At 76.5% G+C, this 111778-nt stretch carries 110 protein-coding genes, 3 tRNA genes, 2 pseudogenes and 1 riboswitch (1 of these 116 cut by a window edge); of the genes and pseudogenes, 52 read left to right on the top strand and 63 right to left on the bottom strand.

The genetic code is table 11. The features are described from left to right. The 4 genes and pseudogenes from WAA21_RS07495 to WAA21_RS07510 form a co-directional block, all read left to right on the top strand. Positions 1–472: pseudogene (locus WAA21_RS07495) on the top strand (hypothetical protein); the annotation flags it as partial. Positions 473–665: 193 nt separating this feature from the next. Next, positions 666–1538, top strand: coding sequence for an alpha/beta fold hydrolase (locus WAA21_RS07500; protein ID WP_336922158.1), 873 nt, complete (start codon positions 666–668; stop codon positions 1536–1538). 116 nt (positions 1539–1654) lie between these two features. After that, positions 1655–2077, top strand: coding sequence for a VOC family protein (locus WAA21_RS07505; RefSeq protein WP_336922159.1), 423 nt, complete (start codon positions 1655–1657; stop codon positions 2075–2077). Further along, positions 2074–2529 carry an SRPBCC family protein gene (locus WAA21_RS07510; protein WP_336922160.1) on the top strand — a complete coding sequence of 152 codons (456 nt, stop codon included), beginning with the start codon at positions 2074–2076 and terminating at the stop codon, positions 2527–2529. Before WAA21_RS07505 ends, WAA21_RS07510 begins: the two co-directional genes overlap by 4 nt. 68 nt (positions 2530–2597) lie before the next feature. On the opposite strand, the gene WAA21_RS07515 is transcribed toward WAA21_RS07510, so the two are convergent. From WAA21_RS07515 to WAA21_RS07525, 3 genes are all read right to left on the bottom strand, one after another. After that, positions 2598–3002, bottom strand: coding sequence for a VOC family protein (locus WAA21_RS07515; RefSeq protein WP_336922161.1), 405 nt, complete (start codon positions 3000–3002; stop codon positions 2598–2600). 61 nt (positions 3003–3063) lie between these two features. Next, positions 3064–4776 carry a murein biosynthesis integral membrane protein MurJ gene (murJ, locus tag WAA21_RS07520; RefSeq protein WP_336922292.1) on the bottom strand — a complete coding sequence of 571 codons (1713 nt, stop codon included), beginning with the start codon at positions 4774–4776 and terminating at the stop codon, positions 3064–3066. Further along, a complete protein-coding gene (locus tag WAA21_RS07525; RefSeq protein ID WP_336922162.1) occupies positions 4773–6020 on the bottom strand; it encodes an ATP-grasp domain-containing protein in 1248 nt (415 codons plus the stop codon). The genes murJ and WAA21_RS07525 overlap by 4 nt, the downstream gene beginning before the upstream one ends. 53 nt (positions 6021–6073) lie before the next feature. Between WAA21_RS07525 and WAA21_RS07530 the strand changes: the two genes are divergently transcribed. Further along, a complete protein-coding gene (locus WAA21_RS07530; RefSeq protein ID WP_336922163.1) occupies positions 6074–6247 on the top strand; it encodes a hypothetical protein in 174 nt (57 codons plus the stop codon). A 16-nt stretch (positions 6248–6263) separates the two neighbouring features. On the opposite strand, the gene WAA21_RS07535 is transcribed toward WAA21_RS07530, so the two are convergent. The 4 genes from WAA21_RS07535 to WAA21_RS07550 form a co-directional block, all read right to left on the bottom strand. Then, entirely contained in the window at positions 6264–8690 is a 2427-nt protein-coding gene (locus tag WAA21_RS07535) for a SpoIIE family protein phosphatase (RefSeq protein ID WP_336922164.1), read from the bottom strand. A 196-nt stretch (positions 8691–8886) separates the two neighbouring features. Further along, entirely contained in the window at positions 8887–10710 is a 1824-nt protein-coding gene (locus WAA21_RS07540) for a diguanylate cyclase domain-containing protein (RefSeq protein WP_336922165.1), read from the bottom strand. Positions 10711–10807: 97 nt separating this feature from the next. After that, positions 10808–11530, bottom strand: coding sequence for a GAF and ANTAR domain-containing protein (locus WAA21_RS07545; RefSeq protein WP_336922166.1), 723 nt, complete (start codon positions 11528–11530; stop codon positions 10808–10810). A 103-nt stretch (positions 11531–11633) separates the two neighbouring features. After that, positions 11634–12404: a GAF and ANTAR domain-containing protein gene (locus WAA21_RS07550; protein WP_336922167.1), complete on the bottom strand. Its 771-nt coding sequence runs from the start codon at positions 12402–12404 to the stop codon at positions 11634–11636. 441 nt (positions 12405–12845) lie between these two features. On the opposite strand from WAA21_RS07550, the gene WAA21_RS07555 reads away from it, so the two are divergent. The 3 genes from WAA21_RS07555 (at position 12846) to WAA21_RS07565 (ending at position 14962) form a co-directional block, all read left to right on the top strand. Then, complete coding sequence (locus tag WAA21_RS07555) at positions 12846–13667, top strand: PRC and DUF2382 domain-containing protein (RefSeq protein WP_336922168.1); 822 nt, start codon at positions 12846–12848, stop codon at positions 13665–13667. A gap of 103 nt (positions 13668–13770) precedes the next feature. Continuing rightward, a complete protein-coding gene (locus WAA21_RS07560) occupies positions 13771–14460 on the top strand; it encodes a hypothetical protein (RefSeq protein ID WP_336922169.1) in 690 nt (229 codons plus the stop codon). A 52-nt stretch (positions 14461–14512) separates the two neighbouring features. Continuing rightward, complete coding sequence (locus tag WAA21_RS07565) at positions 14513–14962, top strand: HIT family protein (RefSeq protein ID WP_336922170.1); 450 nt, start codon at positions 14513–14515, stop codon at positions 14960–14962. Here the strand turns inward: WAA21_RS07565 and WAA21_RS07570 are convergent. Continuing rightward, positions 14949–15644 (bottom strand): methyltransferase domain-containing protein, encoded by a 696-nt coding sequence (locus tag WAA21_RS07570; protein ID WP_336922171.1) that lies wholly within the window; start codon positions 15642–15644, stop codon positions 14949–14951. The two genes, WAA21_RS07565 and WAA21_RS07570, sit on opposite strands and share 14 nt — an antisense overlap. A gap of 107 nt (positions 15645–15751) precedes the next feature. On the opposite strand from WAA21_RS07570, the gene WAA21_RS07575 reads away from it, so the two are divergent. Next, a complete protein-coding gene (locus WAA21_RS07575; RefSeq protein ID WP_336922172.1) occupies positions 15752–16357 on the top strand; it encodes an FMN-binding negative transcriptional regulator in 606 nt (201 codons plus the stop codon). A 28-nt stretch (positions 16358–16385) separates the two neighbouring features. On the opposite strand, the gene WAA21_RS07580 is transcribed toward WAA21_RS07575, so the two are convergent. Next, complete coding sequence (locus WAA21_RS07580) at positions 16386–16883, bottom strand: cupin domain-containing protein (RefSeq protein ID WP_336922173.1); 498 nt, start codon at positions 16881–16883, stop codon at positions 16386–16388. Positions 16884–17108: 225 nt separating this feature from the next. On the opposite strand from WAA21_RS07580, the gene WAA21_RS07585 reads away from it, so the two are divergent. Continuing rightward, positions 17109–17714 carry a helix-turn-helix transcriptional regulator gene (locus tag WAA21_RS07585; RefSeq protein WP_336922174.1) on the top strand — a complete coding sequence of 202 codons (606 nt, stop codon included), beginning with the start codon at positions 17109–17111 and terminating at the stop codon, positions 17712–17714. Between the two features lie 207 nt (positions 17715–17921). Next, entirely contained in the window at positions 17922–18344 is a 423-nt protein-coding gene (locus tag WAA21_RS07590; RefSeq protein WP_336922175.1) for a hypothetical protein, read from the top strand. Positions 18345–18426: 82 nt separating this feature from the next. On the opposite strand, the gene WAA21_RS07595 is transcribed toward WAA21_RS07590, so the two are convergent. Then, positions 18427–20862, bottom strand: coding sequence for an ATP-binding protein (locus tag WAA21_RS07595; protein ID WP_336922176.1), 2436 nt, complete (start codon positions 20860–20862; stop codon positions 18427–18429). A 135-nt stretch (positions 20863–20997) separates the two neighbouring features. Between WAA21_RS07595 and WAA21_RS07600 the strand changes: the two genes are divergently transcribed. Next, a complete protein-coding gene (locus WAA21_RS07600; protein WP_336922177.1) occupies positions 20998–21960 on the top strand; it encodes a TIGR03557 family F420-dependent LLM class oxidoreductase in 963 nt (320 codons plus the stop codon). Positions 21961–21979: 19 nt separating this feature from the next. Here WAA21_RS07600 and WAA21_RS07605 read toward each other — a convergent pair whose 3' ends face one another. The 6 genes from WAA21_RS07605 to WAA21_RS07630 form a co-directional block, all read right to left on the bottom strand. Continuing rightward, a complete protein-coding gene (locus WAA21_RS07605) occupies positions 21980–22735 on the bottom strand; it encodes an HAD family hydrolase (protein WP_336922178.1) in 756 nt (251 codons plus the stop codon). Continuing rightward, positions 22732–23670: an aminotransferase class IV gene (locus WAA21_RS07610; RefSeq protein WP_336922179.1), complete on the bottom strand. Its 939-nt coding sequence runs from the start codon at positions 23668–23670 to the stop codon at positions 22732–22734. The genes WAA21_RS07605 and WAA21_RS07610 overlap by 4 nt, the downstream gene beginning before the upstream one ends. Positions 23671–23721: 51 nt before the next feature. Continuing rightward, positions 23722–24441, bottom strand: a complete 720-nt coding sequence (locus WAA21_RS07615) for an ATP-binding cassette domain-containing protein (protein WP_336922180.1) — start codon at positions 24439–24441, stop codon at positions 23722–23724. Further along, positions 24438–25328, bottom strand: a complete 891-nt coding sequence (locus tag WAA21_RS07620) for an ABC transporter ATP-binding protein (protein ID WP_336922181.1) — start codon at positions 25326–25328, stop codon at positions 24438–24440. Before WAA21_RS07620 ends, WAA21_RS07615 begins: the two co-directional genes overlap by 4 nt. After that, positions 25315–28224, bottom strand: a complete 2910-nt coding sequence (locus WAA21_RS07625) for a hypothetical protein (protein ID WP_336922182.1) — start codon at positions 28222–28224, stop codon at positions 25315–25317. The genes WAA21_RS07620 and WAA21_RS07625 overlap by 14 nt, the downstream gene beginning before the upstream one ends. A gap of 111 nt (positions 28225–28335) precedes the next feature. After that, complete coding sequence (locus tag WAA21_RS07630; RefSeq protein WP_336922183.1) at positions 28336–28605, bottom strand: hypothetical protein; 270 nt, start codon at positions 28603–28605, stop codon at positions 28336–28338. Between the two features lie 249 nt (positions 28606–28854). On the opposite strand from WAA21_RS07630, the gene WAA21_RS07635 reads away from it, so the two are divergent. From WAA21_RS07635 to WAA21_RS07650, 4 genes are read left to right on the top strand one after another with little or no spacing between them, the layout of a single operon-like run. Further along, positions 28855–30021 carry a glycosyltransferase gene (locus tag WAA21_RS07635; RefSeq protein ID WP_336922184.1) on the top strand — a complete coding sequence of 389 codons (1167 nt, stop codon included), beginning with the start codon at positions 28855–28857 and terminating at the stop codon, positions 30019–30021. Next, the gene (locus WAA21_RS07640; RefSeq protein ID WP_336922185.1) at positions 30018–30830 is read left to right on the top strand and encodes a SigB/SigF/SigG family RNA polymerase sigma factor; all 813 of its coding nucleotides are present in this window, start codon (positions 30018–30020) and stop codon (positions 30828–30830) included. Before WAA21_RS07635 ends, WAA21_RS07640 begins: the two co-directional genes overlap by 4 nt. 15 nt (positions 30831–30845) lie before the next feature. Then, positions 30846–31652 (top strand): SDR family oxidoreductase, encoded by an 807-nt coding sequence (locus WAA21_RS07645; protein ID WP_336922186.1) that lies wholly within the window; start codon positions 30846–30848, stop codon positions 31650–31652. A 14-nt stretch (positions 31653–31666) separates the two neighbouring features. Continuing rightward, on the top strand, positions 31667–32515 hold the full coding sequence (locus WAA21_RS07650; RefSeq protein WP_336922187.1) for a CheR family methyltransferase: 849 nt from the start codon (positions 31667–31669) through the stop codon (positions 32513–32515). Here WAA21_RS07650 and WAA21_RS07655 read toward each other — a convergent pair. Continuing rightward, complete coding sequence (locus WAA21_RS07655; RefSeq protein ID WP_336922188.1) at positions 32490–33797, bottom strand: ANTAR domain-containing protein; 1308 nt, start codon at positions 33795–33797, stop codon at positions 32490–32492. The genes WAA21_RS07650 and WAA21_RS07655 overlap by 26 nt on opposite strands. 56 nt (positions 33798–33853) lie before the next feature. Between WAA21_RS07655 and WAA21_RS07660 the strand changes: the two genes are divergently transcribed. Next, positions 33854–34378 carry a DUF6328 family protein gene (locus WAA21_RS07660; protein WP_336922189.1) on the top strand — a complete coding sequence of 175 codons (525 nt, stop codon included), beginning with the start codon at positions 33854–33856 and terminating at the stop codon, positions 34376–34378. A gap of 18 nt (positions 34379–34396) precedes the next feature. Here WAA21_RS07660 and WAA21_RS07665 read toward each other — a convergent pair whose 3' ends face one another. From WAA21_RS07665 to WAA21_RS07690, 6 genes are all read right to left on the bottom strand, one after another. After that, positions 34397–36010 (bottom strand): amidohydrolase, encoded by a 1614-nt coding sequence (locus WAA21_RS07665; RefSeq protein WP_336922190.1) that lies wholly within the window; start codon positions 36008–36010, stop codon positions 34397–34399. 195 nt (positions 36011–36205) lie between these two features. Next, a complete protein-coding gene (locus WAA21_RS07670; RefSeq protein WP_336922191.1) occupies positions 36206–37882 on the bottom strand; it encodes an FAD-dependent oxidoreductase in 1677 nt (558 codons plus the stop codon). A 63-nt stretch (positions 37883–37945) separates the two neighbouring features. Further along, positions 37946–38902: a universal stress protein gene (locus tag WAA21_RS07675; protein ID WP_336922192.1), complete on the bottom strand. Its 957-nt coding sequence runs from the start codon at positions 38900–38902 to the stop codon at positions 37946–37948. A gap of 147 nt (positions 38903–39049) precedes the next feature. Then, entirely contained in the window at positions 39050–39604 is a 555-nt protein-coding gene (locus WAA21_RS07680; RefSeq protein ID WP_336922193.1) for a metallophosphoesterase family protein, read from the bottom strand. 170 nt (positions 39605–39774) lie between these two features. Next, complete coding sequence (locus WAA21_RS07685; protein WP_336922194.1) at positions 39775–40245, bottom strand: SRPBCC family protein; 471 nt, start codon at positions 40243–40245, stop codon at positions 39775–39777. An 83-nt stretch (positions 40246–40328) separates the two neighbouring features. Continuing rightward, on the bottom strand, positions 40329–40847 hold the full coding sequence (locus tag WAA21_RS07690; protein ID WP_336922195.1) for a hypothetical protein: 519 nt from the start codon (positions 40845–40847) through the stop codon (positions 40329–40331). A gap of 68 nt (positions 40848–40915) precedes the next feature. Here WAA21_RS07690 and WAA21_RS07695 point away from each other — a divergent pair, with 68 nt between their 5' ends. After that, positions 40916–42796: an ABC transporter ATP-binding protein gene (locus WAA21_RS07695; protein ID WP_336922196.1), complete on the top strand. Its 1881-nt coding sequence runs from the start codon at positions 40916–40918 to the stop codon at positions 42794–42796. Here the strand turns inward: WAA21_RS07695 and WAA21_RS07700 are convergent. Beyond that, positions 42774–43412, bottom strand: coding sequence for an OmpA family protein (locus WAA21_RS07700; RefSeq protein ID WP_336922197.1), 639 nt, complete (start codon positions 43410–43412; stop codon positions 42774–42776). The two genes, WAA21_RS07695 and WAA21_RS07700, sit on opposite strands and share 23 nt — an antisense overlap. Continuing rightward, positions 43409–43597 carry a hypothetical protein gene (locus WAA21_RS07705; protein ID WP_336922198.1) on the bottom strand — a complete coding sequence of 63 codons (189 nt, stop codon included), beginning with the start codon at positions 43595–43597 and terminating at the stop codon, positions 43409–43411. Before WAA21_RS07705 ends, WAA21_RS07700 begins: the two co-directional genes overlap by 4 nt. A gap of 124 nt (positions 43598–43721) precedes the next feature. Between WAA21_RS07705 and WAA21_RS07710 the strand changes: the two genes are divergently transcribed. From WAA21_RS07710 to WAA21_RS07725, 4 genes are all read left to right on the top strand, one after another. Further along, positions 43722–44696, top strand: a complete 975-nt coding sequence (locus WAA21_RS07710; protein WP_336922199.1) for a DUF4397 domain-containing protein — start codon at positions 43722–43724, stop codon at positions 44694–44696. 62 nt (positions 44697–44758) lie between these two features. Further along, positions 44759–45514, top strand: a complete 756-nt coding sequence (locus tag WAA21_RS07715) for a class F sortase (RefSeq protein ID WP_336922200.1) — start codon at positions 44759–44761, stop codon at positions 45512–45514. Between the two features lie 121 nt (positions 45515–45635). After that, entirely contained in the window at positions 45636–45806 is a 171-nt protein-coding gene (locus tag WAA21_RS07720) for a DUF1059 domain-containing protein (RefSeq protein WP_336922201.1), read from the top strand. An 11-nt stretch (positions 45807–45817) separates the two neighbouring features. Continuing rightward, on the top strand, positions 45818–46879 hold the full coding sequence (locus WAA21_RS07725; protein WP_336922202.1) for an EAL domain-containing protein: 1062 nt from the start codon (positions 45818–45820) through the stop codon (positions 46877–46879). A gap of 22 nt (positions 46880–46901) precedes the next feature. Here the strand turns inward: WAA21_RS07725 and WAA21_RS07730 are convergent, their stop codons facing one another. From WAA21_RS07730 to WAA21_RS07765, 8 genes are all read right to left on the bottom strand, one after another. Then, positions 46902–48014 carry a PP2C family protein-serine/threonine phosphatase gene (locus tag WAA21_RS07730; protein ID WP_336922203.1) on the bottom strand — a complete coding sequence of 371 codons (1113 nt, stop codon included), beginning with the start codon at positions 48012–48014 and terminating at the stop codon, positions 46902–46904. A 21-nt stretch (positions 48015–48035) separates the two neighbouring features. After that, complete coding sequence (locus WAA21_RS07735; protein WP_336922204.1) at positions 48036–49646, bottom strand: CopD family protein; 1611 nt, start codon at positions 49644–49646, stop codon at positions 48036–48038. Between the two features lie 6 nt (positions 49647–49652). Beyond that, positions 49653–50441 carry a class F sortase gene (locus tag WAA21_RS07740; protein ID WP_336922205.1) on the bottom strand — a complete coding sequence of 263 codons (789 nt, stop codon included), beginning with the start codon at positions 50439–50441 and terminating at the stop codon, positions 49653–49655. Continuing rightward, positions 50441–51214, bottom strand: coding sequence for a CHRD domain-containing protein (locus WAA21_RS07745; protein WP_336922206.1), 774 nt, complete (start codon positions 51212–51214; stop codon positions 50441–50443). Before WAA21_RS07745 ends, WAA21_RS07740 begins: the two co-directional genes overlap by 1 nt. 111 nt (positions 51215–51325) lie before the next feature. Continuing rightward, positions 51326–52288 (bottom strand): hypothetical protein, encoded by a 963-nt coding sequence (locus WAA21_RS07750; RefSeq protein WP_336922207.1) that lies wholly within the window; start codon positions 52286–52288, stop codon positions 51326–51328. After that, on the bottom strand, positions 52285–53256 hold the full coding sequence (locus WAA21_RS07755; RefSeq protein WP_336922208.1) for an ABC transporter ATP-binding protein: 972 nt from the start codon (positions 53254–53256) through the stop codon (positions 52285–52287). Before WAA21_RS07755 ends, WAA21_RS07750 begins: the two co-directional genes overlap by 4 nt. Beyond that, on the bottom strand, positions 53257–54432 hold the full coding sequence (locus WAA21_RS07760) for a FecCD family ABC transporter permease (protein ID WP_336922209.1): 1176 nt from the start codon (positions 54430–54432) through the stop codon (positions 53257–53259). Between the two features lie 10 nt (positions 54433–54442). Continuing rightward, complete coding sequence (locus tag WAA21_RS07765) at positions 54443–55522, bottom strand: FecCD family ABC transporter permease (RefSeq protein ID WP_336922210.1); 1080 nt, start codon at positions 55520–55522, stop codon at positions 54443–54445. 170 nt (positions 55523–55692) lie between these two features. On the opposite strand from WAA21_RS07765, the gene WAA21_RS07770 reads away from it, so the two are divergent. Further along, entirely contained in the window at positions 55693–56373 is a 681-nt protein-coding gene (locus WAA21_RS07770; protein WP_336922211.1) for a metal-dependent transcriptional regulator, read from the top strand. 94 nt (positions 56374–56467) lie between these two features. Next, positions 56468–57340, top strand: a complete 873-nt coding sequence (locus WAA21_RS07775; protein ID WP_336922212.1) for a DUF1206 domain-containing protein — start codon at positions 56468–56470, stop codon at positions 57338–57340. A gap of 79 nt (positions 57341–57419) precedes the next feature. Here the strand turns inward: WAA21_RS07775 and WAA21_RS07780 are convergent, their stop codons facing one another. From WAA21_RS07780 to WAA21_RS07790, 3 genes are all read right to left on the bottom strand, one after another. Beyond that, positions 57420–58340: a universal stress protein gene (locus WAA21_RS07780; protein WP_336922213.1), complete on the bottom strand. Its 921-nt coding sequence runs from the start codon at positions 58338–58340 to the stop codon at positions 57420–57422. A gap of 115 nt (positions 58341–58455) precedes the next feature. After that, a complete protein-coding gene (locus tag WAA21_RS07785) occupies positions 58456–59154 on the bottom strand; it encodes a hypothetical protein (RefSeq protein ID WP_336922214.1) in 699 nt (232 codons plus the stop codon). A gap of 130 nt (positions 59155–59284) precedes the next feature. Beyond that, positions 59285–59782 (bottom strand): Lrp/AsnC family transcriptional regulator, encoded by a 498-nt coding sequence (locus WAA21_RS07790; protein WP_336922215.1) that lies wholly within the window; start codon positions 59780–59782, stop codon positions 59285–59287. Positions 59783–59948: 166 nt separating this feature from the next. Here WAA21_RS07790 and hppD point away from each other — a divergent pair, with 166 nt between their 5' ends. Continuing rightward, on the top strand, positions 59949–61154 hold the full coding sequence (gene hppD / locus WAA21_RS07795) for a 4-hydroxyphenylpyruvate dioxygenase (RefSeq protein ID WP_336922216.1): 1206 nt from the start codon (positions 59949–59951) through the stop codon (positions 61152–61154). 162 nt (positions 61155–61316) lie between these two features. Here the strand turns inward: hppD and WAA21_RS07800 are convergent, their stop codons facing one another. Further along, the gene (locus WAA21_RS07800) at positions 61317–61487 is read right to left on the bottom strand and encodes a CsbD family protein (protein WP_336922217.1); all 171 of its coding nucleotides are present in this window, start codon (positions 61485–61487) and stop codon (positions 61317–61319) included. 181 nt (positions 61488–61668) lie between these two features. Here WAA21_RS07800 and WAA21_RS07805 point away from each other — a divergent pair, with 181 nt between their 5' ends. Beyond that, positions 61669–62271 (top strand): RDD family protein, encoded by a 603-nt coding sequence (locus tag WAA21_RS07805; protein WP_336922218.1) that lies wholly within the window; start codon positions 61669–61671, stop codon positions 62269–62271. On the opposite strand, the gene WAA21_RS07810 is transcribed toward WAA21_RS07805, so the two are convergent. The 7 genes from WAA21_RS07810 to WAA21_RS07840 form a co-directional block, all read right to left on the bottom strand. Next, complete coding sequence (locus tag WAA21_RS07810; RefSeq protein WP_336922219.1) at positions 62204–63139, bottom strand: aldo/keto reductase; 936 nt, start codon at positions 63137–63139, stop codon at positions 62204–62206. The genes WAA21_RS07805 and WAA21_RS07810 overlap by 68 nt on opposite strands. A 30-nt stretch (positions 63140–63169) precedes the next feature. Next, positions 63170–64000 carry an energy-coupling factor transporter transmembrane component T family protein gene (locus tag WAA21_RS07815; protein ID WP_336922220.1) on the bottom strand — a complete coding sequence of 277 codons (831 nt, stop codon included), beginning with the start codon at positions 63998–64000 and terminating at the stop codon, positions 63170–63172. Next, positions 63997–65538, bottom strand: coding sequence for an ABC transporter ATP-binding protein (locus tag WAA21_RS07820; RefSeq protein ID WP_336922221.1), 1542 nt, complete (start codon positions 65536–65538; stop codon positions 63997–63999). Before WAA21_RS07820 ends, WAA21_RS07815 begins: the two co-directional genes overlap by 4 nt. Further along, on the bottom strand, positions 65535–66356 hold the full coding sequence (locus WAA21_RS07825) for an ECF transporter S component (RefSeq protein ID WP_336922222.1): 822 nt from the start codon (positions 66354–66356) through the stop codon (positions 65535–65537). Before WAA21_RS07825 ends, WAA21_RS07820 begins: the two co-directional genes overlap by 4 nt. A 54-nt stretch (positions 66357–66410) precedes the next feature. After that, positions 66411–66515: riboswitch (TPP riboswitch) on the bottom strand. Positions 66516–66942: 427 nt separating this feature from the next. Further along, positions 66943–69285 (bottom strand): heavy metal translocating P-type ATPase, encoded by a 2343-nt coding sequence (locus WAA21_RS07830; protein ID WP_336922223.1) that lies wholly within the window; start codon positions 69283–69285, stop codon positions 66943–66945. Beyond that, positions 69285–69506, bottom strand: a complete 222-nt coding sequence (locus WAA21_RS07835) for a heavy-metal-associated domain-containing protein (RefSeq protein ID WP_336922224.1) — start codon at positions 69504–69506, stop codon at positions 69285–69287. The genes WAA21_RS07830 and WAA21_RS07835 overlap by 1 nt, the downstream gene beginning before the upstream one ends. A gap of 74 nt (positions 69507–69580) precedes the next feature. Further along, positions 69581–69916 carry a metal-sensitive transcriptional regulator gene (locus WAA21_RS07840; protein ID WP_336922225.1) on the bottom strand — a complete coding sequence of 112 codons (336 nt, stop codon included), beginning with the start codon at positions 69914–69916 and terminating at the stop codon, positions 69581–69583. A 148-nt stretch (positions 69917–70064) separates the two neighbouring features. On the opposite strand from WAA21_RS07840, the gene WAA21_RS07845 reads away from it, so the two are divergent. The 4 genes from WAA21_RS07845 (at position 70065) to WAA21_RS07860 (ending at position 73048) form a co-directional block, all read left to right on the top strand. Next, complete coding sequence (locus WAA21_RS07845) at positions 70065–71510, top strand: M14 family zinc carboxypeptidase (RefSeq protein ID WP_336922226.1); 1446 nt, start codon at positions 70065–70067, stop codon at positions 71508–71510. A gap of 70 nt (positions 71511–71580) precedes the next feature. After that, positions 71581–72075, top strand: coding sequence for a nucleoside deaminase (locus WAA21_RS07850; RefSeq protein WP_336922227.1), 495 nt, complete (start codon positions 71581–71583; stop codon positions 72073–72075). Further along, positions 72075–72695, top strand: a complete 621-nt coding sequence (locus tag WAA21_RS07855; protein WP_336922228.1) for an antibiotic biosynthesis monooxygenase — start codon at positions 72075–72077, stop codon at positions 72693–72695. The genes WAA21_RS07850 and WAA21_RS07855 overlap by 1 nt, the downstream gene beginning before the upstream one ends. Positions 72696–72703: 8 nt before the next feature. Further along, positions 72704–73048 (top strand): metallopeptidase family protein, encoded by a 345-nt coding sequence (locus WAA21_RS07860; RefSeq protein ID WP_336922293.1) that lies wholly within the window; start codon positions 72704–72706, stop codon positions 73046–73048. A 49-nt stretch (positions 73049–73097) separates the two neighbouring features. On the opposite strand, the gene WAA21_RS07865 is transcribed toward WAA21_RS07860, so the two are convergent. After that, entirely contained in the window at positions 73098–73979 is an 882-nt protein-coding gene (locus WAA21_RS07865) for an SDR family oxidoreductase (protein WP_336922229.1), read from the bottom strand. A gap of 120 nt (positions 73980–74099) precedes the next feature. On the opposite strand from WAA21_RS07865, the gene WAA21_RS07870 reads away from it, so the two are divergent. The 4 genes from WAA21_RS07870 to WAA21_RS07885 all read left to right on the top strand — a co-directional run bounded on the left by WAA21_RS07870 (position 74100) and on the right by WAA21_RS07885 (position 79152). After that, positions 74100–74172: transfer RNA gene (locus tag WAA21_RS07870), tRNA-Glu, on the top strand. A gap of 30 nt (positions 74173–74202) precedes the next feature. Beyond that, positions 74203–74276 (top strand) — tRNA-Asp (locus WAA21_RS07875). 484 nt (positions 74277–74760) lie between these two features. After that, positions 74761–78078, top strand: coding sequence for a PQQ-dependent sugar dehydrogenase (locus tag WAA21_RS07880; RefSeq protein ID WP_336922230.1), 3318 nt, complete (start codon positions 74761–74763; stop codon positions 78076–78078). Positions 78079–78210: 132 nt separating this feature from the next. After that, on the top strand, positions 78211–79152 hold the full coding sequence (locus tag WAA21_RS07885) for a sugar phosphate isomerase/epimerase family protein (RefSeq protein WP_336922231.1): 942 nt from the start codon (positions 78211–78213) through the stop codon (positions 79150–79152). Positions 79153–79255: 103 nt separating this feature from the next. Here the strand turns inward: WAA21_RS07885 and WAA21_RS07890 are convergent, their stop codons facing one another. Both WAA21_RS07890 and WAA21_RS07895 read right to left on the bottom strand, forming a co-directional pair. Continuing rightward, positions 79256–80488, bottom strand: a complete 1233-nt coding sequence (locus WAA21_RS07890) for a prolyl oligopeptidase family serine peptidase (protein ID WP_336922232.1) — start codon at positions 80486–80488, stop codon at positions 79256–79258. Between the two features lie 184 nt (positions 80489–80672). Further along, positions 80673–81806, bottom strand: coding sequence for a sugar phosphate isomerase/epimerase family protein (locus tag WAA21_RS07895; RefSeq protein ID WP_336922233.1), 1134 nt, complete (start codon positions 81804–81806; stop codon positions 80673–80675). Positions 81807–82038: 232 nt separating this feature from the next. Between WAA21_RS07895 and WAA21_RS07900 the strand changes: the two genes are divergently transcribed. Then, a tRNA-Phe gene (locus WAA21_RS07900) sits at positions 82039–82111 on the top strand. A gap of 71 nt (positions 82112–82182) precedes the next feature. On the opposite strand, the gene WAA21_RS07905 is transcribed toward WAA21_RS07900, so the two are convergent. Together WAA21_RS07905 and WAA21_RS07910 are read right to left on the bottom strand one after the other, a co-directional pair. Then, positions 82183–83637, bottom strand: a complete 1455-nt coding sequence (locus tag WAA21_RS07905; RefSeq protein ID WP_336922234.1) for a sensor histidine kinase — start codon at positions 83635–83637, stop codon at positions 82183–82185. Continuing rightward, a complete protein-coding gene (locus WAA21_RS07910) occupies positions 83637–84293 on the bottom strand; it encodes a response regulator transcription factor (protein ID WP_336922235.1) in 657 nt (218 codons plus the stop codon). The genes WAA21_RS07905 and WAA21_RS07910 overlap by 1 nt, the downstream gene beginning before the upstream one ends. A 167-nt stretch (positions 84294–84460) precedes the next feature. On the opposite strand from WAA21_RS07910, the gene WAA21_RS07915 reads away from it, so the two are divergent. Together WAA21_RS07915 and WAA21_RS07920 are read left to right on the top strand one after the other, a co-directional pair. After that, a complete protein-coding gene (locus WAA21_RS07915; RefSeq protein WP_336922236.1) occupies positions 84461–85414 on the top strand; it encodes a PepSY domain-containing protein in 954 nt (317 codons plus the stop codon). 208 nt (positions 85415–85622) lie between these two features. After that, positions 85623–85952 (top strand): hypothetical protein, encoded by a 330-nt coding sequence (locus WAA21_RS07920; RefSeq protein WP_336922237.1) that lies wholly within the window; start codon positions 85623–85625, stop codon positions 85950–85952. A 9-nt stretch (positions 85953–85961) separates the two neighbouring features. Here WAA21_RS07920 and WAA21_RS07925 read toward each other — a convergent pair whose 3' ends face one another. Together WAA21_RS07925 and WAA21_RS07930 are read right to left on the bottom strand one after the other, a co-directional pair. Then, positions 85962–87515, bottom strand: a complete 1554-nt coding sequence (locus tag WAA21_RS07925) for a family 20 glycosylhydrolase (protein ID WP_336922238.1) — start codon at positions 87513–87515, stop codon at positions 85962–85964. Continuing rightward, a complete protein-coding gene (locus WAA21_RS07930) occupies positions 87512–88795 on the bottom strand; it encodes an N-acetylglucosamine-6-phosphate deacetylase (RefSeq protein WP_336922239.1) in 1284 nt (427 codons plus the stop codon). Before WAA21_RS07930 ends, WAA21_RS07925 begins: the two co-directional genes overlap by 4 nt. Before the next feature lie 109 nt (positions 88796–88904). Here WAA21_RS07930 and WAA21_RS07935 point away from each other — a divergent pair, with 109 nt between their 5' ends. From WAA21_RS07935 to WAA21_RS07955, 5 genes are all read left to right on the top strand, one after another. Continuing rightward, positions 88905–90056 (top strand): ROK family transcriptional regulator, encoded by a 1152-nt coding sequence (locus WAA21_RS07935; protein ID WP_336922240.1) that lies wholly within the window; start codon positions 88905–88907, stop codon positions 90054–90056. 82 nt (positions 90057–90138) lie between these two features. Then, positions 90139–91524 carry an extracellular solute-binding protein gene (locus tag WAA21_RS07940; RefSeq protein ID WP_336922241.1) on the top strand — a complete coding sequence of 462 codons (1386 nt, stop codon included), beginning with the start codon at positions 90139–90141 and terminating at the stop codon, positions 91522–91524. Between the two features lie 115 nt (positions 91525–91639). After that, entirely contained in the window at positions 91640–92620 is a 981-nt protein-coding gene (locus tag WAA21_RS07945; RefSeq protein WP_336922242.1) for a carbohydrate ABC transporter permease, read from the top strand. Continuing rightward, positions 92617–93465, top strand: coding sequence for a carbohydrate ABC transporter permease (locus tag WAA21_RS07950; RefSeq protein WP_336922243.1), 849 nt, complete (start codon positions 92617–92619; stop codon positions 93463–93465). The genes WAA21_RS07945 and WAA21_RS07950 overlap by 4 nt, the downstream gene beginning before the upstream one ends. Further along, positions 93465–94439, top strand: a complete 975-nt coding sequence (locus tag WAA21_RS07955; protein WP_336922244.1) for an ROK family protein — start codon at positions 93465–93467, stop codon at positions 94437–94439. The genes WAA21_RS07950 and WAA21_RS07955 overlap by 1 nt, the downstream gene beginning before the upstream one ends. A gap of 105 nt (positions 94440–94544) precedes the next feature. Here the strand turns inward: WAA21_RS07955 and WAA21_RS07960 are convergent, their stop codons facing one another. The 3 genes from WAA21_RS07960 to WAA21_RS07970 all read right to left on the bottom strand — a co-directional run bounded on the left by WAA21_RS07960 (position 94545) and on the right by WAA21_RS07970 (position 97097). After that, entirely contained in the window at positions 94545–95240 is a 696-nt protein-coding gene (locus WAA21_RS07960; protein WP_336922245.1) for an NADPH-dependent F420 reductase, read from the bottom strand. Positions 95241–95304: 64 nt separating this feature from the next. Next, entirely contained in the window at positions 95305–95862 is a 558-nt protein-coding gene (locus tag WAA21_RS07965; protein WP_336922246.1) for a GNAT family N-acetyltransferase, read from the bottom strand. Then, complete coding sequence (locus WAA21_RS07970) at positions 95859–97097, bottom strand: MFS transporter (RefSeq protein ID WP_336922247.1); 1239 nt, start codon at positions 97095–97097, stop codon at positions 95859–95861. The genes WAA21_RS07965 and WAA21_RS07970 overlap by 4 nt, the downstream gene beginning before the upstream one ends. Positions 97098–97175: 78 nt before the next feature. Between WAA21_RS07970 and WAA21_RS07975 the strand changes: the two genes are divergently transcribed. The 4 genes from WAA21_RS07975 (at position 97176) to WAA21_RS07990 (ending at position 99935) form a co-directional block, all read left to right on the top strand. After that, a complete protein-coding gene (locus tag WAA21_RS07975) occupies positions 97176–97463 on the top strand; it encodes a hypothetical protein (protein ID WP_336922248.1) in 288 nt (95 codons plus the stop codon). Further along, entirely contained in the window at positions 97460–98071 is a 612-nt protein-coding gene (locus WAA21_RS07980; protein ID WP_336922249.1) for a hypothetical protein, read from the top strand. Before WAA21_RS07975 ends, WAA21_RS07980 begins: the two co-directional genes overlap by 4 nt. A 119-nt stretch (positions 98072–98190) precedes the next feature. Continuing rightward, positions 98191–99042, top strand: coding sequence for a hypothetical protein (locus WAA21_RS07985; protein ID WP_336922250.1), 852 nt, complete (start codon positions 98191–98193; stop codon positions 99040–99042). A gap of 221 nt (positions 99043–99263) precedes the next feature. Further along, the gene (locus WAA21_RS07990; protein ID WP_336922251.1) at positions 99264–99935 is read left to right on the top strand and encodes a L,D-transpeptidase; all 672 of its coding nucleotides are present in this window, start codon (positions 99264–99266) and stop codon (positions 99933–99935) included. 24 nt (positions 99936–99959) lie between these two features. Here WAA21_RS07990 and ligD read toward each other — a convergent pair whose 3' ends face one another. Beyond that, entirely contained in the window at positions 99960–100862 is a 903-nt protein-coding gene (gene ligD, locus WAA21_RS07995; protein WP_336922252.1) for a non-homologous end-joining DNA ligase, read from the bottom strand. Then, positions 100859–101824 carry an ATP dependent DNA ligase gene (locus WAA21_RS08000; RefSeq protein WP_336922253.1) on the bottom strand — a complete coding sequence of 322 codons (966 nt, stop codon included), beginning with the start codon at positions 101822–101824 and terminating at the stop codon, positions 100859–100861. Before WAA21_RS08000 ends, ligD begins: the two co-directional genes overlap by 4 nt. Positions 101825–101861: 37 nt before the next feature. Between WAA21_RS08000 and ku the strand changes: the two genes are divergently transcribed. Further along, positions 101862–103013, top strand: a complete 1152-nt coding sequence (gene ku / locus WAA21_RS08005) for a non-homologous end joining protein Ku (RefSeq protein WP_336922254.1) — start codon at positions 101862–101864, stop codon at positions 103011–103013. A gap of 126 nt (positions 103014–103139) precedes the next feature. On the opposite strand, the gene WAA21_RS08010 is transcribed toward ku, so the two are convergent. Further along, positions 103140–103358: a BldC family transcriptional regulator gene (locus WAA21_RS08010; protein WP_336922255.1), complete on the bottom strand. Its 219-nt coding sequence runs from the start codon at positions 103356–103358 to the stop codon at positions 103140–103142. A gap of 372 nt (positions 103359–103730) precedes the next feature. Here WAA21_RS08010 and WAA21_RS08015 point away from each other — a divergent pair, with 372 nt between their 5' ends. Beyond that, complete coding sequence (locus tag WAA21_RS08015) at positions 103731–103934, top strand: DUF3073 domain-containing protein (RefSeq protein ID WP_336922256.1); 204 nt, start codon at positions 103731–103733, stop codon at positions 103932–103934. 57 nt (positions 103935–103991) lie between these two features. On the opposite strand, the gene purM is transcribed toward WAA21_RS08015, so the two are convergent. Then, complete coding sequence (gene purM, locus WAA21_RS08020; protein WP_336922257.1) at positions 103992–105158, bottom strand: phosphoribosylformylglycinamidine cyclo-ligase; 1167 nt, start codon at positions 105156–105158, stop codon at positions 103992–103994. Further along, on the bottom strand, positions 105155–106711 hold the full coding sequence (gene purF, locus WAA21_RS08025) for an amidophosphoribosyltransferase (RefSeq protein WP_336922258.1): 1557 nt from the start codon (positions 106709–106711) through the stop codon (positions 105155–105157). Before purF ends, purM begins: the two co-directional genes overlap by 4 nt. Positions 106712–106767: 56 nt before the next feature. Here purF and WAA21_RS08030 point away from each other — a divergent pair, with 56 nt between their 5' ends. Continuing rightward, complete coding sequence (locus WAA21_RS08030; protein ID WP_336922259.1) at positions 106768–107430, top strand: hypothetical protein; 663 nt, start codon at positions 106768–106770, stop codon at positions 107428–107430. Between the two features lie 72 nt (positions 107431–107502). Here WAA21_RS08030 and WAA21_RS08035 read toward each other — a convergent pair whose 3' ends face one another. The 3 genes from WAA21_RS08035 to WAA21_RS08045 are packed head-to-tail and all read right to left on the bottom strand — an operon-like array spanning position 107503 to position 109621. Beyond that, positions 107503–108672 (bottom strand): zinc-dependent alcohol dehydrogenase, encoded by a 1170-nt coding sequence (locus WAA21_RS08035; RefSeq protein ID WP_336922260.1) that lies wholly within the window; start codon positions 108670–108672, stop codon positions 107503–107505. Beyond that, a complete protein-coding gene (locus tag WAA21_RS08040; protein ID WP_336922261.1) occupies positions 108669–109328 on the bottom strand; it encodes a hypothetical protein in 660 nt (219 codons plus the stop codon). The genes WAA21_RS08035 and WAA21_RS08040 overlap by 4 nt, the downstream gene beginning before the upstream one ends. Positions 109329–109366: 38 nt before the next feature. Beyond that, positions 109367–109621 (bottom strand): hypothetical protein, encoded by a 255-nt coding sequence (locus WAA21_RS08045; protein ID WP_336922262.1) that lies wholly within the window; start codon positions 109619–109621, stop codon positions 109367–109369. A 60-nt stretch (positions 109622–109681) separates the two neighbouring features. Here WAA21_RS08045 and WAA21_RS08050 point away from each other — a divergent pair, with 60 nt between their 5' ends. Further along, positions 109682–110038 (top strand): sterol carrier family protein, encoded by a 357-nt coding sequence (locus tag WAA21_RS08050; RefSeq protein ID WP_336922263.1) that lies wholly within the window; start codon positions 109682–109684, stop codon positions 110036–110038. A 10-nt stretch (positions 110039–110048) separates the two neighbouring features. Beyond that, complete coding sequence (locus WAA21_RS17940) at positions 110049–110348, top strand: hypothetical protein (RefSeq protein ID WP_442893248.1); 300 nt, start codon at positions 110049–110051, stop codon at positions 110346–110348. Positions 110349–111072: 724 nt separating this feature from the next. On the opposite strand, the pseudogene WAA21_RS17945 reads toward WAA21_RS17940, so the two are convergent. Beyond that, positions 111073–111345 (bottom strand): annotated as a pseudogene (locus WAA21_RS17945) (SdrD B-like domain-containing protein); the annotation flags it as partial. Between WAA21_RS17945 and WAA21_RS17950 the strand changes: the two are divergent. Beyond that, positions 111344–111778, top strand: partial view of a glycine zipper domain-containing protein gene (locus WAA21_RS17950; RefSeq protein WP_442893249.1) — the 5' portion only. 2097 nt of this gene lie beyond the right edge of the window; 435 of the gene's 2532 nt are visible here — the first part of the coding sequence; it begins with the start codon at positions 111344–111346; the stop codon falls past the right edge of the window. The pseudogene WAA21_RS17945 and the gene WAA21_RS17950 overlap by 2 nt on opposite strands.

A 111778-nucleotide genomic window follows, 5' to 3' on the forward strand; every position in this document is an offset into this window, starting at 1 on the left:
CGACCGGCCGCACCAGTCGCTGGAGGACGAGGTGCCCGCCGCCCGCTTCGCCGGGCGCAGCGGTCAGGGCGGCCAGGGCGGTCAGGGCGGTCAGGGCAGCCAAGGCAGCCAGAGCGGCGGCGCACCGGCAGTGGTGCCGCAGCAGCGAGCCTCAGGACACATTGCTGGGAAGCCGGCCCGGGGGTCGGCTCGTGGGGTGGAGGCGGTACAACGTCCGAAGGGAGTCCCGGAGCAGTCCGGTGAGCAGTGGGTCGCGCGCAGGATCACGACCAACGGGGTGGTGTCGGTGGCCGGGCAGGTCGTGTGCGTGGGCAAGCACTACGCCGGCTCACGGGCGGACGTGCTGGTCAAGGCCGACCTGCTGCAGTTCTGGGTGGCGGAGGTCCTGGTCAAGACCGTCGCCAGGACCAATGATCGACCGGTGCGGTGGAAGAACGCCGCGGCCCGCCGGGCCAAGATCACAAACGAATGAGTGTCAAGGATCTACCGACACAGATCTGTCAAGCATGTCCCGAAGGTCGACAGGCCCACCGGTCGGTGTGTGCACCTTCGCCTCATCCTTGACGGTTCGTCGTCGGGTGATGCGTGACGGCGTCTCGGCGGATGCTCTGCACAGCCCCGGGACGGCGGCCGTGGGCGACCGGGGAGGGGGCAGGATGCGGTCCGTGCGCAGCCGCTACCGGACGGACGAGGGTCGGCGGGTCGTCGTCGCGTGGTGCCGGGAGCGCCTCGCCGAGACCGACGTGGCGCACGAGGAGCGCAGCGTCGAGACCGGCGCGGGCAGCTCGCACCTGCTCGTCGCCGGGCGCGGCGGTGCCACCGTTCTCCTCCTGCCGGGCACCGACATGGCCGCGGCCACGAGCCTGCCGCTCGTGCGCGCCCTCGTGGAGGAGGGTCTGCGGGTCGTTGTCGCGGACCTGCCGGACCAGCCCGGGCTCAGCGACGCCGACCTCCCCCGTCGGCACCGCATGACGGCGTACGGGACGTGGGCCGGACAGGTGGTCGAACGGCTGCGGCACGAGTCGCCCCAGCCCGGACCGCTCGTCGTCGTCGGGCACTCGCTCGGCGCGGCCGTCGCGCTCGCGATGCCCACCGCCGGCGTCGCCGCGCTCGTGCTCGTGGACCCGGCTGGGCTCGTGCGGCTGCGCGTGGGCCGGCGGGTGCTCGCGGCGACGCTGCCGTGGGTGCTGCGGCCCACCCCGGCCCGGTCCCGCGCCCTCCTCGAGCAGCTGACCGGTCCGGGCCACCCCCCGAGCGCGCAGCTCGTCGAGTGGTTCACCCTCGTCGCCCGTTGCTGCCGACCCGTCGGCGCACCCGGGCCGCTGCCCGGAGCCGTCCTCGACCGCTGGCGCGGCACCCCGGTGCACGTGCTGTCCGGCGAGCACGACTGCTTCCTGCCACCCGACGCGCTCGCGGCCGCCGCCCGCGACCGGCTCGGCACCGCGCTGACCGTCCTGCCCGGGCTCGGCCACCTCGCGGTGGACGAGGACCCCGACGCGGTCGCCCGGGCCGTCGCGGAGGTCGCCCGTCCGCGGTAGGGCGCGTGGCACACCCGCCCTCCCGCTCGGCACCGATGAGTCCGCGGTCCCGCCCCGGTCCACCCTCGGCCACGTCACGCCGTGCCCGCCATGCACCCGGCCACCGAGGAGCAGCCATGACCGCCGAGTCGACCGAGACCGCCCACCGCCACACCCCCGGCCTGCACGGCTGGGTGACCCATACGGAGCTGTCGAGCGACGACCCCGCTGCGACGCGCGAGTGGTGCGCCACCGTCCTCGGCTGGCGGTTCCGGCCCGTCATGGCCACCCCCGCCGGCGACTACCACCTCTTCTCCTACTCCGAGCAGGGCGGCGGCGGAGTCCGCGCGACCGCGCCCGGCGAGCCACCCGGCTCCACGCCGACCGTGCACGTCGACGACGCCGACGCCGCCTTCACCGCGGCGCTCGCGGCCGGCGCGTCGGCGGTCGAGGACCCGCACGACGTCATGCCGGGCGTGCGGGTGGCGCTCGTGCGCGCGCCGGGTGGGGTCCTGCTCGGCTTCTCCGGTCCGAGCCGAGACGGGCAGGCGCCCGCATGAGCGCCCGCACCATCGAGAAGTCCGTGCACGTCGCCGCGCCACCGGAGCGGGTGTGGAGCGTCCTGCTCGACGACACCACGTACCGGCGGTGGACGGCCGCGTTCATGCCCGGCTCCTACGCCGAGACCGACTGGCAGGAGGGCAGCACCGTCCGCTTCGTCGACCCGTCCCGCACCGGCATGCTCGGCCGCGTCCTGACGAGCAGGTACCCGGAGCTGGTCGACATCGAGTACGACGGCATCGTCACCGAGGGCCGCGACGACACCGACAGCGACGCCGCCCGGGAGTACCGCGGCACCCGGGAGACCTACCGGCTCACCCCGACGGACGGCGGCACCCACCTGGCGGTCTCCGCGCCGAGCGCCGAGGAGTACTACGACGACATGGTCGCCGCGTGGGACCGGGCGCTCGCCACGCTCAAGGAGCTCGCCGAGGCACCCTCCGGCGGCTGAGGCTCCCTGGGTGACCGCCACGCGCGGCGTGTCGCGGTCGCGGAGGAGGAGTCACCGCGCGGGCGGCGTCAGCCCCAGCTGCTGCCCGGCAGGTAGGTGCCCCCGCTCCACTCCCGCCCGGCGGGGTCGAGCACCCGGCACCGCCGGGTGCCCCACTCGGTGTCCTCCGGCGGCGTCACCGAGGTCCCGCCCGCGGCGACCGCCGCGTCGTGGAACGCGTCGACCTCGGCCGCGTCGGCCATGCCGAGGTAGAGCCCGGCGCCGCTCGAGCGGCCGACGAGCGGCGCGACCGTGTACGCGGCGTCGTCGCTCGCCACCATGCAGACGACGTCGCCGAGCCGCACCTCGCTGTGCAGGACGCTGCCGTCCTCGCCGTCCTGCCGGGCGACCACCTCGAAGCCGACGGCGCGGAGCCAGTCGAGCGCCGCGGGCGCGTCGGGGTAGCTGAGGTACGCGAACAGCTGCGTGGCCACGACAGCATGCTCCGGACCCCGGGGGCGCGGCGTCAACGGTGGCGCGGGGACCGTCCCGGGGTCAGCCTCGTCGCGCCCGGACCCGGCGCACGAGGCTCGCGAGCACCTCGGTCACCTCGCGGACGCCGAGCGCACGGGCCGACGGCACGTACACGGCACCGAGCAGGGCGACCGCGGCGAGACCGCCCACCTCCGGCGGCAGGGTGAGCAGCAGCGGCCGGGCCAGCCCCGCGACCGCACCGGCCGCCGCGGCGGCGAGGGCGATCCGGCCGAGCTGGCCGCCGCCGAGCCGGACCGGGCCGAGCCGGCGCCGGACGGCCCGGCGCAGCGCCACGACCTCGACCCAGGCGGCGAGCCCGCTGCCGAGCGCCAGGCCCGCCGCACCGAGACGCACGACGCCGGCGGTGTCGTCGCGCTCGTCGGCGGGCAGCGGGGTGAGGGCGGGCAGGTCCCCGAGGACGCGCAGCCCGTCCGGCGTGACCGCCACCCGGTCCAGCTGCAGCATGAGGACGGCCCCCACCACCAGGGACACGACGACACGGACGGTGGCGGTGACCGCGGGGATCCGCGTCTCCGAGCCGGCGTACAGGGCGGCCTGGAGCAGCCGGCCCGATGTGGTGGCGGTGAGCCCGACGGTGAAGCCGGCGAGCACGAGCCACACCGCCACCACCTCCAGCCGCCCGAACTCACCCGTCTGGAAGAGCGTCGCGGTCACGAGGTCCCCGACCACGAGGTAGCCGACCGCGGTCGGCACGACGAGGGCGGCGACCCGGCCGAGCCCCGCCTCGACGTGCCGCAGCGACGACTCCCGGCCGCCCCCCGCCGCGCGCTCCTGCGCCGAGCCGGCCGACAGCCGTGGCAGCGCCGCGGCGGCGACCGCCATGCCGAAGAGGCTGACGGGCAGCAGGTAGAGCACCTGCGCGTACCGCAGGCTCGCGAGCGCACCGGCGGCGAGGTAGCTCGCGAGCAGCACCTGCAGGTACGTCGAGACCTGCACGACGCCCTTGGCCGCCACCACGGGCCCGAACGCGCGCAGCACCTCCGGCACGCCGGGTACGCGCACGCGCGGGACCGGCCGCAGCCCGCGCGTGAGCCGCAGCACCGCCGGCAGCTGCACGAGCAGCTGCAGCCCGCCTCCGACGACGGTGCCGACGCCCAGCCAGCGGACGAGCTCCTCCTGCACCCGGACCGTCCCGGCCGTCCCGTCGACGAGGTACCAGGCAGCCAGGGCGAGCGCGACGACCTGCGCCACGTTGAGCAGCGACGGCGCGACGTAGGAGAGGAAGAACCGGCCGTGGCTGTTGAGGACCCCGAGGCACCACGCGCTCACGACCAGCAGGCCGACGGCGGGGAACATGAGCCGGACGAGGTCGACGGTGAGCGCGAACGTGTCCGGTCGGGCGCGCAGGCCACCCGCGATCAGGACCGTGAGCGGCTCGGCGAGGGCGACCCCGAGCAGGGTGAGGCCACCTGCGGCGAGGACGAGCAGGCCGAGCACCGCCGAGGCGACCCGGCCGGCGTCGCGCGGCCGCCCCTCGGCCAGCAGCCGGCTGTACACCGGGATGAACGACGCCGACAGCACCCCCTCCCCCAGCAGGTGCTGCAGCAGGTTCGGGATGCGGAACGCGACGGTGAAGGCGTCGGCGGCACCGCTCGTGCCGAGGTAGTGCCCGAGCGCGCGCTCGCGCACGAGCCCCGTGACGCGGGAGACGAGGATGCCGGCGGCGACCAGGCCCGAGCTGCGCCGCCCGGAGCCCCGCGCTGGCCCGCTCAGCCCAGGACCCGGGAGTCCGACACGACGGCCCCACCGACGGTCGGGTCCCCCGCGTCCGGTCGGGACGAGCCGGTGCCGACCGCCGGTCCGGGACCCACGGCACGGCGACCGGTCGGTCGCAGCCGGCTCGTGACGAGGTGCCACGTGGGAGCCGGGTCGCGCCGCGACCACACGCTCGTGCGCGCGGACGCCGCCCAGCGCAGGGTGCCCGCCACGTCGCGGACGAGCCCGCCGCGGCGCTCCACCGTCGCCCGTCGCAGGTCGCCCGCCCCCCAGGAGAACCGCACGCCCGCCGGCGCGTCGGGCAGGTCGGGGACGGGCAGGCCGAGGGCCTGCCGTGCCCACGCGTCGGCGAGGCCCGGGCGTGCCGCGTCGGCGAGGCCCATCGAGCCGTAGAAGCGGCCGTTGAGGTCGATGAGGTGCGGTACGCCGTCGTCGCCGGTGAGGAACTGCAGCTCGACGAGCCCCGTCCAGCCGAGCCCGGCCAGCAGCCGCTCGGCCCGCGCGGCCAGGTCGGCGTCGACCGCCACGGTCTCCGCGCTCGCCGAGACGCCGCTCGGGGTCGGCCAGAGCGTCCGGGCCCGCTGCTGCACCCTCCCCACGAGCCGGCCGTCGTGCACGAGCCCGATGAGGGCACCGAGGCCACCGCTCACCGGGCGCTGCAGGACCGCCTCGAGACCGGCCGCCTCGATCTGCCGCAGCCGCTCGCGGGCGGCGCCGTCGTGCGCGCTCGCGAACACGCGCGTCTCCACGCGCAGCGGCTCCCGCTGACCGGGCCGCCAGTGCGAGCGGCACTTGACGACCACGGGGCCGTCCCAGGACGCGAGCGCCTCGGTCGTCCCGGTCGTGGTCGCCGGCGAGGCGATGCCGACCGCGCGGGCGCGCTCACCGAGCTCGGCCTTGTCCAGCGCGCGGGCGACGACGTCGGGGGCCGGGTGGGCGACACGCGCCGGGACGTCGGCCGCGAACCACGACAGGGCGGCCATCCAGTCGTCGGCGCCGCCGAAGACGACGTCGTAGCCGCCCTCACGGACGGCCCGCTGCACCCCGGCGAGGAAGTCCTGACCGTCGCCGCGCGGGCGGGGCACCGTGTGACGGGCGGCGCAGGCGCGGGACGCGCCGACCATGCCGCCCCCGTCGGGCGTGCCCACCCCGACCGTCCAGCCGGCGGCCGTCAGGGAGCGGACGGCCGCGAGAGCACCGCGCGCCCGCCCCAGGGTGACGACCAGTGCCCTCCGGCTCACGGGCCGCGACGCTACCCGCCGGTCCGTCCCGATCCGCGGAGGCGGGGCCGGAGGTGCGGGCACCGCGCGGCTCCCGCCACCAGCACGTCATCCCCCGCTCCCGCGGCGACGGCCTGCGCGTGTGGCTCGGGCCGCGCCGGCGCTACCGGGACGAGGCGCACGCGGCGGCGACGGCGACGGCCGTCCGCGACGCGCCGGCCGGGCTCCCGGACGGACAGCCCGGCTGAGACCGGTCCGACCGCGTCAGGGTCGGCCGTCGACCAGCGGGACGTCGGGCTCGGCCGACGCCCACGACGGGAGGTCGACAGCCCCGGCCTGGAGCGGTCGGGGCCGGTCCTGGTGGTGCAGCCGGACCGCGACGAGCGCGACGTCGTCCCGGCCGCGCTCGGGCAGCATGCGCGCGAGCACCTCGTCGCACAGCGCGTCCAGACCGTCCGCGACGTCACCGGCCGCCTGCGCGCGGGCCACGGCGGCCACGGTCGCCCGCAGCCGCTCGAGCCCGGCGTCGAGGCCCTCGCGGCGCCGCTCCACGAGCCCGTCGGTGTAGAGCAGCACGGTCGAGCCACGCGGCACCTCGGCCGTGTGCTCGCCACGGTCGACGTCGGGGTCGACCCCGAGCAGCAGGTCGGCGCCGGCGTCCGGCGCGTGGAGGAAGCGGGCCCCGCCGTCCTCGTCGAGCAGGACGGGGGGCGGGTGGCCCGCGTTGGACCAGCGCAGCGTGGTCACGCGCCGTTCCACCTGCTCGGCGTCCTGCTCGAGCCGAAGGACCACCGCCGTGACGGTGGGACCGACCTCGAGCGCGCGGACCGCCCTGTCGGTGGCCCGCAGCACGCCCGCGGGTCCCTCGCCCGTCATGACGGCTGCTGCGCGCACGAGCGTCCGCACCTGTCCCATGGCGGCGGCCGCGTCGGTGTCGTGGCCGAGCACGTCGCCGATGACGAGCACCGTCGCCCCGGGCGGCTGGAGGAAGGCGTCGTACCAGTCGCCGCCCACCTGCGCGGCCGCCGCGGCGGGCACGTACCGCACGACGACGTGGGCGTGGTCGGGCTCGGGAGGCGCGGTGAGCAGGGCTCGCTGCAGCTGCTCGGCGATCCGCACCTGCTGCTGCGCCGCGGCGACCGCGTCGACGACGATCCCCGCGCGGTCGGCGACCGCGCGCACCAGCGACACGACCTCGGGGGTCGGGCCGCTCGCGCCCAGTGCGGTGCGCGTGTCGACGGGGTCGACCCCGAGCTCTTCCACCGGGCTGGCCCCGAGCCGCGCTCCCGCTGCCACCGAGGCGCCGGAGGCGTCCGCTCGGTGCGCGGGCGCCGCGTCCCAGCACAGGCTCACCATGCCGAGGGTCCGGCCGCGGGCCACGACCGGGACCATGAGGGCCGACTCCGGGGCGAGCGCCTCCAGCGCGTGCACCGCCGGGTGGGGCGGGTGCGTGGGGAACGTGTCGCGCACCGCCGCCGTCGCCCCGGAGGCGATGACGCTGGGTGCGCCGTCGAGCAGCGCCCGCGCCATGTACGGCGACACGGTCGGCACCGGCGAGGACCGGTAGGCGTCGAGGCGCGCGGCCGCGTAGCGCTCGACGTCACCCACCCGGGCCGGGTCGCGGTGCGCGACGGCGACGTCGTGCATCCGCTGCAGCCGGGCGGCCGCACGCACCCGGTCGGCGGTCTCGTCGAGGACCGACGTCGCCTTCCGCCGTCGTGGGTCGTGCGCGCCGTCCGGGTCGTCGACGGCGCCCTCGACGACCGTCACGACCGCCCAGTCCGCGACGGCCGGCACGAGCAGTCCGGCGAGCGCGGCGAGTGCCTCCTCGGCGTCGGCCACGCCCGCGAAGAGCTCCCCGGCCTCGGCGAGCAGCTCGGCGCGCCTGAGAGCGACCTGCGCGTCGCGCTGGGCCCGCACCCTCACGGTGATGTCGGTGAAGTACAGCGCGACGCCGTCGCCCTCCGGGGTGGCCCGCACCTCGTACCAGGCGTCCAGCGGCGGCGGGTAGTACGCGTCGAAGCTGACGGGGCGGGCCGAGTCGCGCGCCCGGCGGTAGCCCTCCTCGAAGGCGGTGCCGACCGTCTCGGGGAACAGCTCCCAGATGGTGCGCCCGACGAGGGCCTCGCGGCTGCGTCCGAGGGCGGCGACGGCGTGGGCGTTGACGTGCGTCACCCGCCAGTCCGCGTCCATCGCGAGGTAGCCGACGACCATCGACTCGGTGATGTGCTCGATGCGCGCGGAGGAGCGCTGCACCTGCGCGGCGAGCTCGGTCTCGACCGTCACGTCGTCGACGACGACGCACAGGCCCACGACCTCCCCGTCGCCGGGGAGCTCCTGCCCCTCGGGAGCCCGGGCCCGCGGCAGCCGGATGGGGTGGAAGGCGAGGTCCCAGTGGCGCCGGTCCCCCGGCCGGGCGCTGACCTCGCCGGACAGCCGGACGCCTCGCATCGGCTCGCCGCCGGCCATGACCTGCCGGTACAGCGTCTCCGCCTGCTCGCCCACCTCGCCGTTCACCTCCGCGGGCGTGCGGCCTATGAGCTCGTCGGCGTCGCGCCCGTTCATCTGCGCGAGCACGGCGTTGACGCGCACGTGCCGGCAGTCGCGGTCGAACACGCCGATGCCGAGGGGGGCGTTGGCGAGCAGCGTGTCGAACGTCGCCGCCAGGCGGCTCAGGTCCTGGGTCGGCACCCCGGGAGTGTCCCAGCCCGACGCGTCCACCGGAAACGGACGGCGGCGTGGCGTCGCGGCCCGCGGGCGGTGGCCCCCGGCCGCGCACGACGCTCAGCCTGCACGTGACCGAGGACGTCACGAAGGAGATGACGCGGTCGGCCGCCGACGCCCCGGACGTCGACCTCGCCGCCCGGGCGCAGCGTCTGGCCCAGGCTCAGGCGCCTGGGTCCCTGCCCGCGACCGGCCCCTCGGGGCGCACGCCGTCGACGACGTCCCGGGCGACGTCGCGGAGCTTGCGGTTGCTCGTCCTCGACCGCACGCGCAACCAGGCGAAGGCCGCGTCGGCGTCGAGCCCCTGCGTCGCGACCACCACACCCTTGGCCTGCTCGATGACCGCCCGGCTCTCCATGGCCTGCAGCAGCTGCCGCCGCTCCCGCACCAGCCGCTCCCACCTCGCCGCGTCGACCAGCGCGGGCTCCATCCGGCGGGCGAGGGCGAGGAGCGCCGCCTCGTCCGCGGCCGTGTAGGCGGCGGGGCCGTAGAGCACGAGCGAGAGGGTCGGGGAGTCGGGCACCGGCACCTCCCCCGGCGGGCCGACGGGCAGCGGGCCCACCTCGGCGGGGCCGACCGGCACGGCGAGGCAGCCCTCCACCCCGCGCCGGTGCGCCGCCGCGGCGAAGTCCGCCCACGACGCCGCGGTCACGGAACCCGGGCCCGTGCCGTCGACGGGGCGGACCACGTGGCCGGTGAGGGCCGCGCGCCGGCCGGGACCGCCGTCGTCGTACTGCCGCTCGTCGAGCGCGGCGGCCGGCGGGCCGTCGAGCACCACCGCGTCGAGCCGGGCGCCGACGACGACCGTGACCGACGCCGCCAGCGTGCCCGGGACGACGTCCCTCGCGGCGACGGCGGCGTCCCGCAGCACGCGCGACAGGGGCCGGCGGCCCACCGGCTCCCACGCCCGTGCGGGCTCCGGCGGGGGGTCGGCCGGCCGCAGGCGCAGCACGGTGGCGTCGGTGCGCCGCCGGCGCTTGACCGCGTACATGAGGAGGTCCGCGCGGTGCCAGGTCCGTCCCAGCGGCTCACCGGCCTCGCGCACCGCCGCCCCGGTGGACGCCCCGATGCCGTGACCGGCGAGCCCTCGGCGCACGCGCGCGGTCAGGTCGTCGAGCCTGGCCGCCGACGTGAGCACCGCGAACTCGTCCCCGCCGCAGCGGGCGACGACGTCGCCGGGGCCGACCGCCGCGCTCAGCAGCTCCGCCACCTGCCGGAGCAGGCGGTCGCCGGCCGCGTGCCCGGACGCGTCGTTGACGGCCTTGAGCCCGTCGAGGTCGAGGACGAGCACGGCCGCGGTCCCGCCGGCAGGGTCCTCGGGACCGCCGTTGTCGACCACGAGCGCGCGGTACCAGCCGCGGCGGTTGCGCAGCCCGGTGAGCACGTCGGTGCAGGCCTGCTCGCGGGCGGCGGCCGCCTGCTCGCGGTGGGTACGGAGCTCCGCGAGCAGCGACGAGCCCGAGACGTCGCCCGCCGCCACCTCCACCAGCGCCCCGAGGACGCCGGCGGTCAGGCCGAGGGCGGCGACGGCGGCGGCCAGAGCCGGGTCGTGACGGTGCCGCGAGACCCCGGTCACGGCGCCCCACAGGCCGTCCGGGCCGGTCACGACGGCACCGGCGTAGGAGTGGGTGCCGCGGCGCCGGTCCGCGCCGACCGTGGCGTACGCCGGCTCCTGCTCGACGTCAGGACACCACGAGGGTGCCCCGGCGGCCAGGGCGAGGGCGAGGGAGCCGAGCCACGGCGTCCGCGTCCCGACGGACGGAGGGTCGGGCTGCCGGCCCGAGGCCGCGACCACCACCTCGTTGGCCCCGTCGAAGCGGCTGACGAGCCACAGGTCGGCGGGCCAGCGCTCGTGCAGGCCGGTCACGAGCGCCGCGGCCGGGCTCGTCAGCAGCTGCGTGAGGGGCGCCTCGAGGACGGCCTCGCCCGACGGGCCGGCCCCAGGAGGTCGTGGCGTGGTGTCCGCGAGGTGGCCGGTCTCGTCCACTCGTTCTCCCGGGCTCGCTCGTGCGTCGGAGCAGCCGGGTCCGGGGCCGTGGGGACCGAGGGTAGGGCACGCCGCACCCCGCGGGGTGCAGGGACGCTCAGGACGCGGCGGGCCCGTCCGGGACGAGCGTGCCGTCGATCACCTGGCCGGCGACCTGGGTGAGCGGCAGGCCGCGACCCCGCGCGTGCAAGCGCATCCGCCGGAACGCCTCCTCCAGGCTGACGCCGGCCCGCTCGGAGAGCATCCCCTTCGCCAGCTCGACCTGCACCCGGCTGTGCAGCGCGTACTGCAGCTGCTCGCTCAGCACGGTCTGCTCCTGCAGGCTCCGCTCCTGCAGGAGCCCGATGGTCGCGACGTCCGCCATCGCCTGCCCCACCTGGAGGTCCTCCTCGCTCATCCGCTGATCCGCGTCGGTGAAGAGGTTGAGCGCGCCGATGACCCGCCCCCGCAGCCGCATGGGCAGGGCGTGCGTCGAGCCGAACCCGGCTGCGAGCGCGGCCTCGGTGAAGCGGGGCCACCGCTCGCGGGCGTCGGCCAGGCGCACGTTGGCGACCGCGACGCCCGTCTCGAAGCAGTCCCGACAGGGCCCCTCGTCGATCTGCAGCTCGAAGGTCTCCAGGTGCCGCATGCGCTCCAGCGTCGAGGCCATGAGCCGCAGGCCGCCCCGCTCGTCGGCGAGCATGAGCCCGGCCGCGTCGGCCCCGAGCAGCTCGACGCTGCGCTCGGCGAGGACCTGGACGAAGTCCACGATGTCGAAGCGCTCCACCAGCGTGTCCGCCAGCTCCACGAAGACCGACGCCAGACGCACGGTGCTGTTCATGGGGACCTCCTGCTGCTCCTGGTGCTGCTGTTGTCGCTGCTGCTGCTGCTCTTGCTGCTGCTGCCCTGCGGTCCGGCTGCCCGCCCCGGTGGGCCGCCGCCCCTCACCCGTCGTCCTCCGGCGCGAACGTCGTGGCCCGCGCCAGCACGTCACGGGCCACGTCGACGACCGGTCGGCCCGTGCCGAAGGCCCGCGCCCGCAGCAGCACGAGCGCCTGCGCGAGGCCCACCCCCGCCTGGACGGCGACCACGCCGGTGGCCTGGTGCACCTCCGCGCGGTCGTCGAGCAGCACGAGCGGCGCCGGGGTGTCGTCGCCGTGAGCGCCGGGGCCGGCGCTGTCCCGCACCTCGTCGAGGGCGTCGGGACCCACGCCGCCGTCGCCGTCGCCGGCGGACTGCACGTGCAGCACCACGGTGAGGGCCGCCTCGGCGAAGTCGAGCGCGCACTGCAGCTCCTCCGCGTCCAGCCCGCCCGGGCGGTCGCGGTACAGGTCGAGCACGCCGAGCGCGATCGCCCCCACCCGCAGCGGCAGGGCGAAGACGGCGTGGACGCCGCGGTCGAGCGCCTCGGGCACGAACCCCGGCCAGCGCGCGCGCACCCCGGAGCGCTCCAGGTCGGGCAGCAGCACCGGTCGCCCGGTGTGCGCGGCCTCGACGCACGGGCCCTCCCCGAGGGTGAACTGAAGGTCCTCCATGCCCTGCGCGAGGCGGTCCGAGGCGGCGACCACCCCGACCGGCTGCCCGCGGTCCATGATCACCAGTCCGACACCGCTGACCGGCAGCCGGCGGGCGCAGGCGTCGACGAGCTGGCGGACCAGCGGCACCGCCGAGCGCCCGCTCACGTCGAGGCCCGCGAGGATGCGGGCGACAGCCACCGACGGCATCAGCCCTCCGCGCCCGAGTCACCCGCGAGGACGGGAGGCGTGCCGCGACTGTAGCCCCCGCGTCACCGACGCCGGTCTCCTCCGACGGTGCGCGGCGCGGCGGCGGACCGACGGCGGCGAGCGGGTTTGCGGACCCGCTCCCGGGGTAGGGGTCGCGAGCCCGCACCTTGCGGGCGTGTCGCCCCGGACCCGGTGACGCGCGGCAGCACGGCCGCAGCGCACCGCCTCCCGCGTGGCATCGCCGCGGTCCCCGTACGACGACGACCCGCGCCGTGGACCCGTGCGTCGCACCGGCCCTCACCGCCCCGCAGGACGGGACCGCCGCCGCCCAGCGGGACGCCCACGACGCCCAGAGCGCCCGGCCGCTCGCGCCGCGCCGCCCCACCCGCCCGGCACACGCCCGGGTCGGACCCACGCACACCAGGAGCAGACATGATCACCACTGACCAGGTCCAGGCACTGCTCGACGGCGACGGCACGGTCGTCGGCCGCGACGGCGAGAAGCTCGGCTCCGTCGGGCAGGTCTTCCTCGACGACAGGACCGGCACGCCGGAGTGGGTGACGGTCACGACCGGCCTGTTCGGCACCTCGCAGTCCTTCGTGCCGCTCGCCGAGGGCACCGCGGACGGCAGCCGCGTCACCGTCCCCTACGCGAAGGACACGGTGAAGGGCGCCCCGCGCGTCGACGACTCCGCCGGTCACCTCTCGCAGGAGCAGGAGGGCGAGCTGTACCGCCACTACGGGCTCGCGGACCCCTCCCACGACGAGGCCGACCGCACCGACCGGACCGACCGCGCGCAGACCGGTGGCGCCCCGGCCGGCGCCCAGGGCCGCGACACCTCCGGGCCCACCACCGACGAGGCCATGACGCGCTCGGAGGAGCAGCTGCACGTCGGCACCGAGCGGGTCGAGAGAGGACGCGCCCGGCTGCGCAAGTACGTCGTGACGGAGGACGTCACCACCACGGTGCCGGTCAGCCACGAGGAGGTCCGGCTCGAGCGCGAGCCCGTGACCGACGCCAACCGCGACGAGGCCATGAGCGGCGGCGACCTCACCTCCGAGGAGCACGAGGTGGTCCTCACCGAGGAGCGGGTCACCGTCGACAAGGAGACCGTCCCGGTCGAGCGCGTCCGCGTCGGCACGGAGACCGTGACCGAGGACCGCGAGGTCACCGAGCAGGTCCGCAAGGAGCAGATCGAGCAGGTCGACGGCGGCGAGGGCTCCGACGCCCCCCGCCCCGACGCCCGCCGCTGAGCGACGGCCGGTCCGGACCGGGCCGGCCCGCCCCAGACCCCCGGCACGCCGCGACGCCGTCGCGGCGCGCCGGGCCCACCGGCCCCGCACCCGAGAGGCACCCATGAGCAGCAGCACAGGACCGACCCGCCCGCCCTCCGACCACGACGCCGACGGCGACCACGGCACGGCCCCGGCCCCGGCGGCCGACGACGGCTCGGGAGCGGTCTCGACCGGGCTCCTCGCCCGGGACCGCACGAGCGTCGTGGCGAAGGAGAAGGCCGCCTACGGGGGCGTCAAGGTGGGGTCGGCGTTCTTCGGCTGGCTCACCGCCACCGGCACCACGGTCCTGCTGGCCGCCGTGCTGGCCGCCGCGGGCACCGTCGTCGGCCTGGCCACCGGCACGACCGCGAGCGAGGCCGCCGACGACGCGGCCGGCTCGGCGCAGGCCAGCGGCGTCGCCGGTGGCATCGCCCTGCTCGTCGTCCTGCTCGTCGCGTACTTCTGCGGCGGGTACGTGGCCGGTCGCATGGCCCGCTTCGGCGGGGCCGTGCAGGGGCTCGCGGTCTGGCTGTGGGCCGTCGTGGTCGCCGTCGTGGTGGCCGCGCTCGGGGCCGTCGCCGGGGACCGGTTCGACGTCCTCGCGCAGCCCGACAGCCTCCCGAGCATCCCGGTCGGCACGGACGCCCTCACGACGAGCGCCGTCGTCGCCGCGCTCGCGGTCGCCCTCGTCGCCCTGGTCGGGGCCGTGCTCGGCGGTCTCGCCGGCATGCGCTTCCACCGCAAGGTCGACCGGGCAGGCCTCGGCGACTGAGGGAGCACGCCGCCGGCTCGCGCCCCGTCCCGGGGCCGGGCACAGTGCACCGGTGGCGCCGGACTACACCCCGCGCGGGTCCCGCGCCCGCTGCGTGTTCTGCGCGGTGGTCGCGGGCGCCGCGCCCGCCCACGAGGTGCTCCGCACCGACCGGGTCGTGGGCTTCCTCGACCGGAACCCCCTGTTCCACGGCCACGTGCTGCTCGTGCCGGTCGTGCACGTGCAGACCCACGACGAGATCCCGGCCGACCTCGCGACGGACTGGCTCGCCGCGAGCCAGGCGCTCCAGCGGGCGGTCGAGCAGGCGACGGGAGCCGACGGGGCGCTGCTCATCGTCAACAACGTCGTCAGCCAGTCCGTGCCGCACGTGCACCAGCACGTCATCCCCCGCCACCGGGACGACGGCCTGAGCCGCTGGCTCGGCCCGCGGCGGCGCTACCGCGACGACGCGCACGCGGCGGCCACGGCCGCCGCGGTCCGCGCGGCCCTCACCCTGCGCTGACGCCGTCGTCCGCAGCCGCGGTCGCCACGCCCCGGCGCCGGGCGACGACCGCCCACAGCGGGTCGCCGGCCGAGGCGCGCGGCGTGCGGAGGCTGACCTCCGGCTCGTCGAAGCCGCCCGCGGCGCGCACGTACGCGGCCGCGATGTCGCAGCGGCCCGCCTCGTCGGCCTCGAGCCACCCCCGCACCGCCTTGGTCCAGAACAGCCGGTTCGAGAACGTCAGCACCACCGGCTGACCCGGCCGCAGGACGCGGCCGACCTCGCGCAGCACCTCGACGGGACGGACGAGGTAGTCGACGGACACGCAGCAGACGACGGCGTCGAACGAGGCGTCCGGAAAGGGCAGTGACGGGTCGGCGTTGAGGTCCCGCACGACCCGCTCCGTCGCGGCGGGGTTCGCGGCGAGCTCGGCGGCGTTGAGCCCGAGCACGACCAGCTCGTGCGGCGGGACACGGAAGTGCGACACCCACGAGCCCATGAGGTCGAGGACCCGGCGCGGCTCCTGCGCCGAGCCGTCGACGCCCAGCTCGGCGTACAGCGCCCCGACGGCCGCGACCGCCCGGTCGTCGATGTGGGTGACGAGGCGCGGCTGGTCGTAGAAGCGCGCGTCCGGCGAGTCGTCGAACCGGTCGAAGAAGCCGTCCGGGAAGCCGTGACCGCCGTCAGCCGCCTCGTCCGCCACGCCCCCATGCTCGCCGAGGCGCGCGCGCCGGGCACCTGCACCGGGCTGCGCGCCGGAGCCGACGGGGCCACGGTGGCGGGAGCCGACCCGAGCGAGGAGCCGCCGACATGCGCACCGAGCCGCCGTACCGCATGGACGACCCGGAGGAGGTGCGCCGACTCGTGAGGCGCCACCCGTGGGCGACCCTCGTCAGCGCGACGGAGGCGGGCCTGGTCGCCTCGCACTACCCGGTGCTGCTCGACGAGGCGGCCGACGGGCTCGCGCTGTTCAGCCACGTGGGCCGGCCCGACGAGGAGCGTCACGAGCTGGGCCGCCACGAGGTGCTCGTCGTCGTGCAGGGCCCGCAGCACTACGTGTCGCCGAGCTGGTACCCGCCGGAGCAGGTGGTGCCGACGTGGAACCACGTCACCGTCCACCTGTGGGGGACGCCGCGCCTGCTCGGGCCCGAGGAGAACTGGGCGGCGCTCGCCGCCCTCACCGACCACCTCGAGGCAGGCCGGCCGGGCGCTCGCCGCCTCGCCGAGGACGAGGCGGGGACCCGGGCCCTCGCGCGCGGCACCGTCGGCTTCCACCTCCGCGTCGACCGGTTCGAGGGGCGCGCCAAGCTGAGCCAGGACAAGGCACCGGAGGTGGTCCGCTCGGTCGTCGAGCACCTCGACGGGCTCGACCCGGCCCTGGCGGCCGAGATGCGCCGGCACCACGGCGGGCGGTGACCCGCCTCGACGTGGGTGCCGCCGCACCTCACACCCAGTACGTGTCGTGGCGGGCCATGAACAGGGCCCGCTCGACCGGGTCGGTCGGTGCGCCGCGCGCGAGCGTCTCGAAGTAGTCCTCGCGCGGGCCGCCGGGGGCGAACACCAGCAGCATCGACGCACCACCGGAGCCGCGGAAGGCGTGCACCCCGCCCTCGGGCACGTAGAGGAAGTCGCCGACCCCCGCCGTCAGCCAGTCGCGGCCGTCGAACAGCCGCACCTCGCCGGACAGCACGTAGAACTGCTCGGAGATCGACCGGTGGAAGTGCGGCTCAGGCCCCGTCTCGGCCTCGCCGAAGGTCCACCGGTACAGCCCGAACCGCCCGCGCGTCCGGTCGCCGGTCGCGAGGTACTCGCACGTGCCGCCGCTGGGGTACGTGACGTCGGGCGGGGCGCCGTCGCGGCGCAGCCACGCCGACACCTCACCGTCGGCACCGGTGTGGACGGCCCGTGGGTAGGGCCGGTGCAGCGGGTCGGGCCACGACATGACGGCTCCCCTCTCCGGCGGCGGCGCGCCGCTCACGTGCACCGACCGGCCGGGGCACGGGAAGTCATCGCCGACGACGGGCGGCGACCGTGGTCGCGCCGACTCCACCCGCTTTCGCGGAAATCGCGTGCTTGGCGGCGTCCGGAGTGGCAGCATTCCGTGCGCGCGCCGTCGCGGGCCCTGCCGGACCCGGACGGGAGGCGGTGCGCCCGCGGAGGCGACGGCATGGACTCAGCGACCCGGCACGTGGTGCCCTCGACGCGCACGGAGCCCGCTCCGGTCCTCGAGGTGAGGTCCCGCGCCGGCGGCCCGGCGGCGCAGCCGGTGGAGGAGTCGCTGCTGCTGTCCCTCATCAGCACCCGCGTCACCGAGGTGGCGCTGCTCGTGCAGGCCCTCGCGGGACGCCCGGCGGTGGTCCACGTCGGCGAGGGGACTGAGCCCGGCACGCCGGTGCCGTCGCACCGCGCGGCGTCGCAGCCCGTCACGGTGCTGCACGTGCCGCGCCGGCGGACCGGTGCGGTCGAGGCTCCCCCGGCCACGGGACCCGACGGGCGGACGACACCCGGGCCGGGGACCGCGCCCGACCCGCCGCCCGGGCGCGACGGGCGGGCCACCCCGGACCTCCTCGCACGCCTGAGCCGGCGCGAGCTCGACGTGCTGCGCCTCATGGCGCAGGGCTGGTCGAACGCCGCCGTCGCGCAGCGGCTCCACGTGAGCGAGCGGACGGTCGAGGCGACGACCGCGCACGTGTTCCGCAAGCTCGAGCTCGAGGCCTCCCCGCAGGTGAACCGGCGCGTGCTCGCGGTCCTGCTGCTCCTCGACGCCCGCTGAGCGCGACCCCGCGAGGTGCCCTGACGCGCTGTTCCTCGGCCCGGTGCAGCAGCACGCACGCGGGCAGGCGGGCAGGTGTGCGGGTCGCGTGCGGGTCGCGTGCGGGTCGCGTGCGCGTGCTGGTCGTGGTGCCGGCGAGGGCCTCCGCGACAGGCTCCTGGCAGTCGGCGGCACGGTGCCGCCGCAGGACCAACGGGAGACCCCACGATGATCCGCAGGACCACCACCACCCTCGCGCTCGCGGCCGCCCTGGTCGTGAGCGGTGCGGGTGCCGCGTCGGCCCACGAGTGCTACGTCGCGAACCGTTCGGACAAGGGCAACGCCGGTGCCGCGAACTCCGCCAACTGGTACACGCTCCAGGTCGCCGAGCTCTACTCCTCCGTCCACTTCTTCATGCCGGAGCTGTTCCCGCAGCCGCTCACGGAGGCGCAGGTCGCCCACGCCGTCGAGCTGACCGCGCAGGCCGGCGTGCCGACGAGCTTCACGGTGTTCGAGAAGTTCACGGTCCCGAGGAGCATGGACGAGGCCTCGGACAAGTCCTCCGACGGCAAGGGCATCGACCACTTCTTCGCCGGCTACGGCGAGCAGCTGATCGGTATCGCCCTCGAGGCCTCCCAGGCGCCGGCATGAGGAAGTTCTGACCAGCGCCCTCCTCACTGCGTGGGGACCCCGCCACCGCGACCCGGTGGCGGGGTCCCGCGCGTCGTCGCGCTCAGCCGCCGAGGACGAGCGCGGCGCAGGCTGCGACGTCGAGTCCCCGGCCCCGGTCGAGGGCGTCGTCGAACCCGTCCGGTCCGAGCACCTCCCGCGAGCGGGCGACCGCGGCGTCGTACGCCTCACCGTCCGGGACGTAGAAGCCGTAGACGGGCGCGCTCCCCGACTCCCGCAGCCCGAGGGCGGCGCCGACCAGGACCGGGACGCGGTCGTGACGGGCGTCGGCCGACTCCACGACCGCGAGCATGTCGAGGACGAACGCGAGGTTGGCGGCGTCGCCGGTCTCGACCGACAGCCGGCACGCCTCGTGCAGGCGGTCGCGCGCCTCACCGGCCGAGCCGTGCGCGAGGGCCACGCGGGCCAGGGTGAAGAGCGCGACGTAGGACACGAGCCGGTCCCCGCGCTCCCGGGCGAGCGAGAGCCCGGTCGTCGCCTCGCGCGCCGCGACGTCGACGTCCCCCCGCAGCAGTGCGACGGTCCCGAGCCACACGTGCGTGAGCGACCGCAGCCAGCTGCCCTCCTCCCCCGCCCGCTCGGCGTTGGCCAGGCCGGTACCGAACCAGCGCTCGGCGCCGGGCAGGTCACCGACGGCCAGCGCGGTCAGGCCGCTGCCGGCGGTCGCCCCGGCCACGACGGCCGGCATGTCCGCCGGGGCGAGGCTGCGCGCCATGGCCCACTCGGCCGTCGCGACCGGCACGTCGTCCGCCGCGAAGGCCATGCTCGCGAGGACCAGGTGCAGCCGCGCCCGCCACTCGACCGGGACGGCGTCCCCGGCCGCGCCGAGGGCGTGCTCGGCCGCGCGCCGGCCCGTGCTGATGCGCCCGCGCATCCACCAGTACAGCCACGTCGACCAGACGATGCGGGTCGCGGTGAGCGCGCCACCGCCCGCGAGGGCCCGCTCGACGGCGACGAGCAGGTTGGCCTCCTCCGCGTCGGTGCGCTCGAGCCAGGCGACCTGCTCCTCACGCTCGAGCGCCGGCGCGAGCCGGTCCGCGAAGTCCGCTGCCCACTCCGCGTGGGCGGCCTCCACGGCGAGGAGCTCCTCGCCCCGCAGGTGCAGGCGGGCGTACTGGGCGACGGGTTCGAGCATCCCGTAGCGCACGGCACCACCCGGTCCCCGGGCCGCCGTCACCAGCGAGTGCTCGACGAGGGCGGAGAGCAGCCCGACCACCTGCTCCCGCGCCACGTCGGTGCTCGCCGCGACGACCTGCTCCACCGCGGTCAGCACCGCCCCGCCGCGGAACACGCCGAGCACGTGGAAGACCGTCCGCTCCGGTCCGCTCAGCAGGTCGTGGCTCCAGTCCAGGGCAGCCCGCATCGTGCGCTGGCGCTCGGGCAGGTCGCGCGCCGCGGACGCGGGCGACAGCTCGTCGAGCCTGTCCAGCAGCTCCCCCGGGGTCAGCAGACGGAGCCGGGCGGTGGCGAGCTCGAGGGCGAGCGGCAGGCCGGCGAGCACGTGGCACAGCTCGGCGAGGGCCTCGACGTCGTCGCCGGTCGGCGCCCCGGCACCCGGCGCGGCGGCCCGGGCCCGCTCGAGGGCGAGCGCACCGGCGGCCGAGGCCGCGAGCGCGGCCAGGTCACGGGTGCCCCGCGACGGCAGGGCGAGCGGCGGCACGGGGTGCTCGGCCTCGCCCCGCACCCTCAGCGGCGCCCGGCTCGACACCAGCACCGTGAGCTCCGGGCAGCGCGCGACCAGGACCCCGACGTCCTGCGCGGCGGGCAGCAGGTGCTCGAAGTTGTCGAGCACGAGCAGCAGCCGGCACCCCGTGAGGCGGTCGACGACCGCATCGAGACCGTCGCCGTCGGCGCCGGTGGCCCGGGCCACGGCCGGAACCACGTCGGCGGGGTCGAGCAGCGGCACGAGCGGCACGGCGACGTTGCCGTCGGGGTGCCCGTCCCGCAGCGCGGCCGCCGCTGCCGCCGCGAGGCGGGTCTTGCCGACCCCGCCCGGCCCGGTGAGGGTGACGAGCCGCGCCCCGCCCCGCACGAGCGACACGACCTCGGCGACGTCGTCGTCCCGCCCGTGCAGCGACGTCGGGGGCACCACCAGCGGGGTCACCGGCGCGGACGCGCGGCCACGCCCTCCTGCGCCACCGGCAGGACCCGGCGGCCCGGGGGCCGTGTCGCCACCGGGTCCCCCGGGGTCCGCGGGCGGCGCTGCTGAGGCGGCACGCGGAGGCCGGCGGGGGACGGCCGCGACCAGACGCGCACGGTCGTCGTCGGCCAGACCGAGGGCGTCGGCGAGGGAGCGGACCGTGTGGGGGTAGGGGCGCGTGCGCACTCCCCGCTCCAGCGCCCCGACGCCGTGCGGGGTCAGCCCCGCCCGCGCCGCGAGCTCCTCCTGGGTCAGCCCCGCCCGCTCCCGCAGGTCGCGCAGCAGCCCACCGAAGGACGTCGTCCCGTCCGGGCTGCCCGCCGTCGTCCGCCCCAGCACGCGCGCACCCTAGCCATGCGCGGGGCCCCGGGGCGGCCGTTCCCGCGCGCGCCGGGTGCGTAGGCGCGCGGTGCTGCGGGTACCGGTGTGGCGACAGGGACGACGACACACCACCGACGCACCGGAGGACACCACATGCAGGTCGGCTTCAAGCTCGCCACGGAGGGTCACGACCCGAAGGAGATCATCGAGCTCGGCGTGCACGCCGAGCGCGCCGGCTTCGACTTCGTCGAGCTGAGCGACCACTACCACCCCTGGCTGGAGGAGCAGGGTCACAGCGGGTTCACGTGGACCATGCTCGGCTCGCTCGCCGCCCGGACCGAGCGCCTCGGCCTGGCCACCGGCGTGACGTGCCCGATCATCCGCTACCACCCGGCGGTCGTCGCCCAGGCGGCCGCCACGACCGCCCTGCTGAGCGACGGACGCTTCACGCTCGGGATCGGCGCGGGCGAGCGGCTCAACGAGCACGTGGTCGGTGGCGGCTGGCCCGCGGTGTCCGTCCGCCACGCCATGCTCGTGGAGGCCCTGGAGATCATCCACAGGCTGTTCGAGGGCGGCTACCAGTCCTACGAGGGCCGCTACCTCACGCTGGAGGACGCCCGCGTGTTCGACCTGCCGAAGGAGCCCGTCCCCCTCGCGGTCGCGGCCGGCGGTCCGCGGGCCGCGCGCCTCGCGGCGGACAAGGGCGACGGCCTGTTCGTCACCGAGCCCGACCCGGACCTGCTCGCGACGTTCCGCGAGGCCGGCGGGACCGGTCCGTCCTACGCGGAGGTGCCGCTCGCCTTCGGTACGACCGAGGACGAGGCCGCCCAGGAGGCGCACCGCACGTCGCGCTGGACGCTGAGCGGCTGGAAGGTGATGGCGGAGCTGCCGAACCCCGTCAACTTCGACGCCGCGAGCGGCACGGTCACCCTCGACGACATCAAGGGCCAGTTCTCCTGCGGGCCGGACGTCGAGCGGCACGTCGAGCAGGCCCGGCCCTTCGCCGAGGCCGGCTACGACCACCTCGTCCTCATGGACGTGGGTCCCGACCCCCACGCCTTCCTCGACTTCGCGGCCGACGGCCTCATCGACCGGGTGCGCGCGCTCGGGGGCTGACCCCGGCGCACGGGCCGGCTCAGCCCGCCAGCCGCAGGCGGCGCTCGCGCAGCCGGTCGTAGGCCGGTCGGCAGGCCGCGGCCACAGCGGCCCCTCGGGGGTCCAGGTGCACCTGCCGCTCCCGGTACGGCGCGAAGCCCGTCGAGGCGAGGACGGCGTCGTACCAGTGGGGCGCCCAGACGCCGTCGGAGTCCCGAGGGCCGGCGGGCCAGGCCAGCATCCGCTCGGAGAAGGGGATGCCGAGCCAGTCGCACACCCACCTCAGGTACGTCTCCGGCTCACGCAGTACGTCGGCGGCGTCGAGCACCGGCGGGTCCGGCTGGCCGAGCTGCTCCAGCACCGCGAGGAGCCGCTCCTGCTGCAGCAGGCCGATGTCCCGCGGCGCGCACGCCTCCCGGGAACGGACGTAGGAGGCCACGACCTCCGCCGGGTCGCGGATGAGGAGGACGTTGCGGCAGCGCCCCACCCAGTCCAGGTCGGGGACCGCGTCGAGGTGGTGCGTCATGTGCTTGGCGTAGTGCACGCGCACGCCGTCGGGCACCGGAGCGAGCAGCCCCGCGACGACGGCGGCGGGGTCCTGCGGCTGCGCCCGGAGCACCTCGTCGCGACCCGGGTGGTCCAGGCGCGTGGCTGCGAGGTAGGCGGCGTAGAACGGCTCGTCGACGACCACGGTGTCGGGCCGGTTCTCCCAGGCGCGCATCATCGCCGTGGAGATGTTGCGCGGCCCCGACCACATCGCCACGCGCAGGACCGGCGCGCCCGGGGGCTCGCTCACGGGGCCGTCCGCGAGGCGACGTCCGCCTCGACGTGCTCGGCGTACAGCCGCTGGAGCCGTTCGACGACCGGGCCGCGGGCGCCGGAGCCGATCGTCCGGCCGTCGACGCTGCGCACCGGGACCACACCGGCGAACGTGCCCGTGACGAAGGCCTCCTGCGCCGAGTAGACGTCGGTGAGGCTGAACGTGGTCTCCCGGGCGGCGATCCCCGACGCGCGGCACACGTCGAGGACGTTGGCCCGCGTGATCCCGCCCAGGCAGTAGCGACCGTCGGAGGTCCACACCTCGGGCTGCTCGGGCGTGCCGAGCACGGCGAAGAAGTGGGTGGAGTTGCACGTGGCGACGAAGCCGTGCGGGTCGAGCATGAGCGCCTCGTCGGCGCCCGCGGTGTAGGCCTGGATGCACGCGGCGATGTCGTTGAGCTTGCTGTGGGCGTTGAGCTTCGGGTCGAGCGTGTCGGGGCTCGCGCGGCGCACGTGCGTGGTGAACAGCGTGATCCCCTCGCTCACGGTGCGCGGCGACGGCTCCTTGTGCTCGGCGACGACGACCACCGTCGCGGGGCCGACCGTGACGCGCGGGTCCTGGTACGGCGTCGACTTCAGGCCCCTCGTCACCATGAGCCGCACGTGGACGCCGTCGCGCATGCCGTTGGCACGCAGCGTCTCGTAGAGCGCGGCGGCCAGCTCCTCGCGGCTCATGCCGATGTCGAGCATGATCGCCGTGGCTCCCTGGAAGAGCCGGTCGAGGTGGCGCTCGAGGAACGCGGGGTGCCCGTCGCGGACCCGTAGCCCCTCCCACACCCCGTCACCGAGCACGAACCCGGAGTCGAAGACCGACACCACCGCCTCGGCCCGCGGTCTCAGCCGCCCGTTCACCCAGACGAGGACGTCCTCGTTGCGCGGGTCGTCGGCGTGGTCGTGCGTCCCGTGGGCCATGCGCGCAGGCTATGCGCGCGTCGACGCGGGAGGTCGTGTCGGCGGGCCGGCTCACTCCACGACACGGCCGCCCTCGAGGCGGACGACGCGGTCGGCTGCGGCGACCACCCGGTCGTCGTGGGTGGCGACGAGCACGCAGCAGCCGGCCGCGGCCGCCTCCCGCAGCGCGGCGACGACACGGTCCACGTTCGCGTCGTCCTGGTGGCCCGTGGGCTCGTCGAGCACCGCGACGAGCGGACGCGGCGCCAGCGCACGGGCGAGCGCGGTGCGCTGCTGCTCCCCGAGCGACGTCGAGCGGGCCGGACGGTCGAGCAGGTGCGCAAGGTGCAGGCCCGTGAGGAGACCGTCGGGCACCTCGCGGCCGGCGAGCCGGCACGGCCACTCGACGTTCTCGGCGACCGTCAGGTCCTCGACGAGCGCGAGCCGCTGCGGCAGGAGGGTGACGACGGACCACGCCGGCGGGGGCTGCGCGGGCCGGCCGGCCACGGCGACCGTCCCGTCGCTGGGCCGCGTCACCCCGGCGACGAGGTGGCACAGCGTCGACTTGCCGGAGCCCGAGCGGCCGGCGAGCACGACGACGCTGCCGCCGCGCACCCGCAGCGACACGTCGTCGAGGACCGTCGAGCCGCCCGCGCGGTGCGTCACGCCGGCCACCACCACGACGTCCCCTGGGGAGCGCGCGCCCCCGTCCGTACCGCGGACCCCGCCGGCGGACGCGCCGTCGGCGGGCACGCCGGCGACGGGCGGGCCGGCCGCGTGCCGGCCGCTCACGGCCGCGGCCCCGGCGGCACGACGCGGACCCCTGCGTCGTCGACCACGAGCACCGCCCGGCCGTCGGGGAACAGCCGCAGCGCGTGCGGCGGCAGCTGCAGCCGGCCCGTGGAGTCGATGACCGTCTCCGCGCCCCCACCGCGCCGCGCGTCGGTCGACAGCACGCCGTGGCGCAGGAGCAGCACCCGCTCGGCGGCCGTGGTGACGCGTGCGTCGTGGGTGGAGACCACGACGCACGACCCGGCGGCCGCCGCACGACGGAAGCGCGCGAGGACGAGGGCGGCCGAGTCGTCGTCGAGCTCGGCCGTCGGCTCGTCGGCGACGACGAGCGGCGGGTCGCCGAGGCACGCGAGGGCGACCGCGAGCCGCTGCTGCTCCCCGCCGGACAGCCGGGCCGGCAGGGCGCGGCGCCGGTCGGCGAGCCCGACCTCGGCGAGCACCTCGACCGGGTCCGCGCCGGCGGCGCCGGGTCGCACCCGGGCCACGTGGCGGACGTGGTCGGCCGCGCTCAGGTGCGGCAGCAGGGCCTCCGTCGCGCGCTGAGGCGCCCACGCGACGAGGTCGCGGCGCCAGCGCCGGCGCGCGCCCCGGGGGGCCGGGACGGTCCGCGCCCCGGCCAGCCAGACCTGTCCGCCGTCGGGCACCTCGCGCAGCGCGAGAACCGCGAGCAGGCTCGACTTGCCGCTGCCCGAGGGACCGACCACACAGCTGACGGTGCCCGCGTCGAAGTGCGCGTCGACGCCGCGCAGCGCGTGCGTCTCGCCGGCCGGCGACCGGTAGAAGCGGGTGACCGCCTCGCACCGCACCGTGGGAGCTGTCGCCTCCACCTCGCGCGCCGCGCCGCCGGCGCCCCGGTCGTGCGCGGTGCGCCCGTCACCGGAGGCCACGCAGCACCTCCTCCTGCCCACGCGCCCGGCTGCCCGCCCACGCCACCGCACCGGCCGCCGCCAGCGCGGCGAGCACGGCGAGACCCACCGGCGCGACCGCCGCAGGCAGCACGAGGGGCACCGCCCCGGTGTCGAGCAGCGGCGGGACCGACGGCTCCGGCTCGAGCAGCCGCTGCTGCAGCGGCAGCGTGAGGGCCCAGCCGAGCACGCCGAGCAGGACGCCCGCGACGAGCAGGGCGACCGCCTCGGCGACGAGGAGCAGGCGGGTGCCGCGGGCGCCGAGCCCGGCGCGGGCGAGGACGAGGTCGCCGGCCCGCGTGCGGGTGGCCGCCCGGTCCACCGCGAGGCACAGCGCGAGCACCGCCGCCGCGAGCAGCAGGCCCGCGAGCGCGACGAGGTACGGCTCGGCGAGGCCGGCGGCGACGAACGCGGGCCGCACGAGGACCTCCGACGCGGAGCGGACCCGCCGCTCGTCGTCGAGCAGGCCAGGGTCGACGCCCCGGTCGACCAGCGCGGCCGTGAGGTCCGCCAGCGGCAGCGAGGACCACACCTCTGCCCGGTCGACGCCGATGAGCGGCGACCGCGACACGAAGCGGACGTCACCGTTCGGCAGCCGCGGCGAGTACGACGACGTGGCCGCGACGAGCCCCGTGGGCAGGTCGGGGTCGAGCCCGGGGAACGCCGGCACGTGCCCCACGACCTGCAGCGCGACGCGCCCGCCCGAGGTCTGCAGCGACGTGCTGTCGCCGACTGCGAGACCCGCCGGGTCCCCCACGAGCAGGACCGGCGCGCGGCCGGGCGGCACCGGCGGGGGCAGGGGGTCCTCGTCCTCGTCGACCGGCGGCCGGGTGGGGTCGAAGGGGTACCGGGGCGGACCGTCCGGCACTGCCTCGCGGTCGGCGGCCGCGAGCCCGGTGAGGGCGGCGCGCGCCCGCTCGAGCGGGCCGCCCGCGGCCCCCCACAGCGCCGCCGTCCGCACCTCGTCGGGCTGCACGACGACGACGTCGACCCGGGTGTCGCCGGGCAGGGTGCCGCTGTCGCGCAGCACGACCGTGGACCCCGCGGGGGCCCGGATCCCCCGGACCGGCCCGTCGACGGGCATGGTGGGGTCGAGCTCGACCGGGAACGACGCCTCCACGACCGAGGTCGCGGCGGCGAGCACCGCGGCCTTGTCGGTGACCGCCCGGCCCACGAGCGCGCCCCCGGCGAGCACGTGGACCGCCAGGGCGGTCGCCGCCGCAAGCGCCGTCACCACGACGACGCGACCGTCGTCCGCAGCGAGCCGGCGACGCAGCACCGTGACGCCGAGGGCGCGTGCCGTGGCCGCCGCGGGCGGTCGACCGCCGGCGCGCCGCGTGAGGAGCCGGCGAACGAGCCCGGCCCCGAGCGCCCCGGCCGACGCGCCGACGAGGACGGGCACGAGCAGGTCGAGGCCGCGGGCGTCGCCGACGGGGGCGACGACGAGGCCGACCACGGCGGCGAGGGTGGCCGCGACGAGCACGGGTCGCCACGGGACACCGCGCCGCTCGGTCCGCTCCTGCCGCGAGCCCCGCCGCGCGGCCGCGAGCGCCGCGGCACCCTGCACGGCACCGTGCGCGAGGACGCCTGCCGCCACGACGACACCGGCCTGCGCGGCCGCCGCCGGCAGCAGGACGGCCTGCGGCTGCGCCCCGGTGACCGCGAGGACGCCGGCCCACGCGAGCGGCAGCGACAGCGCCCACGCGAGCAGGGCGGCGGGCAGCACCTCGACGACCCCCAGCGCCGCCACGGCGACCGGTCGGTGACCGAGGCCCACGAGCAGCTCGAGCTCGAGCCGCCGCCGGGCGACGTCGAGGACCGCGACCGCCAGGACGAGCGCCAGGCCCAGCCCGATCGCGCCGAGCGCGGCGGGACGCGCCTCCCGGACCGTGCGGAGGGCCACGTCCTGCGCGTCGGCCGCGAGGCCCTGCAACCCGCTGACGGCGAGGAACGGCAGGTCCTCGTCGACCTGCGGCGGCCGCGCCGCCACCGACTGCTGCAGCCGGCTCGTGGCGGCGGCGGCGGCGAACAGCCGCTCGGGGGTGATGCCGTCGTCGAGGCGGGAGTCGACCGACCACAGAAGCGTGTCGCCGAGCGAGCCGGCGAGCCGGGCGGCGTCCAGCGGCTCGGCGAGCACGACCGGGGCCCGCCGCTGCTGACCGGGGTCGGAGGGCAGCCGTGCCGCGCGCTCGGCCCAGAAGGTCGAGCCCGGCACGTCGGCGGGTGTCGTGCCGTCGCCGGCGGTCCCGACGACTCCGGCGAGCACCGCCTCCCGGCGCTCCTCGGCCACGAGGCGCGAGCCGCTCGACGTGCGCTGGAGGACCTCGACCGTCCCGCCGGGCCGCACCCCGAGCGCGGCGGCGGTGTCCGCGCCGAGCCACACCCTCGGCTCGGGGCCGTCGGGGACGGCGCGTGCCTCGCCCTGGACCGTCACGACCCGGGAGCCGACGTCGTCGACCGACACCAGCCGCGCCGGGGTCTCGCCGTCCGGTCCTACGACGAGCCCCTCGACGCGGACGAGCGCCTCGGTCTGCAGCTCGTCGCCGAACGAGCGGCCGAGCAGCTCGGCGGGTCGCATGCCGGGCAGCGCGTCGACGCGCTCGAGCAGCACGTCGAGCTCGGGACCCGGCCCGGGGACGCCCGTCATGCGCAGCACGGGCGCCACCCGGGGTGGTGCGCCCGGCGGGACGGCGGACACGACCCGGTCGACGGCCTGGCGTTGGAACGCCGACGCCGACAGGACCTCGGCGGCACCCGCCGTCGCGACGAGCAGCAGCGCGGCGAGCACGAGCAGCCCCCACGCCCCCTGCCGCGCGAGCCGGGTCGGTGCGCGCTCCCACAGCGGCCCCGGCCCGCGCGCGCCCGCCCGCCGCGCCATGGCCGTACTGTGCCAGGCCCGCGCCGCACGGGAGGGCCGTCGACCCGAGGACCATCACCCGGCCCCACCCCGGCGGACCGGAACCGTCCGCCGGGGCGCGGGACCGGTGGGTCAGTCGGGCGGCTCCGTGCCGTCGTCCGTCGTCCCGGCGGCGGCCGGCGTCGGCTCGTCGGCGGCGTCGTCGCCGGGGCGGGTGTTGTCCGTGTGCAGCTCCCGAGGAAGGGGGTCCGTCTGCTCGCCGGTCACCTGCGCAGGCTCGGTGTCCGGCTCCGGCGACACCGGCGCCGCCTCCGGCGGGTACGGCCGGGCGGTGTCCTGCGGGGCGCGCGGCACCGGTTCGAACGAGCTGCCCTCGTGTCTCGGGACGTCGGCTGCTGCCATGGTGCTCCTCTCCTCTGGGTCCCCGTCCGGAGCGGCTGGTCCTGTCTCCTGCGACGGGTGCACCTCGAGAGGAGCGTTCCCCGATGCGACGCGCCCCATGCGCGTCCGGCATCCCTTTCCGACCACTTTGCGGTCGACAACCGGCGACATCCCCGCTAGACAGGAGATCTGTCCCGGGGGGCCAGATGATCCCGGGGACCGGCGCTCCAGACCAACGGCGCCTCTGCCAGCGACACGTGGAGCTGGGTCATGACCGTCACCGTCCTCGTGGGACCCGCCGGACGGCGTCCGCTCGCGGCATCCGCCCGCAGCCTCGCCGACGCGGCTGCCCTCACCGCCCGCCTGCGCGCGCGAGACCACGACGTGCGCCTCGCCTCCGCCCTCGAACCGGCCGTCCTGGACCACTGCGGCGGGACCGCCGTCGGCGTCGACGTCGACGTGTACGAGCCCGCGCCTGCGGGCGCGCAGCGCCACGACGGCATCTCCGCCGCAGGTCCCATCGCCAAGCGGCTCGGCGACGTCGCCCAGGAGGGGAGCGTGCACGCCGTCGGCTGGCGCGCGACCGCCGTGGCCGCGACCGCCCGGGCCCGCACGGGCGTCCCCGTCGTCGCGCACGCGGACCAGCTGCCGTCCTGGCCGGGCGACGAGCGGCTCGACGGCTCGGTCCTCGGCCGCCTCGGGTGGGCCGCGCTCGCCGCGGCCGACGCCGTCATCGTCGAGACCGACTGGGCGCGGGCGGTCGCCACGAGCCGCGGCGTGCCCGCGGGCGTGCTCCGCGTGGCCAACCCCGGTCTCGCCGTCGGCCCGGACATCGACCCGGCCGTCGTCGCGGAGGGCGAGCCCGTCACCGTCCTGTCGCTCGGCGACCCCGCCGACGTCGCCAGCCTGCGGCCCGTCGCGGAGGCCGTCCTGCACCACCCGGGCGCCCGGCTCGTCGTGGGTCGCACGACCGGCCTCGACGAGGCGTCCGCGGGCTTGGTCAAGGAGCGGCTGCGCACCCTGCCCGTCGTGCGACGCCTCGGCACCCGCTGCGTCGTCGAGCGGCGGCCGGCCGACCAGCTCTGCGGCGAGGCGCACGTCGTCGTCGACGTCTCGAGCCAGCCGGGGCGCGGCCTCGGGGTGCTCGCCGCCATGGCGGCGTGCCGTCCGGTCGTCGTGTCCGCCACCGGCGGCGCCGACGAGATGGTCGTCGACCGCGTGAGCGGTCTCGTCGTGGAGCCGCGCGACCGGACCGGGACCCGGCAGGCCGTCGCCGACCTCCTCGCCGACGCCTTCCGCCTCGAGGCGTACGGGCTGGCCGGTCACGAGCGCGTCCGCGCCGCGTACGACCCCGGCCGGTTCACCGACGTGGTCGCCGACGTGCACGAGGCCCTGTCACCCGCGCCGGTCGACGACGCCGTGGCGGTGACCGCGTGACCGCACGGGCCGAGGAGCGCGCCGGCGCCCGGGCCGACGTCGAGCAGCGCACCCGCGAGCTGTTCGACCGGATAGCGACGTGCGACGACGAGACGGAGGCCCGTCTGCTCAAGGACGAGGTCGTGCTGCTCAACCTGCCTGCGGCGCGCGCACTCGCCCTGCGCTACCGCGACCGGGGCGTGGCGGTCGACGACCTCGTGCAGGTGGCCTCGCTCGGCCTCGTCAAGGCCGTGCACGGCTACGACAGCGAGCGCGGCTCGGAGTTCATGGCCTACGCCGCGCCGACCGTGACGGGCGAGATCAAGCGCTACTTCCGCGACACGGGCTGGGCGGTCCGCCCGCCGCGGCGCGTCCAGGAGCTCCGGGCCGCCGTCGCCTCGGTCACGCAGCGGCTGGCGGGCGAGCTCGGCCGCTCGGCCACCGTCGCGGAGGTCGCACGCGCCCTGGAGGCCAGCGAGGAGGACGTGCTCGAGGCGCTCGTGTCCGGCAACGGGTACACGACGGCCTCGCTGGACGCCCCTCCGGGCGACGACAGCAGCGCGTCGTGGGCCGACACGGTCTCCAGCGGCGAGCCCGAGCAGGCCGGCGTCGCCGACCGGGTGGCTCTCGAGCAGCTGCTCGCGCGGCTGCCCGCCCGCGACCGCCACATCCTGTCGCTCCGCTTCTTCTCGGAGAAGACCCAGTCGGAGATCGGTGAGCAGATCGGCGTCACGCAGATGCAGGTGTCGCGCCTGCTGTCCAGGGCGCTGGCGCGGCTGCGGACCGAGCTCGAGCACGAACCGGAGGAGCCGGGGCGGCGCCCCGGCTGACCAGGAGCACCTCCCGTGCCCGCCCGACCGTCCCCCACCGACCACCGGGGTCCTCCCGGCGGTGGGGCGGGCACGGGAGGCACGGGCCGGGACGGCACGACGCCGTCGGCGGCGGGTCCGGCCCGCGGGACGCCCCGGCGGCCGCTGGACGGTGACCGCGCGCTCGTCGTCGGCGGCGAGCGCGGCCTCGGCCGGCACGTCGTCGCCGCGCTCGCCCGGGCCGGTGCGGACGTGGCCGTGGCCTACGACCTCGACCGCCCCGACGCCCACGACGACGCGCGCGAGGCGGAGGACCTCGTGACGAGGTCCGGGCGCGCGGGACTGCTGCTGCCCGCCGACCTCACCGACCACGCCCGGTGCCACCAGCTCGTCGGCGACACCGTCGAGCACCTCGGCGGCCTCGACGTGCTCGTGCACGTCGTGACGCCGGAGGAGACCGCGTCCGGCGCGGCCGTGCGCGACGTCGAGCCGGCGGCCTGGCGGCGGACGTGGGCGCTCCTCGTGGACTCCCTCGTGCACACCACGACCGCGGCGCTCGACCCGCTCGCGGGTGGCGGGAGGCTGCTGACGACCGCCCGGCCACCGGCCGGCGCCCGGTCCGGGGAGCCGCTGGGGCCGCGTGTGGCCGCGGCCGCGGTCGAGGAGCTCTCGCGCGCCCTCGCCGAGCAGCTCGCCGGCACCGGCACGCGCGTCGTGTGCGTCGTGCCCGCACCCGGCGCCGACGTCGACCTCGTCGCGGAGGGGTACGTCCGGCTCGCCGCGCCGGGCGAGGGGCCCGCGCCGGCCGGACCCGTCGTCGTCGGGCGCCCGGCGCCGTCGTGACCCAGGCTGCGGGGGTGCGAAGTCCCTCGAGCGGCCGCCCGGCCCCGCCGGTGTCCGAGGCGGCCGTGCTGCGCGACGTCGTGGCGGCCGTGCGCTCGGTGACCGGGGTCGACCTCACCGGGTACCGGGCGGAGACCGTCCTGCGTCGCACCGCGCAGCACGCGGCGGCCGCCGGTGGCGACGTGCGGGACTTCGCCGCGGGCCTCGCCGGGGACCCGGTCCGGGCGCGCGCGCTGCTGGAGGCGGTCCTCGTGCAGTGCACGGGCTGGTTCCGTGACGAGCGGACGTGGCAGGTCCTCGCCGAGGAGGTCCTCCCGCGCCTCGCGGCCGGCGGCCGCCCGCTGACCGCGTGGTCGGCCGGGTGCGGCGACGGCCGGGAGGTGTGGTCGCTCGCCTCCCTGCTGCAGGTCGTCGCGCCCGATCGGTGGCGGCTGGTGGCGAGCGACCTGTCGGGGACGGCCCGCCTCGCCGCCGCGGCCGCCGTCTACGCCGGCGGACCCGTCGTCGGCGACACGCACGCCGCGACGGTCCTCGGCGCGACCGCGGAGCGCGGGCCGGGCGGCTGGCGGGTGGGCGCGGCCCTGCGGAGCCGGGTCACCGTGCTCCGCCACGACGTGCGCACGCCACCGCCCGACGCGGTCGGCCCGGCCGGCTGCGACGTGCTGCTGTGCCGGAACGTGCTCATGTACCTCGACGACAGCGAGCAGGAGCGGGCCCTGGACCACCTGCTCGGGGCGCTGCGCCCGGGCGGGGTCGTCGTGCTCGGCGAGGCCGAGGTCGCGCTCGGCCACCGCGACGTGCTCGTACCGGTCGACCTCGCCGCGCGGGTCTACCGGCTCATCGCGACGCCGGTGGCCGGCTGACCTCCTCCACGAGCAGCCGCGCGACGTCACGCACCTTCACGTTGCTGCGCCGGCTCGTGGTGACGAGCTGGGCGAAGGCCTCGTCGGCGCTGCACCCGCCGCGGCTCATGAGGACGCCCTTGGCCTGCTCGATGACCGCGCGAGAGGCGAGCGCCTCGCGCAGCTGCGCGCTGAGCGTCGTGAGCTCGGCGCGGTCGCGCGTCTCCTGCACGACGGCGAGCACCGCGGCGACGAGCAGGTCGGCCACCCGGCGGTCGCGCGGGCCGAACGCGTCGACGTCGCGGCCGTAGACGTTGAGCACGCCCAGCGAGTGCCGTTCGGTGCGCAGGGGCAGGCCGAGGACCGACGCCACCCCGACGTCGGCGGCCAGCTCCGCGAGGCGCGGCCACCGGGCGTCCTCACGGAGGTCGTCGGTCTCCTGCGCGCGGCCGGTGCGGTACGCCTGCAGGCACGGGCCGTCGCCGGCCTGCAGCTGCGCGCCGTCGACGGCCTGGGCGAAGGCGTTGTCGGTGGCCTGCTCCTGCGGCTGCTCGGGCGGGCCGAGCGTGATGCTCACGCCGTCGCAGGCGGGCATGGCCTGCTCCACGAGCAGGGCGGCGCGGGCCAGGAGGCGGCGCGTGTCGTTGTCGACCTGCAGCGGCAGCCGGCACATCTCGGCGAACGCCTCCGCGGTGCGCACGTCGTCGCGGTCCGCCGGGTTCGCCTCGCCGCGTCCGCCGACCCACGTGACGGCGCCGTCCTCGGGGTCGCTGGCCGCCACGAGGTCCACCGTCGTGGAGCGGCCGTCCGCGTCGGGCAGCCGCAGGGTGACCCGCTGCGTCGCCCCCCGTCCGCGCACCCGCTCGACGGTGCCCGCGACGAGGCGCCGGTCGTCCTCGGCGACGAGCTCGGTGAGCGGCCGCTCGAGCACCTCGTCGCGCCGCCGGCCGACCAGCGACCGGGCCGCGCCGTTGAGGTCGACGAGCACCCCGTCGGGGTCCGTGACGAGGACGGGGACGGGCAGCCCGTTGAGCAGCGCGCGCCGCCAGCCGCCGGGGCTGTCGCGCTCCGCGAGCAGCTCGTCGATGCGGCTCTGCTGCGCACGCAGCTCCTGCTCGGCGACCCGGAGCTCCTCGTGGGCGACGTCGATCTCGTCGAGGACGCCTCCGAGGTCGGCGGTGTCCGAGCCTTCGCCGGTGAGCCCCTGCACCCGCCGGCGCTGCTCCTCCACGCCCGCGAGCAGCTCGGCCGCGGTCGAGCTGCCGGAGCGCTCTCCCGGCTCCGAGGACCTCGCCGTCACCACCGGACCATGGTCGCAGCGGGTGTTTGGGGTGTCGAGCGCGGGGGTAGTCGCCCGGTGTGAGCCAGCCGCACCCGCCGGCGCACGCCGCGCCGCGCCAGGACGGGGACGACCCGGGCCCGGCACCGGGTCGCGACGAGGACGAGTTCGAGCGGCTCGACCGCAACTACAACGAGCTGCTGCAGGAGCTGCGCGTCACGCAGACGGGCACGCAGATCCTCTTCGCCTTCCTCCTCACGATCGCCTTCACCCGCGAGTTCCAGGAGCGGGACGAGTTCACGCACGCCGTCTACGCGGTGACGCTCGTGGCGTGCGCGGTCGCCACGTCGCTCCTCATCGCGCCGGTGGCGCTGCACCGGACGGTGTTCCGCCGCGGGCTCAAGGAGGACATCGTCAGCTGGACGAACCGGGCTGCCATCGCGGGCGTGTACGTGCTCATGCTCGCGGTGGTCGGCGCCCTCGTCATCGCCCTCGACGTCGTCATGTCCCGCGGGCTCGCGCTGGGGGTGGCAGGCGCCGTCACCGTCGTGACGGTAGGGCTGTGGGTCGTGCTGCCGGTGACGCTGCGCGTCCGCGGCCGCTGAGCCGCACCGGCCGACGTCCTACGCGTCGGGCGCAGCCCACGTCCGCTCCCCCGCGCACCAGGTCGCCCGCACCTCGACCTCGCGCAGCCGGCCGGGGTGGTCCGCGGCCACCTCGACGGGGTCCGCGGACAGCCGGACGAGGTCGGCGACCGCCCCGGGACGGAGGACACCCCGGTCGTCGGCGAACGCCTGGTGGGCGCTGCCGACCGTGTACGCGTGCAGCGCCTCCTCGACCGTGAGCCGCTCGTGCGGCAGCCACGCCGCGCCGTCCCCGCCGGGCGGCACGCGGGTGACGGCGACCTGGACGCCCTCGAGCGGGACGTGGCTCGTCACCGGCCAGTCCGAGCCGAACGACACCGGCGCGCCGGAGCGGACGAGCGTCGCGAGCGGGTACTGCCGGCGGGTCCGCTCGGGCCCGAGCCGGGGCGCGGTGAGCTCCGCCTGGACCGGGTCCCACGCCGCCCACAGCGGCTCGCAGTTCGCGACGACGCCGAGCTCGGCGAAGCGCGGCAGGTCGGCCGGGTCGACGAGCTGGCAGTGCGCGAGCACCGCGCGCAGCTCCCTCAGCCGCCCGCGCGGGCTGTCGAGGGCGGCCAGCGCGTCGAGACCGAGGCGGACGGCGGCGTCGCCGATGGCGTGCAGGTGCGGGCGGAGGCCGCCCTCGACCACGGCGGCGACGGCGGCGTGGAGCTCGCCGGCGCGCCACACCGGCATGCCGTGGTCCTCCGGCGCCGGGTGCGGGCACGGGTCGTGGCCGGCCGCGGCGCCTGGCAGCGGCAGGTAGGGCTCGAGCAGCGTCGCGGTGCCGCCCTCGAGCACGCCGTCGACGAACAGCTTGACCGAGCGCGCGGAGAGCCGGGCGTGCCCGAGCGCCCGCACCTGCGCGACCGTCTCCCGCACGTCCGGGAGCTGCGCGCGCCAGCGCGCGGGGTCGAGCCGGAACGCGAGCTCGACCCTGGCCGCGAGGCGGTCCTCGCGTGCGGCGGCCAGCCACGCGGGCAGGGCGTCCAGCTCGACCCACGCGTCGGTCACCCACGTGACGCCGGCGGCGGCGAGCGTCGTGGTGGCGGCCGCGAGCGCGCCGACCTGCTGCGCGCGCGTCCACGCCGGCACGTGCGCCCGCACGAGGTCGCACGCGTCCCACTCGCGCAGCGTGCCGAGGGGGCTGCCGTCGTCTCGCCGCACGACCCGCCCGACGGGCGGGTCCGGGGTGCCGGCGTCGATCCCGGCGCGACGCAGCGCCTCGGTGTTCACCCACATCGTGTGGTGGTCCGACGCGTCGAGCACCACCGGGCGGTCCGGGACGGCCGCGTCGAGCCAGCGCGCGTCGAAGTCGCCTCCCGGGGCGAGGGTGGGGTCGTAGCGACCGCCCACGACCCACCCGTCACCTGGGTGCTCGGCGACCCAGCCCGCGACGGCCGCGACGACCGCCTCGACCGACGTGCACGACGACACCGGCGGCCCGAGGGCCTGCAGCCCGGCGAACAGCGGGTGCGCGTGCCCGTCGCCGAAGGCCGGGAGCAGCGCGTCCCCGGCCAGGTCGACGACCTCGTCGGCCTGCCTCGCGAGCGCGGCCGCCTGCGGCCCGAGCGCGACGACCCGCTCGCCGCGGACGGCGAGGGCGTCGGTCACGGGCAGGCCGCCTCCGGGCCGGACCGTTCCTCCGCGCAGGACGGTGAGCGCCGCGGGCACGTGCGTACCGTCCCACAGCGCGCCGCCCCCGGCCCCGCCCCCGACCCTCCGGTCGTGGGACGTCCGGGTCGCCCCGCCGCCCGCGAAGGGTGCGCGCCGTCCCCCGACGCGTGTGGGCCTGCGGGGACGGCGGGTTCAGCGGGTGGGCGGCTCGGGGGTGTCGTCGGTCCCGGGGCAGGGGGGCAGGTCCTTGACGGCCGGGCCGTCGAGGACCTGGCCGTCGGGGGCGAAGCGGGAGCCGTGCAGCGGGCAGTCCCACGTGCGCTCGGCGTCGTTCCACGCGACGACGCCACCGAGGTGGGTGCACACCGCCGAGCGCTCGCGGGTGACGCCGTCGACGGTGCTGATCCCGCAGGGCAGCCGCGTGCCGCCCTGCCGCACCTCGCCCCCGCCCTCGGCGGGCGGGGTGTCGGAGGGCCCGGTCGCCACGGCGCGAGCCCAGCCCGTCGCCAGCCGCACGCCGACGCCCGCGCCCATCTTCGCGGCCCCGACGGCCTGGGTGACGGCGTCGGTGCGCCACGGGTGCCACGGCCACTGCGCCGAGCCGCCGGAGCGCGCGGCGAGCACGCCCTCGGCCAGCTGCAGGGCCGCGGCCGTCCCGCCGGTCATGCCCCACTTGGCGAAGCCGCCCGCGCCGAGCACGCGGTGGGAGCCGGGCACGAGCGGGCCGACCCACGGCAGCCGGTCGGCGGTCGTGTAGTCCTGCGCCGCCCACGCGCCCGTCACCTCGGTGACGTCGAAGTGCCGGCGCGCCCAGCGGTCGAGCTCGGCCAGCCGCGGCGACGTCGCGCCGCCGCGGCCGGTCACGTGCCCCTCCCCGCCGACGAGGAGCTCGTCGTCGGCGGTGGCGGTGCGCAGCGACCGGGTGGGGCTGTCCACGTCGAGGTACATCGCGGTGGGCGCCGGGCCCGCGAGCCGGACGGACACGCACCACGAGCGGTGCGGCTCGGAGCGGGCCCAGAGCCCGGTGCGGTCCAGGAACGGCAGCAGGGTCGCCACGACGAGCCGCTCGGCCGCCATGCGGAACGGGGCCCCGTCCCGCACCCCCTCCAGCTGCACGGGGCTGCCGGTGTGCACGGCCGTCACCCGCGCCCCCTCGACGACCCGCACGCTGCCGCTGCCGCTGAGCCCCGCGGTGGGGCCGGACGTCTCGCCCGCGGCCTCGGCGAGCAGGTGCTCGAGGTAGCGCACCGGGTCGATCTGCAGCTGCCCGGGCAGGCAGATCGCGCCTGTCGTCGGGTACGGCAGGCCCGTGTCGTCGCGCCAGGTGACGTCGACGCCCGCTGCGGCGAGGGCCTCGGCCTCGCGCTCGAGCGTGCGCCGGCCGCCGGGCCGGGTCGAGTACGTGATGTTGTCGCGCACGTCGCCGAGCGCCTCGCCGCGCGCGACCTCGTCGCGCACCCACGCGAGGGCGCGGGCGTTCTCGGCGACGTAGCGGGCGCCGCCGTCCTCGCCGTGGCGCGAGCGCACGTCCTGCACGCGGCTGCCCTGCAGCAGCGTCACCTTGCCGGTCGTGCCGCCGGTCGTGCCGGCGCCGACCGTCCTCGCCTCGAGCACGACCACGTCGAGGCCCGCGCGCCGCAGCAGGACCGCGGTCGTGAGCCCCGTGATGCCGGCGCCGACCACGACGACGGGGGCCGAGCCCGGCAACGGCGCCGCGGGGTCGGTCCCGGCCGGCACCGGCACCCGGACCTCGCCCCACACCCGTCGTGTCGCCCGTGTCGTCCGTGTCGCCCCTGTCGCCCGGCCGGGCTCGCGCCCCTGCGTGCCGCCCTGGTCGCCGGTGCCGGTCGTCGTCTCGTCCCCGCTCATGACCCACCTGTACCCGACCCGGTGCGCCGACATGCCGCCCGGCGGCGACGGACCCGCGTCGCCTCAGACGGTGGGGCGCACCACGAGCACCGGGCACGGCGCGTGGTGGAGCACGGCCCGGCTCACCGAGCCCAGCAGCAGGGCACGCAGCTCGCCGTGCCCGCGCGACCCGACGACGAGGACGCGCGCCTCGGCGGCGTGCCGGCGCAGCGCGTCGGCCGCGGTGTCCGCCTCGAGGACGACGTCCACCGAGGCGAGCCGCTCGACGCCGGTGGCGGTGAGCAGGCGCCCGACGAGCCGGCGGACCGCGGCGGCCCGCTCGCGCTCGGTGGTCGCGGCCACCGCCGGGTCGCCGACCGCGTCCGGCAGGGGCGGGACGGCGGAGACGACCCGCAGCGGGGCGCCGAGCCGCTCGGCCTCGGCCCGGGCGTGGGCCAGCACCGACCACGAGGCGGGCGAGCCGTCGACGCCCGCCACGACCGCGCCCCGCCGGGTGTCGCCTCCCGCGGGCGGCACCAGCGGCCGCCGCGCGTCGACCGGGACGACGAGGACCGGGCACGGCGCGTGCGCCGCGACCGCCACGCTCGTCGACCCCAGCAGCCACCGGCCGAGCCGCCCGTGCCCGCGCGCGCCGACCACGACGAGGTCGTCCTCGCGCGCCAGACCGAGCAGGACGGTGGAGGGGGTTCCGCTCACCACGTGCTGCTCGACGGCGTCGGCGGGCAGGCGCTCGCACGCGCGGGCGCGCGCCTCGGCGGCGACGACGAGGGCGAGCTGCTCGAGCTCGCCCTGCACGGCCGCGGCGAAGGGCACGATCTCGGCGACCCCCACGACGACCAGCGGGGCGTCGACCGCGAGCGCCCGGTCGACGGCCTCGGCGAGCGCCGCGTCGGCCTCGGCGGAGCCGTCGACGCCCACGAGGACGCGGCGCGGGGCGACGTCGCGGAGCGGCACGTCGGCGGACGGCGCCGGCGCGGGGTCGGCCGGGCCGAAGGGGGGGCCCGGCGGCAGGAACGTCACGGTCCTCACCGTTCCGGCCGGTCCGTGCAGGGCGCGGCGGAGCGGTGGTCGTGCCTCGTGCTCGGCATGCTGCCCGACCTCCGTCGCTGCCGTCAGGACCTGGGGACGGGTCCAGGGTCGGCCGGGACGGCGGACGCCGACAGGGACCTAGGTCCCGTGAGCCGCGTCCCGGCGGGCGCCGGCGGCGGCCCTCGGTGGCAGGCGGTGCAGCCGCACGTCGGTGAGCGCGCCGTCGGCGACCCGGGCGGTCGTGTACGTGCAGTGCGGCTGGCGTCGGCGGTCGGTGGGCGAGCCGGGGTTGATCAGGCGGAGACCGCCGGGGGTGACGGTGTCCCACGGGATGTGCGAGTGCCCGAAGACGAGGAGGTCGACGGGCTCGGGCGCGCCGGGGCCGAACCGCTCGTCGCAGCGGCGCTCCCGCCCGCGGGCGTCACCGGTCTCGTGGACGACCGCGACGCGGAGGCCCGCGAGGTCGGCGCGGGCCACCTCGGGCAGCCGGGAGCGCAGCGCCGCCCCGTCGTTGTTGCCGTGGACTGCGACGAGCCGGGCGGCCCGGGCCTCGAGCCGGTCGAGCAGGGCCACGTCGACCCAGTCGCCCGCGTGCACGACGACGTCCGCGGCGTCCACGGCGCGCCACACCTCCTCCGGCACGTCGCGGGCGCGGGCGGGGACGTGGGTGTCGGCGAGCAGCAGCAGCCGCACGTCACGTCACCTCCGCGGCGGCCGGCGCCGGGCCGGCGGACAAGGTCGAGCCCCGCACCCGAGGGGGGAGGCCGGGGCGGGGCTCGACCGTCACGGGGCCGCGGTGCCGGTCCGGCGCGGTGCGTCGGTCACGGGGCGGCAGGGGACGGGGGCTGGTGGGGGGGAGCGGGTCAGAGCGGGCCGGTGGAGCCGCTGTCGACCTGGCCGCGCCAGGCGCCGGTGGCGGTGCCGCGCTCCTCGATGAAGTGCTTGAAGCTGTCGAGGTCCTTCTTGACCTGCCCCTCGACGACGCCGAGCGCGTCGCCCGCCTTCTCCACGACGCCCTCCGGCTCCCAGTCCATCGCGAGGGTGACCTCGGTGCGGTTGTCGGTGAGCGGGTTGAACGTCACGCGGCCGGCGTGGGTCGGGCCGTCGACGCTGCGCCACGACACGCCCTGGTCGGGCTGCTGGACGAGCACCTCGGCGTCGAACTCGCGGCTGACGCCCGCGATCTTCGTGACCCAGTGCGTGCGGGTGTCGGACTGCTGCTGGATGGTCTCCACGCCGCCCATGAACTGGGGGAAGTCCTCGAACTGCGTCCACTGGTCGTAGGCGACCTGCAGCGGCACGTCGACCTCGATGCTGCGCGTGATGGTCTCCATGTCGTCCTCTCTCCTCCGGTTGGCGGACGAGAGCGGGGTACCCCACGGCCAGGAGGGCAAACGCGACGCGACGGCCGGGGGCGTCACACGCGGGTGCCGAGCTCCTCCAGCGCCGCCCACACGAGCACGGGCGTGACGGCGTCGACGCCGAACGCGAGCCGCGCGTCGACGCTGCGCCCGGCGCCGGCCACCCGCAGCACGACGCCGTCGCGGTCCAGGCGCACCGGCACGGGCGGGCGCTCGGGGTCGACGACGACGCACGCCGGCAGCAGACCGGCGAGACCCGCGACCAGCCCGGGCGCGGCGGCGAGGGCGAGGAGCAGGTCGGCCTCGTCGGCCGCGAGCGGGTCCGGCGACGCGCCGCGGTAGGCCGCGAGGTCGACCGCGGCGGCCGGTCGCGCCCGGCCGCCGGGGCGGACGGCCGGCTGCCAGCGCACGAGGTCCGGCACGAGCCGGCCGTCGGCGTGCAGGGCGCCCGCGAGCGCGGCCCGACCGCGCACGCGCTCCCGCACGGCGAGGGGCGAGACGTCGGTCACGGTGAGGACGACCGGGAGCCGACCGCCGTCGCGGCCGCTCGCCAGGCGCTCGGCCGCGAACCTCACCCGGAAACGCAACGCGCGTGCACCCGAAGCCGCACAGGCGCACCACGCAGTGGTGCGACCCTTCTGCCGTGCACCCGCTCCGCGCCCTGTGGTCCCGCTACCGCGCCTACCGGCCGCGGCTGGTCCTCGCGGTCACCACGTCGACGGTCAACAAGGTCATGGACGTCGTGCCCGAGCTCGTCATCGGCGCGGCCATCGACGTCGTCGTGCGTGGCGACGACTCCCTGGTCGCCGCGCTGCTCGGCGTCGAGGACCGCTTCACCCAGCTCGCGTGGCTCGCGGTGGTCAACGTCGTGGTGTGGGTGCTGGAGTCGGTGAGCGACTACGCGGCCTCGGTGCTGTGGCGCGGCCTCGCGCAGGCCGTCGAGCACGACCTGCGGGTCGAGGCGTACGCGCACGTGCAGGGCCTCGACGTCGGCTGGCACGAGCGCCGGCCCGCCGGTGCGACGCTCGCGGTGCTCAACGACGACGTCAACCAGCTCGAGCGGTTCCTCGACGTCGGCGCGCCGCGCGTGCTGCAGACGACCCTCAACGTGGTGCTGGTCGGGGCGGTGTTCGCGGCGAGCTCGTGGACGCTCACCCTGCTCGCGTTCGCGCCGATCCCCGTCATCGTCGTGGGGTCGCTGCGGTTCCAGCGCCGCCTCGTGCCGCTGTACGCGCGGGTGCGCGAGGCGGTGTCGTCGCTGAGCGGGACGCTCGCGGCGAACCTCGGCGGGCTGCACACCATCAAGGCGTTCACCGCCGAGGAGCGCGAGCTCGAGCGCGTCACGGCCGCCTCGCACGAGTACCGGCTCGCGAACACGCGCGCGATCCGGTCCTCGGCGGCGTTCGTGCCGCTCATCCGCATGGCGATCCTCGCCGGCTTCACCACCACGCTGCTGCTCGGCGGCTGGGCGGCGCTGCGCGGAGACCTCGAGGTGGGTCTGTACTCGGTCCTCGTCTTCATGACGCAGCGGCTGCTGTGGCCGCTGACGGACGTGGGCGAGGTGCTCGACCTCTACCAGCGCGGCATGGCCTCGACCCGGCGCGTGCTCGCGCTGCTCGGGGAGCAGCCGGGCGTCCGGCCCGGCACGGGCGTCCTGCCCGGTCCGGCCCGGGGACGGGTGGAGCTGCGCGGCGTGCGCGCGGGCTACGACGACGGCCCCGACGTGCTGCGCGGCGTCGACCTCGTGGTGCCGGCGGGCGAGGTGCACGCCGTCGTGGGGTCGACCGGCGCGGGCAAGTCGACGCTCCTGCGGCTCGTGCTCCGCTTCACCGACCCCCGGGAGGGCCAGGTGCTGCTCGACGACGTCGACGTCCGGCAGCTCGGCTGGGAGCCGCTGCGCGGCGCGATCGGCTACGTGGCGCAGGACGTCTTCCTGTTCCGCGGCACCGTGCGGGACAACATCGCCTACGGCCGCCCCGACGCGGGCGACGCCGAGGTCGAGGCCGCGGCCCGCGCGGCGGAGGCGCACGACTTCGTCCGCGCGCTGCCCGACGGCTACGGCACGCTCGTGGGCGAGCGCGGCGTCACCCTGTCCGGCGGGCAGCGGCAGCGCCTCGCCCTGGCCCGCGCGATCCTCCGCGACCCCGCGGTGCTCGTGCTCGACGAGGCGACCTCCGCGGTCGACAACGAGACCGAGGCGGCCATCCAGCGCTCGCTCGCCCGCGTCACGGCCGGACGCACGGCGCTCATGGTCGCCCACCGGCTCTCGACGGTCCGCGACGCCGACCGCATCTGGGTGCTCGACGCGGGCCGGGTCGTGGAGGCCGGCACGCACGAGGAGCTCGTCGCGCGCGGCGGCGCCTACGCCGCGATGTGGTCGGTGCAGACCGGCACGTCGCGCGCCGACCCGCCCGCCGACCCGCCCGCCGACCCGCCCGCCGACCCGCCCGGCAGCGCGTCCGGCAGCGCGCCCGGGACCCCGCACGAGCCGAGCGGCCCCCTCACGGCACCAGCTCCACGCTGACGCGGCGCGGCGGCGTGCCGGGCGGCGCCGGGTCCGCGGCCCCCGCGGCGACCGTGCGCACGCGCTGCGCGTCGACCCCCTCCGCGAGCAGCACCTCGACCACGGCCTCCGCACGACCGAGCGACAGCTGGTCCTCCAGGACCGCGTCGCCGCTCGGCTCGGCGAAGCCCGTCACGACGAAGCGGGACGACGGGCCCGCGTCGGACACGAGGTCGTCCAGCCGGTCGAGGTCCGCCTCGGGCACGGTGACGGCGCCGGTGTCGAACGACACGACGACGGTCTGGGCGGCGGCGGCGGACGCCTCCGGCACCGCCTCCTCCTCGCTCGACCGGCTCGTCTCGCCGGGGGCGTCCGACGGGCCCGGGCGCGCGGGCCCGTCGGACGCGCCGGCCGAGGTCTCGCCCGGTCCCTGCGTCGGCCCCGTCGGGACGGCGGGCGTGGGGGGCGGCGCGGCGACGGCGGTGCCGCCGCCCGCGGCGCCCGGGTCGAGGGCGCGGTCGACGAGCGCGACCTGCACCGGCACCAGGACGGCGAGGGAGAGGACCCCCGTGGCCACCGCCGGCCACGGGCTGCGTGCCCGGGGCTCGTGGAAGCGGACGGGCCAGCGGGGGGTCACCGACCGGACCTGCCGTCCGGCCGCGGCCCGCGCTCCTGCTCCAGCCGGACGAGCGCGAGGGACTCCGCGTCCTGCCGGGTGAGCCGTCCGACGAAGAACCGCCGGCCCCAGTACAGCCAGCCCACGAGCAGCCCCGCACCGAAGGCGAGCAGGGTCACGACGACCGCCAGGAGGACCCAGCCCACGACCGACCACCCTCCCTCCGGCTCGCACTGCGCGACGTACCGTCACATGATGACGGGCGTGGTCGCCACTGCACGCGACCTCTGCGTACCCTGCGTGACCCCCGGAGGACCGATGGTGCACACGATGCGGCAGGACACGACCGTCCGCGACCGAACCGCCACTCGCCGCGACGGCATCCGGTCGGGCCGACGACGGGCTGCTGCGGCGCGGACCCTCCTCGCCGTCCTCGTGGCCGGGGCGCTCGCGGCGGTCCTCGCCCCGGGTGCGACCGCCTCGGCGGGCGGCTCCGCCCCGGCGTACCTGCGCCCGGCGCACCTCGTGCCCGAGCTCGGCACGATGGACATCCGGCTCACCCCCTTCTCCGCGGAGGGCGGCGACGGCAGCAACACGGCGCCGCTGCTGCAGACGTCCGCGTCCTACGGCGGGGTCGGCGACTACGTGCCGCTGGACCCGGGCCGCTACGCGGTCGGTCTGCGCCCGGCCGGCACGGACCCCTCCGAGCCGCCGCTGCTGCAGCTCACGTTCTCCCTGGCTCCGGGCCAGGCGTACACGGTCGCCGGGCTCGGGTCGGCGTCCGACCCGCGGCTGGAGCTGCTGGAGGACCGCCTCGACACGCCCGCCGCGGGCAGCGCCGACGTGCGCGTGCTCGCGGCGTCGGCGCGCGCCCCCGAGGTGACGGTCGCCGTCGCCGGTGAGCAGGTCGGCACCGCCAGCCTGGGCACCGCGAGCGGCTACAGCGGGGCGCCGGCCGGCACGAGCCCCGTCGAGGTGACGGGCCCCGCGGGGACCGCCGCCGACGACGAGGTCGACCTGCAGGCGGGCGGGGTGTACACGCTGCTCGTCCTCGACGACACCGACTCCGACGACGGCGTCGAGGTGCGGCCGGTGCTCGACGCCGCCGGCCCGCAGACGGTGCCGCAGGGTGCCGCCGCCACCGGCTTCGGCGGGCTGGCCGCGCCGGAGCCGGGGTCGCGCGCGGTGACGACGCTCGCCGCGCTCGTCGCCGGTGCCGCCGCGCTCGTCCTCGTGGTGCTCGGCGTCACGAGGCAGCGACCCGCGCCGGCGCGAGCCCGCAGGACCCGCGCCCGGCGGTCGTGACGGGAGCCCGCCACCGCGCGGCCGCACCGCCGCGACGGACGTCGCGGAGCGGCGCGCTCGCCGTGGCGGCGCTCGTCCTGCTCGTCTCGGCGACGGCGACGCTCGTCGTCCGGGGCCTCGCCCCGGGCGGTGACGGGCCGGCCGCGCTCCCGGCTCCCACCCTGTCGTCCGCGTCGTCGTCCGGCCCGTCGTCCGGCCCGACGTCCGGCCCGACGTCCGGCCCGACGTCCGGCCCGACGTCCGGGTCGCCGTCGGGATCGGGGTCGCCGTCGTCGTCCGTCGTGCCGCAGTCCCCGGCTCCCTCGGCGGAGGCGGAGAGCGGGCCGGCCGCCCCGCCCGCGCCGTCGTGGGCGGGAGCCGCCACGGTGGCCGCGGGTGTCGCCCCCGCGCGGCTGCGCGTGCCCGCGCTCGGGCTCGACGAGCCGCTCGTCGGGCTCGGGGTGCAGGCCGACGGGACGATCGAGGTCCCCGGCGACGCCGGCACCGCGGGCTGGCTGCGGGCGTCGGCCGTCCCGGGCCGCACCGGCCCCGCGGTGCTCGCCGGGCACGTCGACTCCGCGACGGGGCCCGGCGTGTTCGCGCGGCTCGGCGAGCTGGTCCCGGGTGACGCCGTCGACGTCGACCTCGCGGACGGCACGACGGTCACCTTCGACGTCGTCGACGTGCAGCAGCACGACAAGGACGACTTCCCCACCGCCGCCGTCTACGGCCCCACCCCCGTGCCGACCCTGCGGCTCCTCACGTGCGGCGGGGTGTTCGAGCGCGACCGGCGCTCCTACGCCGACAACGTCGTCGTGTTCGCGGTCGCCCGGACCTGACGAGCGACCGGATCGCACCGCCGGCCGACCTCACCCGGTCGGAGCATCGAGGCCCGGCCGCGCCGCGACGATGACCCCCCTCGTGCGCCCGAGGGCGGGTGCCCTGACCGAGAGGGACCTCATGAAGCGCTTCCGCTGCGGCGACGTCGTGCCCGGCTGCTCCGCCACCTTCGTCGGCGGTGAGGACGACATCCTCGTGGGGGTCGGCGAGCACGCCGTCCGCGACCACGGCCTCGTCGAGGTGCCCGCCGAGCTCGTCCTCGCCGTCCGCGGCGCGCTGGTCGACGCCTGAGCGGGACCGACGTGCGGGCCGTCCCCCGGCAGGGCGGCGGCGCGCGGGTGACGGCCGAGGACGCCGTCCGGGCAGTGCTCTCCGACCCCTCGCTCCTCACGGTCGTCGCGCAGCCGCTCGTCGACCTCACGACGGGCGGGGTGGCCGGCTACGAGGCGCTCGCGCGCGTGCCGGCGGAGTGGGACGTCGCCCCCGACAGGCTCTTCGCGGCCGCGCACCGGCTCGGGGGCTCGGCCGCCCTGCAGGCGCACGTCTGCGAGGCGGTCCTGCGCCTGCTGCCCGAGCTGCCGGGCGACACCTTCCTCACGGTCAACGTCGACCCCGGCGACCTCGTCGCGGCGGGGGCGGTCGCGCCGCTGCTGGCCCGGCGCTCTCTCACCCGCCTCGTCGTGGAGATCACCGAGCACGCGTGGCCCGACGACACCGCACCGGTCGACGAGGTGGTGGCCCGGCTGCGCGCCGCGGGCGCGCTCGTCGCCGCGGACGACGTGGGGGCCGGCTACGCGGGGTTGCACCAGCTCATGCGGCTGCGCCCGGACATGGTGAAGGTCGACCGCGGGCTCGTCCGCGAGCTCGGCGACGACCCGGCCGCCGAGCTGCTCGTGCAGGTCCTCGGCGAGCTGTGCAGCCACCTCGACGCGTGGGTCGTCGTGGAGGGCGTCGAGACCGAGACCCAGCTGGCCGCGCTCGCCCGGCTGGGCGTGCCGATCGGCCAGGGCTGGCTGCTCGGTCGTCCCGCCGCGCCGTGGGCGGGCTGCGCGGACCCGGAGCTGGTGCGGCGACGCGCGCGCATGGCCCGGGTGGAGGACACCGTCGCCTCGCTGCTGGACACCGCGCCGCTGGGGCACGTGCGCGACGACGTGGGGACGTACTGGCTGCTCGGTGACGACGGCGCGGTGCGCGCGACCGTCATGGCGCCCTCGACCCCGGTCGTGGACGCCGCGCAGCGCGCCGTCGCGCGCGGTCCCCGCGAGCGGTGGTCGCCGTTGCTCGTCACCAGCCGGACCGGCGAGGTGCTCGGGCACGTGCGGGTCGAGTCGCTCGTGACCGCGCTCGCCCGCGCGGCGCGCTGAGCGTCCCGCGGCGCCCGACGCGTCAGGTCGGCTGGGGACTCCGCTCCGTCCAGTGCGGGGCCACGGGTCCCGGGACCGGGCCCGACGGCAAGACGTCCAGCCACAGCAGGGCGACGTCGTCGCGCAGCCGCCCGCCGACGTGCTCGCGCAGCGACGCGACCACCGCGTCGAGCAGCGCGTCGGACTCCAGCCCCCCGAGCGGCCGGAGCACGCGCCCGACCTCGAGGAACCGTCCGTCGGACCCGCGCGCCTCGGTCAGCCCGTCGCTGTGCAGGAGGATCCCCCCGGGCGCCGGGTGCGCGAGACCCGCAGGACGTGCCGTGCCGGCGCCCAGCCCGAGCGGCACGTCGACCGGCAGCCCGCCCTCGCGGTGCCCGCCGTCGCACGCGAGCAGGAGCGGCTGGGGGTGCCCGCACGACACGCCGGTGACGGTGCCGTCGCCCACCTCGAGGACGACCGCCGTCACGAAGTCCTCGGAGCCGCCCTCCGTGGCGACGATCATCTCGAGGGCGGCCACCACGTCGCGCAGCTCGGGCTCGCGGCGGGCCGCGTCCCGGAACGAGCCCAGGACGTAGTTGGCGAGCCGCACCGCGCCGAGGCCCTTGCCGCGCACGTCGCCGACCACGACCCGCACGCCGAAGGGTGTGGCGACGACGTCGTAGAAGTCGCCACCGAGGTCGGCCTCCGCGTCCGCACCGAGGTAGCGGGCCGCGACGCGGACCGGGCCGACGCGCTCCGGCATGGGCCGGATGATCGCGTCCGTCACCGCCTCGACGACCCGCTGGGCTCGGGCCACGGTCCGCTCGCCCTGGACCCGGTGCGCGGCGACGAGGACCGCGACGACGGTGAGCACCGCGAGGACGACGAGCCGCGTCACCTGCGCGGACACCTGTCCGTCGGCGGCCTGCTGCCCGTACAGCCACGCGGCGAGGATCGTCACGGCGCCGACGCCGGCCACGGTGAGCGGGCGGCCGAAGACCGCCGACAGCATGGGGACCGCGACGAGCACCCCGACGAACGCCGTCTTCGGGCCCTCGAGGTGGTCGGCGACGAGGATGCCCGCCACGAGCAGCAGCGGCAGCACGACCGACCCGAGCGGCCGCTCTACCCGGCCCCACCGGGGCAGACGGGACATGACGACGCCGACCTCCTCCCGTCACCGCGACGTCGCACAGCGTGCACCCTCCGGAGCCCGCGTGGCGAGTCGCGGCGCGCGCACCACGAGCACCTCGACCCGGCCCGGGTCGCTCGTCGTCGTGAACGGGTGGTCACCCGCCGCCGGCGCCTCGAACGTCGCGAACGTGCGTCCGGGGACGGTGAGGGCGAAGCCGCCGTCCTCGGCGGTGAGGGTGACGGTGCCCCGGCTGCTGTTGTAGACGGTGACGGGCCGGCCCGGCCGGGCGACGCTGCCGACGTGGGCGCGGTCGCCGTCCAGGAGCACCCCCACGGACAGCTCCCCGTGGTCGTGGCCGCTCATGTCCTCCAGGCCCGCGGGACCGTCCGCCACGGCCGCAGGGTCCGGTGCCGCTGGGTCCGCGGCCGCGGGGTCCGGTGCCGCGGGGTCCGGTGCCGCGGGGTCCGGTGCCGCGGGGTCCGTCGCCGCGGGGTCCGTCGCCGCCGGCGGCCCCGGTGCCGGGCTCGACGCTCCCGCGGGTGCGGGCGGCGGGGAGCCCGCGAGCGCGACGGCGACGGCGACCGTCGCGGCCATCACGACGACCTCCACGACGAGCAGCCGACGGAACGCACCCGGCCGTCCCGCCGCGAGCAGCGGGAGCGTCCGGCGCCGGTGGGCGGCGCCCACGACGACGAGCAGGCCGAGCGCGGCGGACTTGACCGCGAGCAGCACGCCGTACCCGCTGCCGAGAAGCACCGGCACCGCCGCCCACGACGGCGTGCCCGACGGCGAGGCGAGGGCGAGCGCCGACACCGGGCCGCTCACCCCCAGCACGACGACGGCGGTGACGGCCGTCGGACCGAGCCGCCGGGCGGGCACGAGCGGGTCGGTGAGCCACGCCCGCCAGCGCACGATCGAGACGACCGCGCCGAGCCACAGGAGGGCGGCCACGACGTGGGCGACGAGCGACCAGGCGACGAGCCGGTGGCCCTCGCCGGCGCCGTGGCCGGTGAGGACCGGCAGCGCGGCCGCGGCGAGCAGCGGCAGGAGCACGAGGCGACGGGCCGTGCCGTCGGGCACCGCACCGAGCGCCGCGGCGGTGACGGCGAGGAGGAGCGCGCCGACGGCGGCCGCGGTCCCGGCGGGCAGGCGGGCGACGTCGGCGACGACACCGGGCGACAGCTGCCAGGCCGGCTCGCCGACGAGCGTGCTCGCGAGCAGGACCAGGCGCAGCGCCTCCGTCACCGCCCAGGCCGCGACGACGGCCCGCGCCCCCCGCCACGCCCGGGCGGCCGCGACACCGGGCGCACCGCGGACGCGTGGGAGCAGCCAGGCGGCGAGGAGCACGTCGCCGACCGCCACGACGGCGAGCAGACGGCTCGCGAGCGTGAGCGCGGGCAGGCCCCAACGGGTCACGAGGCCCGCGTCCGGCAGCCCCGGCGCGGTGGCGGTGGGCGCCCCGCCGCCGGCGCGGAGGGCAGCCACCAGCACGGCGACCAGGAGCGCCACGAGGGCGACGGCGGCGAGGACCCCCAGGGCGGACGGCCCGAGGCGGGCCGCAGCACGCGGGCGGCGGAGGCGCGCTGCCGACGTCCCGCGCCGGACGACGGGGGCGAGCGGCCGGCCGGGGGTGCCGCCCGCGACCGTCGCCACGGTCGCTCAGACCTCTCGGGCGAAGATCACGACGTTGTCCTCGAAGTGGCCCGTGCTCTCCGCGATCGTGCCGCCGCACGTGATGAGGCGGAGCTCGGGACCGGGCGTGTTGCCGTACACCTGCAGGGTCGGGAAACCCTCCTTGGGGAACTGCTGGACCTCGTAGACCTCGAAGGCCGCGGTCGTGCCGTCGGCCCGGTCCACCTCGACGCGGTCGCCGGGTCGCAGGTCCCCGAGCTCGTAGAACACCGACGGGCCGCGGGCGGCGCTGCTGACGTGGCCGAGCAGGACGGCGGGACCGACCTCACCAGGGCGCGGCGAGCCGTCGAACCACGCCGCGGTGTCGAAGTCGGGGCCCTCGGGCACCTCGAGCGTGCCGTCGTCCTGCAGCCCGAGGTGGAGCAGCTCCGAGGAGATCGCGGCGGCGGGGACACGGACCGCGACGGGCGCCGCCACGGGGGCCGCCGCGACCGGGGCGGGGCTGGACGTGGACGGCTCCGGCGACGGGGTGGCCGACGGCGGGGCCGCGAGCGCCCGTCCCTGCGCGCCGTCCCCGGCGGCCGCGCCGGTTGCGGCGGGGGCCGTGGGCGTGGGCGAGGGTGCGGAAGCCGTCGGTGCGGGCGTGGCGCTGACCCCGCCCACGGGGACGGCGGGGGGCGCCGCGGCGTCCCGGCCCGACAGCCCCGCGACGACCGCGGTGCCGCCGCCGAGGACGAGCAGCACCCCGAGCACCGTCGCGAGGACCGTGCGGGCGGGACGCCGGGCGGCGCGGGGCCGCCCGGCGTCCGTGGCCATCAGGCCTGGTCCGCCGTGCGGCGACGGGCCAGGAGCAGCGCACCGCCGGCGAGCGCGACGGCGCCGCCGGCCGCGAGCGCGACGCCGCCGGTGGTGGCCTGCGCCTCACCGGTCTGGACGCCGCCGGCCGGCATCTCGCCCATCTGCGAGGCCTGCAGCACACCGCACAGGGCGGGGTCGGTGGCCTCACCCGGCAGCGACGGGTCGAGGTCGGACGCGCCGCGCTCGCCCTCGGAGTAGGCACCGTCGCCGTCGTGGTCGACGCCGTGGACCACGACGACGGCCTCACCGGACACGATGTCCTCGGCCACGTCGGCGCTGACCTCGACGTCGCCGCGGGAGTAGCTGATCTCCTCGCCCACACCGAAGCGGTCGACGGCCAGGCCCGAGTCGGGGGAGGTGTCGCCCTCGGTGGTGAGCGACACGACGATGCTGCCGTACGCCGGCGCACCCTCGGTCGTCGTGAGGAACCCGTCGCCGTCCGCGTCAGCGTCGGCGGTCGGGCACGCGTTCATGGAGTCCTCGCCGTAGTGGATGTGCGCGGCGTGGGGGGCGTCGGCGAGCAGGCCGGTGGACTCCAGCATGAAGCTGAGCGTCGTGCCGTCGACCTCGACCATCGCCTGGCCGACGCCGGGGGCGTCGTTGACGGGCACGGGCTGGAGGTCGGCCTGCGCCGAGCCGGACGCGGTGGAGGACGCGAGCGCCGGGGCGGCGGCGAGGACGAGGGCGGCACCGGCCACGGCGGGCACGGTGAGAAGTCGGACGCGGTTCATGTCGGTTCCCTTCGGTCGACGATCCCGCCTGACGGCGGGCGGTCGGGAGGGGTACGGCAGGCTCGCGCGTCCGGATTGGTCGGGTCGGCCGGGTTTCCTCGTCGGACGGGGTCAGGGGGTGGCGAGGTTCTGCTCGAGCCACCACAGCTGGCGCTCCGCGCAGCCGGCGGGGTCGCGCAGGGAGCAGGTCGTGCACACGCGCTGCGCCCCCGTCTCCGGCGGGAAGCGCGCGTAGTACTCCCGCATCGCGTCGGTGAGGTGCTCCTCGGCGAGCGGCTCCGGCTCCGGGCGCTGGTAGGCGAGGCAGCAGCCGCCCTTCTGGCCCAGGTAGGCCCGGCCCCACGGCGTCGACACCGTGCGCACGTGCGGGCTCACCCGCCACGGCGCGCCGGGCGCCTGCAGCGCCGCCTGCAGCCGGTGCACCACCTCGTCGCGCACCGGCAGGTGGGGCTGGTAGAGCGTGGCCATGCCGACCTCGTCGGCCACCTCGGCCCACAGGGCGCGGGCGCCGACCCGCGCGAGGCCGCGCGCGGCGTCGACGAGCGGGCGGACGGCGCGCACGAGGGAGTCGACGGTCCGGGTGACGAGCTCGTCCTCGTCGCGCACGAGCTCGACCCGGTGCTGGCCGGGCGGCACGGGCAGGCCCGCCAGCCGCGCCCACGGGTGCCCGGGCGTGACGAGCAGCGTGGCGCCGCGCACGTCGAGCCGGTCGGCCCAGCCGTCCGGGTCCTGCCGCCAGCGCAGGCCGTCACCGGCCTCCCCCACGGTGTCGGCGAGCAGCCCCGCGCCGCCCGCGGCGAGGACGAAGCCGACGACGTCGGCGACCCGCCCGGCCGTCCACGTCACCACCCACTTGGCGACCATCTGCGCCGTGCCGCCCTCGCGGGCGTGCACGGTGCGGTGCAGCCGCGCCAGGCCGCCGTCGAGCAGGGCGCCGTAGGAGGTCCAGCGGTGCGACGCGGCGCCCGGGCCGTCGTGGCGCGCGAGGTGGGCGTGCAGGTGCTCGGCGAGCCACGCCGTCGGGGTCGGCGCCTGCAGCAGGGGCGGCTCGGGCCGCTCGGGCGCGAGGGTCACGGCGCGACCTCCGCGCCGCCGTGCGGCCCGGCCGGCTCCGGGGCGGGCGCACCGACCTCGGGCGCGAGCACCCGTCCGCCGCGCCGCCCGAGCGGCACGACCATCGGCGTGCCCGTGACGGGGTCGGGCACGACGCGCGCCCGCAGGCCGAACACGTCGGCGACGAGCTCCTCGGTGACGACGTCGGCGGGCGCTCCCTCCGCGACGACGCGACCGTCCTTCATCGCGACGAGGTGGTGGCTGTAGCGCGCGGCCTGGTTGAGGTCGTGCAGGACGAGCACGACGGTGCGGCCCCGGGTCTCGTTCAGCTCGGCGAGCAGGTCGAGCACCTCCACCTGGTGGGCGAGGTCGAGGAACGTCGTCGGCTCGTCGAGCAGCATGAGGTCGGTGTCCTGCGCGAGGGCCATGGCGATCCACACCCGCTGGCGCTGGCCGCCGGACAGCTCGTCGACGTGCCGGTCGACGAGGTCGGCGGTGCCGGTGGCGAGCAGCGCGCGCGCGACGGCGGCGTCGTCGTCGCGACCCCACGGCCGGGCCCACGAGCGGTGTGGGAAGCGGCCGCGGGCCACGAGGTCGGCGACGCCGATGCCGTCGGGCGCGACGGGCTGCTGGGGCAGGATGCCGAGGCGGCGCGCCACCTCGCGGGTCGGCATCCGCGCGATGTCCCCGCCGTCGAGCACCACCCGACCGGTCTCGGGCGGCAGCAGGCGCGCGAGGCCGCGCAGGAGGGTGGACTTGCCGCACGCGTTGGCGCCGACGACGCACGTCACGCGCCCGGTGGGGACCCGCACGTCGAGGCGCTCGACCACGCGCCGGCCGTCGTAGCCGAGGGAGAGCCCCTCGGCGGCGAGCCGCGCGTCGACGGGCACCGCCGGGGGCGCGGCCGCCGCCGGCGCCGCGGGGACGGTCGCGGCACGGAAGGCGCCGGAGGCCGCGGCGTCGGGTGCGACGGCGTGGAGGATGCTCATTCAGCCGGTCCTTCCGAGTCGGTTGGCGCGGGTGAGGAGCCACAGCAGGTACGGGGCGCCCACCAGGCCGGTGACGATGCCGACGGGCAGCTCCGTGGGCGCGAGGGCCGTGCGCGCCACGAGGTCCGACAGCAGGACGAGCAGGGCGCCGGTGAGGGCGGCGGGGACAACCGTGAGGGGCGTCCCGACCAGGCGGCGCGCGACCGGGCCGGCCACGAAGGCGACGAAGGCGACGGGTCCCGCCACGGCCGTCGCGACCGACACGCAGCCGAGGGCCACGACGACGAGCGCGGCCCTCGACGGCTCGACCCGCACGCCGACACCGCGCGCGGTGTCGTCGCCCAGCTGCAGCGTCCGCAGCGGGGAGGCGAGCACGAGCAGCAGGGGCACGAGCACCACCAGGGCGAGCGCCATGACGCGGACGTCGTCCCAGCCGCGGCCGTTGACCGAGCCCGTCAGCCACACGAACGCCCGCTGCGCGTCGGTGATCTCCGCCCGCGTCAGCAGGTAGCTCGTGACGGCGTTGAGCATGGCCGCGACGGCGATGCCGACGAGCACCAGGCGGTACGCGGACAGCCCCCGCCGCCACGCGAGCAGGTAGATGGCGGTCGTGGCGAGCAGGCCGCCCACGAAGGCCGCGGGGGTGAGGAGCGCCTGGTCGACCTGCACCCCGAAGGCGGTGCCCGCGACGAGGACGCCGACGGCGGCCACCGTGGACCCCGCGCTGACGCCGATGACGTCGGGGCTCGCGAGCGGGTTGCGCGCGAGGCTCTGGAAGACGATGCCGCCGAGCCCGAAGGCCGCGCCCACGAGGACCGCCGTCACCGCCCGCGGCAGGCGCAGCGTGCCGACGACGAAGGCGGCGTCGTCCCCGCCGCGCCCCACGAGCGCGAGGGCGACCTCGCGCAGCGGGAGGGCGAACTCGCCGACGACCAGGGACGCCGCGAAGGTGACGACGCAGCCGAGCAGCAGCAGCAGCCCCACCACGACCGCACGGGCGCGGCCCGTGGTCCGGCCCCGCCGCACGGCGGCCACGACGGCCGCGAGCTGCTCGGGGCCCGGCGTCGTGGTCGACGGGCTCGTCGGCCCGGTCCCCGGCGCGACCGCCGGCGCCGTCCGGACGGAGGCGTGGCGAGAGGTCGTGGCGGTGGTGGTGGTCGAGGTGGTGGTCGTCACGTCGGGCCCCTCAGACCTGGGCCAGCGTGCGACGGCGGACGAGGGCGATGAACACGGGCGCGCCGACGACGGCGGTGACGATGCCGACCTGCAGCTCGCCCGGGCGGGCCACGACGCGCCCCAGCACGTCGGCGGCCAGCAGCAGCACCGGCGCGAGCACGGCCGAGTACGCGAGCACCCAGCGGTGGTCGGGCCCGGTGAGCGCGCGGGCGACGTGGGGGACGGTGAGCCCGACGAAGGCGATCGGCCCGGCGGCGGCGGTGGCGGCACCGACGAGCAGCACGACCGAGAGCGCGGCCGCGACCCGGGTGAGGCCGACGCGCGCGCCGAGGGACCGGGCGACGTCGTCGCCGAGGGCGAGGGCGTTGAGCGCCCGCCCCGACGCGAGCGCGAGCACCGCGCCGACCGCGAGGAACGGGGCGACCTGCGCCGCGACCGACAGGTCGCGACCGGCCACGTGCCCGACCGCCCAGAAGCGGTACTGGTCGAGCGTCGCGCTGTCGAGCAGCAGGAGCGTCGTCGTCACCGACACGAGGAACGCCGTCACGGCGGCGCCGGCGAGGGCGAGCGCGACGGGGGTCGCGCCGCTGCGGCCGGTCGAGCCGAGTGCGTACACCACGGCGGAGGCCACCGCGGCGCCGGCGAGGGCGAGCCACACCTGCGCGCCGAGGGTCGAGACGCCCACGGTGATGCCGACGACGACGGCGAGCGCCGCCCCGGCGGACACCCCGAGGATCCCGGGGTCGGCGAGCGGGTTGCGGGTCAGCCCCTGCATGACGGCACCGGCGAGCCCGAGACCGAGGCCGACGAGCAGCGCGACGAGGGTCCTCGGCACGCGCAGCGACACGACGACGACGTGGTCCTCCTGCCCCGGGTCGAAGGCCGTGAGCGCGGCGACGACGTCCGGGAGGGCGACGGGCCTGGACCCCACGGCGAGGCTCAGCAGGCACAGCAGGCCGAGGCCGGCGACGGCGAGGAGGAGCCCGACGAGGCGGGACGGCGCCGAGGCGAGGGCACTGCGTCGTGCCGCGGGACGGGTCGGCGGCGAGGGCGCGCCGTCGCGCGCCTGTACCGTCGACGCCGTCGCCATACCCACCTCCCGGGAATATCGGGGCGCTGCCGTGCCGTTATTGGTGAGGCTAACCTAATACGAGGGGGCTCAGGCGCGTCAGGCCCGTCCCGGCCGACCGTCCGGGCCACCGGAGACCCCCACCGGAAGGCACGACGATGCGGACCGCCCCGGCACGGCAGAATGAGGCCGTGAGCCACGACCTCATCGACACCACGGAGATGTACCTGCGGGTCGTGCTCGAGATGGAGGAGGACGGCGTCGTCCCCATGCGGGCGCGCATCGTCGAGGCGCTCGGGCACTCCGGGCCGACGGTGTCCCAGACGGTCGCCCGTATGCACCGCGACGGGCTCGTGGACCTCACCGACGACCGGCGGCTGCAGCTCACCGAGGAGGGCCGCCGCATCGCCACCGCCGTGCTGCGCAAGCACCGCCTCGTCGAGCGGCTGCTCGTCGACGTGATCGGCCTGGAGCTCGACCACGCCCACGAGGAGGCGTGCCGCTGGGAGCACGTCGTGTCCGACCGCGTCGAGGAGCGGCTCGTCGACCTGCTGGGGGACCCGAGCACGTCGCCGTTCGGCAACCCCATCCCGACGGCCGCGGACGGCACGCACCCGCTCGGCCCGGCCGACGGGCAGCTCCCGCTCAGCAGCGTGACGAGCCCGGGCCGCTTCCGCCTCGTGCGGCTCGGCGAGCCCGCGCAGAGCCCCCGAGCGCTGCTGGTCGCCCTCGTCCGGGCGGGCGTCGTGGCCGGCGCCGAGATCGACGTGACCCCCGAGGACGGCGCGCACCTCGTGGCCGCCCCCGGCGGCTACCCCGTGCGCCTCGACGAGCCGCCGAGCCGGCACGTGCTCGTCCAGTCCCTGGCCTGAACGAGGTCCTCCGGCGACACGGCGGGCGCGGCGGCGGGCGCGGCGGGCTCGCGTCCGCTGGCGCGAGCGCGTCAGCGGCGTACCGTCGCGGGCCATGACCCCCACCTCCCGTCGCTCGCGCGACGCCGCCGACGACCTGCGGGACACCGCGGAGGACGTCAAGGACTCCGACGAGGTCGACACCCTCCAGCGCGTGGGCCGCTACGGCTACGTCGTCTACGGCGTCTTCCACATCGCCCTCGGCGTCCTCGCCTTCAACCTCGCCTTCCGCGGCGGCGGCGACACCTCCACGAGCGGCGCGCTGCGCAGCCTCGCGCAGCAGCCGTTCGGCCTCGTCGTCATCTGGCTCATCGCCATCGGCCTCGCCCTCCTCGTGCTCTGGCAGCTCCTCGAGGCGGTGCTGGACCCCGACGACGCGGGCACGAAGGACCGGCTCAAGGCCGCCGGGCGGGCCGTGGGCTACGGCATCGTCGCGGTCGCCGCCTTCTCGATCGCGATCGGTGGCGGCTCGGGCGGCGGCTCGGGCGGCGGGTCGTCGGAGGAGACCCTGACGGCGCGGCTGCTGGCGCTGCCGTTCGGGCAGGTGCTCGTGGGGCTCGTGGGCGTCGGCGTCCTCGTCGTCGCGGGCTACCACGTGTACAAGGGCGTCACGCGCAAGTACATGCAGGACGTGGAGACCCTCGACCTGTCGCACCGTGCGCGCCAGGTCGTCGACTACAGCGGCCGCATCGGCTACCCGGCGAAGGGCGTCGCCTACGGGACGATCGGCGTGCTGTTCCTCCTCGCGGCGCTGCGATCGAGCAGCGAGGAGGCGGGTGGTCTGGACGAGGGCCTGCAGACGCTGCTCGGCATGCCCTTCGGGCCGTACCTCGTCGGCGCGATCGGCATCGGCTTCGCGCTGTTCGGGGTGTACTGCCTCGCGCGGGCCCGCAGCGCCGGCGACGCGACCGGCTTCGTCGGCCGCTGACCCCGCGCGGTCGTGGGACCGCGCGGCGCTCCGCCGCGCGGCGGACGTGCCGGGGGTCCCACGACCGGCGCGGGGACGCTCAGGTGCGCCGGACGACGGCGACGGCGACGGGGCTGCGGTGCAGCAGGGTCTGGCTCGTCGAGCCGAGCAGGAGCCCGCCGAAGCCGCCGCGCCCGCGCGAGCCGACGACGACCAGCCGCGCCCCCGCGGCCTCGCGCAGCAGCACCGGGGCCGGCCGGCCCCGTTCCACCACGCGCGTGACGGCGACGTCCGGGTAGGCCTCGGCCCAGCCGGCGAGCGTCTCCGACACCATGCGCACCGCCGCCTCCTGCAGGACGGGCCCGGTCGGCACGGGGTCGGCGAGCTCCGGGGCCCCGATCCACAGCTCGTCCCAGGCGAGGACGGCGTGGAGCGGGCAGCCGTGGCGGTGCGCCTCCGCGAAGGCGAAGCCGACCGCCGCGCTCGCCTCGCCGGAGCCGTCGACGCCGACCACGACCGGGGCGTCCGGCCCCGGGTCCCGGTGCTCGGCGCCGCGCACGACCACGACGGGACACGAGGCGTGCGCGCTGACGGGCACGCCGACGGAGCCCAGCAGCAGGCCCGTGAGCCCGCCGTGGTCGCGGGAGCCGACCACGACGAGCGAGGCCCGGCGCGACTCCTCGCGCAGCGCACCCGCCGCCGCACCCAGGTGCAGCCGGCCCTCGACCGAGATGCCGCTGTCCGCCCCCAGCAGACCCTCGACGTAGCCGACCGCGGTGTCGAGGACCGCCTGCGCGGCGGACGCCGCCCCCACGTCGGCGCCCTGCGCGGCCAGCTCGATGCGCAGCGCGCTCGACCCGCCGCCGTAGGCGTGCACGAGACGCAGGTCGCGCCCGGTGCCGCGGGCGTGCGCCACGGCCCAGTCGACGGCCCGGTACGACTCCTGCGAGCCGTCGACCCCGACCACGACGGGGGCGAGGGCGAGACCGGCGCGGGGTGCCTGCTGGCTGCCGACCGTCACGAGGACCACCTCCCTGTGCGCGTCGACCGCGGTGGTCGCGCACGTCCAGCCTCCTGCCGGACCGGCTCGCCGCGTCGGGACGTTGGTCCCGACGGGCGGGGCCCTGCGCGGGTGGTCACGGGCCGGCCGGCTGCGGGTCCTCGGCCCCCGTGCCCGTCGCCTCGTCGTCGAGCAGCGACCCGGCGAGCTCCGGCGCGAGCGTCGCGGCCGCCACCCCGGCGACGGCGAGCCGCACGAGCGCGTCCTCGTCGAGCACCCCGGTCGCGAGCAGCGCGGTGCGCTCGCGCGCCCCGGACGCGGCGAGGACGTCCTGCATGCACAGGGCGTCGGCGAGCGCGTCCGCGCGCAGGTGCGCCCCGCCGTCGGCCGGCCGGGCGCCCGGGCCGGTCCCGCCGCCGAGTCCGGCACCGGACGCGACGTGGGGCGCCACCCACCGGCAGCCCGTCCCGAGCGCGGCGAGCAGCTGACCGGGACGGACGACGCCGCTGACGAGCACGGTGCGCCCCTCGGCCACGAGCGCCGTCGCGGCCGCGAGCCCCGGCCGCGTGGCGGGGAGCGCGACCGTGACGACGGGGTGGACGGTGGTGAGGCGCCGCGCGTCCCGCAGGAGCGTCTCTGGCTCGCGGCCCCGCGCCTCGACGACCACCTCGGGCGCGCCGGCCGCGACGAGGTCGGCGACCAGCAACGGCACGTCGTCGCGGAGGACGCCGACCCTGGCCAGGGAGCCGGGGGTCGTCGTGACCCCGGCGAACGCGCCCGTCCGGAGCAGGGGCGCCACGTCACCGACCATCGCGGAGTCGAGGTAGAGCCTCACCGCGCGCTCACCCGCCACCCGAGGACGCCCACACGGAGATGGTGCTGCCGATCGGCCCGCGGGTCCATAGCCGGGGCGGGGGCCTGCGCCGGTCGGGCGGGACGAGCCGGCCGGGCACCACGCTCCGGGCTCACCCGCGTGCCGGGTTCGCCCGGGACGGCCACGGCCGCTCCACGGAGCGCAGCAGCGGCAGCACGCGCGGCGCCACCACCGTCGACAGCGCCACGACGCTCGTCGAGCGCACGACGACGGACGAGCGGCTGATGGCCAGCAGCGTCTCCTGCAGCTGCTCGTGGGAGGCCGCCGCGACCGTGCACATGACGTCGCCCACGCCGGTGACGGCATGGGCCTCCACGACCCCCGGGACCGCCGCGAGGTCGCGAGCGGCCTCGGTGAGACCGCCCTGGGCGATCTCGAGGGTGACGAAGGCGCGCACCCCGAAGCCGGCCGCGGCGAGGTCGACCTCCGGGCCGTAGCCGCGCACGACGCCACCGTCCTCCAGCCGGCGCAGCCGCGCCTGCACGGTGGCGCGCGCCACCCCGAGGGTCCTCGACAGCTCGAGGGCCCCTGCGCGCGGCTGCTCCCGCAGCGACTCGAGCAGGGCGAGGTCGAGCCCGTCGAGGTCCACGCGCCCAACCTAGCCGGAGTGCACAGGTCGTGGCTCCTCGTCTGACCCGTCCTGGGCCTGCTGACCACCTCGGGCTGACAGGTTGCCCACCTGGCTCGCGCGACGCTGTCATGGCCGTGGACGAGACGGGCGGCACGGGCCGCCCGCAGCCGACGGAGGAGACGTCATGACCCTCGAGCAGACCCTCACCGACGCCGAGCGCCTCGCGCACCTCGACGCCGACACCCTCGCGCAGCTCGTCGGCCTCGTGGAGTACGACGCGACGAGCGACCCGTTCCCCGTGAGCGGCTGGGACGCCGTGGTGTGGGCGTGCGGCAACGCGACGCAGGCGGCGCTGTTCTACCAGCACGTCTTCGGCATGGAGCTGGTCGCGTACTCCGGCCCCACGACGGGCAACCGCGACCACCACGCCTACGTCCTCACGACGGGCGCGGTCCGCTTCGTGCTCAAGGGCGCCGTCGACCCCGACAGCGTCGTCGCCGACCACCACCGCGCGCACGGCGACGGCGTCATGGACATCGCGCTGGAGGTGCCGGACGTCGACCGCTGCGTGACCCACGCCCGCGCCCAGGGCGCCCGCGTCGTCACCGAGCCGCACGACCTGACCGACGAGCACGGTACGGTCCGCCTCGCCACCATCGGTGCGTACGGCGACACCGTGCACACCCTCGTCGACCGGTCCCGCTACACCGGCGCCTACCTGCCCGGCTACGAGTCCCGCAGCAGCGCGGTCGGCACCGTCGCGGAGCCCGGGCCGCAGGTGTTCCAGGCGCTCGACCACGTGGTCGGCAACGTCGAGCTGGGCCGCATGGACGAGTGGGTCGACTTCTACAACCGCATCCTCGGCTTCACGAACATGGCGGAGTTCATCGGCGACGACATCGCGACGGAGTACTCCGCGCTCATGAGCAAGGTCGTGGCCTCCGGCGACCACCGCGTGAAGTTCCCGCTCAACGAGCCCGCGGTGGGCAAGAAGCGGAGCCAGATCGACGAGTACCTCGACTTCTACCGCGGCCCGGGCGCGCAGCACCTCGCACTGGCCACCGACGACATCCTCGCCGCCGTCGACCGGCTGCGCGCCGCGGGCGTGCAGTTCCTCGACACGCCGGAGTCGTACTACACCGACCCGGAGCTGCGGGCGCGCATCGGCGAGGTCCGGGTGCCGGTCGAGGAGCTGCAGCGCCGCGGCATCCTCGTCGACCGCGACGAGGACGGGTACCTGCTGCAGATCTTCACCAAGCCCGTCGGCGACCGGCCCACCGTGTTCTTCGAGATCATCGAGCGGCACGGCTCGCTCGGCTTCGGCAAGGGCAACTTCCAGGCGCTGTTCGAGGCCATCGAGCGCGAGCAGGAGCGCCGCGGCAACTTCTGACGCGCGTCCCGATCCACCGGCCACGCCGAGAGGGCCGGATGCGCACGTCCCCGCGTCGGGGACGTGGACATCCGGCCCTCTCGGCGTCGTACGGCCGTACAGGCGTACGGGCGTACGGGCGTACGGGCGGGTGGCTCGGGTGGTGCGGGTGGGGCAGGAACGTCAGCGGAAGGCGTCCTTCACCTTCTCGCCGGCCTGCTTGAGGTCGGCCTTCGACTGGTCCTTCTGGCCCTCGCGCTCCATCGACTCGTCGTCGGTGACCTTGCCGAGGCCCTCCTTGGCCTGGCCGCCCATCTTGTCGATCTGGTTCTCGGTCTTGTCGGAGTCGGACACGGTGCCTCCCTCGTCGTCGCCGTCCCGCAGGTCGAGGCGGTCGCAGGAGGAGTACCCGCTGCGCCGCCGGTGAACCACGTTCCCGGCCGACCGGACGCCTCGGACGAACCGGGCTCCCCCGTTCGGACAGGGTCGGGGCGAAGGCCCGTGCCGGCGCCCCGTCCGCTCCTACCGTCGCAGGGTGAGAGCGAGCGGCACCGTCCCGGGCGACGTCCCCGTGGCCCCGGGCAGCGACCCGCTGGGGTCGGCGTCGGGGCTGCGTCACGCCGTGCTGCGACCGGTCGGGCTCGTCGAGCGCGTGCTGCAGGGCGTGGTCGACGTGCTCGTGCTGCTCCTGCTGCTCTCGGTGCCGTGGCTGCTCGGCCTCGTGGCCGCCGTCACCACGGGCTCCGGCACGGCGCTCACCCTGCTCGCGTGCACGACGGCCAGCGTCGTCGTGCTCCTCGCCGTCGTCGTGGTGTGGCCGGCGCGGGACGGCGGGCGGACACCCGGCATGCGGTGGGCCGGCCTGCGCGTGGTCGACCGCCGCGGCCGGCCGGCGGGCCTGGCCGCGTGCACCGTGCGCGCCCTGGTCGTCCCCGCCGACCTCGTGGTCGGGGCCCCGCTCGTGCTCGCGCGCGAGGACCGTCGGCGCCTCGGCGACCTGCTCGCCGGGACGCAGGTCGTGCGGGACACGCTCCCGGCCCCGCGGCCGCTGCGGCGCGGCAGCCCGGTCGTCAGCGCAGCGGCGGCGCGGGCTCGTCGTCCGGGAACTGCGACGAGCCCTCGGGCCGGGTCGCGCTGAGGCGCTCGACGTCCTCGGGGGTGAGCGCGAGCCGCGCCGCGCCGACGGAGTCCTCGATCGTCGCCGGTCGCGAGCTGCCGGGGATGGGCACGACGGCAGGGGACAGCGCGCGCAGCCACGCGAGCGCGACCTGGTGCGCGCTCACGCCGTGGGCCTCGGCGACCTCGGCGAACGGCGCGTAGCGCGACCCCACCTCGGCCGCCTGCGACGCCCCGCCGAACGGCGACCACGGCACGAAGGCGATGCCGCGCTCCTCGCACGTCGTCATGACCCCGGGGTCGCGGCGGAAGCGGGGCGAGAACTCGTTCTGCACCGCCACGACGCCGCCGTCGTCGGGCCCGCCGGCCACGTCGAGGGCGACCTCGAGCATCTCGGGGGTCACGTTGGACACCGCCACCTGCCGCACGAGCCCCGCGTCGCGCAGCGCGAGCAGGTTCGCGACCTGCTCCGCGTAGGGCAGCGCGGGGTCGTGCCGGTGCAGGTAGTACACGTCGACCTGGTCGCGCCCGAGCGCGGCCAGGCTCTGCTCGCACATGCGGCGCAGGCCGTCGCGGCTCGCGTCGCGCACGACGCCGTCGGGACCGGCCCGCAGTCCCGCCTTGCTCGCCACCAGCACCTGGGAGGCGTCACCGCCCCAGGTCCGCAGCGCCTCGGCGACGAGGGCCTCGTTGTGCCCGGCCTGGTCGGGTGACGGTGCGTAGATGAGCGCGGTGTCGACGTGCGTGACCCCGGCGTCCAGCGCCGCGTGCACGGTCGCCACCGCCCGGTCCCGGTCCTGGACCAGGTCGGCGGACGACAGGGGCATCGCGCCGAGACCCACGGGGAACACCTGACGGTCGCCGAGACGGCGGGTGCTGACGTCGCTCACGTGGGCGATCCTGCCAGCGCGGGCGTCGGCTCACCCCACCAGCGCGAGCCGCCACGTGCCGGCGAGGACGCCGACGGTCGTCGCGAGGACCGCGAGCGCGACGCCGCCGAGCACGACCGCCCAGTCCCGGGCGGTGAAGCGGCTCCGGCGCGCCCAGGTCCGCTCACGCACCGCCCCGAACCCGCGCGCCTCCATGGCCGTCGACAGGACCGTCGCCCGCCGGACGGCGAGCACGAGCAGCGCGAACAGCTGCCCGCCGAGGGTGCGCAGCCGGCTCCAGCGGCCCCCGCCGCCGAGCCCGCGGGCGCGGCGGGCCTGCGTGAGGACCTGCCACTCCTCGGCGAGCACCCCGAACAGCCGCATGCCCGCGAGGCCCGCGAGCACGAAGCGGTGCGGCAGGTGCAGGTCCTGGGCGAGGGAGTCCGCGAGGTCGGTGGGGTCGGTCGTGGCGAGCAGCACGACGCCCGGCAGGCCGATCGCGAGGATCCGCAGCGCGATGGCGAGCCCGGACTGCAGCGAGCCCGTCGTGACGTCGAGCAGCGTCGCGCCGCCCACCGACCACGCCCACACCACGTCGCCGGAGTCGACCCCGAGCAGGGCGGTGAACACCCCCGACGGCACGGCCGCGACGACGACCACCCAGCCCCGCCGCCACAGCGCCCGGGGACCGAGGCCGGCGAAGGGCAGGGCGAGCAGGACGCCGGCGAGCGCGACCGCGACCGTCACGAGGTCGGTGGTGAGGACGAGCGCGAGACCGAGCACGGCCGCGACGGCGAGCTTGGCGACGGGGTTGGCCCGGGCGAGCGGCGCACCCGTGTCGACGCCGACGGGGCCCGCGAGCACGTCGGTCGGCAGGCTCACTCGGCCACGTCCCGCGGCGGACCGAGCGCGAGGACGTCGTCGGCGAGCGCGTCGACGAAGGCCTCGTCGTGCGTGACCGCCACGACGGCCGTCCCGTCGTCGAGCAGCTCCGCGAGCAGCGCGACGAGCTGCGCCCACGTGCGCGCGTCCTGGCCGAACGTCGGCTCGTCGAGCACGAGGAGGCGGGGCCGGGTCGCGAGCACGGTCGCCACGGACAGCCGGCGCTGCTCGCCGCCGGACAGCGTGAAGGGGTTGGCCCTGGCGAGGTGTCCCAGCCGCAGCCGCTCGAGCAGCTCGGCCACCCGGTCGGCCGTCTCCGCCTCGGGCAGCCCGAGCGCGCGGGGGCCGACCGCGAGCTCGTCGGCCACGGTCGCGGCGACCAGCTGGTGCTGCGGCTCCTGGAACACCGTGCCGATGCGCGCGGCGAGCTCCCGGGGCCGCCAGCGGTGGGGCGCCGGACCGGCACCGCCGGCCAGCGGAGGGAGCGCGACGAGCTCCCCGCCGTCGGGGGCCAGCAGCCCGGCGAGCGCGAGGGCCAGGGTCGACTTGCCGGCGCCGTTGGCGCCGACCACGGCGGTGGCCCGGCCGACGCGCACGTCGAGGTCGACGCCGCTGACGGCGGGCGCGACGGCGCCCGGGCGCCGGACGGCGAGGCCCCGCGCCCGCAGCAGCACGTCGGCCGCCGGTCGCGGGACCGCGCGGCGGGTGGGTCGCGCCGGCGGGTGGGCCGGGGCCCACACGCCCTCGGCCGCGAGGCGCTCGCCGTGCTCCTCGAGGACCTGCGCCGGGCTGCCGTCGGCGCGGACGCCGCCGCCCGGCTCGAGCACGACGACGCGGTCGACGAGGGGCAGCCACGGCCCGACGCGGTGCTCCACGAGCAGCGCGGTGCCGGCTCCGGAGCGCAGCAGGTCGGCGACGCGGGCGCGGACGAGGTCGGCGCCGGCGGGGTCGAGCATGGCCGTCGGCTCGTCGAGCAGGAGCAGGCCCGGCCGCAGCGCGACGACGCCCGCGAGCGCGAGGCGCTGCCGCTCGCCGCCGGACAGCCGTGCGGTGCTGTGGGCGCGGTCGTAGGGGAAGCCGACCGCGGCCGTGGCCGCGTCGACCCGCGGCCAGATCTCCGCGGGCGGCACCGAGTGGTTCTCCAGGCCGAAGGCGACGTCGTCGCCGCAGCGGGCGAGGACGGTCTGCGCGACCGGGTCCTGCAGGAGCAGGCCCGAGCGGGCCCGTCCGGCGCGGACCCCCTCGACGCGTGCCCGGCGCGCGGGGACGCCGTCGAGGAGGAGCTCACCCACCTCGTCGCCGCTGCCGTCCCGCTCGCCGTCGCCGGGGTCGAGCAGCCCGGCGGCGCCCGCGAGCACGGTCGACTTGCCCGCGCCGGACGGGCCGAGCAGCAGCACCCGCTGGCCGGCGGGCACGTGCAGGTCGAGGCCTCGCACGGCCCACGCCCGGCGCCCGGCGTGCCGCCAACCCCAGCCGCGGGCGGTGACGGCGACGCCGGCGGCGGGGGCGGCGTCCGGGACCTCGGGCCCGTCCGTCACACGCGCTCGGCGTCCCGGCCCGACCGCAGCGGGGCGAGCGCGCCGGTCCGGGCGAGCGCGCGGGTGAGCGCCCACGCGCCCAGGCCCGCGACGACGACCCCGGACACGATCGACAGGCCGATGTAGGCGAGCTGCACCGGGACGGTCAGCTCCGGGTAGTACACGAAGGTGTCGAGCAGGCCGACGACGAGGCCGGCCCCCGCCCCGGCGAGCAGCGCGACCGGCAGCCGGAACCAGCGGTAGAGGAACACCGCGAGCACGAGCTCGGCGCCGAGGCCCTGCAGCAGGCCGTACCAGACGACGCTGAACCCCCACGAGCTGCCGATGAGCGCGCTGAGCACCGCGGCGACGAGCTCGGTGTAGACGGCGGCGCCGGGCTTGCGGATGACGAGGCCACCGAGCACGCCGGGCAGCAGCCAGACGCCCACGTACCAGGCGGACACCGGCGGCACGACCGTCGCGGACACGACGGGGTAGGCGAAGGCGTTCCACACGGCGAAGAGCAGGCCGCCTGCGACGCCGAGGACGCTCGCGACGACGATGTCGACGACGCGCCAGGGCGCGCGGGCGCCCGCGACGCCGACGGCGCTGCCGAGCAGCAGGGCGACGAACAGGGCGACGGGCGTGGTGAGGTCGGCGAGGTCCGTGCCGAAGAGGGTCGGGCCGGACGGCAGCCCGACGAGCTGGACGGCGACGCCGGCGAGGACCGCGGCGACGAGCCCGACCACCACCTTCGCCGTGGGGACGGGCCGGCGGGTGCCGGTCGCGGCGCGGGTGCCGTGGTCGGTCGTGTCGGTCGTGTCGTTCGTGACGGGCATTCGGGTCCTCCCAGGTGTCCAGGAGGGGGACCTGCCGACGGCCTGCTGCCGCCGACGGGTCGAGGCTCGACTCCCTTCGCCGGTGCTAACCGGATCAGGTTCGAGGGTCTGCGGTGTCCCGCACTCTCAGCGCCCGACGGCGCTCCCCTGTCGTGCCTGCCACCCTACGCCGCCCCGACCCGTCCGCCGAACCCGCGCCCGCCAGGTGCCCGCGCACGTCTGCGTTCCTGTCGACGTACGTCACGTGTGTCGACATTCCTGTCGACGTACGCCCCACAGGTCGACATTCCTGTCGACGTACGTCACGTAGGTCGACATTCCTGTCGACGTACGCCCCACAGGTCGACATTCCTGTCGACGTACGTCACGTAGGTCGACATTCCTGTCGACGTACGCCCCACAGGTCGACATTCCTGTCGACGTACGTCACGTAGGTCGACATTCCTGTCGACGTACGCCCCACAGGTCGACATTCCTGTCGACGTACGTCACGTAGGTCGACATTCCTGTCGACGTACGCCACGTAGGTCGACATTCCTGTCGACGTACGTCACGTAGGTCGACAGGAATGCGGGCGCACGCCGGGTCAGGCGCCGGTGGCGCTGCGGAAGCGCCGCAGCCGCAGCGAGTTCGTCACGACGAACACGCTGCTCGCGGCCATCGCGACGCCCGCGAGGAGCGGGTTGAGCAGACCCGCCACCGCGAGCGGGATGCCGGCCGTGTTGTACGCGAACGCCCAGAACAGGTTGCCCTTGATGGTCCGCAGGGTCGCGCGGGACAGCCGGACGGCGTCGACGGCCGCGCGCAGGTCCTCACGGACGAGGGTGAGGTCGCTCGCCTCGATCGCGACGTCCGTCCCGCCGCCGACCGCGATGCCGAGGTCGGCCGCGGCGAGCGCCGCCGCGTCGTTGACGCCGTCGCCGACCATGGCGACGACCCGGCCCTCGCCCTGGAGCCGGCGTACCTCGGCGAGCTTGTCCTCGGGCATGACCTCCGCCCGGACGTGGGCGGGGTCGATGCCGACCTCCTCGGCCACGGCGAGGGCCGCGGCACGGCCGTCGCCGGTCAGCAGGTGCGGCTCGAGGCCCAGCGCGCGCAGGCCGTCGACGGCCTCCCGGGCGGTGGCGGTGACGGTGTCGGCGACCACGAGCAGGCCGCGGACACGGCCGTCCCAGCCGACGGTCACGACGGTCCGCCCGGCGTCGGCCTCGGCGCGCGCCCCCGCCTGGAGGTCGTCGCCCAGGTGCTGCGACCACTCCTCGGCGAGCCAGCGCGGCCGCCCGACGGCGACGGCCCGGCCCTCGACCGTCCCGGCGACCCCGAGCCCCTGGCGGGAGGCGAACCCCTCGACGCCCGGCAGCACGTCGGCACCGCCCGCGCCCTGCACGACGGCCCGGGCGATGGGGTGCTCGCTGCCGTTCTCCAGGGCACCGGCGAGCCGCAGCACGGTCCCGCGGTCCTCGCCGGCGGCGGGCAGCACGTCGACCAGGCGCATCCGCCCGCTCGTGAGCGTGCCGGTCTTGTCGAGCACGACGGTGTCGACGCGGCGGGTGGACTCCAGCACCTCCGGGCCCTTGATGAGGACCCCGAGCTGGGCGCCGCGGCCCGTGCCGACGAGCAGCGCGGTCGGGGTGGCGAGGCCGAGCGCGCACGGGCACGCGATGACGAGCACGGCGACGGCGGCGGTGAAGCCGATCGCCGGCTCCCCGGCGAGCAGCCACCAGCCGAGCAGGGTGAGGACGGCGACGCTGAGCACGACCGGCACGAACACGCCGGACACGCGGTCGGCGAGGCGCTGCACCTCCGCCTTGCCCGACTGCGCGGCCTCGACGAGGCGCGCCATCTGCGACAGGCGGGTGTCGGACCCGACGCGCGCGGCCCGGACGACGAGGCGGCCGGAGGTGTTGACGGTCGCGCCGGTGACGGCGGCCCCCGCGGAGACCTCGACGGGCACCGGCTCGCCGGTGAGCATCGACTCGTCGACCGCGCTCTCGCCGGTCACGACGACGCCGTCGGTCGCGACGGTCTCGCCGGGGCGGACGACGAAGTGGTCGCCGACCGCCAGCCGCTCGACGGGCCGGCGCTCCTCGCGCGTGGTGCCGGGACCGTCGGGCAGGACGGCGACGTCCTTCGCGCCGAGGTCCATGAGCGCGCGCAGCGCGGCCCCGGACCGCGACCGGGCCCGCGCCTCCAGCCAGCGCCCGACGAGGACGGCCGCCGTCACGACGGCGGCGACCTCGAGGTAGATCTCGTGCGTGCCGGCGCCGGGCTCGCCGACGAGGCGCAGCTCCATCGTCATGCCGGGCATGCCGGCCGTGCCGAGGAACAGCGCGTACAGCGACTGCCCGAAGGCGGCGAGCACGCCGATGCTGACCAGGGTGTCCATGGTCGCGGCCCCGTGCCGGGCGTTGACGGCCGCGGCGCGGTGGAACGGCCACGCCCCCCACACGACGACCGGCGCGGCCAGGGTGAGGACGAGCCACTGCCAGTGGTCGAACTGCAGGGCGGGGACCATCGACAGCAGCAGCGTCGGCAGCGCGAGCGCGGTGCTGACGAGGGCCCGCTGCCGGACCGCGGCCACGTGCGGGTCGTCCGGCGCGGCGCCACCGGCCGCCGGGTCACCCGGGTCGCCGGTCGCGCTCGGGGGCGGCGCGGGCACGGCCGCGCCGTAGCCGGTCCGCTCGACCGTCGCGATGGCCTCGGCGACGTCGGTGCCCTCGGGGAGGACGACCGTCGCCTTCTCGGTCGCGTAGTTGACGCTCGCCTCGACGCCGGGCATGCGGTTGAGCTTCTTCTCGATCCGCATGGCGCACGACGCGCACGTCATGCCCGTGATCTCGAGGACGACGGGGTCGGCCGCGGGGGTGGTGGTCGCGGGCCCGGCGGCGGAGGGCGCGGTGGGGGCGGTGGGGGCGGTGGGGGCGCTCATCAGCGCACCAGCTCGTACCCCGCCTCGTCGACCGCGGAGGCGACGGCGGAGTCGTCGAGGGGTTCGGAGTGCGTGACCTGCACGGGGCTCGTGCCGCCCTCCACGAGGTCGACGCGGACGTCGACGACGCCGGGCACCTTGGACAGCTCCTCGGTGACGGCCCCGACGCAGTGGGCGCACGTCATGCCGGCGACCTGGAGGGTGGTGGTGCTCTCGGCCATGGGGGTCTCCTTCTCGGTCCTGCAGGGGTGTCGGGTGCGCGCGCCGGGTCCGGGGCGCGGTCGGGCGGGCTCGGTCAGGAGCGCACGAGGCGCGCCACGGCCGCGGAGGCCTCGGCGAGCCTCGCCTCGGCGCTGCTGCCGTCCTCGACGGCGTGCCGCACGCAGTGGTGCAGGTGCTCGTCGAGCAGCTCCAGGGCGACGCCGCGCAGGGCGGCGCTGGTCGCGGAGACCTGGGTGAGCACGTCGATGCAGTACGAGTCCTGCTCGACCATGCGCTGCAGCCCCCGGACCTGGCCCTCGATGCGGCGCAGCCGGTTGAGCACCTTCACCTTGTCCCCGGTCTGCACGTACGCGGGCGGCTCGTGGGTCTCGGTGGACCCGGTGCGGGGGGTGGTCTGCTCGACGCTCATCAAGGGCTCCTTCCGGCCGCGGTCCAGGATACACACCCATACCCCCTTTGGGTATACCCCCTCGCGATACTTACCGCCCGGTAAGTCTTGACTCCTCGCTGTGACGCGACTTGGCTGGGTCAGGTCATCCCCCTCCCGAAGGAGCGCCATGAGACGCGCACGCGCCGCCACCGCAGGCCTCGGCCTCGCCCTGACCCTCGGCCTCGTCGCCGCCACCGGCTCCCCCGCGACCGCCGCCGACCCCCTCGACGTCGACGACCTCGACCGCGCCACCGACCGCGCCGCGAGCGCCGCCGAGCAGGCGCTGGACCAGGCGCCGCAGCGCGCCCTGGAGCGCGCGCCCGGCCTCGGCGCCGGGTCCTCGACGTCGGACGCCGTCGCCGAGGACCTGCCGCTCACCGGCTTCGAGGCCAGCGGCGGCGCCACGTGGACGACGCTGGAGGAGGAGTACGCCTTCCTCGAGGAGGTCGCCGCCCGCAGCGAGCGCGTGCGCCTGGAGCAGGTCGCCACGACCGCGCAGGGCCGCCCCCTCACCCTCGTCACGGTGACCGACGGCGAGGAGCGGTCGGTGGAGGAGATCGCCTCCGGCGCCAGCGCCCTCGTGCTCTGCCTGCAGCACGGCAACGAGCCCGCGGCCCGCGAGGGCTGCCTGCAGGGCCTGCGCGACCTCGCCTTCTCCGACGACCCGGCCGACCTGCGCATGCTCGAGCGCAGCACCGTCCTGTTCGTGCCGACCGTCAACCCCGACGGCCGCGCGGCCAACACCCGCGCCAACAGCGAGGGCATCGACATCAACCGCGACCACATCGCCCTGGAGAGCGCGGAGGCGCGGGCCGTCGCCGAGCTCACCCGCGACCTCGACCCGGAGATCCTCCACGACGCGCACGAGTACGGCGGGAACCGGACCTTCTACAACCGCGACTTCATCCACCTGTGGCCGCGCAACCTCAACGTCGACGACAAGGTGTACGGCCTCGCCCGCAGCCTCGTGCTCGACTACGTCGACGTCGCGGTCGTCGAGGGCGGCTACACCACGGGCGAGTACGGCATCTACTACGACCCGGAGACAGGTGAGCCGGTCCGGCAGGTCGCGGGCGACCAGGACGAGCGCATCCTCCGCAACGCGACCGGCCTGCGCCACACGGCGGGCCTCCTCGTGGAGTCCCTCGTCAACGACTTCGACGGGGTCGGCCCGGTCGCCAACAACCTGCGACGGGTCGACACCCAGGTGCTCGGCATCGAGGGCACCCTCGACATGCTCGCCCGCGACGGCTCGCTGCTCGTCGCCCAGACCCGGGCCGCCGAGCGCCGGGCGGTGGCCGAGGGGCTGTCCGGCAACGCCGTCGTGTACTTCGACGGCGCGGACAACACCGAGCCCACGCAGGTCGTCGAGGCACCGTGCGCGTACGTCCTCACCGACGAGCAGCACGCCGACCTGGCGGACACCCTCGCGCTGCACGACATCGCCGTGACCGACGGCACCGACGGCTGGACGGTCAGCATGGCCCAGCCCGCCAAGACCGTCATCCCGCTCCTGCTCGACGAGCGCGCGCGCTTCGAGCTGGTCGCGGCCACCCCGGTCGACTGCCGCTGAGCGACGGGGACCCCTCCGGGGAGGGGGCGTGCGGGCACCGTCCGCACGCCCCCTCCCTACGCTCGTCGTCATGACCGGGCCCGACCCCCAGCTCCACACGCTGCTCGACCGTGCCGTCGCCCTCGCCGTCGACAGCGTCTCCGACGACGGCGGGCCCTTCGGGGCCCTGGTCGTGCGGTCGGTCGACGACGGGTGGACGACCGTGGCCGAGGGCACCAACCGCGTGACGGCGTCGCACGACCCGACCGCCCACGCCGAGGTCGTGGCGCTGCGCGCAGCCGGGGCGGCGCTCGGCACGCACGAGCTCTCCGGGTGCGTGCTGCTCGCCAGCTGCGAGCCGTGCCCCATGTGCCTGACCGCGGCCATGTGGGCCCGGGTCGACGCGGTGTGGTTCGCCGCCACCCGGCACGACGCCGCGGCGGCCGGCTTCGACGACCTCGCCTTCTACGACCAGCTCGACCGTCCGCGCGAGCAGTGGGTGCCGCCGGTCGCACGGGCCCCGCTCACCGACGCCGTCGCGCCGTTCCGGGCGTGGGCCGCGCACGAGGGCCGGGTCGGCTACTGATGGCCCCGGCCGACCGGCTCCGCGAGCCGGGGCAGGAGTCCGTCACGGTCACCGTCACGCGGCGGGCCCTGCCCGGCCGGCAGGCCGAGATGGGCGCGTGGGTGCAGGCGGGCCAGCGGCTCGCCTCGCAGTTCCCCGGCTTCCTCGGCGCGGGCCACGTCCGCCCGGCCGGCGACGGCGACGTGTGGCACATGCTCTACCGCTTCGCCGACCCCGAGTGCCTGGGCCGCTGGGAGTCCTCCGGGGAGCGGCAGTGGTGGCTCGCGTCCGCCCTCGGCCTGGTGCAGGAGGAGCAGGTCGAGCGCCGGACCGGCATCGAGGGCTGGTTCGACGAGCCACGCGCTCGTGAGGTGACCCCCGCCTCGCCGGTCGCGCCGCCGCGCTGGAAGCAGGCGTGCGTCATCTGGCTCGCGTTCTTCCCCGTCAACCTGCTCGCGCAGGCGCTGCTCAACCCGCTCCTCGGCTCCTGGCCGCTCGCGCTGCGCGTCCTCGTCCTCACCGTCGCCCTCGTGCCGGTGATGACGTACCTCGTGCTGCCGTGGGTGACGCGGCGGCTGCAGTGGTGGCTCGAGGGACGCCCGGCCCCCTGGCGCAGGTCGTCCGGGGGGCGACCGGCGTGAGCGTCGACATGACCGTCGAGGAGTTCGAGCAGGCCGTGTCCGAGGCGCTCGACGAGGTGCCCGCCGAGCTCGCGCGGCTCATGGACAACGTCGTCGTGCTCGTGGAGGAGCACCCGCCGCCCCACGAGCCGCAGGACCTGCTGGGGCTGTACGAGGGGACCCCCCTCACCGAGCGCGACAGCTGGTACGCGGGCGTGCTGCCGGACCGGATCTTCGTGTACCGGCAGCCGCTCCTCGCCATGTGCGACTCCCCCGACGAGGTCGTCGAGGAGGTGCTCGTCACGGTCGTGCACGAGATCGCCCACCACTTCGGCATCGACGACGACCGTCTGCACGAGCTGGGCTGGGCCTGACGCCGGCCCCCGGCGGGCGGACCCACGCGGACCCAGGGGGGCCCGTCGGTCAGGCCTGCTCCCGCAGCACCTCGTCGAGCGAGCGCGCCGGGCGGCCGGTCACCCGCTCGACGTGGTCCGTGACCTCGGCCATCTCGCCCGCGGCGATGGCCGTGTAGGTCGACACCCACGCCTCGACCTGCCAGTCGGGCGCGCCGTACGACGCGCGCGAGGCGTAGGCCTGCTCGAGGGTCTCCGCCTCGTAGCGGACGTCGCGGCCGGTGACGCGCGACACCGTCGCGGCCGCCTCGGCGAGCGTGAACGCCTCGGGGCCGGTCAGCACGTACGTCGCGTCCCGGTGCGCGGCCGGGTCGCGGAGCACGGCGGTCGCGACGTCGGCGACGTCGGCCACCGCCACCCCTGCGAGCCGCCCGTCGCCGCCAGGGCCGCGGATGACGCCGTCCTCGCCGGCCAGCAGCGGCATGAAGTCGGCGTAGAGGTTGTCGCGGAGGAACGTGTGGTGCGCCACCCCGGAGGCGCGCACGTGCTCCTCGGTCGCCCAGTGGTCGCGACCGAGGGTGAAGACGGACTCCGGCGAGGCGCCCGCGAACGACGTGTAGACGAGGTGCCCGACGCCGGCGTCGGCGGCGGCGTCGACGAAGCCGCGGTGCTCGTCGACCCGGTCCTCCGACTCCGCCCCGCTGACCATGAGCACGACGGACAGCCCGTCCAGCGCCCGGCGCGACGCCTCGCCGTCGCGGTACTCGCACACGGCCACGTCGACCGAGCCGGGGCCGTCGAGCCGTGGTGCGCGGGACGCGTCGCGCACGAGCAGGCGCACGTCGTGACCCGCGGCCACCAGCGCCCGGGCCACCCTGCCGCCGACCCTGCCGGTGGCACCCGTCACCCCGACGGACGTCCTCGTGCCCTGCGGTCCCGCCTGCTGCGTCATGCCGTCGCCAACCCCGCCGGGACCGCGGCTCTTCCCCCGGACGGGGGTCGTCGCGCAGCCGGTTTGGAGCCCGGGCGGTTGTGCCCATATGCTTCACACGCTCCACACGGGACGTCCCGCGCCCCTATCGTCTAGCGGCCTAGGACGCCGCCCTTTCAAGGCGGTAGCACGGGTTCGAATCCCGTTGGGGGCACAGCACCACAGGCCGGGTTGGCCACAACCAGGCCCCGTAGCGCAGTTGGTTAGCGCGCCGCCCTGTCACGGCGGAGGTCGCGGGTTCAAGTCCCGTCGGGGTCGCACAGCTCCACGTCCCACCTCGACGCCCGTCGGCAGCCGCCGGCGGGCGTTCGTCGTCCCGGGGGCCCGGGCCACGCGGTCGACCGTCGTCGACCACAGGCGCACAGCGGGTGCGCCGAGCACCACCGACGCGCGCCGCACCCGACCACAGGCGCACAGCGTGTGCGCCGAGCGCCACCGACGGGCTGAGCCGATCGCCCGAACACGGGACGTGCCCGAATTGTTCCGTGAGAACGGTCCCACGAAGGGCATCCGCCCGTGTCCATCTTTTGCTTGACCGTAACCAAAAGAGGTCGTAGGTTCGCCGCAGGTCGAGGACGACCCGACTGGGACCTCCGCTCATCCGGACCGGCGCTGGCACCGCCGCCACCGGGCCGTCCAGGACCTGACCGCGAGACCCCCGGCGCCACGAGGCACCCCGCTGATGCTCCGGCGGGCGTGGCGCCGGGGGCCCGGCACATCCCCGACGGAGAGGACATGCACGGTGAACACTAGGAAGCGGGGTCTGGCGGCGCTCGGCGTCGCGGGCCTCCTGGCGGTGACGATGCCGACCGGCACGGCACTCGCCCACGACGGCGTGGACCACAGCGCCGAGCCGGGCGCCGAGGCAGCGCTCGACTGGTCCAACTACGAGAAGATCACCCTGACCAAGGAGACCGGCGAGCCGGTCGACATGGCCGTCATGCCGGACCGGACGGTGCTCCACACCGCCCGCAACGGCGTGCTCCGCCACACCGACCCCGGCACCGGGGTGACGCGCGTCGTCAACACCATCGACGTCTACGCGAACTCCGAGGACGGTCTGCAGACAGTCACCCTCGACCCCGACTTCGAGACGAACCAGTGGGTCTACCTGTACTACGCCCCGCGCGTCATGGAGGGCGACCGCTACCCGACCACCACCCCGAGCGGCTCGGCGCCGAACACGCTGCCCGCCGGCGCGGACCTGTCGTACTGGGACCAGTGGCTCGGCTACAACCAGCTGTCGCGTTTCAAGTGGGACGCCGAGGCCGGCGCGCTCGACCTGTCGACCGAGCAGAAGATCATCCAGGTCGAGGTGCAGCGCGGCCAGTGCTGCCACGTCGCCGGTGACGTCGCCTTCGACGCCGAGGGCAACCTGTACCTCTCCACGGGAGACAACACGCCGGCCGGCACCCCCGGCGCCAACGGCTTCGCGCCCAACAACAACGCCCCGGGCTACAACCCCGGCTTCGACGCCCGCCGGGGCGCCGGCAGCACGAACGACCTGCGGGGCGCCGTGCTCCGCATCACCGTGCAGGACGACGGGTCCTACACGATCCCCGAGGGCAACCTCTTCGAGCCCGGCACCGAGGGCACCCGGCCCGAGCTGTTCGTCATGGGTCTGCGCAACCCGTTCCGCATGGACGTCGACCCCGTGACGGGCGCCGTCGTGTGGGGCGACTACGGCCCGGACTCCGGCACGCCCGACCCGCAGCGCGGGCCGATGGGCTACGTGGAGTGGCAGAGCACGACGCAGCCGATCAACGGCGGCTGGCCGTACTGCCACGGTCCCAACGCGAACTACAACGAGTGGGACTTCGCGACCGCGACGCCGGGTGAGTTCTTCGACTGCGAGGCCGGCGCCGAGAACAACAGCACGTGGAACACCGGTCTCGACGTCCTGCCCCCGGCCACGGCCCCGCAGCTGTGGTACGGCGACGACGACGACGACCAGCCGTGGCCCGAGCTGACGGCCTTCGGCCCCGGTGGCCAGGGCCCGATGGGCGGCCCGGTCTACCGCTACGACGCCGACAACCCGTCGACCACGAAGATGCCGGAGTACTGGGACGGCAAGGCGTTCTTCGCCGAGTTCAGCCAGGACTACCTCGCGGCCTTCACGATCCCGGACCTCGACGGGCCGGTGACGCACATCGAGAACTTCCTGCCCAACGCCGCGCTGCGCGACAACCTGCAGCCGATCACCGACAGCCCGATCGACATCGAGTTCGGGCCCGACGGGTCGCTGTACATCCTCGACTACGGCAACGGCTTCTTCCGGCAGAACCCGGAGGCCGGCCTCTACCGCGTCGACTACGCCGCCGGCAACAAGTCGCCGACCGCGGTCATCTCCGCCGACCCCATCTCCGCCAGCGAGGCGCCGCTGACCGTCAACTTCGACGGCACCGGCTCCAGCGACCCCGAGGGCGGCGCGCTCACCTACGAGTGGGACTTCGACGGTGACGGCACCTTCGACGCCACCGGCGCCACGGTCGAGCACACGTACACCGAGCTGGCCGCGTACACCGTGCGCCTGCGGGTCACCGACCCGGAGGGCAAGACGGGCATCACCTCCCGTCTCGTCACGGTCGGCAACGTCGCGCCGACCCTCACCGCCGAGCTCCCGCTCGACGGCGGTTTCTTCAACTGGGGTGACGCGGTGCCGTACCGGTTCACGACGTCCGACCCGGAGGACGGCGACGCGACGGTGTGCAGCCGCGTGCGCTGGACCCTCGGCCTCGGCCACGACACCCACGCCCACCCGGAGCTCCTCGGCTCGGGCTGCTCCGGCGCCTGGGTCACCCCGGCGGACGCTCCCGAGCACGGTGTGACGGAGAAGCTCTTCGCCGTCGTCGTCGCGACGTACACCGACTCCGGCAACGGCGACATCGCACCCGCGCAGGGCGTGGTGTCGCTCGTCCTCAACCCGTTCGTCCAGGAGGCCGAGCACGCCGACTCCCTCGTCGGGGTCGAGGTCGTGGACGACGAGACCGCGGGCGCGCTGGCCAAGGTGACGTCGTTCGACGCGGGCGACCGCCTCAGCTGGGACCCCGTGAACTTCTTCGGGATCACCGGGCTCGACGTCCGGGCCAGCGGCCGCGGCGAGCTGCAGCTGCGCTGGGACGACCCGGCCGCGGAGCCCTTCGGCACCGTGACCGTCGACTCCACCGGCTGGAGCACCGTGGCCGCCGACATCACCGCCCTGCCCGAGGGCACCGGCGTGCTGCACGTCACGAGCACCGGCGGCGTGGAGGTCGACACCTTCACGTTCCTCGGCGACGGCATCACCGACGTCACCGCGCCTGAGGCCACGTACACCGTGACCCCGGCCGAGCCCACCGGCGACAACGGCTGGTACCGGGGTGACGTCCGCGTCCAGCTCGCCGCGAGCGACGACGGTGCGCTGGCCAGCGTGGAGTACTCCCTCGACGGCGGGGCGTGGACGAACGTCCGCAACAACCGCAGCGGCGCCATCTCCGCCTTCACCGTCAGCGGCGACGGGGCCCACGAGGTCCGCTACCGCGCCACCGACACCGGCGGCAACGTCTCCGAGGTCGGCACCATCGCGGTGAACATCGACACGGTGGCTCCCGAGCTCACCGTCGCCGGCCTGGCCGACGGCGACGAGCTCGGCAGCTCCGAGGTGCTCGACATCACCGTCGAGGCAACGGACGCCACCTCCGGGGTCGCCTCGGTCGAGGCGACCGTCGACGGCGAGGCCGTCGACCTCGACGGCCTCGAGCTGTGGACCCTCGACCTCGGCTCGCACGAGGTCGTGGTCACGGTCACCGACGAGTCCGGGCTGTCGACCACGTGGACGGCGACGTTCACGGTCTCGACCTCGGCCGCGGACCTGCAGGCCCACGTCGACCGCCTCGCGGCGGCCGGCGAGCTGCAGGGCCGTGAGCTGGCCCAGGCCCGGGCGTTCGTCGCCCAGGCCGTCCGCCACCTCGACGGCGGTCGCGCCGACCAGGCCGTCAAGGCGCTCGAGCGGCTCGTCGCCGCCACCGACGACGAGCTGCTCGACCGCGACGCCGAGGCGGTCATCGACTCCCTCGGCTGACCCGCACCACCCGGCGGGGGCGTGTGAGCGCCCCCGCCGGGTAGCACCACCGGAACGACCCGCACCACCTGTCCGAGAACGACCCCCGAGTCCGGGGCCGACCGGCCCCGACACGTCAAGGAGGACGACCCCATGAACCGCACCCCCCGCCGCGCCGTCGCCGGCGCCGCCGCCATGGCCATCGCCGCCGCCGGACTGTTCGCCGGCGCCGCTCCCGCGGGCGCCGCCCCGAAGAGCGACAAGGCCAACGCCGCCGCCGAGTGCGCCGGTCGCAGCGTCCCCGCCAGCAAGATCTCGATCCAGCTGTTCAGCTACGCCGGCTGGGGCAGCCAGATCGGCGCCGAGGCGCTGCTCGCCGAGCTCGCCGAGATCGGCTACCGCAACGTGGAGCCGTTCGGCGGGTCCTACCAGGGCCGCGACGCCGAGGAGTGGGAGGCCCTGCTCAAGGAGTACAAGCTCAAGCAGCCGAGCTCCCACGGCAGCGTCTCCGCGACCGGCATCGAGGGCAACCTCGACTTCGCCAAGGAGGTCGGCCAGAAGTACGTCGGCTCCGGCGGCTGGGCCGGCCCGGGCATCGCCCGCGACGGCAGCAGCACGTGGGCCGACGTCATCGCGACCGCCGAGGCCATGAACGAGTACGGCGAGATGTCCGTCAAGAACGGCACCGGCAAGATCTTCGGCCACAACCACCAGTGGGAGTTCACCACCATCGTCACCGACCCGGAGACGGGCGAGGAGATGACCGCGTGGGAGGCGCTGGTGCAGAACACCGACCCGCGGTACGTGACCTTCCAGCTCGACGTGTTCTGGGCCGCGGACGCCGGCGCCGACGTCGTCGCGCTGCTGGAGGAGTACGGCAAGCGCATCGAGCTGCTCCACATCAAGGACGGCGACCTCAACGGCGACGCGCGGGGCATCCCGAGCGACGTCGGCGAGGGTGACCTCGACTGGGGCCCGATCCTGGAGGCCGCTCAGGGCTCGGTGAAGTACTACGTCGTCGAGCGCGACGGCGCCCCGGCCGACGCGGAGTTCGCCCGCGACAGCTTCGAGTTCCTCACCTGCTACTCGTACTGACGCGCCCGTCGGCCGGCCCCGCCGGCTGACCGCACCGCCCCGACACAGGAGCCCCCGGACCGTACGGTCCGGGGGCTCCGTCGTGTCGTCGCCGCGGAGTCGGTCAGTCGTCGAGGGACTGCGCCGCCAGCCACTGCCAGATGCGCGTGCCGTCCGCCGTCGTCGGGTCGTTGCGACCGACGTAGATCCAGGACCAGTGGCCGGGGTACGTGACCCCGTCGTAGGTCACGTCGGGGTAGGCGCTGAGCAGCGCGCCGGGGACGTGCTCGGCGATGTACTGCCCGTTGGGGCCGAACGGCACCGTCGTGTCGTTCTCGGCGTGGACGACCCACGTCGGGGTCCCGCCCATCGCCTCGAGCTCGGCGTCGGTGAGCACGACCTCCTGCCCGAGCAGCCGGACCGCGGCGATCGGCACGCTCGCGGCGAAGAGGTCGGGGTAGTCCGCGGTGAGCTCCGCCGCCATGTAGCCGCCGTTCGACGCGCCGACCACGTAGATGCGGTCGGTGTCGACCCGGTGCGTGGCGACGAACTCGTCGAGCATGCCCTTCAGCTGCTCGGAGTAGCCGAGCTGCGGGTCGTCGAGCCAGCGGGTGGGCGCCTGCGGGGCCAGGACGTACGCGCCGCCGAAGATGGCCTGCGCCTCGGGCGTCGCGAAGCCGAGGGCGCCGCGGTTGGCCTGCAGCACGAGGTCGTTGTCGTACGAGCCGTCCCAGCCGCCCTCGCCGCCACCGTGCAGCCACAGGACCAGCGGCCGCTCGCCGCCCTGCCGCGGGGTGAACAGCCGGTAGGCGAGCCCGTTCGCCTCCCCGGCGGTGAAGGCGTCGACCTCCGGGTCGACGAGGTCGCCCTGCTCGAGGTCGAGGTAGGTCGACCGGCCGCGGACGGTGAGCGGCTCGACCTGCGTGACGGAGTAGTCGAGGTCGAGCTCGACGTTGCGGCCGACGCGGAAGGCGTAGCCGAGGGTCCCGGCCCCGGGGACGCCGTAGCCGTCCTCGAGGTCGACGACGATGCGACCGCCCGGGGCGCGACGGACGTCGGTGACGGTGCGCTCGACGTCGGTGTAGGTGCCGCCCACCTGACCGTCGAGCGCGGGGAACGGGTTCGTCGCGGTCGCCCGGACCTCGAAGGTGTCCTCGGACAGGCTCCGCGGGTCGAGGCCGAGGCCCCGGGCGTCGATGGTCAGCGAGACGACCTGCTGCCCACCGTCGAGGACCTCGGCGTCGAGGGTGTACTCCAGGTCGTCGGGGGCGGGGGGCCGGGCCTGCGCCGGCGCGACGGCGGCGAGGAACACGGGCGCCGCCAGGACGGCGGCGACCAGGGCGAGTGGCTTCTTCATCGAAGGCTCCCGGTGGGTTCGGTCGGGGCGCGCTCGTCCTCGAGCCACGCCCACCACCGCTTAGTGCGGTGGTTTACCCATCTTTGCACTAAAGCCTGACAAAAGCGACGGAAGGGACGACGCGCCGGAGCCCCCGGACCAGGCGGTCCGGGGGCTCCGGGGACGAGCGAGGGGGCCGGGACCGTCAGCCCCGGAGCGCCGCCATGTTCTCGATCGAGATGGCGGCGTTCGCCAGCGAGCCGTCCCCGATCTGGGCCGCGTTGTCCTGCTCGTACATCGGGTTGTGGTAGCCCTTGGCGCCCACGCGGCGGAAGAACTCCGAGTAGTCGATGTCGCCGGTGCCGAAGGGGACCATCGAGTAGCCGTTGGTGGTGCCCGGCATGCTCGCGCCGTCCTTCGCGTGGAAGAGCGGGTAGCGCTGCGTGTGCTGCGCGACGAGACCCGCGGGGTCGAAGGGGCGCGTGACCGTGCTGCCGTCGGCCGCCGTGTACGTCGGGTACTTGTACTGCGCGACGTGCGCCCAGTAGATGTCCATCTCGAGCCACACGTAGCGCGGGTCGGTGATCGACAGGAAGTACTCGAGCTGCCGCAGGCCGCTGGAGGCGGTGTACGCGCCGGTCGCATCGGGGGCCTCGTCGAGCAGGAAGTTGTACGCCTGGTCGTGGTTGTGCGTGTAGAGCTTGAGGCCGTACTGCGTCATCGCGTGCTCGCCGTAGTGGTTCCACACCTCGGCGGCCGCGTCCCACGCCGGCTTCTGCCGGTTGCGGGTCGGGTCGTTGCCCGTGCCGATGTGCCCCAGGCCGAGGACCGAGGCGATCTGGCAGTCCTCGTCGAAGGCGGCCATCGCCTCCGGCGTGATGGCGTTGGGGACGCTGCCGTGGTTGCCCTCGGCGACGAGCCCGTTGTCGTCCAGCCAGCTGCGCAGCAGCGCGGCGCCCTCGAGGCTGTCGAGGTTGCTGCCGCCCTCGGAGTTCGCGTGCTGACGGAAGCCCGCGAGCTCGATCTGCCGGTACCCGAGGTCCGACAGGTGCTCGAGGACCTCGCGGAAGCCGGACGGCGCATCGGTCGACAGCGGGTCGCGGCTGATCGCGTCGCGGACGGTGTAGAGGATGATGCCGCGCTTGGGCGCCGGGACGAGGACGCCGTTGGCGGGGCTGCCGCCGGGCGGGGCCGCGGCGGCCGGGCCGCCCAGACCGGCGGCGGCGAAGCCGGCGGCCAGGCCGGTCCCCGCGGCCAGGAGGCTCCGGCGGCTCAGCCGGAAGCGGTCGACGAGGGTGCTGGCGTGGGTGGGCGGAGCAGGTTCACGACGTGCGGCCATGGGGTCGACTCCAGTGTCGGGAGAGAGGCTGCTGCGGCGCGTCCGGGGCATCGGCTGCGAGGTCGGTCGACGGTGACCGGCCTGGCGCGACACTAGGACTTTCGCAGGCCGCTGACAATAGTCGGCCAGGGGTTGCCGGAAGTGGTCAGGCGGTCACCGGAAGCGCTCGGGCGCCGTCCGGCAGGACGAGCACGCTGCGCTATCGTTGCCCCGCGCCGCAGCGCCGGCGCACGGCCAGATAGCTCAGTTGGTAGAGCGTCCGACTGAAAATCGGAAGGTCGGCGGTTCGACCCCGCCTCTGGCCACCTTCTTTCGCCCTGCGGTCAGGCAGGCGCAGTCGGCGTGCGGCTCGGGTGACAGGCGGGCCCGCTCGACGTCACCCGTCGTCGGGACCGTCCTCGTCGACGCCGGTTCCGTCGTCCGCCACGAGCGTGAGCACCACGCGCGTCCCGTCGGCGACGTCGTCGAGCTCCGCCGTCCCGCCCTGCGCCTCCACGAGCGAGCGGACGACCGCGAGCCCGAGGCCGGACGTGCGCGAGCCGCCGCCGGGGCGGGTGGTGACGAACGGCTCGAAGACGCGGTCCCGCACCTCGGGGTCGATGCCCGGCCCGTCGTCCTCCACGACGAGCCGGACCACGCCGTCGCCGGCCGAGGCGCGAACCCGCACGGGCGTCTCGGGCGGCGTGTGGGTCCGCGCGTTGACGACGAGGTTGAGCAGGCACTGCGCGAGCCGGTCCTCGTCGCCGCTCAGCACGACCGGCGGGGCGTCGCCCACGTCGACGCCGTCGAGCCCGAGCCCGGCGAGGCGCTCGCGCAGCGCGTCGAGCACGTCGGGCACGAACACCGGCTCCTGCCGGACGCTGCGGGCCTCCCCGGCCGTCAGCGCCGTGAGGTCGGCGAGCACCCGGGCCAGCCGGTCGAGCTCGCGCCGCACGACGAGCGCCGTGCCGCGCGCGGCGGCCGCGTCGTCGCCGCCGGTGGTCTCGAACGCCTCGAGGTGCCCGCGAGCCACGGTCAGCGGGGTCCGCATCTCGTGCGACACCGCGGACAGCAGCTGGCGGCGCTCCTCGGCGCTGCGGTCGAGCCGGTCGACCATCGCGTTGAACTCCTGCGCGACGACACCCACCTCGTCGAGACGCTCCGGCTGCGGCACCCGCCGGGCGGGGGCACCGGTGCCCGCGGGACCCGCGGGCGTCCCGCCCACCTCGCCGGCCGCGACCGCGAGGTCGCGCAGCGGCACGAGCTCCCGGCGCACCGCGACGAGCAGCACGAGCCCGCCGAGCAGCAGCCCGGCCCCGCCGGCGAGCGCGGTCCGCCACAGCACCGACGCCGTCCTCGCGCGGGCGTCGGCGAGGCTGCCGAGGACCGTCGCCGTCCCGACCGTCACCCCGTCGGCGGTGCGCAGCGGGGCGCTCAGCACCCGGACGTCGCCCTGCGACGTGCCGACGGTCACGATGCGGCCGGGCTCCCCCACCGGCACCTCGCCCGCGTCGCGCAGCGCGAGCAGGTCCGGTGGGCCGTCCGCCGCCGCGAACGGCGACCCGCCGAGGTCGAGCACGAGCAGGTGCGCGCCACCTCCCGGCGACGTCGCCAGGTAGCGACGCGCGGCGAGCTGCAGCTCCGCGGCCGACGCGCTGCCGTCGGCACCGACCGCGCCGGAGATGTCCTCCGGGAGCCGCGCCCCCACCTGCGCGAGCTCCTGCCGCAGTTCGGTGTCGACGTCGGCGCGCTCCGCGACCGCCACGAGCCGCCACGTGACCACCGCGACGGCGAGCAGGGTGAGGGCCATGACGACCAGCGCCGTGACGGTGAGCCGGACCCGCAGGCTCACTACGCCTCCAGCCGGTAGCCGGCCCCGCGCACCGTCTCGATGCGGTCCGCGCCGAGCTTGCGCCGCAGGTGACCGACGTAGACCTCGACGACGTTCGACGCGCCGTCGAAGTCGTAGCCCCACACCCGGTCGAGCAGCTGCGGGCGTGACAGCACGTGCCCGGGGTTGCGCATGAGGACCTCCAGCAGCGCGAACTCGCGCGTCGACAGCTCCACCTCACGCCCACCGGTGCGCGCCCGCCGGGCGAGGACGTCGAGCTCGAGGTCGCCCGCCACGAGGACGGTCGACGTCGTCTGGGTCGGCTGCCGCAGCCGGGCCCGCACCCGGGCCAGCAGCTCGCTGAAGCTGAACGGCTTGACGACGTAGTCGTCGGCGCCCGCCTCGAGCCCGGCGACCCGGTCCGCGACGGAGTCCCGGGCGGTGAGGAGGATCACGGGCAGGTCGGGGCGCAGCTGCCGGATCCGCTCGAGCACCTTGTCGCCCGTCAGGCCCGGCAGCCCGAGGTCGAGGACGACGAGGCGCACGTCCTCGCGCTGGGCGAGCTCGAGCCCGGTCCAGCCGTCCGTCGCGGTCGCGACGGGGTACCCGGCCGCCTCGAGCCCCTGCTGGACGAAGGCGGTGATCCCCGGCTCGTCCTCCACCACGAGAAGCGTCACGGGCACATGCTCCCCCGCGGCGGCGCCCCGCGGCTGCTCGACGGGGCGGGAGGGGCCGAACCTGACAGCGCCGTCAGGAACGGCTCACGAACGCCTCATCCTGCGTGGCGACCCTCTCGGTGTCCGACCGGCAGACCGGCCGGGACCCGACCACACTGGAGGACCTCATGCGTACCGTCGCCGTCATCGCCGCGCTCGCCGCCACCACCGTCGGTGGGGTGGCCGTCGCCAGCGCCGTGACCTCGCCCACCTCGACCGACGACGTCGTCGAGCCCGTGTCCGTCGGCTCCGTCGACGTCGACGCGGAGCTCGCCGCCGCCACCGCCGGCCCCACCGGCGGCGCGACCGCCTCGCCCACCACCCGGTCGACGCCGCAGGCCGTCGCGGGCCTGGACGAGCTGAGCGGCGTGCTCGCCCGGCAGGGCGACGACCGCGACGAGTACGAGGTCGGCGGCGTGGAGCTCGAGCTCGGCCCCGACAGCTGGCGCCGGACCGCCACCGCCCCCGCCGACTACGACCGCGACGGCACGATCGGCACGCTGCTCGCCGAGCTCGACGGCCTCGTCGGCTCCCAGGTCGTCGTGGCCGGCCGGCTCGACGACGACGGCGACGAGCTCGACGTCTACCGCATCGACGGGCTCGCCTTCCGCGAGGTCGCCGGCGGGCCGGCGCCGTGGGAGCGCGGCACGGGCAGCGTCGCGAGCCGGGAGCGCGTCGAGGAGGCGGCGCTGGAGGCCATCGGCAGCGGCGCGCGCGTCCTCGAGGTCGACGACGAGGACGACGCCGGGGCCGCGTGGGAGGTCGAGGTCCGGGACGCGGACGGCCGCGAGCACCGGGTGCTCGTCGACGTGACCGGCGCCGTCGTCGACATCCGCTCGGAGTCGAGCGCCACGCGCACGCCGTCCGCCCCCACCGGCACGGCGACCGCGACCGCGACCCGGGACGACGACCGCGACGACGACCGCGACGACGACCGGGACGACCGCGACGACGACCGCGACGACGACCGGGACGACCGGGACGACCGGGACGACGACCGGGGCGACCGCGACGACGACCGCTCCGGCCGGGGCTCCGACGACGACTCCGACGACCGCGACGACGACCGCTCCGACGACTGACCTGCCGGCGGGCGCGGCGACGTGAGGTCGCGGCGCCCGCCGAAGCTGTCCGGTTTGGCATCTTGACCAGCCCGGGGGCCAGGCGAAGGATCCTCCTGCCACGGCTCACCGGCGCCCCTGCCTCCGACGTGATCGTCGCCCGCAGACCCCATCGGGGTGACGGTGCGGCGAGCCCTCCCAGCACGTCCACCTGGAAGGAAGTCGGGTCATGAAGCGTCTCGTCGTCACGTGTGCGGTAGCTGCGGGGTTGGTCCTGTCCGGAGCCGGGGCCGCCCACGCGGGGGAGGTCAACGGACAGGGTCGGGACATCCCCGCACCGGGGAAGGCCGCGTCGGAGTGCGTGTTCTCCGGCCTGGACACCGTCGACTCCGTCGAGGGCAACCCGGAGGGCTTCGACGACGACGCGCTCGCCGTCCGGGGCAACCAGAGCCCCGGCGGAACCGACCGCTACCACGGGACCCAGAGCTACGGCATGTTCGCCAGGGCGGGTCTCAAGGACGTCGTCCCGTCGCCGGGCGACGCCTGCCGCGGGAGCTGACCCGGGTCCTCACCAGGCCCCGCCCGCGGCAGGGTGCCAGCGCAGGCCGTCGCGGTCCCAGGCGCAGGCCAGCACCGCGGTCCGTGCCGCGAAGCCGTCCCACCCGCGGTGGGCCTGGGGGGACCACGCGACCTCCGCGACGGCCGCGAGCCGAGGCAGGAGCAGGTAGGTGACGTCGTCGAGGTCGCGCGTGGTCTCCGACCACACCGCGGCCTCGACGCCGGCCACCGAGTCGGGGTCGAGGCCGTCCACGAGGCGGTCGGGGTCCCACTCGTAGCTCTGCCGGAACGGCACGTGGCCGGCCCACTCCAGCCCGATGGGCGTCGAGGCGTCGTACTTGAGGTCGAGGTAGGCCCGGCTCGCGGGTGACATGACCACGCGGGCGCCCGCCCGTGCCGCGGCCACGACCGGGGCGAGGTCGTGGCCCTCGTGCCACACCTGCAGCAGCGTGCCGGGGGCCAGCGGGGCGGCCGCCGCCTCCTGCCACGCCACGACCGTCCGCCCGTGCCGCTCGACCGCGTCGGCCGCCATGCGCACGAGCCGCACGTACTCGTCCCGGTCCATGGTGAGGACCTCGTCACCGCCGATGTGGACGTGCTCGCCCGGTGTCATCCGGACCACGTCGCCGAGCACGTCGCGCAGGAACGGCTCCGTGGCGGGCACGTCGGCGTGCAGCCGGCTGAACCCGACCTCGATGCCGGTGTACGCCTCGGGCGCCACCCCGTCGGGGGTCAGCTCGCCGTAGGCGTGAAGCGCCGCGTTGACGTGGCCGGGCACGTCGACCTCGGGCACCACCTCGACGCAGCGCGCGGCGGCGTGGCCGACGAGGGCGTCCCAGTCGGCCTCGGTGAGGAAGCCGCCCGGGTCGCCGCCGACGGCGGTACCACCGGAGCGCTCGGTGAGCAGCGGCCGCGACGGCACGTGCAGGCGCCAACCCTGGTCGTCGGTGAGGTGCAGGTGCAGCACGTTGAGCCGGAGGTCGGCGAGCAGGTCGACCAGCCGCAGCAGGTCCCCGAGCGGCAGCGGGTGCCGGGCGACGTCCACGCTGAGCCCCCGCCAGGGGTAGCGCGGCGCGTCGCGCACCGTCACCGGTGCGACCAAGCGGCCCGGCGACCCGGTCGCCTCCGGCGCGGCGGCCGCGAGCTGACCGAGCGTCGTGAGCGCGTGGGCGAGACCCGGCAGGTCCGGCGCCACGACGCCGACCTCGCCGCCACCCACGCGCAGCTCGTACCCCTCCCGGGCGAGGTCCGGCTCGACGGCCTCGCCGACGCCGTCGAGCGGTGACAGGGCGAGCGTGACGACGGCCGGGGCGGTCGCCGCGTCGCCGCCCGCCGGGTCGGCCGCGGAGGGCGGGTCGACCCCGTAGCCGACCACCTGCGGCGTCCCGCCGAGCACGCGCGCGAGCCGCTGCGCCGCCGCGGCGGCCACGCCGAGCGCGGACGGCGGCACGACGAGCACGGTGCCCGGTCCGAGGAGCACCGGCGCCCCCTCGCCCGCCTCGACGTCGACCGGCAGCGGCACGAGCCCGGCCGTGGGGCCGGGCTCCCGTCGGGCCGGGCTCACGCCACCACCCCGGCGACCAGGACGCGCCGCACCCGCAGGTCGGGCCCGGTGACGACGACGTCCGCGCGCCGACCCGCCTCCAGCGCGCCCACGTCGTGGCGGCCGAGCACGCCCGCGGGTGTGGTGGCGGCGGCCCGGACCGCGCGCTCGAGCGGCACGCCGGAGGACACGACCCGCCGCACGACGTCGAGCAGGTGCGCGGTGCCGCCGGCCAGCGCCCCCGGCGGGGCGTCGTCGGCGGCGTCGGCGGCGTCGTCGGTGTCGTCGGTGTCGTCGGCGTCGTCGGCGTCGTCGTCACCGGCGAGCCGCGCGACGCCGTCCCGCACGCGCACGCGGCGCCCGCCCAGGACGTAGCTGCCGTCGGGCGTGCCCGCGGCCGCCATCGCGTCGGTGACGAGCGCGACGGCGTCCGGCGCGGCGACGTCGAGGACGGTCCGCACGGTGGCGGCGTCGAGGTGCACCCCGTCGGCGACGAGCTCCACGACCACCTCCCCGCGCGCGGCCGCCGCGAGGCACGCCGCCACCGGGCCGGGCGAGCGGTGGTGCATAGGCGGCATGCCGTTGAACAGGTGCGTGACGGTCGGGCGGGCGCCGGGACGCCGGGCCGCCAGCCGCGCGCCGGCCCGGGCGAGCGCCACGCCGGTCTGCTCGGCGCTCGCGTCGGTGTGGCCGAAGGACGGCACGGCACCGACGTCGACGAGCGCGTCCACGACCCCGCCCGGGCCGTCGACCCCGGGGACCTCCGGTGCCACCGTCATGGTGACGAGGTGCCCGCGTGCGGCCTCCGCACACGTCCGCACGAGCTCCGGGTCCCCCGGCAGCAGGTGCGCGGGGTCCTGCGCGCCGCACCGCACCGCCGACAGGAACGGCCCCTCGAGGTGCACGCCCGCGACCTCGCCGGCCGCGGCGAGACCCGCGAGCACCCCGACGCGCTCGAGCAGCACCGCGGCGGGGGCGGTGACGAGCGAGGCGACGAGCGTGGTCGTGCCGTGGCGGCGGTGCTCGGCGACGGCCTCCCGGGCCGTGGCGGCGTCCGTCACGTCCGGGAAGCCGACGCCGCCACCGCCGTGGCAGTGCAGGTCGACCAGGCCGGGCAGCAGCACGTCGTCGGTCGGGGCGGGCGCCGGCACGGGCGCGGCCGCGGCCGGCCCCACCCACGCGATGCGGGTCCCGTCGACCACGACGACGCCGTCGGCCTCCACGCGCGTGGGCAGCACGACGCGGCCCCGCAGCACGGTCGGCGGAGTCGCGGGGGGCGCGGTGGTCGCTGTGTCGCTCACTGGGTCCTCGTCCTGACGGGGCTCCGGCCGGGCGTCGCGCAGGTCACGGTACGGACTCGACCGCACGACACCCTTGACACGCAATAGTAAGGCAGGTTCCCTAACCAACGTGCAGACGACGCTCAGGCCGCGGACCAAGGCGCTGCCGGTCCACGCCCGGGCGCACAACCGGGCGATGGTCCTGCAGCGCCTCTTCCACGACGGCCCCCTCTCGCGGGCCGACCTCGCCCGCGCCACCGGACTGACGAAGGTCACCGTGTCCGACCTCGTCCAGCAGCTCATGGTCGACGGCCTGGTCGGCGACCTCGGGGCCCGGCCCGAGGGCCGGGTGGGCAAGCCCGCGACCCTCGTCGGCCTGCGGACCGAGGCGTTCCACGTCGTCGCGATCGACCTCGCCGACGACACGGCCATGCACGGTGCGGTCCTCGACCTCGCGGGCGCCGTGCTCGCGCGCCGCTCGGCCCCGCTCGACGGCAGCACCGGGGCGGCCGCCGTCGACCGTCTCGTGGGCTTCTGCCGCGACCTGCTCGCGGCCACGACCGTCCCCGTGCTGGGGATCGGGGTCGGCTCCCCCGGCGTGGTCGACGAGCAGGGGACCGTCCTGCAGGCGCCCAACCGGGACTGGTTCGACGTGCCTCTCGCCGAGACGCTGACCAGCGCGCTGGGTGTGCCGGTCCACGTCGCCAACGACGCGAACACCGCGTGCCTCGGCGAGTTCACCTACGGCGGCGCGGGTGGCGGCGGCCTGCTCGTGCTCACCGTCGGCGAGGGCGTGGGGGCCGGGATCGTGCTCGACGGCGCGCTCGTGCGGGGCCACCACCGCGCGGCCGGGGAGCTCGGCCACGTCACGGCGGTCGACGAGCGCGACTCCGCGAGCCCGGGTCCCCTCGGCACACCCGAGCCGTGCGCGTGCGGCCGCACCGGCTGCCTCGAGACCGTCCTGTCGGTGCCGGCGCTGCGCCGCCGCACCGGCGGGCTGCCCGACGCGGCGCGCACCGAGGTGCTCACCGCCGCCGGCCGGCGCCTCGGGATCGTGCTGGCGCCCGTCGTGAGCGCGCTCGACCTCTCCGAGGTGGTCCTCAGCGGACCGCCGGAGCTCCTCGACGGCCCGCTGCGGGAGGCAGCACTGCAGGCCGTCCGCGAACGCACCATGCCCGTCATCCACAGCCAGCTCGCGCTGCGGATGACGAGCCTGGGCGAGGACGGCGCCCTGGCCGGGGCCGCCGTGCTGGTCCTGTCCGGCCAGCTCGGGGTCAGCTGACCCCGAGCCGGCCGGAACCGCAGTCGAGACCCCACACAGTGGCGGTGCCGCCAGCACCGCTCCCACCAGGAAGGAACCCAACGTGAGAAGAGTACGGAGTGGTGCCCTCGCGCTCGTCGGGCTGCTGGCGCTCACCGCCTGCGGCGACTCCTCCGGCGAGGCGGAGGTCACGGACGCGGCGCCCGCAGGTGCCACCGAGCCGGCCGAGGACGCCGAGGGCGTGGCCGCACCCGAGCCGGCCGAGATCAGGCTGTGGCTCAACGGCGCCGACACGCCCCAGGAGCTGCGGGACTACCTGACGGCGACGTTCGCCGAGCAGAACCCGGGCTCGACGCTCGTCATCGAGGAGCAGGACTGGAACGGCCTCGTGCCACGCCTGCAGACCGCGCTCACCTCGACCGACCAGACCCCGGACGTCGTGGAGATCGGCAACACGCAGGCCCCGACCTTCACCTACGCCGGCGCCTTCGCCGACCTCACCGACCTGTACGAGGAGGTCGGCGGCGAGGACCTCCTGCAGGGCTTCGTCGAGGCCGGCTCCGCGGACGGCTCCGTCTACGCGCTGCCGTACTACTCCGGTGCGCGGGCCGTCTTCTACAACAAGGAGATGTTCGCCGAGGCCGGCGTGGAGGTGCCGACCTCGCTGGAGGAGTTCACCGACACCGCCGTCGCCCTGCAGGAGGCGAACCCCGCCGGCACCGGCAGCTTCTCCGGCCTCTGGCTGCCCGGGCAGGACTGGTACAACGGCACCGCCTGGGTCTACGAGTACGGCGGCGACCTCGCCGTGCAGGAGGACGGCAGCTGGGTCGGCGGGCTGTCGGGCCCCGAGGCGCAGGAGGGCCTGGCCGTCGTCCAGCGGCTGTTCACCGAGGCGACGTCCGCCCCCGTCGACGCCGACTCCAACGAGCCCTGGGTGCCCTTCAACAACGGCGAGGCGGCCATGTTCTCCGCCCCGACGTGGGCACGCTGGAGCATCGACCTGCCCGAGTGCAACCAGGGCGTCGCCGCCGACGACACGTCGGAGGAGGCGAACGCGCTGCGCGCGGAGCAGCAGGCGTGCAACGAGGAGAAGACCGGTGTCTTCCCGCTGCCCGGCCTGGAGGAGGGCAGCGTCGCGACGGTGTTCGCGGGAGGGTCGAACATCGCGGTGCCGGCCAACAGCCAGCACCCGGAGCTCGCCCGCAACCTGCTGCGCATCGTCTTCTCCGAGGAGTACCAGACGATGCTCGCCGAGAACGGCCTGATCCCCGGCAACACGACGTACACCGACGCCATGGGTGACGACGTCTACGCCACGGCGGCGGTCGAGGCCGCGGTCGCGGCGAAGCTGACGCCGCCCGCGGAGAAGTGGGCCGACGTCGAGGCCGCCCGGCTGCTCGAGGACTTCTTCCAGCAGCTGGCCGCGGGCGCCGACGTGTCCGAGGCGGCCGCGGAGACCGACCGCCTCATCGCCGAGACGCTGCAGTGACCCCGGGGCGCCGGCGCGGGCTGACCCGCGCCGGCGCCCACCCCCTCACCGCTGTGCCACACCACGCACCACCACAGCACCACCACAGCACCACCACAGCTCCCGTGGAGGGTCCATGTCCGCCCCACCCGCGTCCCGCCCGGTGGCGCCCGTCACCGCCCCGGGGGCCGCGCCGCCCGCGCCCGCGCCGGGCGCCCGCCGCGGCGCGCGTCGCCGCCGTCGGCCGTCCGCCGCGTACCTGCTGCTGGTCCCCGCCACGCTGCCCGTCGCCGTCGGGCTCGGCTACCCGCTCGCGCGCCAGCTCGTCATCTCCTTCCAGGAGTACGGCCTCGCGCAGCAGTTCGGGCGCCCTGCGGAGTGGGTGGGCCTCGACAACTACACGGCGCTGCTGTCCGACCCCTACGTGTGGACGGTCATCGCCCGGTCCGTCGCGTTCTGCGTGGTCAACGCCGCCCTCACGATGGCGCTGGGTGGCGCGCTCGCGCTGCTCCTGGCGCGGGTGCGGCGGGGCCCGCGCGTCGCGCTGCAGGTGAGCCTCCTGCTCGCCTGGGGCACGCCGGTCCTCGCGAGCATGACGGCGTGGCAGTGGCTGTTCGACTCCCAGTACGGCGTCGTCAACTGGCTCCTCGCCGAGGGCCTGGGGCTGGACTCGATGCGCTACCACTCCTGGCTCGTGGAACCGCTGTCCTTCTACGCGGTCGCGACGGTCATCGTCGTGTGGATGTCGGTGCCGTTCGTCGCCTTCACCGTCTACGCCGGGCTGCTGCAGGTGCCGCAGGAGACGCGCGAGGCCGCGCAGCTCGACGGGGCGAGCGCGTGGCAGCGGCTCCGGCTCGTGACCGTGCCGATGATCCGGCCGGTGCTCTACGTCGTCCTGCTCCTGCAGGTCATCTGGGACCTGCGGGTGTTCACGCAGATCTACGTCCTGCAGCGCGCCGGTGCGCCGACCCGGGAGACACACCTGCTCGGCACGTACATCTACTCCCTCGCCAAGGACTTCTCCACGGCCGGTGCGATGGCGACGATCATGCTCGTCCTCACGCTGGTGCTCACCGCGGCCTACGTCCGCCGCATGCTCCGCGAGGAGGACGCATGAGCACGCTGCTGCGGGTGCGGCGCCGCGCCGCGGCCCCCGCCCTCGACCTCGTGGCGGTGCTCGCCGCCCTGGCCTGGCTGTTCCCGGTCTACTGGATGGTCAACAGCGCGTTGCTGCCCACGAACCGGCTGCAGACGCCCACCCCGACGTTCCTGCCCGTCGACGGCACCCTCGCCAACGTGCGACGCGTGCTCGCCGACCCGTCGTTCTACGCGGCGTTCCGGGTGAGCCTGCTCGTCACGGGGCTCACGCTCCTCGCGGCCGTGCTCTTCGCCCTGCTGGCGGCGCTGGCCCTCAGCCGCTTCCGATTCGGCGGGCGCAAGGGGTTCGTCGTCGCGGTGCTCGTCGTGCAGATGATCCCCGCCGAGGCCCTCTTCATCTCCCAGTACCAGGTGCTCGACGGCTGGGGGCTCGTCAACCGCGTCGCGGGCCTCGTCCTCGTCTACGTCGCCGCGATCCTGCCGTTCACCGTCTGGCTGCTCCGTGGGTTCGTCGCGGGGGTGCCCGTCGAGCTCGAGGAGGCCGCGATGGTCGACGGCCTGTCGCGCACGGGGGCGTTCTTCCGCGTCACGTTCCCGCTGCTGGCCCCGGGCCTCGTCGCCGCCGGCGTGTACGGGTTCCTGCAGGCGTGGAACGAGTACACCCTCGCCCTCGTCGTCATGACCGACCCGGGCCGCGCGACGCTCCCGCTGTGGCTGCAGGGCCTCGTGGAGTCCAACCGGGCGACGGACTGGGGCCTCGTCATGGCGGGCTCGACGCTCATCGCGGTGCCCGTCATCGCGTTCTTCCTGCTCGTGCAGCACCGGATGACCGCCGGCCTCGTCTCGGGCGCGGTGAAGGGCTGATGGCCCTCACCACGAGCCCGGGCACGCCCGGGCCGCCGCCCGCTGCCCACGGCCCGGCCACCGCGGCGCTCGGCCTCGACGTCGGGGCCAGCAAGGTGCACGGGGTCGTCCTGGTCGACGGCGCCGTGCGCGCGGAGCGCCGCACGCCGTCCCGGCCGGGCCTGGACGGCGTCGTCGCGAGCGTGACGGCGGTGGTCGCGGCGCTCGCGGCCGACGTGCCGGACCTCGCCGCCCCCGGTTGGGCAGGGGTGGGCGTCGGCGTGCCCGGGGTCGTCGACCCGCGCACCGGGACGGTCGGCCACGCCGTCAACCTCGGGGTGTCCGCTCCGGTGCCCCTGCGCGACGCGCTGTCCGCGGCCCTCGGCGCGCCGGTGGTCGTCGGCAACGACGTCGACGCGGCCGCGCTCGGCGCCGCGCACACCCTCGGGCTCGGGCCCGGCGCCGACCTCGCGTACCTGTCGCTCGGCACGGGCCTCGCCGCGGGCCTGCTGCTCGACGGCCGGCTCCGGCGGGGCGGCGGCGCGGCCGGCGAGGTCGGGCACGTGCCGTACCGGCCGGACGGCCCGAGGTGCGCGTGCGGCCAGCACGGCTGCCTCGAGCTCTACGCCTCCGGCTCGGCGCTGCAGGCCGCCTGGCCCGACGCGGGCGGGGCCCCCGCCGCCGCGGCCGTGTTCCGGAGAGCGGCGGCCGGCGACCCGCGCGCCGTCGCGGTCCGCGAGGCCTTCCTCGACGCCGTCGCCACCGCCGCGCAGACCCTCGTCCTCACCGTCGACGTCGCCCACGTCGTCCTGGGCGGCGGCGTCGCTGCGCTCGGGGAGCCGCTGCGTGCCGGGGTGTCGGCGGTGCTGGCCCGGCGCGCCGCGGGCTCGCCGTTCCTCGCCGCGCTCGACCTGCCGGGCCGGATCCGGCTCGCACCCGACGGGCGCGTCGCCCCGGTCGGTGCGGCGCTCGCTGCGCTCGCCTCGCCCGCCTGACGCGCGGCCGCGGTCACGGCCCGTACGAAGGAGGCGAGGGGGTGCTGCCGCGCGGGAGGTCGCGGTCTGCCGCCGCCTCCTTCGTACGGGCCGCCGACGGCCAGGTCAGCCGTCGGTGTCGCGGTAGCGGCGCGAGCGTGCCGCCGCCGCCGCGAGCTCGTCGGCCGACACGGGCGCGGGGCCCTTCGACCAGTCCTGCGGGTCGGCCGCGTAGACGACGGCATACGCGGCGGTGTCGCGCTGGGTGCGCCAGCCCTCCGCGAGCGGCCCGAGGTCGTAGGTGTCGTAGCCGATCTCGTCGAGCAGGCGCGTGACCGTGTGCTTCGCCTCCTCGTCGTCGCCGGCGATCGCGAGCGCGCTGCGCTCGGGGTCGCCGCTCGGGCGTGCGAGGGCGCGGAGGTGCTCGAAGTAGATGTTGTTGAACACCTTCACCACGCGGGAGCCGGGCAGGTGCGTCTGCAGCAGCTCCGACGTCGTCGTGGACTCGTCGTCGAGCTCGGCGACCCGGCCGTCGCGCTCCGGGTAGTAGTTCATGGTGTCGAGCACGACCTTGCCCTCGAGAGCGTCGGCGGGCACGTCGCGGTAGGCCTTGAGCGGGATCGTGACGACGACCACGTCCCCGTCGACCGCCGCCTCCTCGGTGGTGCCCGCGCGCGCGTGGTCGCCCAGCTCGGTCACCAGGTCGACGAGCGTCTCCGGTCCCCGGCTGTTGCTCATGACCACGTCGTGGCCCGCCGCGACCGCGAGCCGCGCGACGGTGCTGCCGATGTTGCCGCTGCCGATGAAGCCCCACGTCGTCATGCCGGTGCGAACGCACGCGGCCGCGAGGCATTCCGGCCCGCGCACGACGGCCGGGCGGGGGCCGTCAGGGCCGCGGGAGGCGGTAGACGTGGTGGAGGGGGTCGTCGACCGGGTTGTCCGGCTCGATCTCGACCTCGGCGACCCGGGGCAGCCCGGCGCGCTCCACCGCCCGCCACGACGCGACGTTCGCCGCGACGACGGCGACGACCACGTCGCTCGCGGTCGGCAGCTCGCGCCACGTCCGCTCGACGACGTGGCGGATCACGCGCGTGCCGAGGCCCCGGCCCCGCAGGGCGGCCTCCCCTAGGAGGTAGTCGATCTCCACGGCGCCGAGGGGCACGTCGAACGCGCGGGAGAAGACCTCGACCTCCTCCGGGTAGTCGTGGACGAAGGCGCGCTGCACGAGCCCGACCGGCTCGCCGTCGAGCAGCACGACCCAGTCCTCGCCGGGCTCCTCACCCCGCATGCCCGGGCCGAAGTCCCGCTCGACGGCCGCCGGGGACGGGTCGTGGTTCCACCACCGCCGCACCTCGGGGTCGGCGAGCCAGCGGCCGAGCAGCGGCAGGTCGGTGGCCGCGAGCCGGCGCAGCGTGATGTCGCCGTCCACCGGGTCGGGGCTCACACGCGGCCGCCCGCCGGCACGAGCGGGCGCCCGGAGCGGCGCCCGAGGGTGCCGAGGGGGGCCGCGGCGGCCACGAGCAGCGCGCACAGCAGCAGCGCGGCGGGCACGCCGAGGCTCCGGCCGTCGGAGAGGTCCCACGCCGCGACGGCACCGACCGCCGCGGCGCCGACGGCCGTCCCGCCGTCGAACGACAGGTTCCACACCGCGCTCGCCGTGGGCGTGTCCTCGCCGTCGACGCGGGCGAAGGCCGCGACCAGCGTGAGGTTCTGCACGGCGCCGTAGCCGACCCCGGCGACGGTCGCGGCCACGAGGACGGCCGCGGTCCCCCACCCGTCCGGCGCCAGCAGGCCGCCCGCCACGCCCGCGAGGCCGAGGGCCCCGACGACGGCCGCGGCCGGCAGCAGCCGCCGGGTCCCGAGCCGGTCCGCGAGCAGGCCCGCGCGGTAGCGCGCGAGCGCGGTGGTCGCACCGAACAGCAGCAGGGCCGCGGGTGCGAGCAGCCCGGCCGGACGGTCGATGGGCAGGAACGTCACGAGCCCGGACCCGGCGAGGGTCACCACGAGGAGCACGGCCGAGGGGGCGAGCACGGCCAGTACCGCGCGGCCGTGGCGCGCGAGGCCGCCGAGCCCCGACACCTCCGGCGCGGCCGTCGCGCGCTCGTCGCGGGCCATCCGCAGCGCCCACGGGACGCCGACGAGCGGTGTCGCGGCGAGCAGGGCGACGGGCCAGAACGCGACGTTCTGCGCGAGGGCCACCGCGCCCGGCACCACGACCAGCGAACCGAGGCCGACCGCGAGGCCGTACAGGCCGGCGGCCTCCCCGTGCCGCCCCCGCGGCGACAGCGTCCACGTGAGCGTCGACCCGACGACGGTGAGCGCGGCGAAGCCCGTGCCCCGGACCGCGCTGAGGGCGACGAGGGGCACGAGGTCCGCCGTGAGGGCGAGGAACGGCGCGGGGGCGCCGAGGGCGACCAGGCCGGCCGCGAGGGTGCGGCCGCTGCCGAGCCGCCGCACGAGCGCCGGGACGAGCGTCTGCGTGAGGACGGTCGCGGTGAGCATCGCGGTCGTCACGAGACCGGCCTGCCCGAGGGTCGCCCCTCCCTGCGCGGCCCACCACGGCAGCGCCGACAGCGTGGCCGCGTAGCCGACCATGCCGGCGAGGGTGACGGCCACGAGCCGCCGGATCCCCGGCAGCCGCCACAGGGAGCCGCCGGTCGCCCTCCGAGCCGCCGCCACCGGCGAAGCGTACGAGCCGCGTCACGGACCGGGCCGCCGCGTCACCTCTCACGGTGGACGGCACGGAGGGGAGGGGCGATGGCGGACATCTGCATCGACACGGAGGGGCTGCGCGACACCGGGCGCGCGCTGCGGCAGGCGGCGCTGGACCTGGACGGCGCCCGCTCGCACAGCCTGCTCGCGGCCCAGCGCGTCGGGCAGCCGGTCCTCGCGGCCGCGGTGGAGGAGCTGAGCAGCAGCTGGGACGACCGCCGGGCCCGCATCGTCGAGGACATCGCCTTCCTCGCCGACGCCGCCACCACCGCCGGCGACACGTACGAGGTCATCGACACCGAGCTCGCCGCGGCCCTGCGGGGGCAGCGGTGAGGCAGGGTGCCGCAGCCACCGGCGCCGCCGCAGCCGAGCGGCGCGGCACCTCCTCCCCTGCCGTCGGGCTGACCCTGCCCGAGGACTGGGTGGCCGTGCCGCTGGAGCCGCGGAGCAGCCGTCGGCGCGCCGTCCGCGACCTCGCCCGCCGGGCGGAGGGCGGCGGCGACGCCGCCGCCCTGCTGCGGGTCAGGCTGCGGGCGCGGCTGGAGGCGCTGGCCGACGACGCCGCCGCCCACGGCGCCCAGCAGCTCGTCCTGTCGCTCGCCCGCACGCCGGAGGGCGCGGCGCTGCCCGCGTCCCTCGTCGTCGTGCTCGTCGCCTCCTCGCTCCCGCAGCACGCCGCGGGCGCGGTCCCGGTCGGGGCGGAGCTGTCCCCGCCGGGGCGCTCGGGCTGGTGGCGGGCCCGCCGCGTGCACGAGCCGGCCCGGCCGGGCCCGGCCGCGGACGAGCGGCACGGCACCCTGGCGGTCGACTACTGGGTCGGTCACCGCGACGACGGGCACGTGGCCGTGCTGTCGTTCAGCAGCCCGCTGCCCGGCCTGCGGGACGTGCTCCTCCCCCTGTTCGACGCGGTCGCGGCGTCCGCGCGCTGGCCCCGCGGGTGAGTCGTCGCGGCGACGGCACGTCGTGCCCTCCGCGTGTGTTACACATCGGCTGCCGCGCGTCGTCGCGGCGGGGGGCTCTCGTGACCGGGTCCGCCCCCGTCGACCGCACAGCAGATCGGATGCCGCTGACGATGTCCCGCCCCCGACCCCTCCACGCCCTCGTCGCCTCGACGGCGGCGACCGCGCTCGCCGTCGTCGGCGTGCTCACCGGCACGGCGCCCGTCAGCGCCTCCTCCTCCGCGCTCGCGGCCGCCGACCACCAGTCGGAGCAGTGCCTCGACGCCCTCGAGGCGTTCGAGGCCGAGTTCGGCGACATCGACTTCGACGAGCTGGACGACGCCGACGAGCTCGTGGACGACCTGCTCGACGAGTACTTCGCGGTGACCGAGGACCTGTTCCTCGAGCTCGAGGAGCTGTACGCGCGCGCCGTCGACCTCGGCGCCGACGAGGACGCCGAGACGATCCGCGAGGCGCTGGCCGGTCCCCTGGCCGACGCGGAGGACGCCCGCGACACCGCCGAGAGGGACGTCGCGGACGCCACCGCGGCGCTGGCGTTCGCGCAGGAGGCCTACGACGCCGGCGCCGCCGAGGACCCGCCGCTGTCGGACGAGGACCTCGCCGCGCTGGAGCTGGCGCGCGACGGGGCCCAGCAGGCCCTCAGGGCCGCCGAGGCGGTGCGCGACGACAAGCAGGCGATCGTCGACGAGATCGACGGCATCTCGACCCGCGCGGACGAGGTCGAGGCCGAGCTCGAGCGCATCTTCGTCGAGGACTTCGAGCCGCTGCTCGACGAGCTGCTCGGCGGTGTCGACGAGGTCGACCTGGACCGCTTCCTCGAGCTCGTCACGCTCGTCCTCACCACGTGCGACATCGCGGGCGAGGCCGACGACGACACCGACGACCACGCCACCGACGGCGGGGCCGCCCCCGTCGCGACGCCGGTCAAGGCGCGCGCGTCCTTCACCGGCTGACCGGAGGTCCTCGCATCACCGCTCGTCCCACCCGGGCGGGGGCCCTGCCCCGCCCGTCGGCCGCCGTCCTGGCCGTCGCCCTCGCCGCCGTCCTGGCGGCCTGCGGCGACGGCGGGGCGGCGTCGCCGTCCCCTGCCGCCGCCCCGCCGCCGGTCGCGGTCCCCTCGCCCGCCGCGACGGCCGCGGCGCCGTCGCCGGCCTCCAGCGACGAGGCCTCGTCGGTGCTCGAGCGGGCGCGGGCCGCCCGCGAGGCCCGGGAGGCGCGCGCCGCGGAGCAGGCGCACGACCCCGACGACGGCTGGGCGCTCACCGCGAGCGTGCCCGAGGTCGTGGTGCGCGACGCGCCGGACGGCGACGAGACGCACCGCCTGGCGAACCCGAACACGACCGGCGCGCCCCTCACCTTCCTGCTCGCCGCGGACGGTGCCGCGACGGGCGAGCCCGGCTGGTACGAGGTCCACCTGCCCGTCCGGCCCAACGGCAGCACCGGCTGGGTCGCCGCCGCCGACGTCGACCTCGCGCGGGTGCCGTACCGGCTCGTGATGGACGTGCAGGGCAACGAGCTCACGCTCCTGGAGGACGGCATGGCCGTGCGGGTCATGCCGGCGGCGAGCGGGACGGGCGACACCCCGACCCCGACGGGGCTGTTCTTCCTCACCGAGCTGCTCGTGCCGACCAACGCCGGCTACGGCCCGTACGCGTACGGGCTGTCGGCGTACTCGGAGGTGCTGACGAGCTTCGGCGGGGGACCGGGGCAGATCGGCCTGCACGGCACGGACGACGCCGGCAGCGTCGGACGGGCCGTGAGCCACGGCTGCATCCGGCTGTCCGACGACGACATCACGTTCCTCGCCGAGACGCTGCCGCTGGGCACCCCGATCGAGATCGCCTGACGCCGGGCGAGCCGCTCCTCGCGCTCAGCGCACGTCGCCCATGAGGTCGCCGAGCTCCTCGACGCGGTCCAGCACCTCCCACGGCGACAGCTGGACCATGCCGTCGCCGACCTCGTCCCACGCGCGCGGCGCCGCGACCCGCGGCAGGTCTCGGCCCCGCAGCGAGTACGGCGTGACGGTCGTCTTCGCCAGGTGGTTCTGGCTCCAGTCGACCAGCACCTTGCCGCTCCGCAGCGTCTTCCTCATGTCGCTGACGACGAGCCGCCGGTGGTCCCGCGCCAGCTGCTCCGCCAGCGCCTTCGCGTAGTCCCGCGTGCTGCCGTGCGTCCGCTGCAGCCGGGCCGGCCACGCGGCGTACAGCTGCATGCCCTTGCTGCCGGACGTGACGGGGACGGTGTCGAGGCCGTCGTCGCCGAGCCGCTCCGCGACGAGGTGCGCGACCGCCGCGCACTCGTCGAGCCCCGCGCCCGTGCCGGGGTCGAGGTCGACGACGAGGCGGTCGACGCCCTTGTACGCGCCGCGACGGCCGACCCGCCACTGCGGGGTGTGCAGCTCCAGCGCCGACAGGTTCGCCAGCCACACCAGGCCCGCGACGTCGTCGACGAACGGGAACTCGATGCGCGCGGAGCCCTCGTCCTCCGGCTCGGCGGCGACGGTCTGCCGCCGGACCCACGACGGCGCCCCGCCCGGCACGTTCTTCTCGAAGAACGTCGCCCCCGGACCGGTCGCCCCCACCCCCTGGGGGAAGCGCTTGCGGCTGAGCGGGCGGTCCGCCAGCTGCGGCAGCAGGACGTGGGCGATCCGCGCGTAGTAGTCGACGACCTGGGCCTTCGTCGTCCCGGTCTCGGGGTAGATGACCCGGTCGAGGTGGGTGAGGCGGACCGACCGCCCGCCCACGTCGACCAGCTGTGCCTCTCCGGGGCTCACGCGTCCTCCCAGGGGTCGGGCTCGGCGTCCTCGCGCAGACCGAGGACGACGGGGTGGCGCAGGCGCCCGCCGCCCGTCCGCTCGCGGTAGGCGACCTCCACGCGCACCCTCGCCTCGCACCAGCGCGCCCCGCGACGGTCCACGGCGGGGACGGCGTCGGCGAAGGGCGAGGTGCCGCGGTCGCCCGCGTCGGCGATCCGGCTGCCCACCGCGTGGGCGAGCGCCGCGCCGAGCCCGCTGCCCGCGCGGCCGAGGAACCGCAGGTCGCCGTGGGCGTCCGGCGCGCCCACGAGCAGGGAACCGGGTGGGGGCCCGGGGCGGCCCTCGACGGGGCGCCAGCCGCCCACCAGCACGGTGCGCCGGCGCCGGTGGGCGTGCTTGCGCCAGTCGCCGGAACGGGTGCCCGCGCGGTACGGCGAGGCGAGCCGCTTGACGACGACCCCCTCGACGCCCTGCTGCTCGGTGGCCACGAGCAGCGCGTCGACGTCGTCGAAGAGCTCGGAGCGCGCCGCGCACGCGGGCAGCGGGAGGCCGGCGAGGCGTTCCCGCCGAGCCGTGAGGGGCTCGGCGGTGACGTCCGCCGTGCCGTGGCGCAGGACGTCGAAGACCACGACGCGGACGACCGCCGCCGGGTCGCCCGAGGCGAGGGCGGAGAAGTCGGGCCGGCCGTCGAGCAGGCTCACCACCTCACCGTCGAGGACCGAGCCGTCGGCCACGAGGTCGGCGAGCGGGGCGACCTGCGGGAAGCGCGCGGTCAGGTCCTGCCCGGTGCGCGACAGCAGCCTCAGGCCCGGCCGTCGCGACCGCTCCGGCGCCGGCCCCAGCAGCACGCGGTAGCCGTCCCACTTGACCTCGGCCCCCCAGCCCTCGCCGCGGGGCAGGTCGGCCGCGGTGGCCGCCTGGGGCAGCATCGGCCGCAGGGAGCCGTCCTCCCAGCCCTGCGCGCCGCGTCTCGTGGCCACGGGCAGCACTGTGGTGCAACAGTTGACCATGCGCGCGATGTGGAAGGGCGCCGTCGCCTTCGGCCTGGTCAACGTGCCGGTCAAGCTCTACACGGCCACGAGCCAGCACGACGTGTCCCTGCACATGGTCCACGCGGAGGACGGCGGACGGATCCGCTACCGCAAGACGTGCTCGGTGTGCGGGGAGGAGGTCCCCTCCGACGAGATCGCCCGGGCGGCCACGACCGAGGACGGCCAGATGGTCGTCGTGGACGAGGAGGACCTCGACACGCTGCCCGTCTCGAGCTCGCACGAGATCGAGGTGCAGGAGTTCGTCCCGGCCGAGCAGGTCGACCCGATCATGTTCGACCGCACGTACTACCTCGAGCCGGAGGGACGCGCCGCCAAGCCGTACGCGCTGCTGCGGGAGGCGCTGCGCGACACCGACCGGATGGCCGTCGTGACGATCACCATCCGGCGGCGGGAGTCGATGGCGGTGCTGCGCGTGCGCGACGACGTCATCGTGCTGCAGACGCTGCTGTGGCCCGACGAGGTCCGCGAGGCCGACTTCGACATCCTGTCCGCCGACGTCGAGGTCCGTCCCCAGGAGCTGCAGATGGCGGCCTCCCTCGTGGAGTCGATGGCCGCCGACTTCGACCCCGAGCAGTTCAGCGACTCCTACACCGAGGCGCTGCGCGAGCTCATCGCCGCGAAGGCCGAGGGCGGGGAGGGCGTCCACGCCCCGGTCGAGCGCGTCTCGGACGACCAGGACGCGCAGATCGTCGACCTGATGGCGGCGCTGCGGGAGAGCGTGGAGCGGACGTCGGCCGCGCGCGGCACCGGCGGGCGGACGCAGCCGGGCGAGGCGCCGGCGGGACGCGCGCCGGCCGCGAGGGCGACCCCGAGGAAGGCCGCGTCGGCGGGGGAGAAGACGTCCACGAGGTCGAGGAAGAGCGCGGCCACGAAGCCGACCCCGACGGCGACCGCCGCGAGGAAGACGACCGCGAAGAAGGCGACCGCCGCGAAGGCGTCCGCTGAGAAGACCGCCACGAAGGCGGCCACCGAGAAGACCGCCGCGAAGAAGACCGCCGCGAAGAAGACGGCCGCGAAGAAGACCGCCGCGAAGAAGACGGCCGGCACGACGACCGCCGCCAAGAAGACGGCCGCCACCAGGAAGACCGCCGCCCGCAGGACGGCCCGGTCCGCCTGACGGGCGCGTCCGCGCGCCCACGGCGCCCGGCACCACGGCGGTGAGGACGCCCACCCCGTCCGTCCCCACCGCAGCGCGGTCCGCGGCCTGATCGGCCGCCCGTCGCTCCCCCGAGCCGACGTCGCCTCAGGCCTCGGGCGACTCCGCACGCTGACCGGGGATGCCCGCACGCAGTCGCGCGACCTCGGAGGCGCGGTAGCGGCGGTGCCCGCCGAGCGTCCGGATGCTCGACAGCTTTCCTGCCTTGGCCCAGCGCGTCACGGTCTTCGGGTCGACCCGGAACATGGCGGCGACCTCGGCCGGCGTCAGGAGCTCTTCGTCCTCGGTGGAGCGGGTGTTCGTCATGACGTTCCTCTCAGGGCAGGAAGGTCCGGCAAGGGGGGAGATGTCGGACACAGGTGGATCGGTAGAAAGTGTCATCGCCTCGACCCCCGCACCGCCAGACCCATTCGTACGGACCTGCAGGTCCGAGCGACCGATGCGCGCATCGGTCGTTCGGAGGAGGGCGCGACGCCTCCGAAGGCCCCGCGCGAGGGCCCGCGGCGACGGCACGGGGGGTGTCCCGGGGCCTGCGGGACGCCCTCGGCCGGGTGGCTCGTACGAGATGTGGGAACACGGCCCGACCGGGTACCGTTGACCCCACGCAGACCGGATGACTACTCCGGGGGCCCCGCCGTGTGCGCCAGCCCCCCGGACCGACGTGAGGGGGTCGACGCCATGGGGCGCGGCCGTCAGAAGGCCAAGCAGACGAAGGTCGCTCGGCAGCTGAAGTACTTCAGCCCCGAGACCGACTACGACGCTCTGGCCAACGAGCTCCACCGAGACGCACCCACGAGCGCCGCGAGCAGCGGCGAGCACCGTGCGGTCGACAGTGAGGCCGAGGACGACGACTACGCGGACTGGGAGTCCTCCTACCGCTGAGCGTCAGGTCGGGCCGGCACCCTCCGAGCTGTCGGCACGACCCGTCCGCCCCCGATGTCATCCCGCCGCGGCGGGGTGCCGGCCGACGAGCCGGGCCGAGCCGCCGTCGACACCCTTGGTGCCGGCCGCGGTGGCGCGGTCCTGCAGGACGCCGTCGGGGGTGGGCACCACCTCGCCGCACACCCAGCCGGGCGTCGCCGTGCCCAGCCGGTCGAGCACCCCGTCGACCCGGTCGGCCGGGACGACCGCCACCATGCCGATGCCCTGGTTCCACGTGCGCTCGCGGTCGGCCTCGGGCACCCCGCCCGCCTCGCCGAGCACGCGCGTGACGGCGGGCGGCGTCCACGTGCCGCGGTCGACGTCGACGTGCAGCCCGGGCGGGAGCACGCGCGCGAGGTTCGCCGCGATCCCACCACCCGTCACGTGGCTGAGCGCGTGCACGGCCCCCGGGGCAGCGGCCAGCAGGTCGACGAGCGTGCCCGCGTAGACGGTGCACGGCTCGAGCAGCTCCTCGCCGATGCTGCGGCCGAGTCCTTCCGGCACGTGGTCCCACGCCCAGCCCTGCCGGGCGACGACCGCCCGGGCGAGGGAGTAGCCGTTGGCGTGCAGGCCCGAGGACGGCAGGGCGACGAGCACGTCCCCGGCCCGGACACGCGCGGGCCCGAGCAGGTCGTCGGCCTCCACGACACCCGTGGCCGCGCCCGCGAGGTCGTACTCCTCCGGGCCGAGCAGGCCGGGGTGCTCGGCGGTCTCCCCCGCCACGAGCGCGCACCCGGCGCTCTCGCACCCGCGGGCGACGCCGCGCACGAGCGCGGCGACGCGCTCGGGCACGACCCGTCCGCAGGCGATGTAGTCGCTCATGAACAGCGGCGTCGCACCGCACGCGACGAGGTCGTCGACGACCATGGCCACGAGGTCGACGCCGACGGTGTCGTGGACGTCGAGCGCCTGCGCGACGGCGACCTTGGTGCCGACACCGTCGGTCGACGTCGCCAGCAGCGGACGCCGGTAGCGGAGCAGGAGCGAGGCGTCGACCAGCCCGGCGAAGCCGCCGGCCCCGTCGACGACCGGCGCGAGCCCGGCGACCCGTGCGTGGGTCGCCCGCACGGCGTCCTTCATGAGGGTCACCGCGCGGTCGCCCGCCTCGGTGTCGACCCCGGCCGTGGCGTACGTGAGGCCGCCGCCGACCGCGTCCCCGCCGTCCGCGGGGCCGGCGTCGCTCACGGGCGCGCGAGCGCGTCGGCGGCGCCACCCGGGCTGCCGGTGCCGACGCCGTCGGCGTCGAAGGAGAACTCGCCCTGGGCCACGGTCGGCATGCCGAGGTGGACCGAGCGGGGCGGGGTGATGGGGTACTCGCCGGTGAAGCACGCGCTGCACAGCTCGTCGGCCGGACGCCCGCTGGCGGCGACCATCGCCTCCCGGCTCAGGTAGCCGAGGGAGTCCGCCCCCACGCTCGCGCAGATCTCGTGCACGCCGAGGCCCGTGGCGATGAGCTCCGCCCGGCTCGCGAAGTCGATGCCGTAGAAGCACGGCCACGTGACGGGGGCGCTGGAGATCCGCACGTGCACCTCGGCGGCGCCCGCCTCGCGCAGCATGCGCACGAGCGCCCGCTGGGTGTTGCCCCGCACGATGGAGTCGTCGACCACGACGAGCCGCTTGCCCGCGATGACCTCGCGGAGCGGGTTGAGCTTGAGGCGGATGCCGAGCTGGCGCAGCGTCTGGGACGGTGCGATGAAGGTGCGCCCGACGTAGGAGTTCTTCACCAGGCCCTGCGCGTAGGGGATGCCGGACTCCCGCGCGTACCCGATGGCGGCGGGCGTTCCGGACTCGGGCACCGGGATGACGAGGTCCGCCTCCACCGGGTGCTCCCGGGCGAGCGAGGCGCCCATCTCGACGCGCGCGGAGTGCACGACCGTCCCGGCGATGCGGGAGTCGGGGCGGGCGAGGTAGACGTACTCGAAGACGCAGCCCTTCGGCTCCGGCTCCGCGAAGCGGGTGGTGCGCAGGCCGTCGGCGTCGACCGCGACGAGCTCGCCGGGCTCGACGTCGCGCACGACGCTCGCCCCGAGGATGTCGAGCGCCGCGGTCTCGCTCGCCACGACCCAGCCGCGGTCGAGCCGGCCGAGCACGAGCGGGCGCACCCCGTGGCGGTCGCGCGCGGCGTACAGCGTGTGCTCGTCCATGAACACGAGCGAGAAGGCGCCCTCGAGCTGCCGGAGCACCTCGACCGCGGTCTGCTCCAGGCGCGCGCTCGGGTCGGCGCCGAGCAGGCTCGTGATGAGGACGGTGTCGGTCGTGTTGCCGCGCTCGAGCTCGCTGGCACCGTGGCGCAGGCCGTCGGCGCGCTGCGCGGCCTCGTGGGCGACGACCTTCTCGCGCAGCCGGTCGGAGTTCGTGAGGTTGCCGTTGTGCCCGAGGGCCACCGTGCCCCACGCCGTCGGCCCCAGCGTCGGCTGGGCGTTCTCCCACGTCGACTCCCCGGTCGTGGAGTACCGGGAGTGCCCGACGGCGATGTGGCCGCGCAGCGTCGACAGGCTCGACTCGTCGAAGACCTGGGCGACCAGCCCCATGTCCTTGTAGACGGTGATCTGCCGGCCGTTGCTGACCGCGATGCCCGCCGCCTCCTGCCCACGGTGCTGCAGGGCGTACAGACCGAAGTAGGCGAGCTTGGCCACCTCCTCCCCCGGCGCCCAGACCCCGATGACGCCGCAGGCGTCCTGGGGGCCCTTCTCGCCCGGCAGCAGGTCGTGGCTCAGACGGCCGTCTCCGCGTGGCACGGCGCCAGTCTCCCACCTCCGCGCGGCTCCGGTGTGCAGCCGTACGCTCGGTGGGCATGAGCGACGTCGCGACCCTGCCCTGGCTGGACGTGCTCGGCTGGGTCGGCTCGGCGGTGCTCATCCTGTCGCTGTCACTGTCCAACGTCGTCCGCTTCCGGGTGCTCAACCTGGTCGCGTCGGTCCTGCTCGTCGTGTTCAACGCCCTGCTCGGCATCTGGCCCATGGTCGCGATGAACGCGGCGATCGCCGTGATCAACGTGTGGCACCTCGTCCGCCTGCTGCGCACGCGCGACGACGAGCGGACCTACGAGGTCGTGCGCGTCGACCCGCGCTCGGAGTACCTCGCGCACCTGCTGCGCTGCCACGGCGACGACGTCGTGCGGCACAACCCCGGCTTCGACCTCCAGGCGGTGCTCGAGCAGGACGGACGCACGTGGGTGTTCCTCGTGCTGCGCGCCGACGAGACGGTCGGGATCGTGCTGCTGCACGAGGAGCTGCGGGACGGGCGGCCGTCCGGCGACGTCCGGGTCGAGCTCGACTACGTGACGGCCCGCTTCCGCGACCTGTCCGTCGGCCGTTTCGTCTACCGGCGCGACGGCCGCCTCGCCGGGCTCGGCATGCGGCGGCTGCTCGCGAGCCGACGCATGGACGACGACTACTTCGAGCGCGTCGGGTTCCGGCGCGACGGCGAGGAGCTCGTCCACGACGTGCGCGCGTGAGTCCCGCGCCCGGTCGGCCGCGGCGCGCGCGCACCGGTCACGCGGACGGCAGCACGCGCACGGGCAGGACCCTCAGGGCAGGAGCACGGCCCGTACGCACCCGTCCTGCTTCTCCTTGAACATCTCGTACGCCGTGGGCCCGTCCTCGAGGTCGACCACGTGGGTCGCGAGGTGCTCGGTGCGGATCTCGTCGCGGGCCATGCGCTCGAGCAGCATCGGGATGTAGCGCTGCCCGTGCATCTGCGCGCCCCGCAGGGTGAGGCCCTTGTTGACGACGGCTCCGAGGGGGAACGAGTCGGCGAGCGCGGCGAAGACGCCGAGCACGAACACCGACCCGCCCTTGCGGGTGTTGAACACGGCCTCGCGCACGGCCGTCGGCCGGTCGGTCTGCAGCCGCAGCTGCTGCTTGACCTGGTCGTAGAGGTGCTGCGGGCCGTCGGAGTGCGCCTCCATGCCGACCGCCTCGATGGCGACGTCGACGCCGCGGCCGGCCGTGCGCTCCAGCAGCTCCTCGCCGACCTCGCTCGCGCTGTAGTCGATCGTGTCGGCGCCCACGTGGTCGCGCACCTGCTGCAGCCGCTCGGGCAGCCGGTCGATGACGACGACCTGCTCGGCGCCCAGCAGCATCGCCGCGCGGGCGGCCATCTGGCCGACCGCGCCGGCGCCCCACACCGCCACGACGTCACCGGGCCCGACCTGTCCGAGGTCGGCTCCCATCCAGCCCGTCGGCGCGGCGTCGGAGGCGAAGAGCGCGCGCTCGTCGCTCACGGCCTCGGGCACGCCGAAAGCGCCGACGTCGGCGAACGGCACGCGGACGTACTCGGCGTGGGCGCCCTGGTAGCCGCCCATGATGTGGCTGTAGCCGAAGCAGCCGCCCGGCGCCTGGCCCCACAGCCGCTCGCCGAGGACGGGGTTCGGGTTGCCGTTGTCGCAGGCGGAGTACAGGCCCTTCGAGCAGTACCAGCAGCTGCCGCACGCGATGAAGGAGCTGACGACCACGCGGTCGCCGACCTGGTGGTTCCGCACGGCGGAGCCCGTCTCGACGACCTCGCCGAGGAACTCGTGGCCCAGCACGTCTCCCTGCGTCATCGCGGGGACGTACCCGCCGAGCAGGTGCAGGTCGGAGCCGCACGTGGTGGACCGGCGCACCCGGACTACGACGTCGCCGTCGTCGACGACGTGCGGGTCGGGGAGCGTCTCGACGGACAGCTCGTCGACGCCCTCCCAGCACAGGGCCCTCACAGCCGTCCCTCCTCGCGAGCGCGCTCCGTGAGGTCGATGAGCTGGGCGTTGAGCGCGGTCTCCCGCACCCCGCCCGGCCGTGCGGCCTCGACGACCGTGCCCGTCTCGATGCGGGACTTGGCCTCCCGCAGCATGGCGCGGACCTCGCCGATGTCGGTGTCGGACCAGCGGGCGCCGTCACCGGGCACCACCCTCACCTCGGTGCCCCGGTCGCCGGGCGCGGCGCTCGTGCGCACCTCGAGCCCGGCGAGCGCCCGGAGCCCGTCGAGGGCGCTGTGCGCCGCGACGGCGTCAGGGGAGGCGTGCACGGTCACGGCCAGCGGCCGGTGCTCGCTGCCGGCGCCGACCTTGGTGCCGGCCCGGTGCCGCCGTTCGGCGACCACGTGCTGGCCGCGGCGCACTGCCGTGCGCGCGAGCCGGGTCCCGACGGCGACCGCACCGGCCAGCAGGGCCGCTCGGCCGGCCTGGCTGCGCAGGTCGCGCGAGCCGCCTTCGGCCCCGTCGGCGGCGCCCGACCCCAGGCTCGGTTCCGCCCCGACCTGCGTGGCACGGTCAGCGTGGACGGTCCCCCCTCCCGCCGGGCCGGGCAGCGGTGTGACGGGCGGCCCGGGCGAGGTGGGATGCGGCTGCGGCTGTGACGGGTCCGGGTTCGTCATGGGGACCCGTTACCCGCAGCCCCGCCGCTGATGCGCCGTCAGTCCGGACGGCGGCGCAGCGGGTCCGGGCGGCCGCGGTTGAGGACGCGCTCCAGCAGGACCGCGAGCACCCCGAGGACCAGGGCACCGAGGAACGCTCCCGCGACGGCGAAGAACAGGAACGTCGACTGCCCGCCGGTCGCCTCGGCCGAGGCGCCGAGGTAGGCGACCGCGAGGGCGGCGACCGCACCGACGACCGCGCCGGTCAGGAGGAAGACGCCGTAGCGGGGGGTCCGGTAGCGCCTGTCGGTCACGTCCCGAGGCTAGCCGCGGCCGGTGGGCGACGCCGGGACTGCACCCGGCAGGATGCCGGGGTGCCGCGACGCATCACCGACGCCGACGGGCTCGCTGCCGTGCGGGCCTGGCAGGGCGGCGCCCGCGACCGTCCGACGACGGCGACCGCCGTGCGGTGGACGCTGCAGCAGCTCGCCGCCGTCGCCCCGGGCGGCAGCGTCGAGGTGCGCGTGCCGCCGTTCGGGGTGGCGCAGTGCGTCGAGGGTCTGCAGCACCGGCGCGGGACGCCCCCGAACGTCGTCGAGACGGACCCCGCGACGTGGCTCGCGCTCGTGACGGGGAGCCGGTCGTGGCCCGACGCCCTCGCCGCCGGTGAGATCTCGGCGAGCGGCCGACGGGCGCACCTCGACGGGCTGCTCCCGCTGCGCGGTGTGTGAGGCTGCGCCCGTGGCCTTCCTCCGGCTCGCCCTCTTCCCCGGCGGGACCGCCGAGCACTGGGCGGCTGTGGTGGCCGCCGTCGGGGACGTCGTCCCACCCGCTGCCCGGCGGGCCTTCGCCGCCGGCCCGGTCGAGGGCGGCTGGCAGGTCGTCCAGCTGTGGGACAGCCGCGAGGACCTCGACGCCTTCAACCGGGCGGTGTTCCTGCCCGCGCTCGCCGCCCTCGGTGAACGCGGGTTCCCCGAGCCGCCCCGGGTGAGCGACGTGGAGGCCACCGACGCCTGGGTGGGTGTGGTCCGACTCCCCTGAGGACCGGGACGGCGCGGACAGCGCCGGCACGGGAGGCGCCGTCGACGACGGGCCGCACAGGCGCACCCTCCGGCCGCCCGGCGCCCGACGTGGTGGCGAGCGCGCCCAGCAGGAGCAGTGCGAGGGCGAGCGTGAGGACACCGGAGGGCTCCGCGCCCGTCCGGGCCAGCGCCCGCGGCAGGACGGTGGCCGGCCGGCCTCCGCCGGTCGACGACAGGGGCGCACCCAGGGGCGCGAGCGTCGGGGTCGGGTCCGGCGTATCCGTGGGCACCGGTGTCGCCGTCGGGTCGCCCGGGGTCCGGGGGTCGCCCGGGCCCTCCGGCGTCTCGGGGTCGGTGGGCACGTCCGGGTCGCTCGGGTGGGGCACGGGCAGCAGCGCGGTCGCCGGCAGGGGCGACCACACACCGGCGACGGCGGTGTCGGACGGGAGCCGGTTGGGCGCCACGGCCCCGCAGTGGTAGTTGCCGAAGGGCAGCCCGGCGAAGGAGAACCGACCGCCGGCGTCGGCGACACCGAGGAACCACATGTCGTCGGCCGTCCCCATGACCCCGTCCATGCCGGGGCCACCGCAGGCGACCTCCGAGCCGGGCATGGGCTCTCGCGTGCCGTCGTGGACGACGGTGCCGGTGAGTGCACCGCGGCCCGCGCCGGCGAAGTCGGCGACGGCGGTGGCGCCGGCCACCGCGCCGACCCGGACCGACCAGTCGCGCAGACCGTCGGTGTCGGAGGTGTAGGCGAAGCCGGGCATCACGGCGACGGCGCGCACGGTGTAGCGGCCGGGGACGACGTCGAGGAACCGGTAGCGGCCGTCGCCGTTCGTCACCGCCCGGCGCGGCGCCTCGTCGGCCGCCGCGACCAGGCCCGCAGCCCGGAGACCGGTGGGCGCGGTCTCGCGGACGAGCTCGACCGTGACCCCTCGCACGGGCAGCTCGGTCGCCGGGTCCTGCCTGCCGTCCTCGTCGCGGTCCAGCCAGACGACGCCCTCGACGGTCGCCATGTCGAGCTCGGGGTCGGTCGGCGCTGGGGAGGGCGTGGTGGTCGGGCCGGTCGTCGGGCCGCTCGTCGGGACGCTGGTCGGCTCGCTCGTCGGGCCGGTCGTCGGGCCGGTCGTCGGGCCGGTCGTCGGGCCGCTGGTCGGGCCGGACGTCGGGCCGGTCGTCGGGCCGCTGGTCGGGCCGCTGGTCGGGCCGGACGTCGGGCCGGTCGTCGGGCCGCTGGTCGGGCCGGACGTCGGCTCGCTCGTCGGCCCGGACGTCGGCTCGCTCGTCGGCCCGGACGTCGGCTCGCTCGTCGGCTCGCTCGTCGGCCCCTCCGTCGGACCATCGGTCGGGCCGCCGCTCGGCTCGCTGGTCGGGCCGTCGGTCGGATCGCCGCTCGGCTCGCTCGTCGGCTCGCTGGTCGGCTCGCTGGTCGGGCCGTCGGTCGGATCG

The organism is Aquipuribacter sp. SD81 (assembly GCF_037153975.1).
Lineage (GTDB): Bacteria > Actinomycetota > Actinomycetes > Actinomycetales > JBBAYJ01 > Aquipuribacter.

Excerpts from the sequence above, each read along its gene's own strand:
- WAA21_RS07840 (WP_336922225.1), bottom strand. The coding sequence starts at position 69,916 with ATGAGCGTCGAGCAGACCACCCCCCGCACCGGGTCCACCGAGACCCAC.
- WAA21_RS07730 (WP_336922203.1), bottom strand. The coding sequence starts at position 48,014 with ATGTCCCGTCTGCCCCGGTGGGGCCGGGTAGAGCGGCCGCTCGGGTCG.
- WAA21_RS08015 (WP_336922256.1), top strand. The coding sequence starts at position 103,731 with ATGGGGCGCGGCCGTCAGAAGGCCAAGCAGACGAAGGTCGCTCGGCAG.
- WAA21_RS07960 (WP_336922245.1), bottom strand. The coding sequence starts at position 95,240 with ATGACGACGTGGGGCTTCATCGGCAGCGGCAACATCGGCAGCACCGTC.
- WAA21_RS07825 (WP_336922222.1), bottom strand. The coding sequence starts at position 66,356 with ATGCCCGTCACGAACGACACGACCGACACGACCGACCACGGCACCCGC.
- WAA21_RS07630 (WP_336922183.1), bottom strand. The coding sequence starts at position 28,605 with ATGGCAGCAGCCGACGTCCCGAGACACGAGGGCAGCTCGTTCGAACCG.
- WAA21_RS07710 (WP_336922199.1), top strand. The coding sequence starts at position 43,722 with ATGCGGCAGGACACGACCGTCCGCGACCGAACCGCCACTCGCCGCGAC.
- WAA21_RS07740 (WP_336922205.1), bottom strand. The coding sequence starts at position 50,441 with ATGGCCACGGACGCCGGGCGGCCCCGCGCCGCCCGGCGTCCCGCCCGC.
- WAA21_RS07885 (WP_336922231.1), top strand. The coding sequence starts at position 78,211 with ATGAACCGCACCCCCCGCCGCGCCGTCGCCGGCGCCGCCGCCATGGCC.
- WAA21_RS07755 (WP_336922208.1), bottom strand. The coding sequence starts at position 53,256 with ATGAGCATCCTCCACGCCGTCGCACCCGACGCCGCGGCCTCCGGCGCC.
- WAA21_RS07775 (WP_336922212.1), top strand. The coding sequence starts at position 56,468 with ATGACCCCCACCTCCCGTCGCTCGCGCGACGCCGCCGACGACCTGCGG.
- WAA21_RS07575 (WP_336922172.1), top strand. The coding sequence starts at position 15,752 with ATGCGCACCGAGCCGCCGTACCGCATGGACGACCCGGAGGAGGTGCGC.
- WAA21_RS07685 (WP_336922194.1), bottom strand. The coding sequence starts at position 40,245 with ATGGAGACCATCACGCGCAGCATCGAGGTCGACGTGCCGCTGCAGGTC.
- WAA21_RS07745 (WP_336922206.1), bottom strand. The coding sequence starts at position 51,214 with ATGAACCGCGTCCGACTTCTCACCGTGCCCGCCGTGGCCGGTGCCGCC.
- WAA21_RS07835 (WP_336922224.1), bottom strand. The coding sequence starts at position 69,506 with ATGGCCGAGAGCACCACCACCCTCCAGGTCGCCGGCATGACGTGCGCC.
- WAA21_RS07720 (WP_336922201.1), top strand. The coding sequence starts at position 45,636 with ATGAAGCGCTTCCGCTGCGGCGACGTCGTGCCCGGCTGCTCCGCCACC.
- WAA21_RS07635 (WP_336922184.1), top strand. The coding sequence starts at position 28,855 with ATGACCGTCACCGTCCTCGTGGGACCCGCCGGACGGCGTCCGCTCGCG.
- WAA21_RS07545 (WP_336922166.1), bottom strand. The coding sequence starts at position 11,530 with ATGAACAGCACCGTGCGTCTGGCGTCGGTCTTCGTGGAGCTGGCGGAC.
- WAA21_RS07670 (WP_336922191.1), bottom strand. The coding sequence starts at position 37,882 with ATGAGCGGGGACGAGACGACGACCGGCACCGGCGACCAGGGCGGCACG.
- WAA21_RS07585 (WP_336922174.1), top strand. The coding sequence starts at position 17,109 with ATGGACTCAGCGACCCGGCACGTGGTGCCCTCGACGCGCACGGAGCCC.
- WAA21_RS08010 (WP_336922255.1), bottom strand. The coding sequence starts at position 103,358 with ATGACGAACACCCGCTCCACCGAGGACGAAGAGCTCCTGACGCCGGCC.
- WAA21_RS08040 (WP_336922261.1), bottom strand. The coding sequence starts at position 109,328 with ATGACGAACCCGGACCCGTCACAGCCGCAGCCGCATCCCACCTCGCCC.
- WAA21_RS07560 (WP_336922169.1), top strand. The coding sequence starts at position 13,771 with ATGAGCAGCAGCACAGGACCGACCCGCCCGCCCTCCGACCACGACGCC.
- WAA21_RS08030 (WP_336922259.1), top strand. The coding sequence starts at position 106,768 with ATGAGCGACGTCGCGACCCTGCCCTGGCTGGACGTGCTCGGCTGGGTC.
- WAA21_RS07765 (WP_336922210.1), bottom strand. The coding sequence starts at position 55,522 with ATGGCGACGGCGTCGACGGTACAGGCGCGCGACGGCGCGCCCTCGCCG.
- WAA21_RS07975 (WP_336922248.1), top strand. The coding sequence starts at position 97,176 with ATGGCGGACATCTGCATCGACACGGAGGGGCTGCGCGACACCGGGCGC.
- WAA21_RS07830 (WP_336922223.1), bottom strand. The coding sequence starts at position 69,285 with ATGAGCGCCCCCACCGCCCCCACCGCCCCCACCGCGCCCTCCGCCGCC.
- WAA21_RS07845 (WP_336922226.1), top strand. The coding sequence starts at position 70,065 with ATGAGACGCGCACGCGCCGCCACCGCAGGCCTCGGCCTCGCCCTGACC.
- WAA21_RS07600 (WP_336922177.1), top strand. The coding sequence starts at position 20,998 with ATGCAGGTCGGCTTCAAGCTCGCCACGGAGGGTCACGACCCGAAGGAG.
- WAA21_RS07945 (WP_336922242.1), top strand. The coding sequence starts at position 91,640 with ATGTCCGCCCCACCCGCGTCCCGCCCGGTGGCGCCCGTCACCGCCCCG.
- WAA21_RS07950 (WP_336922243.1), top strand. The coding sequence starts at position 92,617 with ATGAGCACGCTGCTGCGGGTGCGGCGCCGCGCCGCGGCCCCCGCCCTC.
- WAA21_RS07555 (WP_336922168.1), top strand. The coding sequence starts at position 12,846 with ATGATCACCACTGACCAGGTCCAGGCACTGCTCGACGGCGACGGCACG.
- WAA21_RS07860 (WP_336922293.1), top strand. The coding sequence starts at position 72,704 with ATGACCGTCGAGGAGTTCGAGCAGGCCGTGTCCGAGGCGCTCGACGAG.
- WAA21_RS07510 (WP_336922160.1), top strand. The coding sequence starts at position 2,074 with ATGAGCGCCCGCACCATCGAGAAGTCCGTGCACGTCGCCGCGCCACCG.
- hppD (WP_336922216.1), top strand. The coding sequence starts at position 59,949 with ATGACCCTCGAGCAGACCCTCACCGACGCCGAGCGCCTCGCGCACCTC.
- ku (WP_336922254.1), top strand. The coding sequence starts at position 101,862 with ATGTGGAAGGGCGCCGTCGCCTTCGGCCTGGTCAACGTGCCGGTCAAG.
- WAA21_RS07625 (WP_336922182.1), bottom strand. The coding sequence starts at position 28,224 with ATGGCGCGGCGGGCGGGCGCGCGCGGGCCGGGGCCGCTGTGGGAGCGC.
- WAA21_RS07855 (WP_336922228.1), top strand. The coding sequence starts at position 72,075 with ATGGCCCCGGCCGACCGGCTCCGCGAGCCGGGGCAGGAGTCCGTCACG.
- WAA21_RS07850 (WP_336922227.1), top strand. The coding sequence starts at position 71,581 with ATGACCGGGCCCGACCCCCAGCTCCACACGCTGCTCGACCGTGCCGTC.
- WAA21_RS07985 (WP_336922250.1), top strand. The coding sequence starts at position 98,191 with ATGCCGCTGACGATGTCCCGCCCCCGACCCCTCCACGCCCTCGTCGCC.
- WAA21_RS07505 (WP_336922159.1), top strand. The coding sequence starts at position 1,655 with ATGACCGCCGAGTCGACCGAGACCGCCCACCGCCACACCCCCGGCCTG.
- WAA21_RS07865 (WP_336922229.1), bottom strand. The coding sequence starts at position 73,979 with ATGACGCAGCAGGCGGGACCGCAGGGCACGAGGACGTCCGTCGGGGTG.
- WAA21_RS07895 (WP_336922233.1), bottom strand. The coding sequence starts at position 81,806 with ATGGCCGCACGTCGTGAACCTGCTCCGCCCACCCACGCCAGCACCCTC.
- WAA21_RS07890 (WP_336922232.1), bottom strand. The coding sequence starts at position 80,488 with ATGAAGAAGCCACTCGCCCTGGTCGCCGCCGTCCTGGCGGCGCCCGTG.
- WAA21_RS07590 (WP_336922175.1), top strand. The coding sequence starts at position 17,922 with ATGATCCGCAGGACCACCACCACCCTCGCGCTCGCGGCCGCCCTGGTC.
- WAA21_RS07580 (WP_336922173.1), bottom strand. The coding sequence starts at position 16,883 with ATGTCGTGGCCCGACCCGCTGCACCGGCCCTACCCACGGGCCGTCCAC.
- WAA21_RS07955 (WP_336922244.1), top strand. The coding sequence starts at position 93,465 with ATGGCCCTCACCACGAGCCCGGGCACGCCCGGGCCGCCGCCCGCTGCC.
- WAA21_RS07610 (WP_336922179.1), bottom strand. The coding sequence starts at position 23,670 with ATGGCCCACGGGACGCACGACCACGCCGACGACCCGCGCAACGAGGAC.
- WAA21_RS07915 (WP_336922236.1), top strand. The coding sequence starts at position 84,461 with ATGCGTACCGTCGCCGTCATCGCCGCGCTCGCCGCCACCACCGTCGGT.
- WAA21_RS07920 (WP_336922237.1), top strand. The coding sequence starts at position 85,623 with ATGAAGCGTCTCGTCGTCACGTGTGCGGTAGCTGCGGGGTTGGTCCTG.